This window comes from Arthrobacter sp. HY1533 (genome assembly GCF_027568515.1).
In the GTDB taxonomy this organism is placed as follows: domain Bacteria; phylum Actinomycetota; class Actinomycetes; order Actinomycetales; family Micrococcaceae; genus Specibacter.
In genome coordinates this window covers 172,486-268,622 of record NZ_JANKZF010000006.1, presented here as the reverse complement: position 1 = coordinate 268,622, position 96,137 = coordinate 172,486, and the positions used below count along the sequence as shown (strand labels likewise).

Annotated in this window: 93 protein-coding genes and 1 tRNA gene; 35 read left to right on the top strand and 59 right to left on the bottom strand. The window is 67.2% G+C overall.

Annotated elements, in window-relative coordinates:
• Positions 1-157: 157 nt before the first annotated feature.
• Genes PCK14_RS07625 through PCK14_RS07610 form a run of 4 tightly spaced genes read right to left on the bottom strand, consistent with a single transcriptional unit; the run spans position 158 to position 2,673 of the window.
• Positions 158-1,018, bottom strand: coding sequence for a spermidine synthase (locus PCK14_RS07625; protein WP_269937855.1), 861 nt, complete (start codon positions 1,016-1,018; stop codon positions 158-160).
• Between the two features lie 46 nt (positions 1,019-1,064).
• The gene (locus PCK14_RS07620) at positions 1,065-1,586 is read right to left on the bottom strand and encodes a GNAT family N-acetyltransferase (protein ID WP_269937854.1); all 522 of its coding nucleotides are present in this window, start codon (positions 1,584-1,586) and stop codon (positions 1,065-1,067) included.
• 29 nt (positions 1,587-1,615) lie between these two features.
• Entirely contained in the window at positions 1,616-2,284 is a 669-nt protein-coding gene (locus PCK14_RS07615; RefSeq protein WP_269937853.1) for an O-methyltransferase, read from the bottom strand.
• A gap of 56 nt (positions 2,285-2,340) precedes the next feature.
• The gene (locus PCK14_RS07610; RefSeq protein ID WP_269937852.1) at positions 2,341-2,673 is read right to left on the bottom strand and encodes a thiamine-binding protein; all 333 of its coding nucleotides are present in this window, start codon (positions 2,671-2,673) and stop codon (positions 2,341-2,343) included.
• A gap of 101 nt (positions 2,674-2,774) precedes the next feature.
• Here PCK14_RS07610 and PCK14_RS07605 point away from each other — a divergent pair, with 101 nt between their 5' ends.
• Positions 2,775-3,350 carry a DUF5684 domain-containing protein gene (locus PCK14_RS07605; RefSeq protein ID WP_269937851.1) on the top strand — a complete coding sequence of 192 codons (576 nt, stop codon included), beginning with the start codon at positions 2,775-2,777 and terminating at the stop codon, positions 3,348-3,350.
• Here the strand turns inward: PCK14_RS07605 and PCK14_RS07600 are convergent.
• From PCK14_RS07600 to PCK14_RS07585, 4 genes are read right to left on the bottom strand one after another with little or no spacing between them, the layout of a single operon-like run.
• Positions 3,327-3,638, bottom strand: a complete 312-nt coding sequence (locus tag PCK14_RS07600) for an AzlD domain-containing protein (protein WP_269937850.1) — start codon at positions 3,636-3,638, stop codon at positions 3,327-3,329. The genes PCK14_RS07605 and PCK14_RS07600 overlap by 24 nt on opposite strands.
• Positions 3,635-4,450, bottom strand: a complete 816-nt coding sequence (locus tag PCK14_RS07595; RefSeq protein ID WP_269937849.1) for an AzlC family ABC transporter permease — start codon at positions 4,448-4,450, stop codon at positions 3,635-3,637. Before PCK14_RS07595 ends, PCK14_RS07600 begins: the two co-directional genes overlap by 4 nt.
• A gap of 34 nt (positions 4,451-4,484) precedes the next feature.
• Entirely contained in the window at positions 4,485-6,329 is a 1,845-nt protein-coding gene (locus PCK14_RS07590; protein WP_269937848.1) for a glycoside hydrolase family 15 protein, read from the bottom strand.
• 12 nt (positions 6,330-6,341) lie between these two features.
• Entirely contained in the window at positions 6,342-7,214 is an 873-nt protein-coding gene (locus tag PCK14_RS07585) for a glycerophosphodiester phosphodiesterase (RefSeq protein ID WP_269937847.1), read from the bottom strand.
• Positions 7,215-7,236: 22 nt separating this feature from the next.
• Here PCK14_RS07585 and PCK14_RS07580 point away from each other — a divergent pair, with 22 nt between their 5' ends.
• On the top strand, positions 7,237-8,526 hold the full coding sequence (locus PCK14_RS07580; RefSeq protein ID WP_269937846.1) for a DUF445 domain-containing protein: 1,290 nt from the start codon (positions 7,237-7,239) through the stop codon (positions 8,524-8,526).
• 64 nt (positions 8,527-8,590) lie between these two features.
• Here PCK14_RS07580 and PCK14_RS07575 read toward each other — a convergent pair whose 3' ends face one another.
• From PCK14_RS07575 to PCK14_RS07560, 4 genes are all read right to left on the bottom strand, one after another.
• Entirely contained in the window at positions 8,591-9,511 is a 921-nt protein-coding gene (locus PCK14_RS07575; protein WP_269937845.1) for a hypothetical protein, read from the bottom strand.
• A 105-nt stretch (positions 9,512-9,616) separates the two neighbouring features.
• On the bottom strand, positions 9,617-10,066 hold the full coding sequence (locus PCK14_RS07570) for a DUF2871 domain-containing protein (protein ID WP_269937844.1): 450 nt from the start codon (positions 10,064-10,066) through the stop codon (positions 9,617-9,619).
• A 69-nt stretch (positions 10,067-10,135) separates the two neighbouring features.
• The gene (locus PCK14_RS07565) at positions 10,136-10,378 is read right to left on the bottom strand and encodes a hypothetical protein (RefSeq protein WP_269937843.1); all 243 of its coding nucleotides are present in this window, start codon (positions 10,376-10,378) and stop codon (positions 10,136-10,138) included.
• Between the two features lie 7 nt (positions 10,379-10,385).
• Entirely contained in the window at positions 10,386-11,027 is a 642-nt protein-coding gene (locus tag PCK14_RS07560) for an alpha/beta hydrolase (protein WP_269937842.1), read from the bottom strand.
• Between the two features lie 283 nt (positions 11,028-11,310).
• Here PCK14_RS07560 and PCK14_RS07555 point away from each other — a divergent pair, with 283 nt between their 5' ends.
• The 5 genes from PCK14_RS07555 to PCK14_RS07535 all read left to right on the top strand — a co-directional run bounded on the left by PCK14_RS07555 (position 11,311) and on the right by PCK14_RS07535 (position 18,674).
• Positions 11,311-12,099 carry a DeoR/GlpR family DNA-binding transcription regulator gene (locus tag PCK14_RS07555; RefSeq protein ID WP_269937841.1) on the top strand — a complete coding sequence of 263 codons (789 nt, stop codon included), beginning with the start codon at positions 11,311-11,313 and terminating at the stop codon, positions 12,097-12,099.
• The gene (locus PCK14_RS07550; RefSeq protein WP_269937840.1) at positions 12,096-13,058 is read left to right on the top strand and encodes a 1-phosphofructokinase family hexose kinase; all 963 of its coding nucleotides are present in this window, start codon (positions 12,096-12,098) and stop codon (positions 13,056-13,058) included. Before PCK14_RS07555 ends, PCK14_RS07550 begins: the two co-directional genes overlap by 4 nt.
• Before the next feature lies 1 nt (position 13,059).
• Complete coding sequence (locus PCK14_RS07545; protein WP_269937839.1) at positions 13,060-15,099, top strand: PTS fructose transporter subunit IIABC; 2,040 nt, start codon at positions 13,060-13,062, stop codon at positions 15,097-15,099.
• A gap of 29 nt (positions 15,100-15,128) precedes the next feature.
• Positions 15,129-16,847, top strand: a complete 1,719-nt coding sequence (locus tag PCK14_RS07540; protein WP_269937838.1) for a putative PEP-binding protein — start codon at positions 15,129-15,131, stop codon at positions 16,845-16,847.
• A 222-nt stretch (positions 16,848-17,069) separates the two neighbouring features.
• Positions 17,070-18,674, top strand: coding sequence for an MFS transporter (locus tag PCK14_RS07535; protein WP_442864678.1), 1,605 nt, complete (start codon positions 17,070-17,072; stop codon positions 18,672-18,674).
• Positions 18,675-18,772: 98 nt separating this feature from the next.
• Here the strand turns inward: PCK14_RS07535 and PCK14_RS07530 are convergent, their stop codons facing one another.
• The 4 genes from PCK14_RS07530 to PCK14_RS07515 all read right to left on the bottom strand — a co-directional run bounded on the left by PCK14_RS07530 (position 18,773) and on the right by PCK14_RS07515 (position 20,959).
• The gene (locus PCK14_RS07530) at positions 18,773-19,534 is read right to left on the bottom strand and encodes an SDR family NAD(P)-dependent oxidoreductase (RefSeq protein ID WP_269937837.1); all 762 of its coding nucleotides are present in this window, start codon (positions 19,532-19,534) and stop codon (positions 18,773-18,775) included.
• A complete protein-coding gene (locus PCK14_RS07525; RefSeq protein WP_269937836.1) occupies positions 19,535-19,870 on the bottom strand; it encodes a GNAT family N-acetyltransferase in 336 nt (111 codons plus the stop codon).
• Between the two features lie 65 nt (positions 19,871-19,935).
• On the bottom strand, positions 19,936-20,769 hold the full coding sequence (locus PCK14_RS07520; protein WP_269937835.1) for a hydroxymethylpyrimidine/phosphomethylpyrimidine kinase: 834 nt from the start codon (positions 20,767-20,769) through the stop codon (positions 19,936-19,938).
• 117 nt (positions 20,770-20,886) lie between these two features.
• Positions 20,887-20,959, bottom strand: a tRNA-Lys gene (locus PCK14_RS07515).
• Between the two features lie 222 nt (positions 20,960-21,181).
• On the opposite strand from PCK14_RS07515, the gene PCK14_RS07510 reads away from it, so the two are divergent.
• The 3 genes from PCK14_RS07510 to PCK14_RS07500 all read left to right on the top strand — a co-directional run bounded on the left by PCK14_RS07510 (position 21,182) and on the right by PCK14_RS07500 (position 23,665).
• Positions 21,182-21,829 carry a hypothetical protein gene (locus PCK14_RS07510; protein ID WP_269937834.1) on the top strand — a complete coding sequence of 216 codons (648 nt, stop codon included), beginning with the start codon at positions 21,182-21,184 and terminating at the stop codon, positions 21,827-21,829.
• Between the two features lie 202 nt (positions 21,830-22,031).
• Complete coding sequence (locus PCK14_RS07505; protein ID WP_269937833.1) at positions 22,032-22,652, top strand: DUF47 domain-containing protein; 621 nt, start codon at positions 22,032-22,034, stop codon at positions 22,650-22,652.
• 5 nt (positions 22,653-22,657) lie between these two features.
• Positions 22,658-23,665, top strand: coding sequence for an inorganic phosphate transporter (locus PCK14_RS07500; protein WP_333474350.1), 1,008 nt, complete (start codon positions 22,658-22,660; stop codon positions 23,663-23,665).
• An 85-nt stretch (positions 23,666-23,750) separates the two neighbouring features.
• On the opposite strand, the gene PCK14_RS07495 is transcribed toward PCK14_RS07500, so the two are convergent.
• The 5 genes from PCK14_RS07495 to pstS form a co-directional block, all read right to left on the bottom strand.
• Positions 23,751-24,851: a hypothetical protein gene (locus PCK14_RS07495; RefSeq protein ID WP_269937831.1), complete on the bottom strand. Its 1,101-nt coding sequence runs from the start codon at positions 24,849-24,851 to the stop codon at positions 23,751-23,753.
• 102 nt (positions 24,852-24,953) lie between these two features.
• Positions 24,954-25,733 (bottom strand): phosphate ABC transporter ATP-binding protein PstB, encoded by a 780-nt coding sequence (gene pstB / locus PCK14_RS07490; protein WP_269937830.1) that lies wholly within the window; start codon positions 25,731-25,733, stop codon positions 24,954-24,956.
• A gap of 25 nt (positions 25,734-25,758) precedes the next feature.
• A complete protein-coding gene (pstA, locus tag PCK14_RS07485) occupies positions 25,759-26,865 on the bottom strand; it encodes a phosphate ABC transporter permease PstA (RefSeq protein ID WP_269937829.1) in 1,107 nt (368 codons plus the stop codon).
• Between the two features lies 1 nt (position 26,866).
• Positions 26,867-27,814 (bottom strand): phosphate ABC transporter permease subunit PstC, encoded by a 948-nt coding sequence (gene pstC / locus PCK14_RS07480; protein ID WP_269937828.1) that lies wholly within the window; start codon positions 27,812-27,814, stop codon positions 26,867-26,869.
• Between the two features lie 31 nt (positions 27,815-27,845).
• Positions 27,846-28,964 carry a phosphate ABC transporter substrate-binding protein PstS gene (pstS, locus tag PCK14_RS07475; protein WP_269937827.1) on the bottom strand — a complete coding sequence of 373 codons (1,119 nt, stop codon included), beginning with the start codon at positions 28,962-28,964 and terminating at the stop codon, positions 27,846-27,848.
• Positions 28,965-29,326: 362 nt separating this feature from the next.
• Between pstS and PCK14_RS07470 the strand changes: the two genes are divergently transcribed.
• The 5 genes from PCK14_RS07470 to disA all read left to right on the top strand — a co-directional run bounded on the left by PCK14_RS07470 (position 29,327) and on the right by disA (position 35,423).
• The gene (locus PCK14_RS07470; protein WP_269937873.1) at positions 29,327-30,979 is read left to right on the top strand and encodes an MDR family MFS transporter; all 1,653 of its coding nucleotides are present in this window, start codon (positions 29,327-29,329) and stop codon (positions 30,977-30,979) included.
• 2 nt (positions 30,980-30,981) lie between these two features.
• Entirely contained in the window at positions 30,982-31,473 is a 492-nt protein-coding gene (locus PCK14_RS07465) for a MarR family winged helix-turn-helix transcriptional regulator (protein ID WP_269937826.1), read from the top strand.
• Positions 31,474-31,552: 79 nt separating this feature from the next.
• Positions 31,553-32,686, top strand: coding sequence for an FUSC family protein (locus PCK14_RS07460; RefSeq protein WP_269937825.1), 1,134 nt, complete (start codon positions 31,553-31,555; stop codon positions 32,684-32,686).
• 50 nt (positions 32,687-32,736) lie between these two features.
• Positions 32,737-34,155: a DNA repair protein RadA gene (radA, locus tag PCK14_RS07455; RefSeq protein WP_269937824.1), complete on the top strand. Its 1,419-nt coding sequence runs from the start codon at positions 32,737-32,739 to the stop codon at positions 34,153-34,155.
• A gap of 197 nt (positions 34,156-34,352) precedes the next feature.
• Complete coding sequence (gene disA / locus PCK14_RS07450; RefSeq protein WP_269937823.1) at positions 34,353-35,423, top strand: DNA integrity scanning diadenylate cyclase DisA; 1,071 nt, start codon at positions 34,353-34,355, stop codon at positions 35,421-35,423.
• 23 nt (positions 35,424-35,446) lie between these two features.
• Here disA and PCK14_RS07445 read toward each other — a convergent pair whose 3' ends face one another.
• Complete coding sequence (locus tag PCK14_RS07445; RefSeq protein WP_269937822.1) at positions 35,447-36,097, bottom strand: hypothetical protein; 651 nt, start codon at positions 36,095-36,097, stop codon at positions 35,447-35,449.
• A 151-nt stretch (positions 36,098-36,248) separates the two neighbouring features.
• Between PCK14_RS07445 and PCK14_RS07440 the strand changes: the two genes are divergently transcribed.
• A complete protein-coding gene (locus PCK14_RS07440) occupies positions 36,249-37,157 on the top strand; it encodes an A/G-specific adenine glycosylase (protein WP_269937821.1) in 909 nt (302 codons plus the stop codon).
• A gap of 197 nt (positions 37,158-37,354) precedes the next feature.
• On the opposite strand, the gene dhaM is transcribed toward PCK14_RS07440, so the two are convergent.
• The 5 genes from dhaM to PCK14_RS07415 all read right to left on the bottom strand — a co-directional run bounded on the left by dhaM (position 37,355) and on the right by PCK14_RS07415 (position 44,002).
• Entirely contained in the window at positions 37,355-38,029 is a 675-nt protein-coding gene (gene dhaM / locus PCK14_RS07435) for a dihydroxyacetone kinase phosphoryl donor subunit DhaM (RefSeq protein WP_269937820.1), read from the bottom strand.
• On the bottom strand, positions 38,026-38,664 hold the full coding sequence (gene dhaL, locus PCK14_RS07430; protein ID WP_269937819.1) for a dihydroxyacetone kinase subunit DhaL: 639 nt from the start codon (positions 38,662-38,664) through the stop codon (positions 38,026-38,028). Before dhaL ends, dhaM begins: the two co-directional genes overlap by 4 nt.
• Complete coding sequence (gene dhaK / locus PCK14_RS07425) at positions 38,665-39,666, bottom strand: dihydroxyacetone kinase subunit DhaK (RefSeq protein WP_269937818.1); 1,002 nt, start codon at positions 39,664-39,666, stop codon at positions 38,665-38,667.
• Between the two features lie 107 nt (positions 39,667-39,773).
• The gene (locus PCK14_RS07420) at positions 39,774-40,682 is read right to left on the bottom strand and encodes a hypothetical protein (protein WP_269937817.1); all 909 of its coding nucleotides are present in this window, start codon (positions 40,680-40,682) and stop codon (positions 39,774-39,776) included.
• Positions 40,679-44,002, bottom strand: a complete 3,324-nt coding sequence (locus tag PCK14_RS07415) for a DUF5107 domain-containing protein (RefSeq protein ID WP_269937816.1) — start codon at positions 44,000-44,002, stop codon at positions 40,679-40,681. The genes PCK14_RS07420 and PCK14_RS07415 overlap by 4 nt, the downstream gene beginning before the upstream one ends.
• A 92-nt stretch (positions 44,003-44,094) precedes the next feature.
• Here PCK14_RS07415 and PCK14_RS07410 point away from each other — a divergent pair, with 92 nt between their 5' ends.
• On the top strand, positions 44,095-44,961 hold the full coding sequence (locus tag PCK14_RS07410; RefSeq protein ID WP_269937815.1) for an AraC family transcriptional regulator: 867 nt from the start codon (positions 44,095-44,097) through the stop codon (positions 44,959-44,961).
• A 20-nt stretch (positions 44,962-44,981) separates the two neighbouring features.
• Here PCK14_RS07410 and PCK14_RS07405 read toward each other — a convergent pair whose 3' ends face one another.
• Positions 44,982-45,980 carry a LacI family DNA-binding transcriptional regulator gene (locus PCK14_RS07405; RefSeq protein WP_269937814.1) on the bottom strand — a complete coding sequence of 333 codons (999 nt, stop codon included), beginning with the start codon at positions 45,978-45,980 and terminating at the stop codon, positions 44,982-44,984.
• Positions 45,981-46,262: 282 nt separating this feature from the next.
• Between PCK14_RS07405 and manD the strand changes: the two genes are divergently transcribed.
• Positions 46,263-47,495, top strand: a complete 1,233-nt coding sequence (gene manD, locus PCK14_RS07400; RefSeq protein ID WP_269937813.1) for a D-mannonate dehydratase ManD — start codon at positions 46,263-46,265, stop codon at positions 47,493-47,495.
• 88 nt (positions 47,496-47,583) lie between these two features.
• On the opposite strand, the gene PCK14_RS07395 is transcribed toward manD, so the two are convergent.
• The 10 genes from PCK14_RS07395 to PCK14_RS07350 all read right to left on the bottom strand — a co-directional run bounded on the left by PCK14_RS07395 (position 47,584) and on the right by PCK14_RS07350 (position 56,866).
• Positions 47,584-47,751 (bottom strand): hypothetical protein, encoded by a 168-nt coding sequence (locus PCK14_RS07395; RefSeq protein ID WP_269937812.1) that lies wholly within the window; start codon positions 47,749-47,751, stop codon positions 47,584-47,586.
• Positions 47,752-47,778: 27 nt separating this feature from the next.
• Positions 47,779-48,261, bottom strand: a complete 483-nt coding sequence (locus PCK14_RS07390) for a GntR family transcriptional regulator (RefSeq protein WP_269937811.1) — start codon at positions 48,259-48,261, stop codon at positions 47,779-47,781.
• A complete protein-coding gene (locus PCK14_RS07385; RefSeq protein ID WP_269937810.1) occupies positions 48,261-49,163 on the bottom strand; it encodes an amidohydrolase family protein in 903 nt (300 codons plus the stop codon). Before PCK14_RS07385 ends, PCK14_RS07390 begins: the two co-directional genes overlap by 1 nt.
• Positions 49,164-50,135, bottom strand: a complete 972-nt coding sequence (locus PCK14_RS07380; protein WP_269937809.1) for an aldo/keto reductase — start codon at positions 50,133-50,135, stop codon at positions 49,164-49,166. It abuts the gene before it with no gap.
• A gap of 269 nt (positions 50,136-50,404) precedes the next feature.
• On the bottom strand, positions 50,405-50,911 hold the full coding sequence (locus tag PCK14_RS07375) for an amino-acid N-acetyltransferase (protein WP_269937808.1): 507 nt from the start codon (positions 50,909-50,911) through the stop codon (positions 50,405-50,407).
• A 110-nt stretch (positions 50,912-51,021) separates the two neighbouring features.
• Complete coding sequence (locus PCK14_RS07370) at positions 51,022-53,511, bottom strand: ATP-dependent Clp protease ATP-binding subunit (protein WP_269937807.1); 2,490 nt, start codon at positions 53,509-53,511, stop codon at positions 51,022-51,024.
• A 197-nt stretch (positions 53,512-53,708) separates the two neighbouring features.
• On the bottom strand, positions 53,709-54,041 hold the full coding sequence (locus tag PCK14_RS07365; protein ID WP_269937806.1) for a histone-like nucleoid-structuring protein Lsr2: 333 nt from the start codon (positions 54,039-54,041) through the stop codon (positions 53,709-53,711).
• Between the two features lie 96 nt (positions 54,042-54,137).
• The gene (locus PCK14_RS07360) at positions 54,138-54,290 is read right to left on the bottom strand and encodes a hypothetical protein (protein ID WP_269937805.1); all 153 of its coding nucleotides are present in this window, start codon (positions 54,288-54,290) and stop codon (positions 54,138-54,140) included.
• Positions 54,291-54,303: 13 nt separating this feature from the next.
• Complete coding sequence (gene lysS / locus PCK14_RS07355; protein WP_269937872.1) at positions 54,304-55,752, bottom strand: lysine--tRNA ligase; 1,449 nt, start codon at positions 55,750-55,752, stop codon at positions 54,304-54,306.
• A gap of 100 nt (positions 55,753-55,852) precedes the next feature.
• Positions 55,853-56,866: a LacI family DNA-binding transcriptional regulator gene (locus PCK14_RS07350; RefSeq protein WP_269937871.1), complete on the bottom strand. Its 1,014-nt coding sequence runs from the start codon at positions 56,864-56,866 to the stop codon at positions 55,853-55,855.
• 270 nt (positions 56,867-57,136) lie between these two features.
• On the opposite strand from PCK14_RS07350, the gene uriH reads away from it, so the two are divergent.
• The 3 genes from uriH to PCK14_RS07335 are packed head-to-tail and all read left to right on the top strand — an operon-like array spanning position 57,137 to position 60,473.
• Positions 57,137-58,129 (top strand): uridine-preferring nucleoside hydrolase UriH, encoded by a 993-nt coding sequence (gene uriH / locus PCK14_RS07345; protein WP_269937804.1) that lies wholly within the window; start codon positions 57,137-57,139, stop codon positions 58,127-58,129.
• 44 nt (positions 58,130-58,173) lie between these two features.
• Positions 58,174-59,544 (top strand): uridine transporter UriT, encoded by a 1,371-nt coding sequence (gene uriT, locus PCK14_RS07340; protein ID WP_269937870.1) that lies wholly within the window; start codon positions 58,174-58,176, stop codon positions 59,542-59,544.
• Positions 59,541-60,473, top strand: a complete 933-nt coding sequence (locus PCK14_RS07335) for a ribokinase (protein WP_269937803.1) — start codon at positions 59,541-59,543, stop codon at positions 60,471-60,473. The genes uriT and PCK14_RS07335 overlap by 4 nt, the downstream gene beginning before the upstream one ends.
• Positions 60,474-60,677: 204 nt before the next feature.
• Here PCK14_RS07335 and panC read toward each other — a convergent pair whose 3' ends face one another.
• From panC to PCK14_RS07270, 13 genes are all read right to left on the bottom strand, one after another.
• Positions 60,678-61,604, bottom strand: a complete 927-nt coding sequence (gene panC / locus PCK14_RS07330) for a pantoate--beta-alanine ligase (protein ID WP_269937869.1) — start codon at positions 61,602-61,604, stop codon at positions 60,678-60,680.
• 79 nt (positions 61,605-61,683) lie between these two features.
• A complete protein-coding gene (locus PCK14_RS07325; RefSeq protein WP_269937802.1) occupies positions 61,684-62,610 on the bottom strand; it encodes a Rossmann-like and DUF2520 domain-containing protein in 927 nt (308 codons plus the stop codon).
• On the bottom strand, positions 62,600-64,120 hold the full coding sequence (locus PCK14_RS07320) for a PH domain-containing protein (RefSeq protein WP_269937801.1): 1,521 nt from the start codon (positions 64,118-64,120) through the stop codon (positions 62,600-62,602). Before PCK14_RS07320 ends, PCK14_RS07325 begins: the two co-directional genes overlap by 11 nt.
• A complete protein-coding gene (locus PCK14_RS07315) occupies positions 64,117-64,638 on the bottom strand; it encodes a PH domain-containing protein (RefSeq protein ID WP_269937800.1) in 522 nt (173 codons plus the stop codon). Before PCK14_RS07315 ends, PCK14_RS07320 begins: the two co-directional genes overlap by 4 nt.
• A complete protein-coding gene (locus PCK14_RS07310) occupies positions 64,631-65,134 on the bottom strand; it encodes a DUF3180 domain-containing protein (protein WP_442864681.1) in 504 nt (167 codons plus the stop codon). The genes PCK14_RS07315 and PCK14_RS07310 overlap by 8 nt, the downstream gene beginning before the upstream one ends.
• A 136-nt stretch (positions 65,135-65,270) precedes the next feature.
• Complete coding sequence (gene folK / locus PCK14_RS07305) at positions 65,271-65,792, bottom strand: 2-amino-4-hydroxy-6-hydroxymethyldihydropteridine diphosphokinase (protein WP_269937798.1); 522 nt, start codon at positions 65,790-65,792, stop codon at positions 65,271-65,273.
• Entirely contained in the window at positions 65,789-66,166 is a 378-nt protein-coding gene (gene folB / locus PCK14_RS07300) for a dihydroneopterin aldolase (protein WP_269937797.1), read from the bottom strand. The genes folK and folB overlap by 4 nt, the downstream gene beginning before the upstream one ends.
• Complete coding sequence (folP, locus tag PCK14_RS07295; protein WP_269937796.1) at positions 66,163-67,113, bottom strand: dihydropteroate synthase; 951 nt, start codon at positions 67,111-67,113, stop codon at positions 66,163-66,165. Before folP ends, folB begins: the two co-directional genes overlap by 4 nt.
• 9 nt (positions 67,114-67,122) lie before the next feature.
• Complete coding sequence (gene folE / locus PCK14_RS07290) at positions 67,123-67,743, bottom strand: GTP cyclohydrolase I FolE (RefSeq protein WP_269937795.1); 621 nt, start codon at positions 67,741-67,743, stop codon at positions 67,123-67,125.
• A 24-nt stretch (positions 67,744-67,767) separates the two neighbouring features.
• Entirely contained in the window at positions 67,768-69,843 is a 2,076-nt protein-coding gene (gene ftsH / locus PCK14_RS07285; RefSeq protein ID WP_269937794.1) for an ATP-dependent zinc metalloprotease FtsH, read from the bottom strand.
• Between the two features lie 320 nt (positions 69,844-70,163).
• Positions 70,164-70,715: a hypoxanthine phosphoribosyltransferase gene (gene hpt / locus PCK14_RS07280; RefSeq protein ID WP_269937793.1), complete on the bottom strand. Its 552-nt coding sequence runs from the start codon at positions 70,713-70,715 to the stop codon at positions 70,164-70,166.
• Between the two features lie 51 nt (positions 70,716-70,766).
• Entirely contained in the window at positions 70,767-71,870 is a 1,104-nt protein-coding gene (gene tilS, locus PCK14_RS07275) for a tRNA lysidine(34) synthetase TilS (RefSeq protein ID WP_269937792.1), read from the bottom strand.
• The gene (locus PCK14_RS07270) at positions 71,871-73,046 is read right to left on the bottom strand and encodes a zinc-dependent metalloprotease (RefSeq protein WP_269937791.1); all 1,176 of its coding nucleotides are present in this window, start codon (positions 73,044-73,046) and stop codon (positions 71,871-71,873) included.
• Positions 73,047-73,267: 221 nt separating this feature from the next.
• On the opposite strand from PCK14_RS07270, the gene PCK14_RS07265 reads away from it, so the two are divergent.
• The 8 genes from PCK14_RS07265 to PCK14_RS07230 all read left to right on the top strand — a co-directional run bounded on the left by PCK14_RS07265 (position 73,268) and on the right by PCK14_RS07230 (position 82,418).
• Entirely contained in the window at positions 73,268-74,014 is a 747-nt protein-coding gene (locus PCK14_RS07265) for a response regulator transcription factor (RefSeq protein ID WP_269937790.1), read from the top strand.
• A complete protein-coding gene (locus tag PCK14_RS07260; protein WP_269937789.1) occupies positions 74,011-75,516 on the top strand; it encodes a sensor histidine kinase in 1,506 nt (501 codons plus the stop codon). Before PCK14_RS07265 ends, PCK14_RS07260 begins: the two co-directional genes overlap by 4 nt.
• A gap of 100 nt (positions 75,517-75,616) precedes the next feature.
• Entirely contained in the window at positions 75,617-76,654 is a 1,038-nt protein-coding gene (locus tag PCK14_RS07255) for a phosphodiester glycosidase family protein (protein ID WP_442864677.1), read from the top strand.
• Between the two features lie 7 nt (positions 76,655-76,661).
• Positions 76,662-77,807 (top strand): bifunctional glycosyltransferase family 2/GtrA family protein, encoded by a 1,146-nt coding sequence (locus tag PCK14_RS07250; RefSeq protein WP_269937788.1) that lies wholly within the window; start codon positions 76,662-76,664, stop codon positions 77,805-77,807.
• A gap of 16 nt (positions 77,808-77,823) precedes the next feature.
• Positions 77,824-78,459, top strand: a complete 636-nt coding sequence (locus PCK14_RS07245) for a DUF4956 domain-containing protein (protein ID WP_269937787.1) — start codon at positions 77,824-77,826, stop codon at positions 78,457-78,459.
• Positions 78,456-79,286 (top strand): polyphosphate polymerase domain-containing protein, encoded by an 831-nt coding sequence (locus PCK14_RS07240; RefSeq protein ID WP_269937786.1) that lies wholly within the window; start codon positions 78,456-78,458, stop codon positions 79,284-79,286. The genes PCK14_RS07245 and PCK14_RS07240 overlap by 4 nt, the downstream gene beginning before the upstream one ends.
• The gene (locus PCK14_RS07235; protein WP_269937785.1) at positions 79,283-80,875 is read left to right on the top strand and encodes a carbohydrate-binding domain-containing protein; all 1,593 of its coding nucleotides are present in this window, start codon (positions 79,283-79,285) and stop codon (positions 80,873-80,875) included. Before PCK14_RS07240 ends, PCK14_RS07235 begins: the two co-directional genes overlap by 4 nt.
• Positions 80,876-80,921: 46 nt before the next feature.
• Positions 80,922-82,418, top strand: a complete 1,497-nt coding sequence (locus PCK14_RS07230; RefSeq protein WP_269937784.1) for a CotH kinase family protein — start codon at positions 80,922-80,924, stop codon at positions 82,416-82,418.
• On the opposite strand, the gene dacB is transcribed toward PCK14_RS07230, so the two are convergent.
• Positions 82,415-83,851, bottom strand: a complete 1,437-nt coding sequence (gene dacB, locus PCK14_RS07225) for a D-alanyl-D-alanine carboxypeptidase/D-alanyl-D-alanine endopeptidase (RefSeq protein WP_269937783.1) — start codon at positions 83,849-83,851, stop codon at positions 82,415-82,417. The genes PCK14_RS07230 and dacB overlap by 4 nt on opposite strands.
• A 189-nt stretch (positions 83,852-84,040) precedes the next feature.
• Here dacB and PCK14_RS07220 point away from each other — a divergent pair, with 189 nt between their 5' ends.
• The gene (locus PCK14_RS07220; protein WP_269937867.1) at positions 84,041-84,529 is read left to right on the top strand and encodes an inorganic diphosphatase; all 489 of its coding nucleotides are present in this window, start codon (positions 84,041-84,043) and stop codon (positions 84,527-84,529) included.
• 97 nt (positions 84,530-84,626) lie between these two features.
• Here PCK14_RS07220 and PCK14_RS07215 read toward each other — a convergent pair whose 3' ends face one another.
• Both PCK14_RS07215 and serS read right to left on the bottom strand, forming a co-directional pair.
• A complete protein-coding gene (locus PCK14_RS07215) occupies positions 84,627-85,472 on the bottom strand; it encodes an HAD family hydrolase (RefSeq protein ID WP_269937782.1) in 846 nt (281 codons plus the stop codon).
• Between the two features lie 128 nt (positions 85,473-85,600).
• On the bottom strand, positions 85,601-86,878 hold the full coding sequence (gene serS / locus PCK14_RS07210; RefSeq protein WP_269937781.1) for a serine--tRNA ligase: 1,278 nt from the start codon (positions 86,876-86,878) through the stop codon (positions 85,601-85,603).
• 51 nt (positions 86,879-86,929) lie between these two features.
• Between serS and PCK14_RS07205 the strand changes: the two genes are divergently transcribed.
• Entirely contained in the window at positions 86,930-87,997 is a 1,068-nt protein-coding gene (locus PCK14_RS07205) for a diacylglycerol/lipid kinase family protein (RefSeq protein WP_269937780.1), read from the top strand.
• Here the strand turns inward: PCK14_RS07205 and PCK14_RS07200 are convergent, their stop codons facing one another.
• Positions 87,998-88,171, bottom strand: coding sequence for a hypothetical protein (locus PCK14_RS07200; RefSeq protein WP_269937779.1), 174 nt, complete (start codon positions 88,169-88,171; stop codon positions 87,998-88,000).
• Positions 88,172-88,405: 234 nt separating this feature from the next.
• On the opposite strand from PCK14_RS07200, the gene PCK14_RS07195 reads away from it, so the two are divergent.
• Entirely contained in the window at positions 88,406-89,284 is an 879-nt protein-coding gene (locus tag PCK14_RS07195; RefSeq protein WP_269937778.1) for a hypothetical protein, read from the top strand.
• Between the two features lie 16 nt (positions 89,285-89,300).
• Here PCK14_RS07195 and pheA read toward each other — a convergent pair whose 3' ends face one another.
• On the bottom strand, positions 89,301-90,239 hold the full coding sequence (pheA, locus tag PCK14_RS07190) for a prephenate dehydratase (RefSeq protein ID WP_269937777.1): 939 nt from the start codon (positions 90,237-90,239) through the stop codon (positions 89,301-89,303).
• A 31-nt stretch (positions 90,240-90,270) separates the two neighbouring features.
• Positions 90,271-90,597 carry a rhodanese-like domain-containing protein gene (locus PCK14_RS07185; RefSeq protein WP_269937776.1) on the bottom strand — a complete coding sequence of 109 codons (327 nt, stop codon included), beginning with the start codon at positions 90,595-90,597 and terminating at the stop codon, positions 90,271-90,273.
• Between the two features lie 183 nt (positions 90,598-90,780).
• Here PCK14_RS07185 and PCK14_RS07180 point away from each other — a divergent pair, with 183 nt between their 5' ends.
• Positions 90,781-92,232: a peptide MFS transporter gene (locus PCK14_RS07180; protein ID WP_269937866.1), complete on the top strand. Its 1,452-nt coding sequence runs from the start codon at positions 90,781-90,783 to the stop codon at positions 92,230-92,232.
• A 109-nt stretch (positions 92,233-92,341) separates the two neighbouring features.
• On the opposite strand, the gene PCK14_RS07175 is transcribed toward PCK14_RS07180, so the two are convergent.
• The gene (locus tag PCK14_RS07175) at positions 92,342-92,914 is read right to left on the bottom strand and encodes a DUF4190 domain-containing protein (protein WP_269937775.1); all 573 of its coding nucleotides are present in this window, start codon (positions 92,912-92,914) and stop codon (positions 92,342-92,344) included.
• A gap of 168 nt (positions 92,915-93,082) precedes the next feature.
• On the opposite strand from PCK14_RS07175, the gene pgm reads away from it, so the two are divergent.
• Positions 93,083-94,726, top strand: coding sequence for a phosphoglucomutase (alpha-D-glucose-1,6-bisphosphate-dependent) (gene pgm, locus PCK14_RS07170; protein WP_269937774.1), 1,644 nt, complete (start codon positions 93,083-93,085; stop codon positions 94,724-94,726).
• A gap of 85 nt (positions 94,727-94,811) precedes the next feature.
• Here the strand turns inward: pgm and PCK14_RS07165 are convergent, their stop codons facing one another.
• Positions 94,812-95,741: a cation diffusion facilitator family transporter gene (locus tag PCK14_RS07165; protein ID WP_269937773.1), complete on the bottom strand. Its 930-nt coding sequence runs from the start codon at positions 95,739-95,741 to the stop codon at positions 94,812-94,814.
• A 53-nt stretch (positions 95,742-95,794) separates the two neighbouring features.
• Between PCK14_RS07165 and PCK14_RS07160 the strand changes: the two genes are divergently transcribed.
• On the top strand, positions 95,795-96,106 hold the full coding sequence (locus PCK14_RS07160) for an ArsR/SmtB family transcription factor (RefSeq protein ID WP_269937772.1): 312 nt from the start codon (positions 95,795-95,797) through the stop codon (positions 96,104-96,106).
• Positions 96,107-96,137: the final 31 nt, after the last annotated feature.

The window sequence follows — 96,137 nt, the reverse complement described above, 5'->3', positions numbered from 1 at the left end:
GGGTTGACAGGGCCCATAGAAGGGTCAGTCTGACACTGCAGTCGAAACCAAGACTCGCCAGCACGACCGCCACACCCGGACAGCACCTAAGAAAGCGGCCCCCACCAAAAAAGATGGGAGCCGCTCACCACTGCCTCTTGACAAAACTTCCTACATATCAGTCCGGCTGGGCGTCCGTCAGGATGAGGGCGCTGCGGCCGAACTGGCGGACCTTGGCGTCGTCCCACAACTGGGCCGGCATGGCGCCGCCCAGCAGGGTCCGCGGCAGGCTGGCGCCGTCACCCAATGGCACGTCGCTGCCAGCGATGATGATGTTGCCCGAGCGGCGCCCCTTCAACATGGGCGGATCGGCAATGATGACGGTGTGCTCAAAAGCCGCCGCGATGGTCGACGCTTCCCGGCGGGCCGTGGACAGCGACGGCGCGTCCCCGCAATTGACCACATAGACGCCGCCGGGCGCCAGCACCTTGCGGGCCGCGGCAGTGAATTCGGCTGTCGTGAGGGCATGCGGGGTCTTGGAACCGGCAAACACGTCCCGGATGATCAGGTCCCGGCTGGCTTCCGTGAGTGATTCCGTGACCTCGCGGGCCTCCCCCACCCTGATCTTGAGCAGCGGTGCCCGGGGGAGGTCGAACCAGTCGCGGACGTAGCTGGCCAGCGCGCCGTCGATCTCCACCACAACGTTGCGGGAGTTCGGGTAGGCGGCCACCAGGTAGCGGGGCATGGAGCAGGCGGCGCCGCCCAGGCTCAGGGTGCGCAGCTTCTCCCCGGCGGCCCAGCGGTCCTGGACCAGGGCCATGATCCAGCGCATGTACTCAAAATCCAGGCGCAGGGGGTCGGCCAGGTCCACGTGTGAGCTTTGCACGCCGTTGAGCATGAGCAGCCAGCCATTGGGGTTGTCGCCGTCGGGGATCAGTTCCGCCGTGCCAGTGTCGGTCCGGAACGTCCCGGCCACGGGCCCCTTGGCGGGTGCTTCCGGTTCGGATGCCGCGTTCTTGGGCGGTCGCTGCCGTCCCATCAGGAGTTCCCGCAGCGGCGGCGAAGGGGCGGGAGCGGCGAAATAGTCACCTGGCAAGCGTAGTCGAGGGCTGCTGCACGGACTCACGGACCATGCGCACCTCGGGCAGGCTGTGCCACTCCGGCGGCATCACCTTGGCCGCGCCGTCCAGGGCAAAACCGTTCCTGGCGTAGAAAGCCTGGGCCCGGGGGTTGTCCTCGAGCACCCACAGATAGGCGGCCTCCCTGCCGATCACGGCGTCCAGCAGCAGTTGGCCGGCGCCGCTGCCGTGCACGCGTTCCAATGTGTAAATCCAGCGCAGCTCAAGGCCCACGGGGGCGTCGGCGTCCCGGGCGGCGCCGGAACCTGCGACGCCCACAAGGCCGAGGCCATCATATGCAAGCATGGGAATATCTCCGGCCGCCAGCGCGACGCGGAAATTATCCACCCGGCCAGGCAGGGTTGCCCTGCGCATGGCGAAAAACTCAGGCGGCAGGTGCCGCCCGTAGGCTTCCTCATGGCATTGCAGGTGCATGCGCATGACTGCCTCGGCGTCCTCGGGAATTGCTGGGCGCAGCTTGATGTCCATCCGGCCAGCGTAGCCGAGCCCGCGGGCGGCTACTTCACCACGGCGATGGCGAAGCCGTCCCAGCCCTTGGAGCCGGCCGTCTGGATGGCGGTGGCCTCAAGCTCGGGGCTGGCGCCCATGAATTCCAGGGCAGCCCGGATGGCAGCGGCATCCACGTCGGAGCCGGGGTCCAGGATGGTGCCCTCCCAGACCACGTTGTCCATGACGACCACGCTGCCCGGGCGCGTCAGCTTCAGCGCCCACTTGAGGTATTCGGTGTTGTTGCCCTTGTCCGCGTCGATGAAAACGAGGTCGTACGGGTCCCCGCCAAGAAGCGTGGGCAGGGTGTCCAGGGCGGCACCAACGCGGATGTCCACCATGGGGCCGTAGCCCGCGGCATCAATGTTCCTCCGGGCCACGGCCGCATGTTCGGGCAGAAACTCGCACGTGATGAGGTGGCCGTCGCTTGGCATTCCGCGGGCCAGCCAGATGGTGCTGAAGCCGGCCAGCGTGCCAATCTCCAGGACCCGCCGGGCGCCGCCGATCCGGGCCAACAGCATGAGCAGCTTCCCGGCCGTTGGCGCCACCTCGATCCGTGGCATTCCGGCGGCGTCAATGCTGCCCACCACCGCGTCCATGCCGGGCCCGCCCTGCACGAGCGTTTCCGACAGAAAATCCTCCACCTCAACCCAGCCGGGCCGGCTCCGATGATCAACCATGCCCCCAGCGTAGGCCCGCGGGTGTGGTGCGCAACAGGGCTTAGGCACGACGCCGGCTACTCACCCTGTGCGTTCAGCGCGCCTTCCAGCCGCTCAACTTTGCCGCTGATCTCACCCGTGTGCCCGGGGCGGATGTCTGCCTTGAGCACCAGGGAGACGCGGGATCCGTAGCGGCCCACGGCCTCGGTGGCTCGCTTGACCACGTCCATTACCTCATCCCACTCACCCTCGATCTCGGTGAACATGGAGCCGGTGTGGTTGGGCAGCCCCGATTCGCGCACGATCTTCACGGCTGCCGCAACGGCGGTGTGGACGGAGGCGGAGTCGCCGGTTCCCGCGGGTGCGTCCGTGGGGGTGCCGCTGGGGGCCACTGAAAATGCCACAATCATGAATGTCTCCTCGGGTTGCTGCCGGTTGCCCCGGCGCCTTCATCCATTATGGGCAGTTCACCCCATGGGGGAGATTTCCCGTCCGGGATATGGTTTCTTCCATGCCCCTTTCCTTCCCGGCGCTCGTGCGCCCTCTTGCCCCCGGCGACTACGACTCCTACAGCGAATCCACCATGGACCCCGCCGCCGCCCTTGGCCTCATGTTTTTGATCATGGGCATCTACGCGCTCATCATTGCCGTTGTCTGGCTGGCCAGCGGGTTCTCCTGGGCCGGGGTCTTCAGCAAGGCCGGGCACCCGAAGTGGGCGGCCTTTGTGCCGTTCTACAACTCCTGGATCATTGTGAAGATCTCGGGCCGCCCGGCGTCCAGCTTCTGGCTGCAGTTCATTCCCTACGCAGGCGTCTACTGGGCAATCGTCTCCCTGAACGACCTGGCCAAGTCCTTTGGCAAGGATGCCGCCTACACCGTGGGACTGGTGTTTGTCCCCGTGGTGTTTGCCTCGATCCTGTCCTACGGTGACGCCCGGTACCTGGGCCCGGCCTACATGTCCCCCGAACAGAAGATGTACATGCAGCAGTACGGCCAGGGCTTCCAGCAGCAGTATGCGCAGCCGCAGTACTCCCCGCAGTACGCCCAGCAGCCGGGCGACAGCTCAGGGCCAGCCCAACAGCCGTAGCCCGGCCGCCGCAGCCGCTCCGGCCATCACCACCACCAGGAACGGCGCCTTGAACCACAAGGCAATGCCCGCCGCGAGCAGGGCGCCGATCCGCGCATCCAGCACCACTGACGTGCCGCTCGCGGCGGCATTGACCACTGTCAGGGACGCCAGGAGCCCAATGGTCAGGGTCCCCGCCACGCGGCTCATCCGCGGGTTGGCCAACACCTTGGCCGGGACCAGGTAGCCCAAGAGCTTGGTCAGGTAAGACAACACAACGGCCACCAGCAGCCACCACCACAGGCTCATTTCGTCTCCCCCTTGCCCGCGGCGTGGCGGGACTTGTCCACGTCGCCGGCCGGCGCGTGCTGCGGGTGCCGCGTGCCGGCGTCGTGCTTGTACGGCTCAATGTCAGGCTCCATGCCGTCGCCAACGTGGCCCGGGGCGTGCTCCGGCGTGGCTCCGTTGCGGAACCACCCGATCAGCCCGGCCACGAGCGCGGCGACCAGGATGGGCACGCCGGGCGGGACGAACGGCACAGCCAGCAGTGTCACCACGGCACAGACCACGGCGATGGTGGCGGGCTGGAATGCCTTGATCCGCGGCCACAGCAGGCCCAGGAACGCGGCGACGGCGGCCCCGTCAAGTCCCCACTGCTTGGGGTCGCCCAGGGCGTCGCCAATGACGGCGCCCACGGCCGTCATAATATTCCACAACAGGAATATGCCGACCCCGGCAACCCAGAAGCCGCGCGCCTGCTCGCCAGGGTCGCTCTGGCCGGTGGCTGTGGCGGTGGATTCGTCGATCGTGACGTGCGCGGCGGCAAAGCGGCGCCAGCCCTTGGGCCGCAGCAGCGCGTTGAGCTGCATGCCGTAGACGCCGTTGCGGATGCCCAGCAGCGCCGAGGCGCTCATGGCGGCGACGCCCGTGCCGCCGGCGGCGATGACACCAATGAAGGCAAATTGCGATCCGCCGCTGAAGAGCAGCAGGCTCAGCACCATGGTCTGCCAGAACGTCATCCCCGACGCAACTGACAACGCGCCAAACGACACCCCGTACAGGCCGGTGGCGATGGCGATTGAGGCGCCAATCCTGGCTGCCGGCGAGTCCCTTAGTTTCATGGCTCCATGCTTTCATGCGCACGGCGCAACTGCGTCACCGCGGGACGACGATGGGCATGGTGTGGGTGTCGATGGGCTCGCTGGACAGGCTCAGGTGCTCGGTGCCGTGCAGGGCGTCGGCGGCACGGACCAGCGCCAGGTGCGAGAAGGCCTGCGGGAAGTTCCCGGCCATCCGGCCCTGTTCCATGTCGAACTCCTCACTGAGCAGCCCCAGCTCGTTGGCCAGGCCCACCAGCTTGTCCATGAGTGCCACGGCATCCTTGCGCCGGCCCGTGTGTGCGTACTGTTCAACCAGCCAGAACGAGCAGGCCAGGAACGGGTGCTCGCCGGGTTCCAGCCCGTCCAGGCCACTCTCCGTGCGGTAGCGAAGGATCAGGCCGTGGCTGTCCAGAAGTTCCCGCTCCATGGCGTCCACAGTTCCCAGCATCTCCGGGGAGGTGTACGGCACAAAGCCCACCTGCGGGATGACCAGCAGGGACGCGTCCGTGGCAGTCCCGCCGTAGGTCTGGGTGAAGGAGTTCAGCTCCTTGTTGAAGCCGTACTCCATGATTTCGGCGCGCAGTGCGTCGCGGAGTTCCTCCCAGCGTTCCGCGGGCCCGGACAGGCCGTGGTCGCGCACGGCCCGCACGCCGCAGTCGAACGCTGCCCACATCATGACGCGTGAATGGGTGAAGTGGAGCAATTCGCCGCGCATCTCCCAGATGCCGTGGTCCTTGGCGGCCAGGTGCTTTTCCACAAAGCCCAGCATGGCCTGCTGCAATGGCCAGGAGAAATGGTCCTCGTGCCCGCCGCCCAGGCGCAGCTTCTCCAATGCCACGAGCACCTCGCCCACAACGTCGGCCTGGTACTGGCCCACGGCGCCGTTTCCGATCCGCACCGGCAGGGCACCCTCGTAGCCGGGCAGGTGCCCCAGCTCCCCCTCGCTGAGGTCCCGTTCACCGGAGAGCCCATACATGATTTGCAGGTCCTCGGGATCCCCGGCCACGGCACGCAGTAGCCAGTCCCGCCACTTCAGCGCCTCGTCCGCGTAGCCGTGGGTCAGCATGGCCTCCAGGGTCAGGGCCGCATCCCGCAGCCAGCAGAACCTGTAGTCCCAGTTCCGGGCGCCGCCGAAATCCTCGGGCAGCGAGGTGGTGGGGGCCGCAACAATGCCGCCGGTGTCCCCGTGGGTCAGCGCGCGCAGCACCAGCAGGGAGCGCTCCACAATGGAGGCGTACTTGCCGTCCTGGTTGTAGCGCTCGGCCCAGCGGTCCCAGTACGCGGCGGTTTGCGTCAGCGCGCGGTCAATGTCGATGGGCGGCGGAACCGGGCGGTGCGACGGGTACCAAATGAGCTCCTGCTGCACCCGCTCCCCTGCGGCCACAGTGAATTTTCCGGTGTGCCGGTGGTCGCTGGACTCGGGCAGCTCATCACCTCGCAGCACCATGGCGTCCGGCCCGGCCACGGCCACAATGGCCTCTGAGCCGTCCTCCTCATCCACGCGCCGCACCCACGGCAGCACCTTGCCGTAGCCGGGGCGGACGGTGATCTCCTGGGTGAACTCGACGCTTCCACTCAGGCCGTCGATGCGGCGCACAATGGAGGCGCGCCGGTCCCCCACGGGCATGAAGTCTGTGATGCGGGCAGTTCCGCCAGGCGTCCTCCACAAGGTTTCCAGGACAAAGGTGCGGCCCATGTAGGCGCGGCGTTCAACGGCCGCCTCCGGGTGGGCGGGTGCCATGAGCCAGCGGCCGTGGTCTTCGGTGCCCAGCAGGGCCGTGAACACCGCCGGCGAGTCAAAACGGGGGAAGCAGAGCCAGTCGATGCTCCCGTCCCGGCCGATCAGGGCGCCGGCGTGCAGATCGGAAAGGAGTGCATAATCTTCAATTCTCGATGCCATGCTTCCATGCAATCACACGCCGTCAAGGGGTGCCCCCAGCAATTCCCGGATCTCCCGCGGCCTGTTTGTGGTCACCTCGGCAACACCCGCGGCCACGCACAGCGCCAGGTCTTCTGCCGTATCCACTGTCCACACCCGCAGGGTGCGGCCGGCCCGCACCCACCGTTCCCCGTTGCCCGGGTTCGCCCGCAGGTACTCGACGCCGGGTCCGGCAAGGCGCGCCACGCCGTCGTCAATCAGCTTCTCACCGGCGGCCATGGCGCGGCGCAGCAGGAATGCTGCGGCATGCCCGACGGCGGCACCCACGTCGAGCTCTTCGCGCACCTCCGCGACGTCCACCTCCTCCAGGAGCTGGCAGAGCACGGCCGCCGGGACATGCTCGGCCAAATACTGGACGGCCCCGGGGTGGAAGCTCATGAACGAGACGCTGGTGTTGCCGGCCACGGACGTCTCCGGGTCCCAGCCGCGCAGGCGCAGCGTGTCCAGGGCGGCGTCGACCAGCCCCGGGTCAAAGTCTGCCCCGTACTTGAACTCGATGGCCAGGCCCAGGGGGCGGCCTGCGCCGGCCAGCACGTCCAAAAGCTCGGGCAGCGTGAGCAGCTGTTCGGGGATTGTGCCGTATCCGGGCGGAATGGGCGCGCCGTGCCAGGAGGCGAAGTCCAGCCCCCGCAGCTGCGCCAGGGTCAGCTCCGCGACGGCGCCGGTGCCGTCAGAGGTGCGGTCCACGTCGTCGTCGTGGAGCAGGACCAGGTGGCCGTCCGCCGTGAGGTGGAGGTCGCACTCGACCCCGTCGGCGCCGTCGTCAATGGCCTGCAAATAGGCGGCGCGGGTGTGCTCGGCGAAGGCGGCGCTGGAGCCTCGGTGGGCGTAGATCTGAACGTTCATGGCACCACGCTACGCTTGCATCATGGCTCAAACACAACAGCTTGGCCCCGCAACGGCAAAACCGGCTTCGGCATCCGATGTGCAAAAGGCTGCGGCCCTGCGGCGGATGAAGAACATTGCGCTGGGCCTGCTGGTGTTCATGGCCGTGGTGTTCTGCGTGGCCTTTGCCCTGCAGGAGCACTACCCGTGGCTGGCCTACGTCCGCGCCGCGGCCGAGGGCGGCATGGTGGGCGCCCTGGCCGACTGGTTTGCCGTGACGGCGCTGTTCAAGCACCCCATGGGCATCAAGATCCCGCACACTGCCATCATCCCCAACCGCAAGGACGAGATCGGCTCCTCGCTGGCCGAATTCGTGGAGACCAATTTCCTGTCGGAGGACGTGGTGTCGGCCAAGCTGGCCAGCACGCAGATCGCGCAGAAGCTCGGTGGCTGGCTGTCCAAACCGGAGAGTGCCGAGCGCGTGGCAAGCGAGGGCGCAGCCGCTATCCGCGGGGCCATGGCCGTGCTCAAGGACGACGACGTCCAGGACGTCATCGAGGCCATGGTGCGCAAGCATGTGCTCGAGCCGCCGTGGGGCCCGCCCGTGGGTCGGCTCGCCGAGCGGATCTTCGCCGACGGCCACCACCATGCCCTGGTGGACCTGCTCGTTGACCGTTCCACCACGTGGATCCGCGCCAACCACAACACCATTTCAGGGCTGGTCTCCGACCGCTCCCCCAGCTGGGTGCCGCAGTTCGTGGACGGCCTGGTGGGCGACAAGATCTACACCGAAATCTACAAATTTGCCGTGGCGGTGCGCGACAACCCGGACCACGAGGTCCGCCGGAAACTCGATGAATACTTGAAGGACCTGGCCCAGGAACTCCAGCACGACCCCGCCATGATTGCCAAGGCCGAATCCATCAAGGCGCAGGTGCTGGGCGATCCCGAGGTCCGCGAACTGGCCGGGCGCACCTGGGAGACGCTGAAATCGGCCCTCAACGACGCCGTGGAGGACCCCAACTCGGAGCTGCGCGTGAAGTTTGTTGGTGCCGTGCAGGAATTCGGCCAGCGCCTGGTCTCCGACGCCGAGCTGGGGGCCAAGGCCAACAAGTGGATCTCGGATGCCGCCGCGTACCTCGTTGGCACGTACAAGCACGAGATCACCTCGCTCATCACCGACACCGTGGAGCGTTGGGACGCCGAGGAGACCAGCCAGAAGATCGAACTCCAGGTGGGCAAGGACCTGCAGTTCATCCGCATCAACGGCACAGTGGTTGGATCCCTGGCGGGACTGGCCATCTTCACCGTCGCGACGCTCGTTTTCGGCTAGGCCGGCTCGCCGAGACTGCAGCACATGACGCTCTGCCTCAGCCAAAACGTCATGAGCTGCAGTCTCAGTTGGGCTGGCGCGGGACGGGCGGTATCTGGGGCACGGGATTCGGTGTCCGGCCCCTGAGCGCCTTCGGCACCTTGGGCGGCTTCGGGGCCTTGGGCACCCGCCGCGTGGCTTCAAGCTCGGCCAACAGCAGCGGCGGAATTTCCATCGGCGCGGGGCCGAAGGCGCGCTGGGCCGAGGCAATCACGGCACGGCCCATCATGTAGTTGCCCACGCCGCCCACGGCCGCGCCGATACCGAACGGCAGGGCCCTGCCAACGATTGAGGCGCTGCCCTTGGCGGCCATCTTCTTCAGGAACATTTTCTGCATGGGTGCCACGATGCCCTTGATGGCAGTCAGCGGAACGCTCTTGCTTACGCTTTTGCCCCATGCCTGCATGGGGGTGCGCCCCGTGCCGAGGGCGTGCCCGGTCAGTCCCTGCAGCATGGCCAGGCCCTCGTCCCCCAAAATGATCGCCATGACCATGACCTGGGCACTTTCGGGGTCCTGCAGCCGCACCCCGTGCAGCTCGGCAATGGACTGGGCGTAGAGGGCCGTGGCCTCCAGGAACACGACGGTGGCGGCGGCCGAAATGCCCAGCGCGGCGATGGTTCCCACGCCGGGGATGATGGCGGTGGCACCGATGGCGGCGCCGCCGGTGCCCATGCCGGAGAGGAAGTCGCGCTCCAGCCGCTGGCTCAGTTCAAAGGCGGTGGCATTCGGGTGGCGCTTGCGCAGCCGGCGCAGGTTGGCCAACACCAGGGGGCGCTGCACCTCCACGGCCCGCAGCAGCATGTTGTGGACGGCGGGCGCGGGCCGGCCCTTCTCGTCGAACGCTGCGCCGGCCGCGATTTGCACGGCCGGGTTCACCGGTTCCGCCGATTTGGCGAAGCCGGGAGCCGCGGGCATTCCCACGTGGTTGAGGTCCTTGCGTGCCATGATTTCCCCTGCCTGTCTTGCCTCAAGGGTAGCCGCCCCGCCTGGCCTGGCGCCCGGGGTTCACTCAGGGGAAAACCGCCCGCGCCTGCCCGGCCCCGGCGGTGGTTAGCCTGCGAGCGCGGCGGAAGTTCCGGCGTCGTTCTTCGCGGAGGCGCCAAACAGGCGGGTGCGCAGGGCCAGGAACAGCAACACCATGCCGGCACTGAGGAAGATGTGGCCCAGTCCGGCAATCCCGGGAATGGCTGCGGAAACGTCCTTGGCACCGTCCACCTGCAGCATCCCGTGCACCACCATGATGGCGGCGGTCAGCACCAGGCCGGCGTTGTACGTCCAGAAGAACCAGTTGAACAGTTTTGATTCGGAAAGGGCGAACAGCTTTTCCAGGATCAGGACAATCAGCAGCACAATGAAGCCGAGCGTCAGCAGGTGCGTGTGGACGATGGAGAGCTGCGTGTACCCCTGGAAGTCGGCCGCCTTGGTGTATTCGCGGTAGAAAAGTCCCGAGAGCACGCCGATGACCATGTAGGCGAATGCCGAATAAAAGAGCTTCTTCATGGAATTCCTTTTCGTCCAGGCCCGGTTGGGCGTTTACTTCCACAGTATGGACATGCCCGGCACAGTCCATCAACCATTCGGTTGACCCGGCGCCTTGTTGCGTGGGTGGTTTCTGGCTGTGCGCTCGTTGCCGCGGCGGTAGTTGCCGGTCACCCGGGCCATCAGCTGCTGGGGGTCGCCGGTTTCCGCATCGGCCAAGAATTTGTTGGCTGCGGCACCGCGCAGGGTGGCGGCCAGGCGCCCATGGTGGGTGACGGCGACGTCCCCGTTTGGGGAGGCAGTGAACTCGAAGCCGTCCGGTGCCCTGGCCACTGCGTGCCTACCCTCGCGGCCTGAAGGATCCGGGCACGTGGCCCGTGAGGAACGATGAGATGTCGGAAAGCTCGTCGGCGCGGGTGTTGTGGCCCAGCCCGTCGTACCGGGCGTGGGACAGCTCGGTGTTGGCCTCCAGCCATTCCTCCGTGAAGGCCGTGGCGTCCGGGTTGATGACGAGGTCCGCGGGGTCGCGCGCCCACAGGAACGGGATGCGGCGCGGCAGCGGTTCCATGGCGGCCAACAATTCGTTCTTCAGGGCGAAACCGGAGAGCCCCACACCCACGGTGAACATCTCCGGGCGCAGCCGCATGAGCGTGGTTGCCATGGCCATGCCCTGCGAGTAGCCCAGCAGTGAGACGCTGCTGAATTTGTGGGCTTCCATGGCGGTGTCCAGCCAGGCCAGCAGGGCGGAGGCGGCGCCCACGACCTCGGCGAAGTCGTTGGCCAGGAAATAGTCCAGCAGGAACCAGCCGCGGTCCCCGCCAATGTCACGCGGTGCCCTCGGTGCGGCGCACGTGAACCCCGCTGGCATGGCGCCGAACATGGCGGCCATGCGGGCCTCGTCCGAGCCATAGCCATGCAGCATGAGCAGCAACGGCGTCCCTGCACGTTCGGCCTCCGGCCGCGACCACGCAACGGTTTCCATGGGGCCAGACTACCCGGCGGCCCAATCCGCACAACCGCACCTTCTGCGCTTGTTCGCTGGCACCTGCCCACGGTTATGCGCAAAAGGTGCGGTCAAGCGGGGAAGGAGCGGTTGTGGCGGCACCGGACAGACCCCACCGCAGCCACGAATCTTTGTTTATGTGGGAATCGCATTGACAAACAAAGATAATCGCAGATAAAGTCAACTGAAACAACACCCTGTGACTCTCATCACGGGGGCCGGCGCCACCAGGACGCAGGCAGCACCACCGGAAGGAATCCACATGTTTGCGGAGGAACGGCACCGCAGGACCGCCGAACTCGTCAGCGTCCAGGGCAGGGTCGGCGTCAACGAGCTGGCCGAACTGTTTGCGATCACCCAGGAAACCGTCCGCCGCGACCTGGCCACCCTCGAGGAGGCCGGCCTGCTGCGCCGCGTCCATGGCGGCGCCGTGGGCGTGGACCGCCTCACCCGTTCGGAGCTGAGCCTGAGCGAACGCCAGGCCCAGCACCTGGATGAGAAGCAGCGCATCGCCGCGGCCGCCCTGGCCCTCATCCCCGCGGCGCCCACCGCCTCGATCCTGCTGGATTCGGGCAGCACCACGGCCGCGCTGGCCGAGCGCCTTGCCGGCTGGTCCCCCGCCAATCCGGGCGATGAGCTGCTGGTCATCACCAACTCCCTGCCCACCGCGGCGTCACTGAGCACCAACTCGCACCTGCTCCTGGACATCGTGGGCGGCCGAGTCCGCGGCCTGACCAGCGCCGTGGTGGGCGCCCGCGCCACGGAACAGCTCGGCGCGCTCCGCCCCGACATCGCCTTCATTGGCGCCAACGGCATCCACGCCGACTTCGGCCTGAGCACCCCCGACCCCGTCGAGGCCGCCACCAAGACCGCCATGGTCCGGGCGGCCCGGCAGGTTGTGGTTTTGGCCGACGCGTCCAAATTTGGCATCGAAACCCTTGTCCGCTTCGCAACCCTGGAGGAGATCGACACCGTGGTCACCACTGCCGCACCCGACCCCGAACTGGCCGCCGCCCTGGCCGCCGCAGGCGTAGAGGTCGTGGTGGCATGATCCTCACCTTGACCCCCAACCCGAGCCTGGACCGCACCATCGAGCTGGCCGGCCCGCTGGAACGCGGCGAGGTGCAGCGCGCCACCGCCGCCTCCCAGCATCCCGGCGGCAAGGGCGTGAACATTGTCCGGGCCCTCTCCGCTTCCGGTGTTGGCGCCCTTGCCTTGCTCCCCGGGGACGCCGGCGACGCCGTGGTCCGCGCCCTGGTGCTCGAGGACATCCCGCACCTGGCCATGCCCATCGGCGCAGCTCTGCGCAGCAACGTGGCCATCACGGAGCCCGACGGCACCACCACCAAGGTCAACGAACCCGGCCCGGTGATCACGCCTGCCCAGCTTGCGCAACTGCTGGCGCTCACGGTGGAAAAGTCCGACGGCGCCTCCTGGCTCGTGCTGGCCGGCTCGCTTCCGCCGGGTGTTCCCGTTGACTTCTACGCCACCGCCATCGAGGCAGTCCGCGCGGCGCATGGCCCGCTGGCTCCACGGATTGCCGTGGATTCCTCCGGCGCCCCTCTGCGCGAATGCCTGCGCGCCAATCCCGACTTGCTCAAGCCCAACGGCGAAGAGCTCGCGGAACTGACAGGCATTTCCAACGGCGACGCCCTGGAATCGGACCCGGCCGCGGCAGCCTCGGCAGCCATGGCCCTGGTGCAAGGCGGTGTTGGCGCAGTGCTGGCCACGCTTGGCTCCAAGGGTGCGGTGCTGGTCGCCGCGGACGGCAGCTGGCACGGGCGCGGCCCGGCCATCAAGGCAAAGAGCACCGTGGGCGCGGGCGATTCCGCCCTGTCCGGATATCTGCTGGCAACGCTGCGCGGGGATTCCCGCACGGCCTGCCTGCAGCAGGCGGTGGCCCATGGTGCGGCCGCCGCCTCCCTCCCCGGAACCATGGTTCCCTCCCTCGCAGAAACCACCCCGGCCACCGTCACCGTGACGGTCCTGGCCCCAGCCGAAGAGAACTGACATGACAACCCTTATCAACGACGATCTGGTCATCCTCGACGCCGACCTCGGCACCGACACCACCTCTGTCATCCGCCACCTTGCCGAACTTGTTGCCAAGAACGGCCGCGCCTCTGAAGTTGAGGGCCTCTTTGCCGATGCCCTGGCCCGCGAGCAAAAGACCTCAACAGGCGTTCCCGGCGGCATCGCCATCCCGCACTGCCGCTCCGGGGCGGTGCTGGAAGCCACGCTGGCCATGGCCCGCCTGAAGCCTGCCGTTGACTTCGGCGCCAAGGACGGCCCGGCCGACATCGTGTTCTTCATCGCAGCCCCCGCAGGCGCCGACAATGAACACCTCAAGCTGCTCTCCAAGCTGGCCCGTTCCCTCATCAAGAAGGACTTCACGGCGGCCCTGCGCGCAGCGGCAACCCCGGCCGACATCGTGGCCCTGGTGGCGGACGCGCTGGCAGACAAGCCCAAGCCGGCCGCCGCCCAGGAGGCCGCTGTACCGGAGGTCGCTGCACCCTCCGCGTCCCGCCGCAAGCGCATCGTTGCCGTGACGGCGTGCCCCACGGGGATCGCACACACGTACATGGCCGCCGATTCGCTCGTCGCCGCCGCCCAGGAGGCCGGCGTTGAGCTGCAGGTCGAAACCCAGGGCTCCGGCGCCGTGACGCCTCTGGACCCGGCCGTGATTGCCGCCGCCGACGCCGTGATTTTCGCCGTCGACGTAGACGTCCGCGGCAAGGAGCGCTTTGCCGGCAAGCCGCTGGTGAGCTCTCCGGTCAAGCGCGGCATCGACGAGCCCGCGAAAATGATCCAGGAGGCCGTGGCCGCGGCCGACAACCCGAATGCGCACCGCGTTCCGCACTTCGGCGCGGAGGAAGCCGCCGAGCAGAAGGCCGCGGCCTCGGGCGAAAGCCTGGGCGCCAAGATCAAGAAGGTCCTGCTGACAGGTGTCAGCTACATGATCCCGTTTGTGGCCGGTGGTGGCCTGCTGATTGCGCTCGGCTTCCTGCTGGGCGGCTTCGAGATCGCCGGCGCGGCTGACAAGATCCTTGCCAGCAGCAGCCTGGGCAACCTGCCCACCGAGTATCCGCTGCATGCCTTGGGCCCGCTCGGGGCGTACCTGGGTGCTGTCGCGTTCAAGATCGGCGGCCTCTCCATGGCGTTCCTGGTCCCCGCACTGGCAGGCTACATTGCCTTCGGGATCGCCGACCGCCCCGGCATTGCACCCGGCTTCACCGCAGGCGCCATCGCCGTCTTCATGGGCGCCGGATTCCTCGGCGGCCTGGTGGGCGGCATCCTGGCCGGCCTGGCCGCGTACTGGATCGGCAGCTGGAAGGTCCCGCGCTGGCTGCGTGGCCTGATGCCCGTGGTCATCATCCCGCTGCTGGGCTCCATCATCGCCTCCGGCGCCATGCTCCTGTTCCTCGGCGCACCCATCGCCGCCCTCACTGTTGGACTGAACAACTGGTTGACGGGAATGTCCGGGGCCTCCGCCGTCGTGCTGGGCATCATCCTTGGCCTCATGATGTGCTTCGACCTGGGCGGCCCCGTCAACAAGGTGGCGTACGCCTTCGCCGTGGCCGGCCTGGGCGCCGGCAGCATCGCCAACCAGGCGCCGTGGGAAATCATGGCCACCGTCATGGCGGCGGGCATGGTTCCCCCGCTCGCCATGGCCCTGGCCACCGTGCTCGACAAGAAGCGCTTCTCCCTCGCCGAGCGCGAGAACGGCAAGGCCGCCTGGCTGCTGGGCGCATCGTTCATCTCCGAAGGCGCCATCCCGTTCGCCGCGGCCGACCCCCTGCGCGTCATCCCGGCCTCCATGCTGGGCGGTGCCATCACGGGCGCCATGACCATGGCCTTCCACGTGACCTCACAGGCACCCCACGGCGGATTCTTCGTCTTCTTCGCGATCGGCAACCTGGGCATGTTCGCCCTGTCCATCCTGGTGGGCACCGTGGTGGCCGCGTTCTCGGTGGTTGCGCTGAAACGCTGGGCTGTCCGCAAGCCCGTTGATACCCTTGCAGCACCGCAGCCTGCTGGCGTGGCCGCATAGGCCCGGCCATGATTGTCAAAGGAGCAACCGTGCAGAACTTTGTTGGAGTCGGCGTCTTCCGGGGCCGCGTCATTGGCCCCGTCCGCCACATGCCGCCCGCCCTGGCCGAACCGCCCGCCGGTGAAAAGTTGGAAAGTTCGACGGCGCCGGAGACTGCCGCCGCATCCCTGAAGTCCGCGGGGGCAACCGTGAAGGCGGCCCTGCAGGAGCGTGCTTCACGGGCCGATGGCGCCGGCAAGGAGGTCCTTGAGGCCACGGCCCTGATGGCCACCGACCCCATGCTGATCAAGGCAGCGGTCAAGCTCATCAACACGGGAGTGTCCGCCGAGCGGGCCATCTGGGAGGCCGGAGACTCGGTTGCCCAGATGCTGACCAACCTGGGCGGCTACATGGCCGAACGCTCCCACGACGTCCTGGATGTCCGTTCCCGGATTGTTGCCGCCCTGCGCGGCGTCCCGGCCCCTGAAATCCCGGATGCCGCCGAGCCCTTCATCCTGCTCGCCGACGACCTCGCCCCGGCCGACACCGCCACGCTGGACCCCTCCAAGGTCATAGCCCTCGTGACGGCCGGTGGCGGCCCCCAGTCGCACACCGCCATCATTGCCCGCAGCCTGGGGCTGCCCGCCGTCGTGGCCGCAGCCGGCGTGGCCGGCATTGCCGAGGGCGACCTGGTGTTCGTGGACGGCTCCGCAGGGGTTGTCAGCACCGAACCGGGTGACGCCGAGCGTGCCGCCGTGGCCCAGTGGCAGGAGAAGGCGTCCCTGCTGGACGTTTTCGACGGCGCCGGGGCACTTGCCGACGGAACACTGGTTCCGCTGTTGGCCAACGTGGGCGGGGCGAAGGACGCCCAGGAGGCAGCCGCCGCCAACGCCCAGGGCGTGGGCCTGCTGCGCACCGAATTCTGCTTCCTGGGCAACAGCACCGAGCCCAGCCACGACGACCAGGTGGCCGCCTACAAGGGCGTCTTCGACGCCTTCGCGGGCAAGAAGGTCGTGGTCCGCACCCTGGACGCCGGGGCAGACAAGCCGCTGCCCTTCCTGACGGATTCCACCGAGCCCAACCCCGCCCTGGGCGTGCGCGGTTACCGCACCGACCTGACCACCCCGGGTGTCCTGGCGCGGCAGCTGGGCGCCATTGCCGACGCGGCAGCCTCCTCGGGTGCCGACGTCTGGGTCATGGCCCCCATGATCTCCACCCCGGCCGAGGCTGCCGACTTTGCCGCCATGTGCACGGCCGCGGGACTACGCATTCCGGGCGTCATGGTGGAGGTGCCGTCCGCGGCGCTGACATCACGGCACATCCTGGATCACGTGGCATTCGCCAGCCTGGGGACCAACGACCTCACCCAGTACGCCATGGCGGCCGACCGCCAGCTGGGCCCGCTCGCGGCGCTCAACGACCCCTGGCAACCTGCAGTGCTGGCACTTGTCCAGGCCACCGTTGACGGTTCCGTCGCGCAGGCAAAGCACTCGCCCGCGCTGGGGCTGGAAACTCCCTCGCCCAAGCCGGTTGGTGTCTGTGGCGAGTCGGCCGCTGACCCGGCCCTCGCCGTCGTGCTTGCCGGACTGGGCGTCAGCACGCTGTCCATGACCCCGCGCGCGCTGCCGGCCGTGGCCGCCGTGCTGCGCACCGTCACCCTGGCGCAGGCGCAGGCACTGGCCAACCGGGCCGTGGCCGCGGCGTCCGCCGCCGAGGCGCGCGAACTCGTCCGGGCGGGCCTGCCTGCACTGGCCGAACTGGGCCTGTAACCGGCCGCTGATCGAGCCCGATTCCCGGTGATCGAGCCTGTCGAGATCCCGGCCAAAACCCCCGCCGTCGTGCCCAGTTTGGGCCCGCGATGGCGGGGTTTTTTGCCTCTTGACAAAAGGGCTGCCAGGGGCGAAAATGCGCCGTCTGCTAGAATTTAAGGTCTGCCCGTAGCGATGCAGCAGAAAGTCGCAAGCAAATGAACTCCTTAAGGGGATGAGCAAATGCCCACAGACCGAAGCATGATTCAACCGGAAACAGGTGTTAAGGACACCGCAGACCGCATGCAGGCCCGGCCCAAATTGCCCCGCCTGCCCAAACTCAAAAAACGCCGGCTGGCCGTTGACGACGTAAATGTCGTGGACCAGCCGATGCTCAGAAAAGCCCTCGGCGGAACCGTCGTGGGAAACACCATGGAGTGGTACGACGTGGGCATCTTCGGATACCTGATCGCCACCATGGGGCCGGTATTCCTGCCCGAGGCGGACCCGGCCGTACAGACCCTGTTCCTGCTGGGAACGTTCGCCGCCACCTTCCTGGCCCGCCCGCTGGGCGGCGTGGTCTTTGGCTGGCTCGGCGACAAGGTGGGGCGCCAAAAGGTCCTCGCCGCCACACTCATGATCATGGCCGCCTCCACGTTCGCCGTGGGGCTGCTGCCCGGCTATTCCCAGATCGGACTCTGGGCCGCAGTGCTGCTGGTGGTGCTCAAGCTCGTCCAGGGCTTCTCCACCGGCGGCGAGTATGCCGGCGCCACCACGTTCGTGAGCGAATACGCCCCCGACAAGCGCCGCGGCTACTTTGCCAGCATCCTGGACTTTGGCAGCTACATGGGCTTCGCCATCGGTGCGGCCCTGGTCTCCGTGCTCCAGCTGACGCTGGGCCAGGAGGCCATGGAGCAGTGGGGTTGGCGCCTGCCGTTCCTGGTGGCCGGCCCGCTGGGCGCCGTGGCCGTGTACTTCAGGATGAAGATCGAGGAGTCGCCGCAGTTCCAGGCAACCCTCGACGCAGCCGAGGAGCACGCCAAGTCCGCCACCGCCGGTGACGAGGACGCCTCGCGCGGCCCCGTCCACCTGGTCAAGGTGTTCTGGCGCCAGGTGCTGCTGGCCGTGATTCTGGTGGCCGCCGCAAACACTGTGGGCTACGCCCTGACCTCCTACATGCCCACGTACCTGACGGACTCCAAGGGTTACGACCCTGTGCACGGAACCCTGCTGACCATCCCCGTGCTGGTCATCATGGCCCTGTGCATCCCCCTCACCGGGAAGCTTTCAGACAGGATTGGCCGCCGGCCCGTGCTGTGGATCGGGGCCTTGAGCACTGTGGTGTTTGCCGTTCCGGCATTCCTGTTCATTGGGGTCGGCGAGATCTGGTCCACCATGGTGGGCCTGGCCCTGATCGCCTTCCCCGTCACGTTCTACGTGGCGAACCTGGCGTCCTCGCTGCCGGCACTGTTCCCGACCTCGAGCCGCTACGGCGGCATGGGGATCTCCTACAACTTTGCCGTGGCCATCTTTGGCGGCACGGCGCCGTTCATCATCCAGGGCCTGATCACCCTCACGGGCAACGACATGATGCCGGCGTACTACCTGATGGCGACCAGCGCCATTGGCGCGGTGGGCATCTACTTCCTGAAGGAGTCCGCCCAGAAGCCGCTGCCCGGCTCCATGCCGAGCGTGGCCACGGTTGAGGAGGCCCGGGAACTGGTGCAGACGCAGGACGAGAACCCGCTGCTGGACATGGACTACCTGCCTTTCGACGACTCCTACGAGCCGCCCACTCCGGGCACCGGCATTCCCATCACGGTGGGCAGGCCCACCGTGGACGCCTGACAGGCACGGCAGCACGATTGCCAAAAGGGTGGGGGCGCATGCAATGGCATGCGCCCCCACCCTTTTGGCACCCACACGGGGTTGCGGACGCGGGGAATTCAGCGGCCGCGGTTGCCTGCCGCGGCCGACAACCGGTCAGGAACAAGGCGGCTGGCCGCCATGAGCACCCTGTATCGCCGGGACGGGATGGAGACCGCCTTGCCGGCCGCGTTGTCGGCCAGGCCCTCGCGAACCACCTGCTCGGCGTTCAGCCACATCCAGGGCTTCACTGCGCCCATGTTGGCGCCCATGCGTTCATGGAATTCGGTGTGCACAAAGCCCGGGCACACGGCCGTGACCTTGACCCCGCCCGGGCCGTAGCGCAGATTGGCGAAGCGGCTGAAGCTGACGCCCCACGCCTTGGCCGCCCCGTAGCTTCCGCGCGGAATGAACGCGGAGACGCTGGAGACATTGATAATGCGCCCGCAGCCCCGTTTCAGCATGCCGGGAAGGGCCGCATGGCTCAGTTCCAAGGGCGTCTGGACCAGGATGCGCAGGTGTGCGGCCTCCTCCTGGACGGAATTCTTCTCAAAGGCCTTCACCAGGCTGAAACCGGCGTTGTTGACCAGCACGGAGACGGGGACGGCAGGGTCCACAAGCCGGGCGGCCACGGAGGCAACGCCGTCGTCCGTCACCAGGTCCGCAGGCAGGACCTGGACGTCAATGCCAAAGTCATTGCGCAGCCGCACCGCCTTGGCCTCGAGGCGCTGGGCGTCGCGGGCAACAAGCACCAGGTCGTGCTGCGCGCGGCCCAGCTGCTGGGCAAACTCGGCACCGAGCCCGGACGTGGCGCCCGTGACCAGTGCGAGAGGGCGAACCACCTAGGATTCCTCCGGGTAGTCCGTGTATTGCACATAAGGTTCCGGGTGCTGGCCCAGGAAGCGCCGCACATAGGGGCAATGCGGGATGATGCGCTTGCCGGCGGCCACCACGTCATCGAGCGCGTAGCGGACCAGGACCTTGGCCAGCCCCCGCCCCTCGAAACCCGGCTGGCTGACAGTGTGGATGAGGTCGATGTGCCCGGGCAGGTCCTTGAAAACGATGATGACCGCCAGTTCATCCCCCATGTGGAGTTCATAGCGGTGGCGGGCATCGTTGCGGGCCATGCGCACCGAGGCGTCGAAGGGGTCTGCTTCCAGGGCTTCATTCACACTCATAAGGTGAGCTTGGCACACGAGGCTGGCGCTGGCAACAGCTCCGGCACCAGCCTTTCTGCCCTATTTCAGGAGGCTGCGCCGCCCTGCCACAGGGCCGTGAACGGGGCGCCGGAGGTGACGCGGTTCTTGATGCCCTCGGTGACAAATGCCTTGGCCGTGCGGGCGGCCTCCAGCGGGGTGGCGCCCTTGGCCAGCTCGGCCGTGACGGCGGCGGCCAGGGAGCAGCCGGCGCCGGAAACAGCCACCTCGCCAACCTTCGGGGAGGACAGGACCTCGAGGGTTTCACCGTCAAAGAAAACGTCGACGGCGTCGCCGCCTTCCAGCCGCACCCCGCCCTTGGCGAGAACCGCCGCACCGCTGATTTCATGGATCTTGCGGGCCGCAGCCTTCAGGTCCTCGACATTGTTGATGGCCAGGCCGGAGAGTGACTCGGCCTCGAAGTGGTTGGGCGTGACAAAGGTGGCCAGCGGCAGGATCTGCGCCTTGAGCGCCTGGTCGGTGTCCAGCGCGTGGCCGGGCTCCTGGCCCTTGCAGATCAGCACCGGGTCCAGCACGATGTGCTTGAATGCGGCATTTTTCAGTGCGGTTTCCACTGTGCTGATGGTGGCCGGGCTGCCCAGCATGCCAATCTTGACCGTCTCAAGCGTGGTGGGGGCACCGGAGTTTGCGCCGTAGGCGGCCGTGGTGGCTTCCAGCTGGTCGGCAATGACCTGCTGGTCCACGGGCACGAAGCGGTGGTTCCAGTTGTCCTTGGGGTCAAAGGAGACAATGCAGGTCAGGTTCACAATGCCGAAGACGCCCAGTTCCTGGAACGTCTTGAGGTCGGCCTGGGCACCGGCACCGCCAGTCGCTTCGGAGCCGGCGATGGTCAGGGCAAGTGCGGGGGCGTTGGTTGTCATGGCTCCATTTTGCCATCCTGCACCGGAGCTGAGCATTTCACCGTTACTGCCGGGTGAAACAAAAAAGAACCGCAGTCCGGCACCATGGTTCATGGTGCCGGCCTGCGGCTATAGCGGTGGGCCCTATGGGGCTCGAACCCATGACCCACGGATTAAAAGTCCGATGCTCTACCAACTGAGCTAAAGGCCCGACCTGTTGCCAGCTTCCAAAAGGTGTCCCCACCCTTGCAAAGTTGACGCATATCAGACTACCGCACGGTACGGCACAGAATGCAATTGCGCCGCACCGAGGAGGAGCACCTCCCGTCCCGCGCCATGCCGCCCATCGCTGCCGCTGCGGGCGGTCCACGGATTTGTCGTGCCGCCCGCCAGTTCCCTCGACCCGGCACGGCAGCGGGGGTAGTGTCGTCTCATGAACGATCGACCAGCCGCCAGCGCTCCCCGCCCCCACAAGCCGGTGCCCTTTGCACCCGCCGATTTTGAGCCGTTCGCGGGCGGCACGGACCCGGCCCGCGTCTCCGAGGCAGCGCACCTTGCTGCCCGGGCCCTGGTGAACAGCGGCCGCGCCAGCAATGACCCCGAGGTCACCAAGCGCCTGGTCAAGCTTGCGGACAAGCAGGGCCTTGAGGCCATCGCCGAGATGTGGGCCGCGAGCCCCGCCCGTTCCCTGCCCGGCGCCCTGTGGCGCCTGTACGCCCTGCGAGCCGCAACCCTGCAGGACCCCGAGGGCATCAGCGTCTTCTTCCGCGCGGGCCAGCAGAAGGCCCAGGTGGCCAACGCGGTGGCCGGCGTGGCCGAGCCTCCCGGCGCCGAGGAAATCACCACCATGGCCAACGCCATCCTGTCCGGCGCGTTCGACGGCGACTTCGACGTTGCGCTTGACCGTTCCGCCGCGTTCTGCCGCGTCGTGGCCCTGGGCCAGGCAACCATGGCCGTGGAGCGGGAGGCGGCACACTCCGAGCACGCCTCCGCGCTGACCAAAAAAGCCCACCAACTGGTCCGCACGGCGGAGGACCTGGAGGGTGCCGCGAAGTCGTGGCGCAAGGGTGAATTGGACTAGCACAAGGCCCGCAAAAACGGCTCCAGTTGACAGCCGGGGCAGGACGTAGAAGACTGAAAGCGGTGTCGAACCGTGGAACCCCCGGGCTCCATTTTATAGCCGCTTCGAGCGGCCCAGTGCCGAGAGGCGCTCCCGGTTCGACACCACTTTTATGCCCTGGAACCACCCGGAACCTGCTGGAATCCGCTATCGCAAAGGCCCCATGGTGAAGCTTCGACTTTTCCCCCAGGAGACGGCAGGGCTGCAGGCACTGGCCCGCATGTCCGAGCACATCCTGGCCGGCACCCAGACGCTGGCCGAACTGCTCGGGGCGGGCCGCGGGGACTTCGCCGCACTCACCGAATCGCTGCGCCGGCACGAGGCCGCGTCAACGGCAGATTTTGCAACGCTGCTGACCAACATGCGCACCAGCTTCATCAACCCGCTGCCACGCGAGGACATGTACGCGCTGGGCCAGCTGCTCAACGAGACCTCCGAAATGCTCACGGGCGCCGGGGAGGTCATTGAGCTCTACACGCTGGACCGCATCCCCACCCGCGTCAGCGACCAGCTGGAAATCCTCTCCCGCCAGGCCGAGCTGACAGCCGCGGCCATGAAGGCCCTCAACGACCTCGACAGCCTGGAGGACTACTGGCTGGAGGTCCTGCGCCTGTCCAAGCGGGCCGACCACACCCACCGTGTCATCGTGGCCGAGCTCCTGGACGCCCACAGCCCCTCAACGTTTGCCAAGTACAGCAACCTTGCCGGCCAGTTGGCCGCAGCCAGCCGCCAGATGCGCATGGTGGCCACGCAGGTGGGCAGCATCATCGTCAAGGAGTCCTGACCTTGGTGGGGTTCCTGCTCGGCGCGGTCATCGCCGTCGCCGCGGTTTTTGCGTTCCTCAACGGCTTCCGTGACGCCTCCGCCGCCGTGGCGCTCTCGGTTCGCACGCGCGCACTGACTCCCTCGCTCGCCGTCCTGCTGGCCGGCGTGTTCAACTGCGTGGGGGCACTGGCCAGCGTGGCCCTCACGGCCGCCTTTGCCGACAGGCTGTTTACGGTCCCGCCGGGGCGCAACGGCCTGGTGCTGCTGCTGGCGGCACTTATCGCCGCCTGCCTGTGGGGCATCTACCTGTGGTGGCGCGGCTACCCGTCCTCATCCACCCATGCCCTGATCAGCGCGCTCGTGGGCGCTTCCCTGGGCTCCGCCGTCATTGGGCACCCGCCCCTGGACGGCATCAACACCACCATGCTGACACTGGTCCTGCTGCCCCTGCTGGTCTCCCCCATCGTCGCCTTCGTGCTGGCCTTCCTGGCCGTCCAGCCCACGTCCTGGGCTGTCCGGAACACGGCGCCGAGCATGGTCAACCGGCGGATGCGCCAGCTGCAGTCGGTGGCCGGTGCCGCCGTCGCCTTTGGGCACGGGCTCCAGGACGGCCAGCGCACGACGGCGGTTGTCCTGTTTGCCCTCGTGGCCGCCGGTTTCGTGGGGGCCGGCGAGATTCCCGTATGGGTGCCCTTGTTCACGGCCGGGCTGCTGGCCGCCGGCACGGTGTTCGGCGGCTGGCGGATCTCCCACACCATGGGCCACCGCCTGGTGCGGGTTGACCCCATGCGCGGTTTTGTGGCCCAGATGGTGGGCGCGGGGCTGCTGTTTGTGGGTGCGATCGGCCTGCACATGCCGCTGTCCACCACGCACACAGTCACCTCGGCCATTGTGGGTGCGGGCGCCAACCAGCGCTTCGCCTCCGTCAACGGGCGCGTGCTCACCCGCATTGCCGTAGCCTGGCTGGCCACCCCGGTTGCCTGCCTGCTGCTGGGTGCCTTGTTTTTCCTGGCCCTGTCACCCCTGACCTAGTCCAGGCTTAAATCGCCGCGCGAGCTCGCACTCCTTGCCCAATCCAGGGTCCGGATGGGGCAAGGAGTGCGAGTTGACCTACGGATCAGGCGTTGGCGGCTGCGATGATGTCCCCGTGCAGGCGCAGCAGCGGGGCCGTGCGCTCCGCCGGTCCGCGGCCAAAGCCGCACTCGGTGGCGATGCCGAACTCCGCCAGCCCTGCCGTGGCGACGGCCGGGCGGGCAGCCGCAATGCGCTTGATGGCACCCGCAACCCCGTCCTCGTGGTGCACCAGGCCCAGGAACAGCTCCGTTTCGGGGTGCAGCGCCAGGGAGGCCAGCGGCGCGAAGTAGGCGTCGTCGTCGCGCTCTATGGGCACGGGCAGGTGAAGGAAGCCGATGGGCCGGGAGATCTTGGCGGAAAGCGCGTTCGCCACGGCGGTGAGGTTGCCGGCGTCGGCGGGCTCCGTGAAGTGCTTCTCGGCCACGTCGCCGTAGCAAAGGTGGATGCCGAATTCCACGTCGTCCGGGATGGTGGCGGCAACAGCGGCGGCCATGGTGGTCGCGGCGTCGATGATTTGTTCCGTGGAGGGGTCGTTGCCTTCCACGTACCAGCAATCGGGGGTGTTGCCGCGGACGGACACCTTTTCAATGTGGCTGAACTCGACGGCCAGGTCGATTTGGATGGACAGCTCGGCCGCCGGGATGACTGCGGCAATCTCGGCAATTTCGCGTTCCATGGCGGCGGCGTAGGCCGGGTAGACGGCGGCCTGGTCGGCGGGGGCAACATAGGAGCCCAGGGGCGCCATGGGCGAGGGGATGGCCACCTGGAAGCGGGTGCCCGCAGCGATGGTGCCGGCATCACGCAGCGCCTTGAAGTCGGCATAGCTGGCCAGGGCGGCCTCGGCATAGCCCAGCGGCCCGAACTTCAGCTCGGCGGCGGGCACTGTGCCGTCCAGCACGATCTTGCGCAGGTCGAAGCCGGCGACCATGAACGGTTCGCCCGGCACGCGGCCCAGGCCGTCAACGGCCTCGAAGCGGGTTCCCTGGAACAGGATCCAGTGAAAGCGCTCCCCCACCTCGCCGTCAGGGATGCGGGCAGCGTGGGCGCCGAGGTTTTCGGCCACGATCTCCAGGGTGTCTGCGGCGGTGGGCTGGTTGATGGATCCAACAAGGTGTGCGCCGCGGACGGCGGGAAGTGAGGTCATGTTTTCAGCGTAGCCCGGCCCCAAATCACCGCGGATCTGGGCACTTCACAGCCCCGTAACACTGGACAGCGAGCGTCCCGGGCGATACCCGCCGCCCGGTGGTTATCCGAAGCGGCCGGAGACGTAGTCTTCGGTGGACTTCTGGGAGGGGTTGTTGAAGATGGTGGTGGTGTCGGCGAACTCGATGAGCTTGCCGGGCTTGCCGGTCCCGGCAATGTTGAAGAAGGCGGTCTTGTCGGAGACGCGGGCTGCCTGCTGCATGTTGTGGGTCACGATGACCACCGTGTATTCGTCCTTGAGCTCATTGATGAGGTCCTCAATGGCCAGGGTGGAGATGGGGTCAAGGGCGGAGCAGGGCTCGTCCATGAGGATGACCTCGGGTGAGACGGCGATGGCGCGGGCAATGCACAGGCGCTGCTGCTGGCCGCCGGACAGGCCGGAGCCGGGCTTCTCGAGGCGGTCCTTGACCTCGTTCCACAGGTTGGCGCCGCGCAGCGACTTCTCCACGAGCGCATCGGCGTCGGACTTGGGCATGCGGCGGCTGTTGAGCTTGACGCCGGCCAGCACGTTGTCGCGGATGCTCATGGTGGGGAACGGGTTGGGCCGCTGGAACACCATGCCGATCTGGCTGCGCACGGTCACGGGGTCAACGCCGTCGCCGTAGAGGTTGTCGCCGTCCAGCAGCACCTTGCCCTCGACGCGGGCGCCGGGGATGACCTCGTGCATGCGGTTCAGGGTGCGCAGGAACGTGGACTTGCCGCAGCCGGAGGGGCCAATGAAGGCGGTGACGGACTTGGCTTCAATGGTGATGTTCACGTCTTCCACGGCGCGGAAATCGCCGTAGTAGACGTTCAGGTCACTGACATCAATTCGTTTGGACATAGCTGGTTTTCCTTCTGGCAAAAAGTTAGCGGCCGGTTTTCGGCGCAAAGATGCGGGCCACGAGGCGGGCACCGAGGTTCAGGAGCATGACAAGGATGATCAGCAGCAGGGCTGCGGCCCAGGCACGCTGGGTTGACGGGTCTGCGTTCGACGGCGAGGTGGGCGTCATGATCTGCGTGTAGATGAACGTGGGCAGGGAGGACATCCAGCCGGCAAACACGTTCATGTTGATGCTGGTGGCGAATCCGGCCGTGACCAGCAGCGGGGCGGTCTCGCCAATGACGCGGGCGATTGCCAGGGTGACGCCGGAGGCGATGCCGGAGATCGCCGTCGGAATGACCACCTTCAGGATGGTGCGCCACTTGCGGACGCCCAGTGCGTAGGCGGCCTCGCGCAGTTCGTTCGGGACGATCTTGAGCATTTCCTCGCTGGAGCGCACCACCACGGGGATCATGAGCACCGAAAGCGCGACGGCGGCGACGAAGCCCGTCTTCGTGCCGGGGCCCAGGATCATGGCGAAGAAGGCGGCCGCGAACAGGCCTGCCACGATCGAGGGGATGCCGGTCATGACGTCCACCAGGAAGGTGATGACCTTGGAGAACTTGTTGCCGGCGCTGTATTCCACCAGGTAGATGGCTGTCAGCAGGCCCACGGGAACGGAGATCAGGGTGGCCCAGAGGGTGATCAGCACCGAGCCCACAAGTGCGTGGTAGGCGCCGCCCAACACGGGGGTCCCGTTGGTGACTGAGGCGTTGTCGACGGCGCCCGTCACACCGTTCATTGAGGTGCCCAGGAAGCCGGGGGTCAGGAGCCCGGGGATGCCGTTTGCCAGCACGGTCCAGATGACCGAGACCAGCGGCAGCAGGGCCACGAGGAACGCGCCCACCACGAGCGAGGTGGCCAGCTTGTCCACGGCCTTGCGGCGGCCCTCGACGGCGGCGGAGACCGTGACGTTGGCGGCGGCAAAGAGCACCGCGGAGAGCACTGCCCAGCCAAAGACGTTGAAGCCGATGAGGGACATGAGCGCCGCGGCCACCACCACGGCGCCGCCGGCAATTGCGTAGGGCGTGTAGCGGGGCAGGCGGCCGCGGGTGAGCGCGGAGCGCTTGCGTTCGGTCAGTACGGTGGCCATGCTAGTTGGCTCCTGAGAATTCTTTGTGGCGGTTGATGATCCAACGGGCCACCATGTTGACCGCCAGGGTGATGAGGAACAGCACCAGGCCGGCGGCGATGAGTTCGTGCATGCGCAGGCCGAAGGCTTCCGGGAAGTCCAGCGCAATTTCCGCGGCAATGGTCTGGTTGCCGGAGCGGATGAGCGAGGCGATCAGCGGCCCCGAGGAGAGGACGAGTGCCACGGCCATGGTTTCACCCAGGGCACGGCCCAGGCCCAGCATGACGGCGCTGATGATGCCGCCGCGGGCGAAGGGAAGAACTGCCATGCGGATCATTTCCCACCGGGTGGCCCCCAAGGCCAGCGCCGCTTCTTGGTGCAGCATGGGTGCCTGCAGGAAAATCTCGCGGGTGAGTGAGGCAATGATGGGCAGGACCATGACGGCCAGGACAATGCCTGCGGTCAGGATGGTCTTGCCCGTGCCGGAGGCGGGTCCTGCAAAGATCGGGATCCAGCCCAGGTGCTCGGCCAGCCAGGCGTACGGGTCCTTAAGCGAGGAGGCCAGGAAGCTGGCACCCCAGGCGCCGTAGACCACTGACGGAATGGCTGCCAGGAGGTCCACCAGGTAGCCCAGGCCCTTGGCAAGATTGCGCGGGGCATAGTGCGAGATGAACAGGGCCACGGCCACGCCGATGGGCGTGGCAATGAGCAGGGCGATCGTTGCAGCAATCAGCGTGCCAACGACGATCGGGAAGATGTAGGCAAGGAAGCCTTCACCGCCGGTGATGTCGGCAGGGGCCGCGCTGAAGGTTGGCAGGGCCTGGACCACAAGGAACAGGGCCACTGCGAACAGCACGGCAACAATCAGCGCGCCGGCGCCCAGGGCCGCACCGGAGAACACTTTGTCTCCGATGCGACCCTTGCCGGCCTGCCCTGTCCCCTTGGGGGGTGCGAGCTTGGTGGTGGACAATCCAGTACCTTCTTTTGGCGCTTGCCGGCTGTTACTTGGTGCCGGAGCTGATGGATTCGAGGGCCGTCTTGGCCTTCGCTGCCAGCTCGGCGGAGAGCGGTGCGCTCTTGGCTGCCTCTGCCGCCTGCTTCTGGCCCTCGTCGCTCAGTGCGAAGGCACCGAATGCCTTCACCAGGTCGGCCGTTGCGGCGTCCGGGTAGCTGGCGCAGAAGACGCCGTAGGACACCAGCACTGCGGGGTAGGCCCCGGCAACTGTGGTGGTGCGGTCCAGCTTGAGCGAGAGGTCGTTGGCGGCGCGGCCTTCAACAACCGTTGCCAGGTCAACGGCCTTGGCGGCAGCCTCGGCGGTGACGGGGACGTAGCTGTCGCCAACCTTCAGCTCAACCTTGCCCATGGCGTCGGTGACTGCGGAGTCATCGGCGTAGGTGATGGCGCCGGCGGTCTCGGTGACGGTCTTGACCACACCGGAGGTGCCCTTGGCGTTTTCGCCCGGCAGGCTGGTGGGCCAGTCGCCCGAGGCCTTGTCGGACCAGACGGTCTTGGCGGCTGCGGCCAGGTAGTCAGTGAAGTTCTGCGTGGTGCCGGAGTTGTCCGAGCGGTGCACGGGCGTGATGGCCAGATCCGGCAGCTTTGCGTCCGGGTTGGCGGCCTTGATGGCGGGGTCGTTCCAGTTCTTGATCTCGCCGCGGAAGATCTTGGCGATGGTGTCGGCGTCGAGCTTGAGGTCCTTGACCCCTTCAACGTTGAATGCGACAGCGATCGGGGAGATGTACCAGGGGATGTTGATGGCGCCGGCGGGGCCGCACTTTTCCTTGGCGGAGGCGAGTTCCTCATCCTGCATGTAGGCATCGGAGCCGGCGAACTGAACGGCGCCTGCGATCAGGGCCTTGCGCCCTGCGCCCGAGCCTTCGGGTGAGTACTGGATCTTGGCGCCGGAGTTGGCGGACTCGAAGCCGGCCTTCCAGGCGTCCATGGCTGCGGAGATGGAGCTGGCGCCCGTTCCGGTGAGCGTGCCGGTGACGGCTGGGCCTGCTGCGCTGGTGTTTGCGCCGGCCGGCGGGGTCACCACGCTGTCGGTGCCGCATGCCGTAAGTGCCAGTGAGCCAACAGCCAGTACGGCTGCCACGCGGCCAATGTGAAGTGCCTTCACGCTTTTACCTCTTCGATGGGTTGCATTCCGATTCATTACCCTTTGACATTAGGGTCCACAGGTAAAGCACCGGCCCCCGCCGGGTGAACGGAAGGTTAACGCTGCGGGGATTCTTGTGCCCCACGTACGACGCCGGTCACATCCGCCCCGCTGCGGGCGCACCTGCCGCCGTGGCCGGGAGGGCGGGGCCCGCGAGCCACAAGCCGGAAACTTGACGCAGCTCACAGCAAAAAACTGTTGTCCCAGGGCAACCAATTCCATATAGTTGACATACATCAACTTTCTTCCGGCCACTTATTGGAGCCCTCTTGTCCCAGACAACCAGCACAGCAAAGGCAGCCCCCGGGCTGTCAGACTCGGGCATGACCCACCGCCAGGTGATCCAGTCCCTCACAGGCCTGCTCATGGGCATGTTCGTCTCCATCCTGGCCGGCACAGTCGTCTCGACGTCCCTGCCGGTGATCCTGTCCGATCTCAATGGCGACCAGACTGCCTACACCTGGGTGGTCACGGCAACCCTGCTGGCCACCACCATCTCCACCCCCATCTGGGGCAAGCTCGCGGACCTGTCCAACCGCAAGCTGCTGCTGCAGCTCTCACTGGTGATCTTCGTGGTGGCTTCCGCCATTGCCGGTTTCTCGCAGGACACCTCGATGCTCATCACCATGCGCGTCTTCCAGGGCCTGGGCGCCGGCGGCCTGACCGCCCTGAGCCAGATCGTCATGGCGGACATCATCTCCCCGCGTGAACGCGGCAAGTACATGGGATTGTTCGGCGCCGTCATGGCACTGGGCACCGTGGGCGGCCCGCTCATCGGCGGCTTCATCACCGACGCCATCAACTGGCGCTGGAACTTCTTCGTGGCACTGCCCTTCGCCGTGGTTGCAATCCTCCTGATTCAAAAGACGCTGCACCTCCCGGCCCAGAAGAAGCGCAAGGTCAGCATTGACTACGCCGGAATTGTGCTTCTGTCAGCCGGCGTCTCCCTGCTGCTGATCTGGGTCTCCCTGGCCGGCAAGGACTTCGAATGGGCCAGCCCCACCTCGGCGTGGATGGTGGGCGGGGCCATTGCCGCCCTGGTCGCCTTCGTCATTGCGGAGTTCAAGGCCGCCGAGCCCATCATCCCGCTGACCATGTTCAAGAACACCACCTTCACCCTCTCCGTGGTGGCCTCGATTTCCGTTGGTGTGTCCATGTTCGGCACCTCAGTGTTCCTGGCCCAGTACATGCAGCTGGCCCGCGGCGCCAACGCCACACAGTCGGGCCTCATGACCATCCCCATGATGGCCGGCCTGCTCATCATTTCCACCATTGGCGGGGCCATGATCTCCAAGTTCGGCAAGTGGAAGGCCATCATGGTCACCGGATCCCTGCTGCAGCTGGCGGGCCTGTACCTGCTCGGGACCATCCACTACGACACCAACTTCATCCTGGTCTCCCTGTTCATGTTCATCCTCGGCGCGGGCCTGGGCATGGTCATGCAGAACCTGGTGCTGATTGTGCAAAACGCTGTCACCCCGGCCGAGATCGGCGTGGCCAGCTCCGGCATCGCCTTCTTCCGCTCACTGGGCGGCACCATCGGCGTCTCCGTGCTGGGCGCCCTCATGGCCACGAAGGTTGTGGACACCATGGCCGGCCGCACCGGTGAGCTGCAGGCCGCCATCGGCGCCCTGGGCGAAAAGGGCAAGGAGGTCGGGGCCGCACTGGCCAGCGGCAACATCCCCTCCGTCCACACCCTGCCCGATTCAATCCGGGTCATCATTGAATCCGTCTACGGCGACTCCGTGGCCTACATCTTCATGATTGCCGCGCCGCTGAGCATCCTGACCATCCTTGCGGTGGCCTTCCTGCCCAACCTGCCGCTGAGCAACCAGACGCGCGACCAGCGCGAGAAGAGCGACGCCGCGGACGCCAAGGGCCACCCCGCCATGGAGGAGGCCGAGCTGGTCCTCGCCGAGGTCAGCGAGGCAAGCATTGCCGCCACCCCCAACACCGGCGCGATCGAGCGGGTCTGAGCATGGCCGACGTCGTCAATCCCTGCAATGGGGCTCCGGGCCCGGAACTCCCGCAGGACCCGGAGCTGGCGGGCGCCATCGAGGACACGCAAAACCAGCTGTCCAACATGATGGTCTCGGCACGGAAGAACCTGAAATACCGGGCCGCGGCAATCCATCCGGGCCTGCAGCCAATGGGCTTCAAGGTGCTGATGCTGCTGTTCCGCTCCGGGCCAATGCAGCAGTCTGAGCTGGCCCGCGGGCTGGAGGCGGACAAGGCCACGCTCAGCCGGATCGTCAAGCAGCTCGAGGAGCTCGGCCTGGTTTCCCGCACGGCCGACCCCGGCGACGGGCGGGCCACGCTGGTGGACATGACCGCGCCCACGCGGGAGCGCTACAGGGAAACCCAGCTCGGCGCCCGGCAGCTGCTCGTGGACAAGCTCTCACAGTGGGAGCCCGCCGAGGTCCGCCGGCTGGCCGATCTCCTGGCCAAGCTGAACGAAACCACCGGCTGAGCCGCCGGAACACCGGACACCAACAGGGGCTCCCCGCGATGCACGTCGCGGGGAGCCCCTCACGCATAGACTTGGCAGCATGCCGGACTCAGCCACCGGCCTGCCGTCCCGACAGGCCGCCACCGCACGATTCCTGAAGCGGCGTGCCCGCCTGGGCCTGCGGCGCAGCATGAATTCAATCCTCCCGGCATTCATGATGGCCATCTGTGCCGTGGGTGCCTACTACTTTTCGCAACTCGTCCTGGGCCACCAGGGCCCCCTGTTTGCCGCCACGAGCGCCATCATTGCCCTGGGCTTCTCCCGTGACCCGCGCCTGCGCCGGGTCCTGGAGGTGGGCCTGGGCTGCACCATCGGCATTGCGGTGGGCGACCTGCTGCTGCACTGGCTGGGATCGGGCATCTGGCAGGCAGCCCTGGTGCTGTTCCTGTCCATCCTGCTGGCCCGTTTCCTGGACAGCGGGGCCATTTTCACCACCCAGCTGGGGCTCCAGTCCCTGCTGGTCGTGCTGCTGCCCATCCCCGCCGGCGGGCCGTTCACCCGCAGCATCGACGCCGTGGTGGGCGGCTGCTTCGCCCTGGCCGTGACGTTCCTGGTGCCCAGGGATCCGCGCCGCGAACCCAGGGATGACCTCAAGGAGGTCCTGGGCGAACTCTCCCTGGTGCTGCGGGAGTGCGCCTCGGCACTGTCCTACAACGACGCCACCACCGCCTGGCACGCCCTGGTCCGCGCCCGGAGCCAGCAGGCCCGCATCGACTCCATGCGCCAAGGGCTGCGGGGGTCCATGGAGATCGCCAGGCTGGCACCCATGTACCGGCGGCACCTGCAGGAGGTGGACGGCATGGCCAGGCTCATGGAGCGGGTGGACTACGCCATGCGCTCCAGCCGAGTCCTGGCCCGCCGGCTGGCGAGCGCCATCAACAACGCCGCGCTGTCCGACGCCGGATCCATGCACCTGGCCGAGGTCATCGGCGAGACGGCCGCCGCCGTGGACGAACTGGGTGCGGCCCTGTCCCATGCCTCATCCGACGCGGCGATGTCCCACGCACGGGACTCGCTGGCCGACGTCGCAATCCGGCTGCACCCGAGCAAACTGGAGATCACACGCATGGAGGGAGAGACCCTGGTGCTGCTCTTCCGCACCCTCATGGTGGACCTGCTCGAGGCGGCCAAGATGGAGCCCTCCGAGGCCAGGGACCTGCTGCCCAAGCTGTAGGCCCGCACGGACGGGCCCCGCGTGTCACACCCCGGCGCTAGGGTTGAACCATGGCAGCAAAGAGCACAAAGACAAACGCCGGGCAGAACTTCCGCTGCACCGAATGCGGCTGGACGGCCGTGAAGTGGGTAGGCCGCTGCGGGGAATGCCAGGCCTGGGGCACCCTTGAGGAGATCGGCTCCGTGGTGGTCCGGACCACTGCCGCAACCACCGTGGTGCGCCCGGCCCAGCTCATCGCGGACGTGGACGCCTCCAAGGCCGCACACAACCTCACCGGCGTGCCCGAGCTGGACCGCGTCCTGGGCGGCGGCATGGTCCCGGGCGCCGTGATCCTGCTGGCGGGGGAACCCGGCGTCGGAAAATCCACGCTCCTGCTGGACGTGGCCGCAAAGTTTGCCCGCAACGTACACGGCCGGGAGCCGCAAAAGGTCCTCTACCTCACGGGCGAGGAATCCGCCGCCCAGGTCAAGCTGCGGGCCGAGCGCATCGGCGCGGTTGCCGACACCCTGTACCTCGGTGCCGAAACTGACCTCGGCACGGCGCTGGGGCAGGTTGAGGCCGTGCAGCCGGCCCTGCTGATCGTGGACTCCGTGCAGACCTTCAGCAGCACCATGGTGGACGGTGCCGCCGGCGGCGTATCCCAAGTCCGCGAGGTGGCGGCGTCCCTCATTGCCGCGGCAAAGCGGCTGAACATGACAACGCTGCTGGTGGGCCACGTGACCAAGGACGGCTCCATCGCCGGGCCGCGCCTGCTCGAGCACCTGGTGGATGTGGTCTGCCAGTTCGACGGCGAGCGCCACTCGCGCCTGCGCCTGCTGCGGGCCGTGAAGAACAGGTACGGGCAGACGGACGAGGTGGGCTGCTTTGATTTGACCGACGACGGCATCGAGGGGCTGGCCGACCCCAGTGGGCTGTTCACCTCCCGCACGGCCCAGCCCGTTTCCGGCACCTGCATCAGCGTGACCATGGAGGGCCGGCGCCCCCTGCTGGCCGAGGTGCAGGCGCTGCTGACCCCGGCCCTCGGCTCCTCGCCGCGGCGCACGGTCTCCGGCCTGGACTCCACGCGCGTGGGCATGCTGCTGGCTGTGTTGCAGCAGCGGGCCGGACTGCGCCTGGACGCCGACGACAGCTACGTGGCAACCGTGGGCGGTGCCCGCCTGAGCGAGCCGGCCATGGACCTGGCCGTGGCGCTGTCCATTGTCTCGGCCAAGACCGCAATACCCGTGCATGGCAAGTTGGTGGCGTTCGGCGAGGTGGGGCTGGCCGGGGAGGTGCGGCCCGTGCCGGGCATCAACCAGCGGATCATGGAGGCCAGCCGGCTGGGCTACACCCACGCCATCGTCCCGCGGAGCCCCACGGGCTTCGGCACCGTCCCGCCGGACTTCAAGGTCAGGGAAATTGACCACATTGCGGAGGCCACGGAGATCATCCTGCACGGCATGCCGGAACCGAGCCTCAAGCTGGGCTAAGTGCCCTCGGGGCGCCCGTTGCGGCGTGCCCCGGCGGCCCCGGCACGTCTCCGGGACCGCCGGGATCGGGCAAAGGACACAGATCGGTCAAGATGCGCGTCGCCGATGGCCCTGCCGCCCGGCAACCCGGGCCCGTTCCCACTATCATGGCATTGTGACTTGCGCGGATTCCCGTGCTTGAAAAGAAGGAACTGCCCATGATTCGCAGCCCCGAAGAGGCCCTGAAAGCCACTCTTGCCCGCGTTGCGCCGGGAACGCCGCTGCGTGACGGGCTCGAACGCATCCTTCGCGGCCGCACGGGCGCACTGATTGTGCTCGGTTCGGACAGGACCATTGAAAGCCTGTGCTCCGGCGGCTTTGAAATTGGCATCGACTTCGCCCCCACAAGCCTGCGCGAACTTGCCAAGATGGACGGCGCCATTGTCTGCGACAAGGACGCCACGAAAATCATTCGCGCCGCAGTCCAGCTGGTTCCGGATCCCAGCATTGAAACGCAGGAATCGGGCACCCGCCACCGCACGGCCGAGCGCGTCGCCATCCAGACCGGCGTCCCCGTGGTTTCCGTCAGCCAGTCCATGCAGATCATTGCCCTGTACGTGGGCGGGCTGCGCTACGTGCTGGAGGGTTCCGAGAAGGTGCTGGCCCGCGCCAACCAGGCCCTGGCCACGCTTGAACGCTACCGCGCCCGGCTGGACCAGGTGACCAGCTCACTGTCCGCCCTGGAGATCGAGGCCATGGTCACGGTGCGCGACGTTGCCGTCACCTTGCAGCGCCACGAGATGGTGCGCCGCATTTCCGAGGAGATCGCCGCCTACGTCCTGGAGCTCGGTGTTGACGGCCGGCTGCTGTCGCTGCAGCTGGAAGAGCTTTCCACCACGCGCGGCTCAGGTGCCGACATGGTGATCCGCGACTACACCGATCCCGAAACCACCGACGTCGACGCGGCCGTGACTGCACTGCAGGAAATCGACCAGGCCAGCCTGATTGACCTGAGCCTCATTGCCAACATTGTTGGCTTGGCCAGCGGCAACGACTCCCTGGAAGCCATCATCCAGCCGCGCGGCTACCGCCTGGTGTCCGGCCTGAAGGCCGTTCCAGGTGCCGTGGCCGGGCGCCTGGTGGACCACTTTGGCGGGCTGCAGAACCTGATGGCGGCCACGATTGACGAGCTCATGATGGTGGATGGCATTGGCGAACTGCGTGCCCGCAACGTCCGCGAGGGCCTGTCCCGCATTGCCGAGGCCAGCCTCCTGGACCGCTTCCTCTAGGCGGAAACGCCTGCGCCTGCCGCCTACTGCAGCGTGAACGTGACCTTGTCACTGGACCACTTGCCCAGGGTCGCCACGAAGCCGTAGGTTGCCCCGCCCCTGCCCGGCACGGAAACCATTTTTTCGCAGCCGGGGGCGTTGCGGTTGACCTTCCACACCAGGTTTGCGGTCTCCGAGGCGCCCGGCGCCAGGTTCTTGACTAGGTCGCCAGGGTCCACCTGGCAGTTCTTGGAGTTGAAGATGATGTCTTCGCCGCTGGTGACCTGGTACTGCATCTGGCTCGTGCCCACGTTGATGTCGCAGGGCGCCTTGCCGGAGTTGGTCACGCGCAGGGTCAGGACCGGCAGCTCCTCCGGCCCGTAGGCGGGCTTGTCCACGGCGGCTGTGACCTTGATGCCCGCCTCGTCGCACACGGCCGACGGCGGCGTCCCGGCTTTCGCAGCAGCCTTGGGTTTCGCCGTGGCTCCATCGGCAGCCGGGTTGGTGCCGGCGTCATCCGCGGAACCCCCGCCCAGCAGGCCGGCCACGAGGAAGCCACCGGCCACGATCGCCACGAGCACAAGCAGGGCCAGAATGGCCGCCACGAGGCGGCGCCGGCGGTAAACCTTGGCGGAAACCCTGGGCGCGGGTGCGGCGGAGGTGCGGCCGCGTCCCGGATTCCCTGTGTTTCCCATGTCTAAAGGGTATCGAAGGCCCGGGGCGCCCCGCACCAACCACGCCGCCGTGCTTCCTGTGAGAAAGGCCCCCTGCGGCCCGGTGGCCTAGAGTGGAATGCTGCGGGGCGTGTGAGGCGTCCCGGGAATCGCTCGACTTCAAGGAGTTTGCTTGCACCGGGAAATCCAGGACTGGTTCCTGCGTGAGGCCAGGGACCTGCCATGGCGCGGCGGCGCATCCCCCTGGGGGATCCTGGTCAGTGAGATCATGCTCCAGCAAACGCCGGTGGTGCGCGTGCAGCCGGTCTGGGAGGAATGGCTGGGGCGCTGGCCCACACCCGCGGACTTTGCCGCCGCCCCGGCCGCCGAGGTGCTGCGGGCCTGGGGCCGGCTGGGCTACCCCCGCCGGGCGCTGCGCCTGCATGCGGCTGCCGCACAAATCGTGGAACAGCACGGCGGGAAGGTGCCAGACACCTTTGAGGAACTTCTCGAGCTGCCCGGAGTAGGCACGTACACAGCGGCCGCCGTGGCTGCCTTCGCCTTTGGCCGACGCACCACAGTTGTGGACACGAACATCCGCCGCGTGCACGCCCGCCTCGTGGTGGGCCAGGCACTGCCCGCGCCGGCGCTGACGGCCGCCGAGATGGCACTGGCTGCGGAGCTGCTCCCGGAGGACGACGGCGAATCGGTGCTGTGGAATGCCGCCGTCATGGAACTTGGCGCGGTGGTCTGCACGGCGCGCAGCCCCAAGTGCGGCCTGTGCCCCGTGCTCGAGCAGTGCGCCTGGATTGCCGCGGGCCAGCCCGAACCCACCTACATCCCCAAGGGCCAGCCCTGGGCAGGCACCGACCGGCAGGTCCGCGGAGCCGTCATGGCTGTGCTGCGCGCGGCCGGCTCCCCCGTGCACGCCGACCTGTTCTGGGATGGAGACGCTGCCCGCGCCCACACCGAACTGGCCGCGGAACTGGGCAAGCTGCACGACCTCAACACGCACGCGCCCCAGCTGGAGCGCGCCCTGGCAGGCCTGGTGGCGGACGGCCTGGCCCAGCATTCAGAAGCCGGCTACCAGCTGCCAGCCTGACCGAGTCCGGCATCCGGTGATCGACAGGCTCGACCACCGGGCGCGGACGGATCCGGCGAGACGGACGCCAAGCGAAGCGGGATGAGGGGCTGGCGGCGTGGTGGGCGTCGCCGCGGACACACCGACGAAGTCGTGTGTGGCGCGGTGCGGGCACCAGCCCCTCATCCCGCGAAGCGTGCGCATCCTGCGGCGTGCGGTTAGATCTCGCCGAAGCCGGCCTCCACCTCGCTGCGCACCAGCGCGACGGCACGCCGGGCGTCAGGGCCGGTGGCGGTGACGTTTAGTTCCGTGCCCTGCCCCGCGCCCAAAGTCATGAGCATCATGACCGACTGCGCGTCCACGCCGTTGATCTCAATGTCCACATCCATCGCGCCCAGCTCACCGGCCAGCACCGCGGCCGGCCTGGCGTGCAGGCCCATGGGGTTGATGAGCGTCAGCACGGCAGTCACTGCGGTGGCTTGGGTCTCGACAGGCTCGACCACCGGAGGAGCGGCCGCCGGCTGCAGCGCGGTCTCGGCCGCCTTGCACACCACGTCCAGGGAAGCACCCGACTGGGCAGCCACGGCCGCGGCAATGGCACCTTCCACGAGTGGCGCATCGGCCAGGCGCACGTTCTCGGGGCTGCCCAGGAACTCCAGGGCGGATTCGGCCGTCATGACGGCCGAGCCGAGATCCGTCAGGACCACGGCCCCGTCGCCCGTGTCTGCCGCACCGAGCGCCTCCATGACCTTCTCCAGGGAGGTGCCGATGCCGCCGTCGTCCATGCCCCCGGCCGGGAGCAGCACCACGTTGGGCGCCATCTGGGCGGCCAGCTCAACCACGCCGGCGGCCAGCTGGGCGCTGTGGGACACAATGACCAGCCCCACGCTCATGCGCCGGCCGCCTGGGCCGCGGCGCGCAGGATGAGCGCCGAGGATTGCGCCCCCGGGTCGCGGTGCCCAATGGCCCGCTCCCCCAGGTAGCTGGCCCGGCCCTTGCGGGCAATGAGCGGCTCTGTGGCTGCGGCACCGGCCTCGGCTGCCGTGGCGGCGGCCGCCAGCACGGCGGCCGGTTCCGCCCCGGATTCGGCTGCGGCTGTTGCGGCGTCGACGGCCGGGGTCCAGGCGTCGATCATGGTTTTGTCGCCGGTCTCGGCCTTGCCGCGGGCCACCACGCCGTCGCGGGCGGCCGCCAGTGCTGCCACGAGGGTTGCCGCATCAAGCTCCGCGGCCTCGCCCACGGCCGTGGCCGCACGCAGATAGGCTGTGCCGTACAGCGGGCCGGCGGCGCCGCCCACCTTTGACATCAGGGTCATGGCGGCCAGCTTGAACGCGGCCCCGGGGGTGGCGGGCGGCTCGGCGTCGAGCTTTTCGAGGATTGCCGTGAAGCCGCGGTCCAGGTTTTCGCCGTGGTCGCCGTCGCCGATGGCCCGGTCCAGCTCAATGAGGGCCATGCGGTTTTCCGCCACGACGGTGGCGGAGAGGCGCAGCCAGGCGATGGCCCATGCGGTGTCGAGTGTGTTGGGCATTTACATCCCCCATCGCAGCGCAGGGGTGTTGACGGGTGCGTCCCACAAACTTGTCATTTCATCATCCAGGCGCAGCACCGAAATGGAGCAGCCCTGCATTTCCAGCGCCGTGATGTAGTTGCCCACCAGGGAGCGCTCCACGACGAGTCCGGCGTCTGCAAGCAGCTTGGCCGCGTGGCGGAACACAATGTACAGCTCGCTGGCCGGGGTGCCGCCCATGCCGTTGACGAACAGGAGCACCTTGTCCCCGGCGGCGGGCTTGAGGTCTGCCAGGATCGGTTCGAGCAGCCGTTCGGTGATGCCGTCGGCGTTTTCCAAGGGGATGCGGTGGCGGCCCGGCTCGCCGTGGATGCCGATGCCAATCTCAATCTCGTCCTCGGCCAGTTCGAAGCTGGGGACGCCCGCGTGCGGGACGGTGCAGGCGGACAGGGCCACGCCCATGCTGCGCACGTTGTCGTTGACGCGCTGGCCGATGGCGGCCACTGCGTCGAGGTTGTCCCCGCGTTCGGCGGCGGCCCCGGCGATCTTTTCCACCAGGACCGTGCCGGCCACGCCGCGGCGCCCGGCCGTGTACAGCGAGTCCTCCACGGCGACGTCGTCGTTCACCAGCACGGTGCGCACGGACACGCCCTCTGCCTCGGCCATTTCGGCCGCGGTCTCAAAGTTCAGCACGTCGCCGGTGTAGTTCTTCACAATGTGCACGACGCCGGCACCCGAGTTCGCGGCGATGGTCGCCGGAATGATGGCGTCGGGGGTGGGAGAGGTGAACATGGCCCCCGGAACGGCCGCATCCAGCATGCCGAATCCCACATAGCCGGCGTGCAGGGGCTCGTGCCCGCTGCCGCCGCCGGAAACAAGGCCCACCTTGCCCTCGCGCTGGGCCCCGCTTCGGGTCACGAAGAGCGGGTCGGGGTGGACCGTCACATGGCCGGCATGCGCCAGGCCAAAACCTTCCACGGATTCATTGACTACTGTCTTGGGATCATTGATGAGCTTTTTCATGACGAAACCCTCCGATTCACACAGCTTGGGTGGCGGCCGGCATCATTGCGGCCACGCCTTGAACACTACCCGCGGGAACTGGTGGTTGGTAGGGAAGCACGCCGGAGCTAGGCGCACTGGCGGGGTGCGCCGAATTGGGGCGCGGAAACGACCGTCTCAGACAGGTGAAGCTCCCACTCGAGGGGCTGCCCCTGCGAAACCGCCAGCACCCGTTGCTGCCGCTCGGCGGCGGAGAGTCGCTCACCCCATCCCGTGGAAGGTTCGACGGCGAGCACGGGTTCGGCGGCAAACTCGCCGTTGTCCCAGAACAGTCCCAGGTACGGCAGTTGCGTGGAGTCCCAGTCGAGGCGCAGCGAACGGCCCGTGGGCAAGCTGAGGACGGCCGCGTCGGCACGGATGTCCGGGTCCACGAAGGCCTTCAACGAGGTGCCGGCCGGCATGGTGGCGTGGCGCGGACGGGCGGCGAAGTCGAGAGCCTGCTCCTCCCCCGGATACATTTCGGTGAGCTCGGGGGCAATGCGGACACCGCCCGACTCCAGGGCAACATCCACCCCCGGTCCGGCGGCAAATTGCGGGTGGGCGCACCAGAGGAACGGAAGTGGGTCGCGGGATGTGGTGGTGGCCCGGTAGTGGAATCGCAGACCCCGTTCCGTCGCGTTGATGGTCCGGTCAAGGGTGACGGGCATACTGGGCAAGTCCACCGAAACGGCGAGTTCGCCCGGGCCAGCATGGTCCACACGCCACGGCATGTTCCAGACGTCGCCGTGGTCAGGCAGTGCCGGCAGCCGGGTGCCGCTGGGGGCTTCCGCGTCGGGGTCCGCCTGCACCGTGGGTGCCACCTCATCCCAGCCGCCCATGCCCGGGCGGACAAACGGCAGGCCCGTGCCGGCGGCGGGTGTGCGTTCACTCGCCGCCAGCCACTCCCAGCCGTCCGCCCCCTGCAGGCTCACAATGCGGGCACCCCGGTCCGGCTGCACTTCGCAGCGCAGTCCAGGGCCACCCACAAATACACTCACGCAGTGACACCACTGAGCATGGCCAGCTGTTCGCGCAATTCGGCGACCGTGCGGTCCCGCCCGTCCTGCGGATCTTCCGTGAACAGGAGCATGGTGGGCAGTGAGGTGGCGAAGAAGTCAATCCCTGCCGGGGTCGCGGCGAGCTCCGCAACGTATTCGGCAATACCCGAGACGAGCTGCCCGACTTCTTCCTCCCGGCCCAGCTTGCGCAGGGCCTTGGCTGAGTAGCAGCTCTGGTTGCTGTAGCTCTGCACGTTCATGGCCTGGAAGTCGCTGCGGATCGAGGCCGCCTGCTCCCATGCGCTGGCAGCCTCCGCGTCCCGGCCGAGGGCTGCGAGCGCATTTCCCCGCAATAGCTGGATCCGGGCCGAGTTGGCCAGCGGATGCCGTGCCTCGCCCAGTGAGCCGGGGCTGGCGAGCGCCGAGTCCACCCAGGCGAGGGCAGCAGCGGCGTCCTCGGCGTCCAGCGCATCCTCGGCAAGGGCAATGTTGGCGGCGTCCCAAGCCCCGAGGGACTGGCCCTCGCCGCCTTCCCAGGGCTGGAACTGCCGGGACAGGAGCCAGCCGCGGGCTTCCGCGGCCCGGCCGGATCCGGTCAGCAGGTTGGCGTAGACGACGCTGAGGTCGTCGCGTTCCCCGGCAAGTTCCAGGTGCGCTTCGAGCCGTTCGAGGCGGGATTGCTCCGTGGCGCCGAGGCGGGCGGCAAGCTGGTCGTATTCGTACAACAACTTGGCGTCCGCCGGCGCCAGTTCGCGGGCCCTGCCGTAGGCTGCGAGCGCCGCTTCGCCGTCGCCCTGGACGTTGTGTGCCGCGATGGCGAGGTTGCGCAGCACGATCACGAGCGAGGCGCGGTCCTGGCCACCTTCCCCGGAGGCAGCGGAAAGGGAGGACTCGGCCGACTTCCAGAAGGCCACTGCCTCCGCGTAGCGGCGCTTGTCGTAGTGCCAGTTGCCCAGCAGCATCGCTGCCAGGGGGTCGCCGGCGTCGTGCTTGAGCGCGTTTTCCAGCGCGGCAACGTCTGCCGTGCGGGAGGGCTGGCACAGGGTGCGGTCCACGGTCCGGGCCAATGCGCGGGCCAGGGCCGCGTCCTCGGAGCGGCCCTCGGCTTCCAGCACGGCTGCCCGGTGGTACTGCACCAGCGGGGCCACCTGGATCTGGCCGAGTGCATTGTTTTCGGCAGCCGTGGCGGCCAGCTCCAGGACGCGCAGGGCATCGCCGGCGAACCCGGCACTGGAGTATTCAATGGCGACATCGAGCAGGGTGGGGGCATCAGCGGTCAGGGGCAGGCCGGCGAGGTCGCGGGCCCACTGGTCCAGCGGGTCCAGCGCCAGGGTTGCGGCAATGCGGGAGTTGGCCTCGGCGGGCTTGTCCTGGGCGCGCAGCACCGTGGCCAGGAGGTCGGCGGCCTGGAGGTGGGCGCCGTCGAGCACCAGAACCTCACGCAAATCGGCGGCGGCAGCGGCGTACTGGCCGGCCCGGGCCTTCAGGCGGGCCAGGGCCAGGCGGGCGGGCACACGCCAGGCAGAGTTCCAGCTGGCCTTGGCCAGGTGGCGCCCGGCCTCGATGTCACGCCCCGTGCGGGTCAGCACAATGCCGAGCCGGTAGTGCGCCTCGCCGTCGGCCGGGTTGGAAGCGTGGGCCACCATGCGGGCAATCGCGGTGCGCAGCAGCTGTTCGGCCGTGGTGTGGTCGCCGGCCCAGGTGGCACGTTCGGCCAGGGCAATGTTGCAGCGCACCTCGCCGGGGTCGCGGCGCAGGGCCTCACGCCAGTAGGGTTCCGGCAGCCGAATGGCATGGCGGTACTGGCGCAGGTACTGGCCAATGAAGAACAGCTCGTCCACGGATTCCACGTCTTCGGGAGCGGGCGGCTCGGTGGCGGCGTCGGCTACCTCGCCCCCGGTGTTCGTTCCCTCGCGCATTTGCCAGCGGATCAGCTCGGTGGCGCCCTGGCGGACGGTCAACACGAGCTCGGTCAGCTTGGGTGCCGTTTCCAGCGTGAGCGTGTGCAGCAGCTGGGTGCCCGGTGCCAGGTCCACGGCCTGGGCATGGAGCGGCTGGCCGCCGGCCGTGTGCAGTTCCACGAGGCAGCCGGGCAGCTTCTCCGCTGCGGAAATGCCGAAGGTGGCGTCATGTCCGTCCACATCCAGGCGCACGGCAAGCTGGGTGGTGGCCTGGTGGGCCGGGCCGATCTGGTGGATGGGGTACCAGAACTGGCTGAAGGTCTTGGTCTCGCCGGGTGCGAGGAAGGAGAAGTCGGGTTGGTTGTCGGTGAAGACGCCGGCCATGAGCTCAATGTAGGGGCCGTCGCCATCGGTCAGCGCCGCGTCCCAGGCATGCCCGAACGGGGCATCGCCCCACGTCCAGAGCTTCTTGCCCGGTGCGTAGTGCCTGTCGGCCCAATGCACGAACCCGGCGCCGCGTCCGTGGTCGTAGCCGCCAAAGAAGTCGTCCTCGGTCTTGGTGACCATGTATGAGGTGGGCACGGGGATGTTCCGGTACCAGTCCAGCCCGTCACCGTCGGGCACCTCCGCCGTGCGCTGGGCGCTGTAGTCCACGCCGTAGTACGTCTCGCCGGCGGCCGGGGCCGGGTAGCTGGCCGTTGCCCGCTTGGCGTGGTCGGCCACTTGGTCCACGTCGGTGGGGAAGAATGCCTGGTAGTTTTCATCCACGGCCGCGGCAACGTTGGCCCACCACAGGAACGTCTGGGTCTCCTCCGTGCGGTTGTACAGGCGCACGCGCGCCTCAATCGCGGCGCTGTCCGGGCGAAGCCGGATGCCGTGCATGCCCTTCATGCGGGTGAAAGGGTCGTGGTCGGAGCACCAGACGGTCACGGCGCCGTCGTCCTCGTGCTCAATCTCGAAGTCGGTGGGAAGGAACGTGGCCGGGCGGTGGTGCTGGGGCCAGTTGAATTCGACGCCGCCGGAGATCCACGGCCCCGTCAGGCCCACAAGGGCCGGCTTGATCACGTTGTTGCGGTAGAAGAAGTCGTAGCCGGCCACCTTGTCGTAGCCAATGTGGATGCGCCCGCCAAGTTCTGGCAGGACCACCACGCGCAGCCATTCATTCTCGAGGTGGACGGCCGTCCAGGCGTGGGGTGCCTTGTCCTGGCTGACGCGCTCGTGGAACGGCATGGGAAACACCCGGCCCGTGGAGCCCTGGTAGACGCGCTGCTCGAAAAAGGCGGGCAGGCTGTCCGGCGCCAGCGGCATGTACGTGTCGATGACAAGCGGCTCGGCCCAGCACGCCACGGCCTCGGCGCTCTGGGCGGCAGGCACGGGGGGAAGGACGATTCGCGACGGGCTGGATGTTTCAGTGGTCATAAAACTAGGCTAAATGTTCGAAAGGCTGACTGGAATGGTGGTTCCAACGGGAAAACTGGACAAAACAATTATCCGCAGGTGATTCTGGTGGCATGCGCATAGCAGAAGGATTCCCGGGGCAGCGGCTGCGCGTCCTCCCCCGCCCCATGGCGCAGCAGGCGTTGCAACGGCCCGGCACACGGGCGCTGCTCGTGACCGATTGCGGCTATTTCCCGCAGGCCCGCGCGCACGGCCGGGTGCGCACGGAGCCGATCGCGCAGGCCGTGGTGCTGCTGTGCACCGAGGGCCGCGGCTGGTGCACGGTGGACGGCGTGGACCAAGCAGTCCGGGCGGGGCAGGCGGTGGTCATTCCACCGGGCGTGCCGCACGCCTACGGCAGCGACCCGGACGATCCATGGACGCTGTGGTGGATGCACTTGGACGGACAGGAGCTGCCTGCCTTGCTCGAGGTGGGCAGCGCCGTGGGGCCCGACACGGTGCGCACGCCGGCCAAGCTCTTCCGTGCGGTGGCCTTGCTCGAAGAGGTGGTTGAACTCATGGAGCGTGAACTGAGCCCGGCAACCCTGTTTGCTGCATCCGCGGCCGCGTGGCATTTCCTGGCCACGCTGGCGGATGCGGCGCCGCCGCAGGGATCACACAGTGACGTGGTTGGGCGCGCCAAGGACCGGCTGCAGCGCAACCTGGCCGATGGCACCAGCGTGGCGGCGCTGGCCGCCGAGGCGCGGCTGAGTCCATCCCACTTTGCCACGCTGTTCCGCAAGCAGGTGGGCCTGCCGGTCCTGCAATTCCAGACCCAGCTGCGCATGGCGCGGGCCCGGGAGTTGCTGGACACCACGGACCTTGCCGTCTCCGCGATTGCGGCCCAGGTGGGCTACCCCGACGCCTTCTACTTCTCCCGGCAGTTCCGCTCAATCCATGGCACCACACCGCTGCGTTACCGCTCGCAAAGCAAGGGTTGAGCGGGAGGCGGCCCAACCATTCACACCGCGGCGGTGCGCTCCGGGGCGGGCCCCGTGGACGGGCGGATGATTAGTTCGGCACCCAGATCCGGCGCGGCACCGGCCTCGCGGCCCAGCACGGCATCCAGGAGCAGGTCCACGCTGGCGCGGCCCATGTGCACGCGCGGACAGTCCACAGTGGTCAGCCCCGGCCACGCCATGGCCGCGGCGGGGATGTTGTCGAAGCCGGTCACGCTCATGTCGGCGGGCACATTGGCGCCGCGCTGCCGCAGCCGCTCGAGCAGGCCCACGGCCATGAGGTCATTGAAGGCGATCGTTGCCGTTGCCCGGCTGGCCAGGGCGAGGTCGCCGGCCTGCATCCCACCCGAGTACGACGGCGGGAAGTTGCCCAGGTCCACGAGCTCAAGTTCCGCGTTGGCGGCCAGGATGTGGGCGAGGGCATCCGCGCGCACCTTGTTGGTCCAGGATGTGGCCGGCCCGCCGGCGTAGGCGATGCTGCGGTGCCCCAGGGCAACAAGGTGGCCCACGAGCTGGCGCATCCCGCCTGCGTTGTCCCCGGAGATTGAGGGCAGCCCGTCCACGTTCCTGTTGACCAGGACCACCCGGATGTCCCGTGAAAGGCTGCGGATGGTGGCGTCGGTGCCGCGCACCGAGCACAGGATGATGCCGTCAACCTGCTGGGCGAGGGTGCGCGCAATCTCCGCCTCAAGCCCGGCGTCTTCGTCGGAGTCGGCGATCAGGACGTTGTAGCCCTGGGCCCGTGCACGCTCCTGGACTCCCTTGGCGACCGAGCCGAAGTAGGGGTTCTCCAAGTCCGGAACCACCAGGCCAATGCTGCCTGTTTGACCCGAGCTGAGACCGCGGGCGGCAGTGTTGGGGCGGTAGCCAAGTTCGCGGGCAGCCTTGACCACGTGCAGTCGGGTCTCCTCGGCCACCTGTTCGGGCTTGGACAGGGCCCGCGAGACAGTTGCAATCGACACGCCCGCCGCCTTGGCCACATCCCTGATCGTCACAGCCATGGCCACACCGCTCTCCATTCATCCGGCGCCACATGAGCGCGCACATTCATTCTGCAAACGTTTACAGTCTAGCGTCAAGGATCATCGCGCAAAGGCAGGAAATTATTGCACCACACTCCCGAAGAGGAGCCGATTTGTGCTTATATTGTGAGGAAGATCGCGCGCGATGAAACAATCCCGTCAACTCACCACGCATGTAACAGTATCGCATTTTGTTACATCCAGGACCGGGGGAAGCCATCCACGCCTGCTGCAGTCCATTCAATGAGGAAAGAGAAGCCCGTGAGCATTATTGAAAGCGTCGAGGTGCTCGTCACGAGCCCGGGACGCAACTTTGTCACCCTGAAGATCACCACCTCCGACGGCGTGACCGGTCTGGGCGATGCCACGCTGAACGGCCGTGAGCTGTCGGTGGCCGCCTACTTGAAGGAGCACGTTGTCCCGCTGCTCATTGGGCGCGACTCACGGAACATCGAGGACACCTGGCAGTACCTGTACCGCGGAGCGTACTGGCGCCGCGGCCCCGTGACCATGGCGGCCATAGCCGCCGTCGACATGTGCCTGTGGGACATCAAGGGCAAGGTCACAGGCCAGCCCCTGTACCAACTGCTCGGCGGCGCCTCGCGCAAGGGTGCACTGGCCTACGGCCATGCGTCCGGATCCGACCTGCCCTCGCTCTTCACCTCGATCCAGAACCACCTGGACCAGGGCTTCAAGGCCATCCGCATCCAGACCAGCGTCCCGGGCCTGGGCCAGGTGTATGGTGTGGCCAGCGACCAGCGCCCCGGCGAACGCTACGACTACGAGCCGGCCAAGCGCACGGCGGTTCCCACTGAGGAGGCGTGGGACAGCGAGGCGTACCTGAACCACATACCGGAGGTCTTCGCCGCAGTCCGTGAGAAGTTTGGCCCGTCGCTGCCGCTCCTGCACGACGCCCACCACCGCCTGACCCCGAACCAGGCCGCCATCTTGGGCAAGTCGCTGGAGCCCTACAAGCTGTTCTGGCTGGAGGACTGCACGCCCGGCGAAAACCAGGAGGCGCTGCGACGGGTCCGTTCCCAGACCACCACTCCACTGGCCATTGGCGAGGTCTTCAACACCGTCTATGACTACCAGACGCTCATCACCGAGCAGCTCATCGACTACGTGCGCAGCGCCGTGACCCACACGGGCGGTGTCACCGCACTGAAGAAGATCATTGACTTCGCGGCGGTCTACCAGATCAAGTCAGGCTTCCACGGACCCACCGACATCTCCCCCGTGGGCATGGCAGCACAGCTCCACCTGGGCATCGCGATCCACAACTTCGGCATCCAGGAGTACATGAAACACTCCGCGGACACGCTTGAGGTGTTCCAGACCAGCTACACCTTCGAGAACGGCCTGCTGCACCCGGGTGACAACCCGGGCCTGGGCGTGGAGTACAACGAGGAGCTCGCTGCCGGCTTCGAGTACACGCCCGCTTACCTGCCGGTGAACCGGCTCCAGTTGGACGGGACCATGCACGACTGGTGATTCGCAACAGCGCAAAGGGGCCGGCCCGCATGGGCCGGCCCCTTTGCGCTGGGCGGTGTTTGGCACCGCCAGGCTGCGGGCGCCGCAGCTAGTCTAGGCGCGGCTTGCAGCCTTCCGGGTCCAGGGCGTGTCCGGCCGCGTGGGCCCGGAACGTACGTTCCGCGGCGGCGGGGTCGCCGTCCAGGGCTTCCAGCAGCACCTTGTGGGAATCTGCCGCGGCGTGCCAGTCGCCTTCGAAGTTCGGGTCGGAAAGCACGTGCAGCGAACGCAGGCTCGGTTCGATTTACTCCCACATGCGCGGCAGGTACACGTTCCCGCTCAGCTCAACCACGGTGCGGTGGAACAGCAGGTCCAGGTCACGGAAGCCGGCAATGTCACCCGCGGCGGCGGCGTCGTGCATCTTCCCGATGACGCCGTCGAGCGTCCTGCGGGCCTGGGCACCCACCTTGCCGCAGGCCAGGGAGGCGGCAAGGCCCTCCAGCGCGACGCGCACGGTCCGGGCCTGTTCCGCCTCGTCCTGGCTGAAGGCCGTGACAAAACTGCCGCGGTGCGGGACGTGCGTGACCACGCCTTCATGGATGAGGCGCTTGAGTGCTTCCCGGACGGGTGCCTGGCTGATGTTCAGCTCGCGGGCCAACTGGGATTCCACCAGCTGGGATCCGGGCTCGAAGGTGCCGTCGCGGATGGAGGCCTTGATCAGTGCGTAGACCTGGTCGGACAGCAGTCCCCGGTCAAGGCTCATGGAGCCGTATTTTGTCTCGCCCATCAATTCAACCTCTTCATTGCTGCTGGTGGTGTGGGCATGGCAGCCGGTTCCGCGTCCGGAATTCCGTAGCAGGCCCGGGCAGTCCCGCCCCGAATGCTTGCCAGCTCCGTCTCCGTGCAGGAGGACAGTTCGGCCTCCACCCGGGCAAGCACCCCGGCGTAGTCAAGGCCCGTCCGGATGGACATGGGCCAGTCGCTGCCAAGCATGAGCCTGTCCGCACTAAAGGACGCCAAGGCGGCGCGCACAATCCGTGCGGGGGCATCCGCACGCTGTGTGTCCCCCTCAACCGAAAGTATGCCGGACAGCTTGGCGTGGACATTGCCGTGCCGGGCCGTGCGTTCAAGTTGCGCCTCCCAGCCGGCCTCGATGGGGTCCTGCCCGATCCCCACGTGGCACAGGACCACGGAAAGCTCGGGGAAGCGCCCGGCCAGGCGTGCCACGGCGGGCAGCTGGGACGGGCGGAGCAACAGTTCAAGCACCAGGCCGTTCGCGGCCAGGCCGGTGCACAAGGCGTCGATGCCAGGCATTGCGTCAAGGTCGTCGCCGGCGCCGCTGGCCGGGATGCGGATGCCGGCAACCGGCCCGCCCTGTGCCAGGGACTGTTGCACCGCCTCGTGGACTGCGCCGGCCCACGCACCGGGAACGTCACTGGGGGCGTACTGGAGCACCACGGCCCGGATGGCCGGGAAGGCTGCCGCCTGCCCGAGCAGCCAGTTCGCCTCCACCAGGGATTCGCCGGCCTGCACGCAAATGACCCCGTCGGCCAGGGGCGAGGCAATGTCGGCGTAGCTGTACCGCTGCGCCAGCTCGGGCACCTCGGTGAGCCACGGCAGCGCGAAAACCTCCGTGTCCCACAGGTGCACGTGCGCATCGACAATGCCCACGGCGTCATCCCACGCCATTCACTGCCCGTCCCACGTCTGGCCCTGCGGCGAGAGGCCGCCGGCCGGCAGGAGGCCCGCCGCTTCCAGGTCCAGCCACAGCTGCGCCGGGATGTGCTTGTGCCAGGCGTCCACATTCCTGCCCAGCTGTTCGACGTCGGTCACGCCCACCAGCACGGAGGTGCTTGCGGGGTGGGCCGCTCCAAATGCCTGGGCCACATCTGCCAGGGCCAGGCCGTGGCGCGCGGCGACGGTCTGCATGGCGCGCGCCTTCTCCAGCAGGTCCGCCGCGGCGGGGCGGTAGGCGAACGTTGCCGCATCGGAGGGGTCGGCCAGGATCCCGGAGTTGAACACACCGCCCACCACCACGCCCACCCCTCGTTCCAGGCATGCGGGGAACAGCTCCGCCGCTGCACTGGCATCCAGCAGCGAATAGCGCCCCGCGATGAGGATGACGTCCAGGTCAAAGTTGCGCACAAACTCCAGAGGCAGCTGCCACTGGTTCATGCCCACACCCACGGCACCAATGACGCCTTCGTCCCGCAGCTCCAGCAGGGTGGGGATGGCCGTGGCGCTGGCCTCGCCGGCGTGGTCGTCGGGGTCGTGGACGTAGACAATGTCCACATGGTCGCGCTGCAGGCGCCCGAGGGAGGACTCAAGGCTGCGCAGCACGCCGTCGCGTGAGAAGTCGTAGTGCCATGCGCCGGTGGCGGGGTCCACAATGCGACCCACCTTGGTGGAAATGGTGATGTCCGGGTTTCCGCCGATTTCCGACAGGGCAGCGCCCAGGGCAAGTTCAGCCTGACCGATCTCGTAGAAGGGCGCGGTGTCGAAGTAGCTCACCCCCATCTCGATTGCGGCCGCAACCACGCGCGTGGCCTCGGCCTGGTCGTCGCGGTTGTTCAGCTTGGCCGTGCCCAGGCCCAGCCGGCTGAGCGGGGTGCGGGATGCCCCCACCCGGGCTCGCTCGATGGTGCGTCTAGTCGGTGACATTGGAAGGCCCATCTGCGAACCACTGCCGGCACCCGGCCTGGCCCGGCGCGTTGGGCGGCTGGCAGCCGCGAGGGGCCCCGGCGTGGGGGAAGCTCTTCATCGATTCAGTCCTTCTGGTGAGGTGTGGTGAACCGACTTTATGAAAATCGATAATCGATCGCAAATGCTGCCCGCCATGCAGCCAATTGTTCGTTCATGTGACGCGCAGCAGCTGGAAATGACCGGTATGGGACCCCGGGCAGCAGCATCCCGTTGCCGCCCCATCCGGCCTACAGGTGGCGGATCATGCGGGTGTTGCCCAGGGTGTTGGGCTTGACCCGGGCCAGGTCCAGGAACTCCGCCACGCCTTCATCGGCGGAACGCAGCAGTTCCGAGTAGACCACCGGGTCAACGGCCCCCTGGTCGGCCATGACCTCAAAGCCGTGGCCCAGGAAGAAGTCCACCTCAAAGGTCAGGCAGAAGACCCGGCTGACACCCAGTGCGCGGGCCCGGTCCAGGAGCTGTTCAACCAGGGTGTGGCCAATGCCCTTGCCGCGCCACGCATCCGCCGTGGCCAGGGTCCGGATCTCGGCCAGGTCCTCCCACATGACGTGCAGGGCACCACAGCCCACCACTTCGCCGTCGATCTCGGCGATGAGGAACTCCTGGATGCCTTCGAAGTAGGTGACCGACTCCTTGGAAATCAGGATGCGCCGCTCCGCCAGTGGCGCCACCAGTTCCTTGATGGCGTAGACGTCTTGGGTGCGGGCGGGGCGGATTGCAAGGGCTGAAGTCACCAGATCAGTCTAAGACTCCGGGCAGCACAAAAAAGATTCCAAACCGGCCGGCACACGCAAAGGGCGCACAACCTCTTGGTTGTGCGCCCTTTGTGAACCGCGAATGCGGACTATGCAGATGCCGTGATGGCGTCCGGAATGGTCGGCTTGGCCGTGCCCACAAACGTGAACTTGGCGTCGTCGCCCTCTCCTTCGACGTCCACCGAGATGATGTCCCCGGTGTTCAGCTCGCCGAACAGGATCTTCTCGGACAGGTGGTCCTCGATCTCGCGCTGGATGGTGCGTCGCAGCGGGCGGGCACCCATGGCGGGGTCGTAGCCGCGGGTGGCCAGCAGGATCTTGGCAGCGGGCGTGAGCTCAATGCCCATGCCCTTGTCTGCCAGGCGGGACTCGAGGCGTGCAACCATGAGGTCCACGATCTCGATGATCTCGTCCTGGGTCAGCTGCGGGAAGACCACAACATCGTCAACACGGTTGAGGAACTCGGGGCGGAAGTGCTGCTTGAGTTCCTCGGTGACCCGGGCGCGCATGCGGTTGTAGCCGGTCTGCTTGTCCGATACCGACTGGAAGCCGGTGGCGATCGACTTGGAGATGTCACGCGTTCCCAAGTTGGTGGTCATGATGATGATGGTGTTCTTGAAGTCCACCACGCGGCCCTGGCTGTCGGTCAGGCGGCCGTCTTCGAGGATCTGCAGCAGCGAGTTGAAGAGGTCGGCGTGCGCCTTTTCAACCTCGTCGAACAGGACCACGGAGAACGGGCGGCGGCGGACCTTTTCGGTCAGCTGCCCGCCTTCCTCGTAGCCGACATATCCGGGAGGGGCGCCGAACAGGCGGGACACGGTGTGCTTCTCCGAGTATTCGGACATGTCCAGCGTGATGAGCGCGTCCTCGTCGCCGAACAGGAACTCCGCCAGCGCCTTGGCCAGCTCGGTCTTGCCGACGCCGGTGGGGCCGGCGAAGATGAACGAGCCGCCGGGGCGCTTGGGATCCTTGAGCCCGGAACGGGTCCGTCGGATGGCCTGGGAGATCGACTTGATGGCGTCGTTCTGGCCAACCACACGCTTGTGCAGCTCATCTTCCATCTTCAGCAGGCGCGTGGACTCGGCCTCAGTCAGCTTGAAGACGGGGATGCCGGTGGAGTTGGCGAGGACCTCGGCGATGAGTTCTTCATCAACCTCGGAAATCTCATCGAGTCCGCCGGACTTCCACAGGCGTTCCTTTTCGGCACGTGCGCTGATGAGCTTCTGCTCATCGTCGCGCAGCGAGGCGGCACCCTCGAAGTCCTGGGCGTCAATGGCGTCTTCCTTGCGCTTCTTGACCGCGGCGATTTCGCCGTCCATGGCCTTGAGCTCCGGCGGAGCCGTCATGCGGCGGATGCGCAGCCGGGCGCCGGCCTCGTCGATCAGGTCGATCGCCTTGTCCGGCAGGAAGCGGTCGGAGATGTACCGGTCGGCTAGCGTGGCGGCGGCGCTCAGGGCGCCGTCGGTGATGGAGACGCGGTGGTGTGCCTCGTAGCGGTCGCGCAGGCCCTTGAGGATCTCAATGGTGTGCGGAACCGAGGGCTCCTGGACCTGGATGGGCTGGAAACGGCGTTCCAGGGCGGCATCCTTTTCGATGTGCTTGCGGTACTCATCGAGCGTGGTGGCGCCGATGGTCTGCAGCTCGCCGCGGGCCAGCATGGGCTTGAGGATCGAGGCAGCATCAATCGCGCCTTCGGCGGCACCGGCACCCACAAGGGTGTGGATCTCGTCGATGAACAGGATGATGTCGCCGCGGGTGCGGATTTCCTTGAGGACCTTCTTCAGGCGTTCCTCAAAGTCGCCGCGGTAGCGCGAACCTGCAACCAGTGAGCCAAGGTCCAGCGTGTAAAGCTGCTTGTCCTTGATGGTTTCCGGCACGTCGCCGCGCACGATCGCCTGGGCCAGGCCCTCGACGACGGCGGTCTTGCCCACGCCGGGCTCACCGATCAGGACAGGGTTGTTCTTGGTGCGGCGGGAGAGGACCTGCATGACGCGTTCCATCTCGTGCTCGCGCCCGATGACCGGGTCAAGCTTGTTTTCGCGCGCGGCCTGGGTCAGGTTGCGGCCAAACTGGTCCAGGACCACCGAGCCTGCCGGCTGGCCTTCGGGCTGCTGGCCGCCGCTGGCGACGGGTTCCTTGCCCTGGTAGCCGGAGAGCAGCTGGATGACCTGCTGGCGGACACGGCCTAGGTCGGCACCGAGCTTCACCAGCACCTGTGCTGCAACGCCTTCGCCTTCACGGATCAGCCCGAGCAGGATGTGCTCGGTGCCAATGTAGTTGTGGCCAAGCTGCAGCGCCTCGCGCAGCGAAAGTTCCAGGACTTTCTTGGCGCGCGGGGTGAAGGGAATGTGCCCGCTGGGCGCCTGCTGCCCCTGTCCAATGATTTCCTGGACTTGTTCACGGACCCCGTCAAGGGAAATGTTCAAGGACTCCAGGGCCTTGGCGGCAACACCTTCACCCTCGTGGATGAGGCCGAGCAGAATGTGCTCAGTGCCAATGTAGTTGTGGTTGAGCATGCGGGCCTCTTCTTGGGCCAGCACAACAACACGTCGGGCTCGATCGGTAAATCGCTCAAACATTTTCGCCACACTCCTTTTACTGCGTACTTTGATGCTACGCAGTGCCGGCCACTTGTGGTGGCTTGTTCGCCACAGGGGAAATAGCAACTTTCAAAGAGGTCCCATTGGGGCACCCCGTTAAAGCACGACGGCGGGACCACCTTTTGTGGTGGTCCCGCCGGTGTGCGGGGCGTTTGGGCGCCCCAACCAGGTATTGCCTAGCCCTGCGCCGCGTTGTATGCGTCGCGAATTTCGGCCTGGATGCGGCCGCGCTCGTGCACCGTGTAGCCGTTGTCGCGGGCCCATGCCCGGATCTGGGCCACGTCGCTGGCACTCTTGGGCGCGGCTGCGGGGCCACGTCCACGGACGGCACGGCCGCCTACGCGGCGCCCGGCGCCAATGTACGTTGCCAGCGCGTCGCGCAGGGCCTGTGCATTGTCGGCGGAAAGGTCAATCTCATAATTGATTCCATCGAGGCCGAACGTGACATTCTCATCGGCCGGGCTCTGGTCAATGTCGTCAACAAGCGTGACGTGGATTTTCTGTGCCATGGGTCGTAATCGCCTCACATAGATTTGATGAATACTTCATGACAATTATGTGGCCAAAATTGAACCGCGTCAAAGAAAGATTGACTAAATCTTCATTTACTGGCCGGCGTCGCCGTTCGAATCCGCATCGCGTTCTGCCTTTGCCAGCGCATCACGTTCCGACCTGTCGGCATTGAATATAGCCTTCATGGCGAAGTAGAAAAGCGCCCCAACACCCAAAGAAGGCAGGATAACTGCAACATATTCCATAACCGTTCCGCTCCTACTCTGGCTTCATCAAGGGGAAGAGAATGGCTTCGCGAATGCCCGTCCCGGTAAAGAGCATGACCAGCCGGTCAATGCCCAGGCCAAGCCCGCCCATGGGCGGTGCACCGTATTCCAGGGCGCGCAGGAAGTCCTCATCGAGCTGCATGGCCTCGGGGTCGCCAGCCGCTGCGGCCAGGGACTGCTGGGTCAGGCGGTCGCGCTGGATGACCGGGTCAATGAGTTCCGAGAATGCGGTGCCTGTTTCGCGTCCGTCAATAATAAGGTCCCACGCCTCAATAAGGTCCGGCTTGTCGCGGTGCTGTCGGGCCAGCGGCTGGGCCGACGGCGGATAGTCGCAAACAAATGTGGGCTGGATAAGGGTGGGTTCCACAATTTCACCAAACAGCTCGGTGACCAGCTTTTCGGCATCCCAGGCGGGATCAATTCCCACCTCATGCTTTGCGGCAATGCTGCGCAATTCATCCGCAGTAGTGGCGGGCGTGATTTCAACGCCAACGGCGTCGGAAAGGCCCTTGTAGACGGGCAGCCAGGGCCATTCCCCGTCGAGATTGATCTGGCCGCGTTCGGTTTCAATTACCCGGGACCCGGTGGCGTCGGCCGCGGCAAGAATAATGCGCTGCATGGTTTTGGCCATGGTGAATTGGTCGCCGTAGGCCTCATAGGCTTCCAGCATGGTGAATTCGGGGCTGTGGGTGGAATCAACGCCCTCGTTGCGGAAAATGCGACCCACTTCAAAGACCTTGTCCATGCCGCCAACAACTGCCCGCTTGAGGTACAGCTCGATGGCGATGCGCAGGGTCATCGGCTGGTCAAAGGCGTTCAGGTGGGTGCGGAACGGGCGGGCCGAGGCGCCACCGTGGATGAGCTGGAGGATGGGTGTTTCCAGCTCGATGTACTCTTCGCCGTGCAGGGTGTCGCGGATGGCCTTGATGATGGCCGAGCGGGTGCGGACCTGCTCGCGGGCGGCGTCGCGCACGATCAGGTCGACGTAGCGCTGGCGGACGCGCATTTCCTCGGACAGTTCGGCATGCAGCACCGGCAGGGGGCGGAGCGCCTTGGATGCCATGGCCCATTCGGCGGCCATGATGGAGAGCTCGCCGGTGCGGGAGCTGATGACCTCGCCCTTGATGAACACGTGGTCGCCCAGGTCAACGAGTGACTTCCAATCTGCGAGCGCCTCCTCGCCGACGTTGGCCAGCGACAGCATGACCTGCAGGCGGGTGCCGGCACCGGACTGAAGGGTGGCAAAGCACAGCTTGCCCTTGTTGCGCACGTAGACCACGCGGCCGCTGACGCCAACAATCTCGCCCGTGGCGGTGTCGGCTTCCAGCTCGGGGTACTTGGCCCGGATTTCCTCCAGGGTGTGGGTCCGCGCCACCCCCACGGGGTACGCCTGATCGCCGCGTTCAAGCAGTTTTGCGCGCTTGTCCATCCGGACAAGCATCTGCTCGGAAACGTCGCTGGGCTCGGGGGTCAGGGTATTTTCTGCGCTCACGGTTCACTAGTTTAGTTGCTGAATCTGGGTGAACCCTCCGTGCCCCGTTTCAGCCCGCTGGGAGCCCCTGCCCGGCACCGGCCAGGACCGGGTCCACGGTGGATCCGCGGACCACCAGAGCGGCGTCCAGAGTCAGGTGCGGGGCGGCAGCCTGCTCCCCTGCCATGAGCCCGCGCAGCAGCTCCCCTGCCAGCTTGCCCATTTCCAGCGCGGGCAGCTGCACGGTGGTAAGGCCGGGGTTTGACGTCTCGGAGTAGGGCAGGTCGTCAAAGCCCGTGACGGCAAGTGCTGCCGGGACGGCAACCCCGGCCACGCGGGCTTCCTGGAGCACCCCGTAGGCGTGCGTGTCGGTGGCACACACGACGGCGGTCACCCCCTGGTGCGACCAGCCCGGCCACGCTTCGGTGAAGGCAAGCGCGGCGGCGCCGACGTCAATCGTGGCCTCGCCCTGCGCCGCGACGTCGATGCCGAGCCGGGCCGCTTCCCGGAAGAAGGCCTCTCGGCGGACACGGAAAGTTTCGGTGCCGGTGGTGCTGTCCAGATAGGCCACAGTGCGGTGTCCCTGCTGCGCCAGGTGTGCCGCGAGCATGCGGGCACCGTGGGCCACGTCGAAGTTCACCGAGGGGGCCGCGCTTTCAATGCCGGCGGCGTCCAGGAGCACCATGGGGTCGCTGACCTGCAGTTCGGCCAGGAAGCGGGCGCTGGGCGCGTCCACAAGGAGTCCGGCCGGGCGCAGGGCCAGGAGCCTGCGCACATCTGCGGATTCGGGCGTGTGGCCGGCCTCGGTGACGGAGAGGAGAAGCTGGAATTCGGGGCCGATTCCCTCCCTGACGCCGGCAATGACCTTCGCATAGAACGGGTTGGAGACGTCGGGGGCCACGAGGATCACAATGTTGCTGCGCCCCTTGGCAAGTGAGCTGCCCAGGCCGTTGACCACATAGCCCAGTTCGGTGACGGCTGCATCAACCTTGTCAATGTTGGCCTGCGAGACCCGGCCCGCTGTCTTGCCGCTGGTCACGAGCGACACCGTCGCGGCGGAGACGCCGGCGCGGGCGGCAACCATGGCCGCCGTGACGCGGCGGCCAGCACCTGCGGGCAGCTGCCCGCCCGGGGACAGCTCGCTGCTGTGCCCGGCGGTGCTTGGCGTGGGAGTTGTCGGCGGAGGCATGGATAGATCGTATCGGTGCCGTGGCCCGTGCGCCGCAGGCGCGGCACGTCAAGCGCTTGACGTGACCGACGTCAAGCGCTTAACGTGGATGGAGCGACCGTGCCGGGCAAGTCCCGCGCATGCCCCCGGCCAACCGGAGCCGCACCCCAACGACGTGGAGAAAAAGTGAACTCGGAAATACCTGCCACCCCTCAAACAGCAACGGCCACCGAGCCCCGCAAGATCATCCTTGACTGCGACCCCGGGCACGATGACGCCGTGGCCATGCTGCTGGCGCACGGCAACCCCAATATTGAGCTGCTGGCCGTGACCACAGTGGTGGGCAACCAGACCCTGGCCAAGGTCACCAGGAATGCGCTGAGCGTTGGCACCATCGCCGGCATCACCGGCGTCCCCTTCGCCGCCGGCTGCGACCGTCCCCTGGTGCGCAGCATTGAAACCGCGCCGGACATCCACGGCGAGTCCGGCATGGACGGCCCCGCCCAGCCCGAGTCCGCGATCGAGCTGGACCCGCGCCACGCCGTCGACCTCATCATTGACCTTGTCATGTCCCACGAGCCCGGCACCATCACCCTGGTTCCCACGGCCGGGCTGACCAACATCGCCATGGCTGCCCGCAAGGAACCGCGCATTGTGGAGCGGGTCAAGGAAGTCGTCCTCATGGGCGGCGGCTACCACGTGGGCAACTGGAGCCCCGTGGCCGAATTCAACATCAAGATCGACCCCGAGGCCGCCCACATCGTGTTCAACGCGGGCTGGGAAGTTGTCATGGTGGGCCTTGACCTGACGCACCAGGCGCTGGCCACCCCCGAGGTGTGCGCGGCCATCGACGCCGTGGGCACCAAGCCGGCCAAGTTCGTCATGGAGCTCATGGAGTTCTTCACCAAGACGTACAAGGACGCCCAGGGCTTTGACTACCCGCCCGTCCACGACCCCTGCGCCGTGGCCTACGTCATCGACCCCACCGTCATGACCACCCAGAAGGTCCCCGTCGACATCGAGTTGACCGGCACCCTGACGCTGGGCATGACAGTGGCCGATTTCCGCGCCCCTGCCCCCGCCGACTGCAAGACCTCCGTGGCAGTCAAGCTGGACCACGCGAAGTTCTGGAACATGGTCACCGACGCCCTGGTCAACATTGGCGAGGTTGACGCGTGAGCCTCTCCGTAAAAACCAGCAAGGCCGGCAACATCACGGCCCTGATGGTCGCACTGCTGACGGCCTGTGTGGCCTTCCAGCTCAACGCCTCCATGCTCAGCCCCGCCCTGGTCACCATGGGCGAGGAACTCAACGCCAGCCAGGCCGCCATTGGCCTGTCCCAGACCTGGTTCTTCACTGCCGCCGCCGTCTTCTCACTGTTCCTGCCGCGCCTGAGCGACATCATCGGGCGCAAGAAGGTCCTGGTGGGCATGATGATCCTGATGGGCGTGGGCTCCATCATCTCCGCCATGGCACCGGACATCACCTGGCTCTTCGTGGGCCGCATCATCCAAGGCGTCAGCGGCCCCACAGTCCCGCTGTGCCTGATCATGCTGCGCTCCGCCGTCAAGGACCCCAAGAAGTACGGGGCCCTCATGGGCCTGATCACGGCCGTCAACGGCGGCATCGCCGGCATTGACTCCTTTGTGGGCGGCTACTTTGCGGAGCACTTTGGCTTCCGCAGCATTTTCTGGCTCATGGTCGTCATCGCCGCTGTTGCCGTGGTCTTGATCGCACTCCTGGCCGGGGAGTCAAAGCCCGGCGAGGGCACCAAGATGGACTGGCTCGGCGTGTTCTTCATCGTCGTTGCCGTGGGTGCCCTGCTGACCGCGCTGAACGAGGCCAGCAAGCTCATTGGTGGCATGGCCACCGTCCCGCTCGTGACCTCCCTGGCACTGGCCCTGGTCTCCGTTGTCTCCTTCATGGCCTTCTGGAAGGTGGAGAAGGTGTCCCCGCACCCCATGGTTGAGACAGTGCACCTGCGCCAGCGCTCCACCTGGGCCCCGCTGCTGACCACCATGCTGACCATGACAGGCATCTTCGCGGTCATCAACGGCATTGTCCCGGCATTCGTGCAGGCTGTGGACCCCGGCTTTGGCATCGGCGCAACGCAGATGAGCCTGATCATCCTGACACCGTATGCCCTGCTGGGCTGGCTCTTCGGTCCCATCACGGGCCGCCTGGCCCCGGTCATCGGCTACACCACCATGCTGCGCGTGGGCCTGCTGGGCAGCATTGTTGCCCTGGCCATTGTTGGTTTCCTGGGCCTGCACAGCCTGCCGTGGATGATCACCGGAACCGTGTTGCTGGGCATCATGTACGCCGGTACGGTGAACATCATGCTCAATGGCCTTGGCGTGGTCCTCTCCCCCGAGGGAAACCCCGGATTCCTGCCCGGCATGAACGCCGGCGCCTTCAACCTCGGCGCCGGGCTCAGCTTCCTGGTCCTGCCGGCCGTCCTGGTTGCCACCGCCCCGCTGGGCGGCCACGGCTCCTACCTGACGGTGGTCATTGTTGCCCTCGCCATCACGGCGGCAGCCTTTGCCGCCTCCTTGCTGGTTCCCAAGCCCGTCGACGCAGAGGTTTCCCAATGACAGCAGCCCGCATAGTGGTGGCCGGTTCGCTCAACGCGGACCTCACCATTTACTCCGAACGCCTTCCCAACCCGGGCGAGACGCTGCACGGCAACGGCTTTGCCGTGAACCCGGGCGGCAAGAGCGCCAACCAGGCCGTTGCGGCGGCCAAGCTGGGCGGCACCGTCACCCTGCTGGGCGCCGTGGGCCAGGATCCCAACGGCGACATGCTCGTGGCCTCCACGGCCGGGGCAGGCGTGGATGTCAGCCATGTGCGCCGCACGGCCCAGCCCACGGGCGTTGCTGTCATCTCGGTTGATGCGGGCGGGGAAAACACCATCATCATCAACGCCGGCGCCAACGGCACCCTCTCCCCGGCCGACATGGCCCCGGCCCTGTTCGGGGACGCGGCCGTGGTGTGCCTGTGCCTGGAGGTCTCCCTGGAGACCGTGCAGGCTGCTGCCCAGGCCGGGCACGACGCCGGGGCAACAGTGCTGCTGAACCTCTCGCCCTACGCTCCCGTGGCCGATGCGCTCGCGCAGCTGACGGACGTGCTGCTGGTCAACGCCCACGAGGCCTCCCAGTTCCTGGGCGGCTTTGCCATGCCGGCCCCCGACGCACCTGTCGCGGACTGGCACGGCGCCATCGACAAGTTCGCCGCGCGCGGGCTGCACCAGGTCCTGGTGACACTAGGCTCACAGGGTTCCGTAGTGCTGGATTCCACCAACACCGCCGAGCCCGTGGTGCGCATTGCCCCGACAGTGGTTGACGCCGTTGACACCACAGGTGCCGGCGACGCCTTCACGGGCGCAGTTGCCGCACGCCTGGCCGACGGCAGCACGCTGGCCGATGCCGCCCGCTACGCCTCGGTTGCTGCGGCGCTGGCCGCAACAAAGAAGGGCACGCAGACCGCATACCCCACGGTGGCCGAGGTGGCTGCAAGGCTGTAGTCCCAGGCTCACGCAGAACGCCGGCTCCGCTGCCCTTCAAGGGCGGCAGAGCCGGCGTTTCCGTAGGCCGCGTAAAGGAGACCGAAAGGCCGCCCGCGGCCGTCGGGCGGATAGTCCCCACCCGCTCCCACTGCTCGCATGCTCGCAGCGGGCCCCTCGCGCCCGGGGGCCCAGCCGAGGAGATGCCGGTCTGCCGCCTGGCGGCTAACCGAGGAGCACGTTGTCGATGAGCCGGACGGGCCCCACCTTGGCCGCGATGATCGCCAGCGCCTGGCCCGTGAAGGGTGTGTCCTGGCAGAGCTCGGCCCGCACCGCGAGGGTGTCGGGGTCCACCACCTCCAGGTAGTCCAGTTCAACGCCCGGGGCGCTGCGCACCAGCTCCTCGGCGGAGCGAATGTCCAGCGGCTCGTGGGCGTCGGCACGGCCCTTGAGCAGCTCCAGGGCGCGTGAAAGCACCAGCGCCGATTCCCGCTCTTCGGCCGACAGGAAGCGGTTGCGGCTCGAGGAGGCGAGCCCGTCGGCGTCGCGGATGATGGGCACGGCCACAATGTCCACGGGGAAGTTCAGGTCCGCCACCATGCGCCGCACCAGGGCCAGCTGCTGGGCGTCCTTCTGGCCAAAGTAGGCCCGGTAGGCCGGGCGCCCGGAGCCATCCGGCGCGGCCAGGCCCGTGTTGGGCATGCCCACGTGGAGCAGCTTGGAAACCACTGTCAGGGCGCCGTCAAAGTGCCCGGGCCGGGAGGCCCCCTCGTGTATCTCGCCCATGGTTCCGCCCGTGACGCGGACCATGGGCTCGCCGCCGGGGTACATCTCCTCCACGGACGGGGCAAACATGATGTCCACGCCGGCCTCGCCCAGCAGGGCCAGGTCCGCCTCGGTGGTGCGAGGGTAGCGGGCCAGGTCGCCGGGGTCGCCGAACTGCAGTGGGTTGATGAACACGGTGGCCACCACCACGGAGTTCTCTTCAACTGCGGCACGGGCCAATGCTGCGTGGCCGTGGTGCAGGGCCCCCATGGTGGGGACCAGGCCCAGCGTGCCCGATTCTGCGGCACCGGCCCCGGCCCGTTCCTCCAGCAGCGCCGCGGTTGCGGCCTTCAGTTCGGCAATGGTTGTCACCAAGGCAATGCTCATGGTCTTCACTTTCTTCATTTCAGGACAGTCGACAACTCAAAAACTGCACGGCCCCCGCGTTCCGGGGCCGGGACGCGCCCTAGGCGCCGGTGGCCGCGCCGGAGGGCCCGGCGTCGTCCGCGGTGAGGGCGGCCTGCACGCCAAGGTAGGCCTCGGCGGAGAGGAGCCGGCGCTTGGCTGCGCGGGCGGCCGTTGCCGTGGCCATGGCGAGATAGGCGTCGAGGATGTCGGCCGCGCCGGTGTCCAGGGAGTGCTCGCGCAGGGCCGCCGCATGGGCGGCCACGGTTCCGGCGTCGCCGCGGGCCACGGGGCCGGTCAGCGCCGATTCACCGGAGGCCAGGGCGTTTTCCAGGGCCGCCCGCAGCAGCGGGCCCATGACCTGGTTGGGCGATTCCACGCCGATGTCGCCCAGCACCTGTGCCGCCTGTGCCACGAGCGTGACCATGTGGTTCGCGGAGTGGGCCAGGGCCGCGTGGTAGAGCACGCGGTCGGCCTCGGCGATGACCACGGGTTCGGCCCCCATTTCCACCACGAGCGCCTGTGCGATAGGCAACATGGCGGGATCGGCCGTGACGCCGAAGGTGCAATCCGGCAGCCGGTTCAAGTCAAGGCTCATGCCCGTGAACGTCATGGCGGGGTGCAGGGCCAGTGGGATGCCGCCAGCGGCCTTCACGGGGGCCAGGACACCCGTGCCGAAGCGGCCGGAGGTGTGTGCAACCAGCTGCCCGGCCTGCCAGGCCCCCATGGTGCCGAGCCCGGCCACGAGCTCGGGCAGCACGTCGTCGGGCACGGCCAGGAGCACCAGCTCGGCGCGTTCCACAATCTCGGCCACCTCAAGGACGGGGACCCCGGGCAGGAGCAGCTCGGCCCGCTCCTTAGATGCCTCGGACACGGCGGAAACACCGACGACGGCGTGCCCGGCTCCGCGCAGCGCTGCCCCCAGGACGGCGCCCACCTTGCCGGCGCCAATGATTCCGATGCCCAGCCGTCCCGGCTTAATCGCCACGGTTTGTCTCCTCATTGCTGTTGTTTGCTTCTGTTGGCGGCGGCGTGGCGGGCACCTCCGGCGCCAGCCATTTTTCCGCCCTGTGGATGCGCCGCGCCATGGCCGCCCGCAGGGCCTGGGCATCAAAGAGTGCCAGGGCGTTGGCCACCGACATGTGTTTCACGAGCGGCCGCACGGGCCCCACCGTCGAGTGCAGCTCAAAGCTGGCCAGTCCCAGGGCGGCCGCAAGCGGACCCTGGCGCAGACCCAGCGACTGCGTGCGCTCGTGCGGCACAACGTCCAGCTGCCGGTAAACGAAGCCGCGGCGGCACAGCAGCGCCGTTCCGGTGGCGTGGAAGGCGTTGCGCCGCCAGGCCAGGGGGTCGACCCAGCGGGCCTGGCGCGGCGAGTTCACAAAGCCCCCGTCCGTGCCCTTGCCGCGCAGCCCGGCCGTGAACACCTCGAAGGGCCGGTCCGTGCCGGGGTCCGGGAACACCAGGCCCAGCACTGTCATGACCTCATCAAGGGTGCCTGCGGGCAGGAGCACCGAGCGTGTGCCGTTCTGCGAGGAGTCCGCACCGTAGCCGGCCACGTTGACGTGCACCTTGTACCAGCCGGCCATCCGCCAGATGGGGCCCTGGGTGACGCCGACGGCCTGGACCCGGCCCGGCGGGATGGTCTGCGCGCGGGTTTCGAGCATGCCGTAGTGCAGGCGGACGCCGTCCGGGGACACGGCAACCCGGAAGTTGTAGTCCGTGGTGACGGCTTTCCAGTAGGCGGCAATGAAGGCAAGCGCAATGGGGATGGCCGCCACGAGGATGGAGGGCTCCTTGCTGAGGGAGACCACAACGGCCCCCGCAATGCCCACGATCAACAGGGAAACCGTGGTGCCGCTGAAGAACGCCGCACCGACAATGCGGCCAGGATTCAGCGTCAGGACATGGTTCTCCGGGGCCTCGTGGACCTGCCCCGGGGCCTGCGGGTCCATCGGAACGCCCGCCGCACGGGCAAGGATTGCCGCCCGCAGCCGCTTGGCCTCGTCCAGCTTCAGGAAGGACAGCTTCATGGCCGACTTCCCGCCGTCGGCCACCTCAAACTTCAGCTCCGCGAGCCCAAAGGCGCGCGCCACGAGCGGCTGCACAACGTCGATGGCCTGCACCCGGTCAATGCGCGCCTGGCGCTGCTGGCGGAAGACCACGCCGGAGTTGATGTGCACATGCTCATCCGTGACCTGGTAGCGGGTGAAGCGCCACGACAGGAAGAAGGAGATGCCGAAAATGACGACGGCGGCACCCACCACGGCGCCAATGATCCCCACGGGCGTCCCGCCAGTCACGGATCCCCCGTCCTCCCAGCCGCCGGCCAGCAGGGAGTCGAAGGAGTTGCGGCCAAAGATGAAAATGACCGCTGCCACGGCAACCCAGCCGCGGACCAAGGGCGAGACCGGGTGGACCCGGTGCCAGGTCTCTTCGGAGTCGGTGGTGAAGACGGGATCGGCGGAGAGGGGGCCGCCGGTGAGGGGGCCGCTCACAGCCCGGCCAATTTGGCCTCACCGCGGGCCGAAAGCGCCTCGCGCAGGCGTCCGGCCTCGGCGGCGGGCAGGCCGTTGATGACGGCGTTGGTGCCGGGGGATGCGGTGTGCAGGTGGATGGTGCTCAGGCCCAGCATGCGCTCCAGCGGACCCATGGTGACGTCCACGTACTGCATGCGGCCGTAGGGAACCACCATGACGCGGCGGAACAGGATGCCGCCCCTGACCAGCAGGTCCTCGTTGCGTTCGGCGTAGCCGATGGCCCGCACCTGGCGCGGGATCAGCACCATCTCCCACGCTGCGATGACAAGCACCACTGCGGGGGCCGCCCAGGCCAGCCAGGCCGGGTATCCGCCCCACACGCCCGTGAGCTTGAGGGCCAGCGGCACCATGGTGATGGCCAGAAAAATGAGAGCGCCGATGCCGGCGGAAATGAAGCGTGCGGTGATGAGCCGTTCGGAGACGCGCAGGAACTGCACACCCTCGGGGTCAATGGCGCTGCTGTGCTGCCTAGGCAAATTCTTCCTCTCCGTGTCCTTCGCGCTTGGTGCGTGGGGGCGCAGGCGGTTCGCCGTCCTCGGGCGGGAGCTTGCAAAAACGTTCGACGGCGACGCCCACGGCCACCATGACCACGCCGCCGGCCATGAGGGCTGCCATCTGCCAGATCACGCCCAGCTCGGTGCGCAGGCCCAGCGTTGGCAGCTGGTCCAGCAGGATCCCGGTGTGCCAGCCCAGCAGCACGGCCCCCGCGTAGGCGCAGGCCTGGGCCAGCACCACTGTGCGGGCGGCCATAAGCGGGTCAAGGACCTTGTCCCGCTTGCCGTCGCGCCAGCGGCGCACCTTCAGGCCCAGGATCAGGCACACAACAACTATGAGGCCCATCGTGGCGAGGGAACTGAGCGGCAGCACGGGCAGGGCCAGGCTGGCGCGGGAGGTCAGCTCGGTGGCCACCCATCCCAGGACGGCCAGGACAATGGCCACGGCCACCAGCCATGCAGGCCTGATGGTCCGCATCGTGCTTCTCATGTTCGCCTCATCGATTCGGTAGTGGACTTGCATCTTTAACCGTACTGGTTTTTCGCCGGCTTGGGACTTGCCGGGGTCCGGAGCCTGCCGTGCCCTTGCCGTTGCGCAGTGCGCGCGTTTCGGGCTAGGCGTCCTGCCCGGCTGTCCCGGGTGCGTGGGAGATGCCTGCCATGTCGGGCGCGGCGGCGGCCAGCTCGGCCACCGACTTGCCGTCCAGCGTGGCCGCAGGGTCCATGAGGGACCACGGGAACAGCACAAACGCTCGTTCGGCGGCGCGCGGGTGCGGCAGGGTCAGCACGGGGTCGGCGCTGGCCAGGTCCCCGTAAGTGATGATGTCCACGTCCAGGGTCCGGGCTCCCCAGCGCACCTCACGGGTGCGGTGGTGCGCGAGTTCCACGGCCTGGCAGTGTTCCAGCAGCTCCAGCGGCTCCAGCACGGTGTCCACGGCGATGACCATGTTCAGGAAGTCAGGCTGCCCCGGCGGGCCGCCCACCGGCTTGGTGGTGACCACTGGTGAGACGTTCTGGAGCCGGACCTCGGGGCGGTCCACGAGCTCGGCGACGGCCTCCATGAGGGTGCCTTCTCGTTCGCCGAGGTTGCTTCCCAGGGCCAGGATGGCCCGGGTCAGCGGGCGCACGGCGTTCATGCCCCGTCCCGTGTGCGGCGGACCGTGATACTGACGTCGCCAAACGGAACCTGGATGGGCGCCTTGGGCTTGTGGACAGTGACCTCGACGGCGTGCAGCACCGGGAAGTCGGCCAGCAGGCGCTCGGCCGTGCGGACGGTGAGGGTCTCAATCAGGTCAAAGGGCTCACCTGTCACCATGGCCACGATGGTTTCCGCGACGGCACCGTAGTCGGCGGTCTTGGACAGGTCGTCGGTGGCGGCGGCATCGGCGACGTCCATGAACAGCACGGCGTCGGTGATGAACGGCTGGCCGTCGCGCTTTTCATGGTCAAAAACGCCGTGGTAGCCAATGGCGGCGACGCCGGTGAGCCGGATCGTGTCGAGGTGCTTCACTTCTCACCCGCGGCAGCCAGGCGGGCCTCGCGGCTTGCCTTGCCGGCCCTCATCCGGGCGGCGACCTTGGCAGCGTCAAGGCTCGCGCCGACGTCGTGCACACGCACGCCCCACACGCCCTGCGCACCGGCCAGCGCCGTGGTGGCGGAGGTGGCGTCGTCGCGCTCCTTGGGGGCGGCGGCCTTGCCCGCGGTGGTCAGCAGCGAGCCGAGGAAGCGCTTGCGGGAGGTGCCCACCAGGATCTTGTTGCCCATTTCGGCAACGCGGTCCAGGTTGGCCAGCAGCTCCCAGTTCTGCTCGGCGTTCTTGGAGAAGCCGATGCCCGGGTCCACGATGAGCAGCTCGGGCTTGACCCCTGCGGCGTAGAAGCGTTCGCGGATCGCGGACATTTCCGCCACCACGTCCTCCACCACGTCGTTGTACTGCGTGAGTGAATCCATGTGGAGGGAGTCGCCGCGGCTGTGCATGAGCACGTAGGGCACCTGGCGTTCGGCGATCAGGGCGATCATGTCGGGGTGGACGTTGGCGCCGGAAACGTCGTTGATGAGCCCGGCACCGGCGTCGATGGCCAGGGCGGCCGTGGAGGCGTGGCGGGTGTCCACGCTCACCAGGGCACCGGCCTTGGCCAGGGTGGAGATTACGGGCAGGATGCGGGCCTGCTCCTCGGCCTCGTCCACGGGGGCCGCGCCGGGGCGGGTTGATTCGCCGCCGACGTCAATGATGTCGGCGCCGCCGTAGAACATGCGCAGGCCATGGGCAATGGCCGTTTCCATGGAGTTGTACTCGCCGCCGTCGCTGAAGGAGTCCGGGGTGCAGTTCAAGATCCCCATCACCACTGTGCGGTCCTGGGGCAGCGACGCAAAGGTTGCCACTGAGCGGCGGGCCCGCAGCACGGGCAGGGGGGATGTGGCCGGGCCCGTTCCGGGGGCGGCTGCGAGTGAATCCATGGTGTGTTGTTACCTTCCGAGAATCAGGCTCATGGCCTCGGCCCGGGTTGCGGGCTCGTGGAGCGAACCGCGCACCGCACTGGTGACGGTCTTGGCCCCTGGCTTGCGCACGCCACGCATGGACATGCACATGTGTTCGCATTCGATCACGACGATGGCACCCACGGGGTTGAGGTGCTCGATCAGCGCGTCGGCGATCTGGGTGGTCAGGCGTTCCTGAACCTGCGGGCGCTTGGCGTAAATGTCCACCAGGCGCGCCAGCTTGCTCAACCCGGTCACCCGGCCGTCGGCGGCCGGGATGTAGCCCACGTGCGCACTGCCGTGGAACGGCACCAGGTGGTGCTCGCAGGTGGAGTAGAACGGGATGTCCTTGACCAGCACCATTTCCTGGTGGGCAATGTCAAAGGTGGTGCCCAGGATTTCCGCCGGGTCCTGGTGGATGCCGGAGAACATTTCCGCGTACGCCTTGGCCACGCGCTTGGGCGTGTCCAGCAGGCCGCTGCGTTCCGGGTCCTCGCCGATGGACAGCAGGATTTCGCGGACCGCGGCCTCGATGCGGGGCAGGTCCACCTTGTGTCCGCCGGGGGTGCCGGCGGGCACAATGCCGTGGTCGTCGTCGTGCTCAGTCACGAAAGGGGATCCTTTTCTCTTGGATTACGGCTGGCCGGGCAGTGCCGGTCCGTCGCCCTTGCCCAGTTCAATGCCGGGCCGCTGGCCCGGGGCGTCGATGGCACCGTCCAGGTGGGCGCTGGCCAGCTGGTCCTGCGGGGACACGGCGTCCGGGCTTGGCAGGCCGGCGGCCTGCGCCTCCTGGCGCTCCTTCTCGGTCACCACGGGGGGCAGGTCCGAGACGGGGCGGGTGTCCTTGGACAGCCACACCTTGCGCTCGGCCGGCTTGCGCAGGTCCTTGAAGATTTCCGCAATCTCGGCCTGGTTGAGGGTCTCGCGCTCCAGCAGCTCCAGGGCCAGGCGGTCCAGGACGTCGCGGTTGGCGATGAGTGCCTCGTAGGCGTCGTCGTGGGCCTGGTCGATCAGCTTGCGGATTTCCTCATCCACCACAGCGGCGACGGATTCGGAGTAGTCGCGGTCGTGGCCTGCGCTGCCGCCCAGGAAGGGCTCGCCGCCTGCCGCGCCGAGCTTGACTGCGCCGATGCGCTCGCTCATGCCGTACTGGGTGACCATGGCGCGGGCCGTGGACGTGGCCTTCTCAATGTCGTTGGAGGCGCCCGTGGAGGGGTCGTGGAACACGATCTCCTCGGCGACGCGCCCGCCCATGGCGTACGCCATCTGGTCCAGGAGCTCGTTGCGGGTGATCGAGTACTTGTCGTCCTCGGGAACCACCATGGTGTAACCCAGGGCGCGGCCGCGGGGCAGGATGGTGATCTTGGTGACCGGGGCCGTGTTGTGCATGGCCGCGGCAACCAAGGCGTGGCCACCTTCGTGGTACGCGGTGATCTTGCGTTCCAGCTCCTTCATGACGCGGGTGCGCTTCTGCGGGCCGGCCATGACGCGGTCAATGGATTCATCAAGGGCGCGGTCGTCAATGAGCTGGGCGTTGGAGCGCGCAGTCAGCAGGGCGGCCTCGTTGAGCACGTTGGCAAGGTCGGCACCCGTGTAGCCGGGGGTCTTCTTGGCCACGGCGTTCAGGTCAACGCCGGGTGCCATGGGCTTGCCCTTGGCGTGCACCTTCAGGATCTGCTCGCGGCCGTGGCGGTCCGGGGCCTCGACGGGGATCTGGCGGTCGAAGCGGCCCGGGCGCAGCAGGGCGGGGTCCAGAACGTCGGGGCGGTTGGTGGCGGCGATCAGGATGACGTTCGTCTTGACGTCGAAGCCGTCCATTTCCACGAGCAGCTGGTTGAGTGTCTGCTCGCGTTCGTCGTTGCCGCCGCCAATGCCGGCGCCGCGGTGGCGGCCAACGGCGTCGATCTCGTCGACGAAGATGATGGCCGGTGCGTTGGACTTGGCCTGCTCAAACAGGTCGCGGACACGGGAGGCACCCACACCGACGAACATTTCAACAAAGTCGGAGCCGGAGATGGAGTAGAACGGCACGCCGGCCTCGCCCGCAACGGCGCGTGCCAGCAGGGTCTTGCCGGTTCCGGGAGGGCCGTAGAGCAGCACACCCTTGGGGATCTTGGCGCCCACGGCCGTGAACTTGTCCGGGCTCTGCAGGAAGTCCTTGATTTCGTGGAGTTCCTCCACGGCCTCGTCCGCGCCGGCCACGTCGCTGAAGGTGACCTGCGGGTGGTCCTTGGTGAGCAGCTTGGCCTTGGACTTGCCGAACTGCATGACCTTGGAACCGCCGCCCTGCATGCGCGAGAACAGGAACCAGAAGATCAGGCCAATGAGGATGAACGGGATCAGCAGGGACAGCATGCTGGACCAGAAGTTGTTGGACGCCGGCTGGTCGTCGAATTTCTCCAGGTTGGCGCTGTCAATGGCTGCCACCATGGTGGTTGCGCGGTAGCCGCCGTAGTAGAACTGGACGTTCTTGCCGGCCTTGCGGCCTTCGGCAGTCGTGTAGTCGTCCTTCAGGACCAGATCCACGCGGCCCTCGGAGCCAAAGACCTTGGCCGAGACGACCTTGTCGTTCTTGAGCAGGTCCAGTGCCTCAGAAGTGCCGATGCGGCTGGTGCCCGTGCCGGTCAATGTGAAAAGGCCGGCCCCGATGAGGACAACCACCACAATGATCCAGACAAACGGACCCTTGAAGAGTTTCTTGACTTTCATGTGTTCGAGGCCAGGCCTCGTCCCTCCTGCTCAACCAATTCTTACCGTGCAGGGTGCTTGAGACACATCCCCACAGAATAGCTTTACACCGTTCGCACTGCTACACGTGCGGGAACCGCCAATAGTTCCCTGAGGGCATAAATTCCGGCCGCCGAAAAAGTGACAAAACCAGCACCCGGCAAGGACCGCCGGCGCTGGCTCGACATTTTTCCGGCTGCTATCCGACCCCGTCGGCCGCGGGCGGCCTTAGGGGTCTCCTTTACGCAGCCTACAAAAAATGCCGACTCCAGCGCCTGTGCGCTGAAGTCGGCAAATTTGGGTTACTCGTAAACGTGCGGTGCGAGCGTGCCGATGAAGTCCAGGTTGCGGTACTTCTCGGCGAAGTCCAGGCCGTAGCCAACAACGAATTCGTTGGGGATCTCGTAGCCGACGTACTTGACGTCGATTTCCACCTTGGCGGCGTCGGGCTTGCGCAGCAGCGTGCAGATTTCCACGGAAGCCGGGCCACGGGACATCAGGTTGGCGCGCAGCCACGACAGGGTCAGGCCCGAGTCGATGATGTCCTCAACGATGAGGACGTGCTTGCCCATGAGGTCCGTTTCCAGGTCCTTGAGGATCCGGACAACGCCCGAGGACTGGGTGCCGGAGCCGTAGGAGGAGACAGCCATCCAGTCCATCGTGACGTGGCTGTGCAGCGCCCGGGACAGGTCGGCCATGACCATGACCGCGCCCTTCAGGACGCCGACCAGCAGGACGTCGCGGCCCTCGTAGTCTGCATCAATCTGCGCGGCCAGCTCGGCCACGCGTGTTTGGATTTGTTCCTTGCTGTAAAGAACATGCTTAAGATCGGCTTGGACGTCTTGTGAATCCACCCATGGCTCCTGGTTGTGAAGGTTTGCTACTGGCTTGGTGCTGCGGTGCGCCTACGTGGTGCGCTTAAGAACAAGCTTCCCATAGGCGCGGCCCTCGTGGGGAACACTTTCCTTGCGTGAAATGCGCCAGGCACTGACTTTGCCGGCCAGCTGCACCGGCCCCGCCGAGCCCTGGCGCGCCAGCAGGCTTTCCGCCGCGGCCAGCCGCTCAAGGCTCGGCTGGACGCCGCCAAGCTCGACGGCGGCCAGCGCCAACACCCTCATCCGCAGGGCCGGAGCCAGTGCCCTGAGCGCATCCTCGGGCAGGGAAATGGCGTCCGTGCCGCCGTTTTCGCCCCCGCGCTGGGCCAATTTTTCGTATTCGGCGGCTGCCAGCTCGTCCAGGAAGTCCGCGTCGTGGCCGAGGATCGCGGCCGAGCGGGCCAGTGATTCGGCCACGCCCGGGCCCAGCTCGGCGGCCAGGTGCGGGATGACGCTGCTGCGCACCCGCACCCGCAGGTAGGCGGGATCCTGGTTGGCGGGATCGTGCCACGGGTCAAGGTCCAGGGCATCGCATATGGCCAATGTCTCATCGCGCCGCAGCCCCAAAAACGGGCGCAGGTACATGCCGCGGCGTTCCCGCATGCCGGCCAGGGACCGGGTCCCGGAGCCGCGGGCCAGCCCCAGCAGGACCGATTCGGCCTGGTCGTCCATTGTGTGGCCAAGGAGCACATGGTCGGCACCGAGCTCCAGCGCCGTCGCCTCAAGTGCGGCAAAGCGGGCGGCGCGGGCGGCGGCTTCCGGGCCCACGCCGTCGTGCTCAAGGTCAACGGTGCGCACCACCACGGGGTCCAGGCCCAGGCCAGCAAGCACGGCAGCGGTGTTGCGGGCCACCGCGGCGCTGCCTTCCTGCATCTGGTGGTCCACCACCACGGCGCCCACGCGAACCTCGCCGCGCTGGGCAAAGAAGGCACAGACGGCGGCAAGGGCCAGGGAGTCGGGGCCGCCACTGCAGCCAACCAGCAGCAGGGGCGGCTTGTCCACGGGCCGGTTTTTGCCAGTGGTTTTCAGTCCCAGGAGTGCACCCACCATGGCACGGGCCTTGCCAACGGTGGGGTCCAGGCGGCCGCGGGGGCGGCTGGGGCGGGCTGCGGCGGGGAAGGAAATGGTTTCCATTTACAGTCCCATCCTTTCAATCCAGAGACGGGCGTTGTGGATTTCGGGTTCTGTGGGCAGGTTCTCCGCCTGCGTCCAGACGTTGTTGAAGCCGTCCATGCCCACCACGGCCACGGTGTCGCGGACAAACTTGGCGCCGTCGCTGTACTGGCGCATCTTGGCGTCCAGGCCCATGATGCTGCGGATGAACTTCTCAATGATGCCGCGGTCCTTGCCCCTGCTGTTGAAGCGCTGGCGGATGGTGCGCACCGTGGGGACAATGCTTTGGTCCACGCCGTCCATGACCACGTTGGCGTGCCCTTCAAGCAGGCTCATGACGGCCGTCAGGTGGGACAGGGCGGCTTTTTGCTCGGGGTTCTGGAGCAGGTCCAGGAGGCTGCCGCGGCTGCCTTCCGGTTCCTCCCCGCCGCGCCGGCTGCCCAGCGCCTTGGCGCTTTCCAGCAGGCGTTCGCCGAGCTTCTCCGAGTCGCCCACCAGGAGCGAGCCGAGCTTGCCAATTTCACCGAGCATGTGGTGGCGCAGCCAGGGCGCGGCGGCAAACTGCACGCGGTGGGTTTGCTCGTGCAGGCACACCCACAGGCGGAAGTCCGCGGGGTCCACCTTGAGTTCGCGTTCCACAGTGATGATGTTGGGGGCCACGAGCAGCAGGCGCCCGCCGGAGGCCTGGCTTGCCGCGCTGGCTGTGGGGGCCAGGGCGGAGAAGGGGTCGTACTGGCCCAGGACCTTGCTGGAGAGGAATGCCAGGGCGCCGCCCAGCTGGGCACCCGTGACGGTGGCGCTGAATGCTGCGGCCGGGCTGCCGGGTGTCGGGGCCGGCTTGCCCCCGGCCTTTGCCGTTTCTGCGGCCTTGTCGGCGAGCGCCCGCAGCACGGGGTCCATCATGACGGCGAAGCTTTGCGTGTTGGCCTTGGCCCAGGATGCCCTGTCCACCACCAGGACCTCGGAGTCGCGCAGGTCCCGCGCGGCCTCCAGCCTGCTGATTTCGTGGACGTGCGGCACTGATTTCTCGGCCATGGCGCGAAGGTTGTCCACCGCGGCGGAGATTTCCGAGCTCGGCAGGTCGGGGCCGGCGGGAGCCAGGTTTGCCGCCGTCCGGGCGGCCAGGTCCCAGTTGACCATGCCGGGGGACGCGGGCGGTGCGGCTGCTGCTTTGCTCTGCTTGCTCATGTCCACCATCAGATCACAGTTGGCTGGACGCGTGCGCTGCGGCCTGCCCCGGCAAGGGGCCGCGTTTCACAGCTTCAACACAGGAAGGATCTTGGCCGGGCATGGGAAACCCGGCCAGACTTTGATTAGACCCTGCAAAAAACACTGCCTTCACAGGGCGGCGCGCCGCTAGGGTGGAACCACCAGCCGCCGGCCGCCCCAGGGCCGGCCATCACGAGAGAAACGCACCCATGAGCGAGCCACAGCGGAATTCCTTCACCGACCTTCCGCAGCTGTCCCACCCGGACGGCAGCCCCATCCGCGCGCTGGTGGTTGACGACGAGGCGAGCCTGGCGGAACTGATCAGCATGGGCCTGCGCATGGCCGGCTGGGATGTTACCACGGCCCCCGACGGCGCCGAGGCTGTGCGCACGGCCCGCACCTTCCGCCCCGATGTGCTGGTCCTGGATGTCATGATGCCCGGCATGGACGGGATCGAGGCCCTGGGCAAGATCCGCGAGTTCGCCCCCAACATCCCGGCACTGTTTTTGACCGCGCGCGACGGCGTCCACGACCGGATTGCGGGCCTGGCGGCCGGGGGCGATGACTACGTGACAAAGCCCTTCAGCATGGAGGAACTCATGCTGCGCCTGCACCGGCTGGTGCAGCGCTCGGGCATCGCCTCATCCGACAACGCCGAGATTGTGGTGGGCGACCTTGTGCTGAACTTTGACACCCGCGAGGTCACCCGCGGCGGCACGGACATTGACCTGACGGCCACGCAGTGGGAGCTGCTGCGCTACCTCATGGAGAATGCGCGCAGGGTTGTCAGCAAGCCCCAGATCCTTGACCAGGTGTGGCACTACGACTTTGGCGGGCAGGCCAATATTGTGGAGCTGTACATCTCCTACCTGCGCAAGAAGATCGACGCCGGGCGCGCACCCATGATCCACACCGTCCGCGGCGTGGGGTACGTGCTGAAGCCGGCCGCTTCATGACCGGTCCCGCCGGATCCGCCACATCCGGCACGGACGCCCGGCCAGCAGCGCGCCGCAGCCACAGGCTGCGCACCAAGCTGATCGTTGCCATGCTGGCGCTGCTGGCGGCCATCTGCGCGAGTGTGGGGGTTGTCAGCCACCTCGCCATGAACACCTACCTCACGGCACAAATCGACTCCGGACTGCATGAGGCTGCCGCGCGTTCCTTCGGCCCCAAGGGACCTCCGCCGGGCAGCAGCACCACCGACCCGCTGCCTTCCGGCCAGCCCAACCCCCTGGACACCCGGGGCCAGCGCCCCGGCACCCTCCTGGCCCTGTTCGTGAAGGGCGTGGACACGTCCTCGGCTGTGGTGCAGAACGACGGCTCCACGGTCCCCCTGACAACGGCGGACCTGCTGCTCGTGGAGAAGCTGGACCCCAACGGCCCGCCCACCGAGCTGGCCCTGTCCAGCGGCCACTACCGGGTCTCCGCCTCCACGGCCATGACAGGCACCGGCGGGCTGCTGGTGACGGGGCTTTCCACCACCGAGCGCGACTCCATCCTGCGCTCCCTTGACCTGGTCACCACGGTTGTTTCGCTGGCCGGGCTGGGCATCATCGGCCTGGTGGGGACAGTCATTGTCCGCCGCTCGCTGCGGCCCCTGGATGAACTGTCCGCCGTGGCAACCACCGTGGCAACGCTGCCGCTGGAGTCCGGCGAGGCTGCCATTCATGTGCGGATTCCGCCCATGGCCGCCCAGCCCGGCACAGAGGTGGGCGAGGTGGGCGTGGCGTTCAACAACATGCTTGACCACCTGACCCGTGCCTTTGCCGCCCGGCATGCGGGCGAGGTGAAGGTGCGCCAGTTTGTGGCCGATGCCAGCCACGAGCTGCGCACGCCCCTGACCTCGATCCGCGGCTACACCGAACTGGTCCTGCTCAGTGAAAAGCTCACGCCCGCGGGCACGTCAGCCCTGCGCCGGGTGGACAGCGAATCCCGGCGCATGTCAGCGCTGGTTGAGGACCTGCTGCTGCTGGCCCGGCTCGACGAGGGCCAGCGCGGCGAACTGGCAGACGTTGACCTGACCGACCTGCTCATGGAAACCACGCAGGACAGCAAGGTGGCCGCCCGGGACCACCACTGGTCGCTGCAGCTGCCGGAGGAACCCGTTTCGGTGCACGCCGTGGAGTCGGAACTGCGCCAGGTCCTCATCAACCTGCTCTCCAACGCGGCCAAGCACACGCCCGCAGGCACCAGCATCCGGGTGGGCCTCGCGGTGGCCGGCGCAAGTGCCGAGTTGTCCATCGAGGACGACGGCGACGGAATCCCCCAGGAGTTCCTGGAGCACATCTTCACCCGCTTCAGCAGGGCCGACCCTGCCCGCGCCAGCAGCAGCGGAGGCAACAGCTCCGGGCTGGGGCTGGCCATAGTCCAGGCCCTGGCCGAGGCCAACGGCGGTTCCGTCGCGGTGGAAAGCACACCCGGCCGGACCCGCTTCACGCTCCGCCTGCCCACCATGTAGGGGCAGCCTGCCGGGCGCCGGGCGGGGCGCCGGCAAGGCTCACAGGATCAGCACAAGATCGCGAAGCATGTGGCACAGGGTGGCCCCATAAAAAAGAAGCATGACTACTTCTCCCCCACCCACAGAGCCGGCCACCACCCACCAACAGGCCACGGACGCCGGTCCCGGCAACCCGCCACAACCACCCGGCACCAAGGGCCGGCCCAGCCGCCGGGTCGTCTTGGGCGGCGCGCTTGCCATGCTGGCCTCCGCCGGCGGGGCCACGGCCTGGGCCCTGGACCGCTTCGTGGTGCAGCACGTGGAAATCGACGACGTCACCTCCTACGAATCCAGCCAGGCAAGCTCCACGGCGGGCGCCAACGGGGCAGACTCAGCTTCCGCCGCCGTCGTGGACGGGGACAGCTACAGCTCCCCTGAGGCATCCATTTCCATTGGGCAGGTGAGCAGCGGCAGCGGCGACGCCAGCCTGAAGTACTTCACGGCCGATCTCAAGCTGAGCGACGCGACCGCCCTGAAATCGGCGTTCGCGGACAACAAGTTCGGCGAAAACATCACCGAGAACACCTCGGCCATCGCCGCGGACAAGGACGCCATCTTTGCCGTCAACGGCGACTACTACGGATTCCGCGACACGGGAATCGTGATCCGCAACGGCGTTGCGTACCGCGACAAGGGTGCCCGCGAGGGCCTGGCCTTCCACCGCGACGGCACCGTAGAGGTCTATGACGAGACCGCCACCAACGCCAAGGCGCTCCTGGCCGCCGGCGTCTGGAACACCCTCTCCTTCGGGCCATCGCTCATCGAGGGCGGCGCCGTCAAGGAGGGCATTGACGATGTGGAGGTGGACACCAACTTCGGCAACCACTCCATCCAGGGCCTCCAACCACGGACCGCCGTGGGCGTGCTGGGCCCCAACCACCTGGTGTTCGTGGTGGTTGACGGGCGGTCCACCGGCTACAGCACGGGCGTCACCATGACCGAACTGGCCCAGATCATGCTGGGCCTTGGCGCCACGACGGCCTACAACATCGACGGCGGCGGCTCCTCAACCATGTACTTCAACGGGGCCCTGGTGAACAACCCGCTGGGCAAAAACCAGGAACGCGGCACCTCCGACATTCTCTACATTGGACGGTAGGCACACCATGATCATCTTGATCCCGGCCTTTGAACCGGATGAAAAACTCCCCGCTCTCATCCAGGAACTGCGGCACGCCGCCGCGGAGCACCCGGTCATCGTGGTCAACGACGGCAGCGGCCCCGCCTACGAGCCTGTTTTTGCAGCGGTGAAATCCCTCGGCGCCACAGTGATCGGCTACCAAAACAACCACGGCAAGGGGCAGGCCCTCAAGACCGGCTTCAGCTACATCGCAGCCAACCACCCCGGGCAGCCTGTGGTCTGCGCCGACAGCGACGGCCAGCACACCGTCACGGACATCCTCCGTGTAGCGGCGGCCGTGGGCCCGGACAACGCCATGGTGCTGGGCGAGAGGCACTTCAGCGGCCAGGTGCCGCTGCGCAGCAGCTTCGGCAACAGCGCCACGCGGTTCTTCTTTGCCCTCGCCACCGGCACCTGGCTGCGCGACACCCAAACCGGCCTGCGCGGCTACCCTGCCGCACTGCTGCCCTGGCTGCAGGGCGTGCGCGGCGACCGCTACGAATACGAGCTCAATGTGCTGCTTGAGGCGCGCAGCCGTGGCTACCGCTTTGACAGCGTCCCCATCGCCACGATCTACCTGGCGAACAACCAATCCTCACACTTCCGCCCGCTCCGGGACTCCCTGCGCATCTATGCACCGCTGCTGAAATTTTCACTGTCGTCGTTTCTTGGCTTCCTGGTGGACACGGTTGCGTTCGTGGTCCTGTCAGCGGCCACCGGATCGCTCTGGATGGCTGTCCTGGGTGCGCGCGCCATCAGTGCGGGGGTCAACTTTGCCGTCAACCGCACCCTGGTCTTCCCGGAGGGTCGCAGCGTTTCGCTGCGGCGGTCCGCCGGCCGCTACGTGGCCCTGGCTGCCGTGCTGCTGGCCGCCAACTACGGGCTCCTGCTCAGCTTCACCCAGGCCGGGCTGCCCTCCCTGCCCGCCAAGGTGCTGACCGAACTTGTCTTGTTCCTGTTCAGTTTCGCGGTGCAAAAGCGCTTCCTGTTCCGGAACCGGAGCGCCGCGGGCGCCCGAAATCCGGCGCCGGCCAAAAAACGAGCCGCATTCACAAGCCCAGCTGCCCGCCGGCACAGATTCAGCACAGCCTCGGGCGAAAGTCTGGTTGTAGGAACCCCACCCGAACATTGAACTTGGAGATCAAAGAATGAACACCTGGATATTTGTGGCCGCCGACCTGCTGGCCATCACGGCATTGACCTTCGGCATGTACCTGCGCCGCCACCGGCGCCGCGACCTGGTGGTCTCCTACCTCGGCATCAACGTGGGCGTCCTGGCAGTGGCCACTGCGCTCTCAAGTTCGGCAGCCGGCGTCGGACTTGGCCTGGGGCTCTTTGGGGTCCTGTCCATCATCCGCCTGCGCTCCACCGAGCTGTCCCAGCACGAGGTGGCCTACTACTTCTCCGCATTGGCGCTGGGCCTGATCGCCGGCCTGGGCGTGGAGCCGCTGTGGCTCTCGCTCTCCCTCATGGCCCTGATCCTGGTGGTCATGTTCCTGGCCGACAGCCCCCGTGTGCTCCCCGCGTACCGCCAGCAAAGCGTCGTCCTGGACCAGGCCATTGCCGACCCCGCAGCCCTGAACGCGCGGCTGGAAGAGGTCCTGGGCGGCACCGTCCACACCGTGATTGTCCAGTGCCTGGACCTGGTCAACGACAAGACAACAGTGGACGTGCGGTTTGAGGTTGGGACCGGAACCCGGCCGGCCGGCGAACCCCGCGGGCCGCTCCTTGAACAGCTGCCCCTGCCTGCCACCAAGGCCCTGGACCAGGCCGGTGCGGCATGAACCCGGCCGTCCCGGCAGGCATCCTTGCGGAGGTGCCCGTGGAAACACAGATTGCCCCACTCCTGGGCGCCCTTGACGGCATCGGGCTGGAGGAACTCAACGCCACGGCGGCCCTGCAAACCCGGATCGACAGGAAGTACCTGGTCCCGGCCACAACATTTGCCCGGCTGTTCGGCAGCTTCGACGCAGACATGCGCGTCCTTGACACCGGCGGCCTGCGGGTCTTCCGCTACGACTCCGTCTACTTTGACACCCCGGCACTGGACAGCTACTTCCTGGCCGCACACGGGCGGCGCCGCCGCTACAAGATCCGCACCCGCAGCTACCTGGACAGCGGCGCAAGCTTCCTGGAGGTCAAGACGGAGGGTTCGCGCAGCGCCACCGTGAAGGAACGCATCCCCTACAGCCCCGCGGACCGCTCCACCATCACCGCCGCCGGCGCCGCCTACATTGCCGAGACGCTCGGCAGCACCGGCCAGCAACCGCCGTCGAAGCTGGCCCCCGTCCTGGAAACCCTCTACGGACGCATCACGCTTTTCCTGCCGGCATCCAACTCCCGGGCCACGATCGACCTCAACGTCGCCTGGTCGCTGCCCGGCCAGGCACCCCTGGTCATGGCGAACCAGGTGGTGGTGGAGACCAAGTCAGGCTCCGCCCCCGGCCAGCTGGACCGCCACCTCTGGCACCACGGAATCCGCCCCTCCCGCATTTCCAAATTCGCCACCGGCATGGCCACCCTCATGCCGGAACTGCCCGCAAACCGCTGGCACCGCACACTGCGCCACAACATGCCGCAGCCCACCAACCCAGCAAGGACCACACCATGAAATTCTTCTCCAAGGCCCAGCGCACCACCTCCGTCGCGGCCCTCGCCCTGGCCCTCGCGCTGGCAGGCTGCTCCGCACAGGCACCAGGCACGACGCCGGCCACCACCTCCAGCGCCACATCGTCAACACCCGCCGTGACGACCTCGGGAACGTCCGCGGAACTGGCCAGCAGCATTGCGGAGGCAACCCACTTCGACGCTGACGACCTCACGTGGGACGCCGCCAAGGAAACCACCATCACCCTGTCCAACGGGGCCAGCGCCGCGGCTGGCGAAAACGCCGGCAGCGTGGCGGTGGACGGCAATGTGGTGACCATCAAGGCCGGTGGCACATACCGGGTCAGCGGATCGCTGGCCGACGGGACAATCGTGGTCGCGGCCGGCGAGGAGGACGTAGTTCGGATCGTGCTGGACAACGCCTCCGTCACCAGCTCAACCGGACCAGCCGTTGACATCAAGAGCGCCAACGAGGCACTTCTGTACCTGGCCGACGGCACCAGCAACACACTCAGTGACGCTGCCAGCTACACAGACACGGGCACGGATGCGCCCAGCGCCGCCGTCTATTCCCTCGCAGACCTCACAGTTGCCGGGCCCGGCGCCCTCACCGTCAACGGAAATTACCAGGACGGCATCACCTCCAAGGACGGGCTGGTGCTGGCCTCCGGCAATGTCAGCGTCAAGGCGGTGGATGACGGCATCAAGGGCAAGGACTACACAGTGCTCCTGGACGGCATCTACTCGGTGACGGCAGGCGGGGACGGCATCAAGTCCACGAATGAAACAGATGCCGACAGGGGCTGGCTGCTCGTGGCAGGGGGAACCCTGGACGTTTCCGCCGGCGACGACGGCATCAAGGCAGCCACCACACTGACCATCAGCGACGGCACCGCCACTGTGTCAAAGTCCGAGGAAGGCATCGAGGCTCCACACATCGCCATCTCCGGCGGCACTGTCACCGTGAACTCCAACGACGACGGCCTGAACGCCGCCGGCGGGGCATCCACCGGCACCAGTGATGCGGCCGGCGGGGCACCTGCCGGCGGCATGGGCGGCGGAATGGACACCGTGGGCGACTTCTCCCTGGACATTTCCGGCGGGAGCGTCACTGTCAACGCCGAAGGCGACGGCCTGGACTCCAATGGCAACGCCTCCATCAGCGGCGGCACCGTGGTGGTCAACGGCCCCACGAACGACGGAAACGGGGCATTGGACGTCAACGGTGAACTGGCCGTCACGGGCGGCACCGTCGCCGCGGCCGGCAGTGCCGGCATGGCTGTCACGCCCGGCACCTCCTCCACCCAGTCCGGGCTCCAGATCACCTTCGACTCCGCCGTCCCGGCAGGCACGGCCATTCAGCTCGCCGACTCCTCCGGGGCAGTCGTGGCCACGTTCGTCACCTCGAAGCAGACGGCCTCGCTGGTCCTCTCCAACCCCGACATCAAGGCCGGCGCGCAATACACCGTCTACACAGGCGGCACGGCCAGCGTGAAGGCAGGGCTGGGCACCGGCTCAACGGCCGGGGCCACGCAGCTCATGGCGGTCACCGCGGGCGAATACACCGCAGCCCGAGGCCCCGGACGGCGCTAGCCGCTCCCGGCCACCACCATTTCCCCCAACCAAGCAAGGATCCACCATGGCAACAACCACCCTCCTGGAAAAGATACGCAGCAAGGCTGCCGCCGCCGCCGCGGCGGCCGCAATCCTGGCACTGGCCCTCTCGGGCTGTTCCGGCGCCGCGACATCCGGCGCCGCCACGGCCAAGGCCGGAACTGCCATCACCGGCAGCACTGCCTTGTTCGACGCCGGCGCCTCCCACTCCGTGAGCCTGAGCTGGGATGAGGCCGACTACGATGCCATGATCGCCGCCTATGAGAGCGATTCCGACAAGGCCTGGATCAGTGCCGACATCACGATCGACGGAACACTCATCAAGAATGTGGGCGTGCGGCTCAAGGGCAATTCCACGCTGCGCAGCCTGGGCGGCACACAGGGCGGCGGCATGGGCGGCGACCGTCCGGCCGGGCAGCCACCGGCAGGAACGGATGGCACCCGGCCAACTGACCTGCCCACCGACATGGCCGGCGGCGGTCCGGGCGGAGGCGGCATGGCCCCGGGAGGTGGCGGCGGCATGGACACCTCATCGGGCATCTCCGCCGACGATCCGGCCTCGCTGCCCTTGCTGATCCGCTTCGACAAATACGTCAAGGGCACCAGCTATGAGGGCCTGACCGAGCTGGCAGTGCGGCCGGGTTCCCCTGTCATCAATGAGGCACTGGCCTTGTCCATCACGGCAGCCACGGGGCAGGCCTCCCAGCGCTACGCCTACACCACCTACTCGGTGAACGGTTCGGCCACCCAGACCCGGCTGCTGCTGGAAAACCCCGATGAGGCCTACGCCGAGAACCTGGCCGACGCCGGAGGCACCACAGGCAACACCGTGGTGTTCAAGGCCGACGCCGACTCCAGTTTCAGCTACCAGGGCGAGGACCTTGCCACCTATGCGGACCAGTTCAAGCAGCTGAACAAGACGGATTCGCAGGATGCGACGCCCATTGTGAAGTTCCTGAAGTGGCTGCAGGACGCCGATGCAGCCACCTTCGACGCCGAGCTGGCCGACTGGGTGGATGTGGAATCCTTCGCCAAGTACGCGGCAACACAGAACCTGCTGGCCAACTCCGATGACATGTCCGGCCCCGGACAGAACTACTACCTCAGCTACGACCTCTCGACGAAGAAGATCTCAGTCATTTCCTGGGACCTGAACCTGGCCCTGAGCGGCAACGCCACAGCGGATCCGGATGCGGCCCTGTCCATGGGCGGCGGCCGGGGCGGCGCGGGCGGAAATGGTGCAGGGGCGGGCGGCACGGCGCAAAACACAGCATCCACCGGCACGTTCAAGAGCCGCTTCCTGGCCTCGGCCACATTCAAGAAGCTCTATGACAGCGCCTACCAGGATCTGTACGCCCAGGTGTTTGCCAAGGGAACTGCCAAGTCCCTACTGGCGGACATCACGGCGTCCATCCCGGCCAGCGATGCCCTGTCGGCGCAGGACATTGCGGCGAAGTCGGCCACGGTGGCGACCTTCCTGGACCAGCGCGGAACTGCGCTGGAGAAGGCCCTGGCCGGCTAGCTTTTCGCCAGGACTGCCGCTGCGGCGTCGGCCACGGGCCGGGCTGCGGCGGCACCGTCGCTGAAGCCATTGCCCAGGATGGAGAAGACCAGGAGCCGGCCGTGGGCGTTGACCACATAGCCGGACAGACCGGTGACACTGTTCAGCGATCCGGTCTTGGCCCGGACCAGTCCCGCTCCCCCGAGCTCGGGCCCGGAAGCAAAGCGCCGCTCCAACGATCCGCTCAGGCCCGCGATGGGGAGCCCGGGGAGAGCCTGGCCAAGGTCCGATCCGGGGTCGGCCAGCATGAGCGTGAGGACCTTGACCAGTTGGGCCGGGCTGATGAGGTTCCCCACCGCCAGTCCGCAGGCGTCCGTCATGGTGATGCCCTCCATGGGAACCCCAAGCGATTCCACAACCTCACGCACGGCGGCCACGGCGCCGGCGTTGCTGGCTTCCTTGCCCAGCTTCAGCGCCGTCATGCGGCCCATGACCTCGGCCACGTAGTTGTCTGATTCGTCCAGCATGTACTGCACCTGGCCGGCCACGGTGGCAGACTCCACGGAACCAAGCACCGACCCCGGCTGCACCGGACCGGCGCCCGCCGCACTGGATGCCGCTGGGGCCTTGCCCCGGGTGATGGCGCCGTTGGTGGCAACGCCGGCATCCTCGAGGGCGTGCGCGAAGGCCTCGGCGACGGCCACCGCGGAATCCTGCGGGCGCGGGCCGCTGAGGACCTCGGGGGCAAGCCGCCCGGCGTTCAGCGCCATGGGGAAGATGGGCGCAATTTCACCCGCATCAACGTCCCCGTCGGCCCAGTCCGGGTTCAGCGCGGGGCCTGTGAACAGGGTGTCGTCGATGCTCAGGGTCACCGGGCCCTTGACGCCGGCAGCGGCAAGCGCCGCGGCGGTCTGCCGGGCCAGGTCCTCGACCCCGGCATGGCCCATGACCTTGGCGGGGTCGCCACCGCCGTCGGAAAGCATGGCGTCGCCACCGGCCACAAGGACAACTTGGTTGGGTGCGGAACCGGCCACGGCGCGCGTGCTGAAGCGGGTTTCCGGGCCCAGGGTTGCCAGCGCCGCCGCGGCGGTGAGCAGTTTCAGGTTGGAGGCGGGTGTGGCCGCGGCCTCACCCTTCTGCGAAAACAACGTCTTTCCCGTCAGGGCGTCGGCAACATACACGCCAAAGGTGCCCGCGCCGTCGAACGCCAGTGCTTCCTTCATGCCGGCGGCAATCGTGGCCGCATCCGGCAGGGGGGCGTCGTCCGACAGGGGCGCGATCCCCGAGATGGTCCCGATCGACGTCGGCATTTCCTGGGCGGCGGGAAGGACAGCCACGGCTGCAGGGTCCTGCGGGAGAAAGGCGGGTGCCAGGTGCAGCCCGGCCGGCACAGTTACGGCGGCCAGTGCGCAGATGAGCAAGCCGCTCGTCACGGCTTTTGACGTGCGTCCCATGAAGCAGGCGGTTCCTTCGAAAGCTGGCGGAACGGCGGGCTGGGAGCCGGTCCGGAAAAGGGCAGTCTTCCGCCCGTAAATGCCGGGCGGGTTTTTAGCGCAAGGAAAGCGCCTATATCCTCATACTAGACGGAATTTACGCGTGAGGCCGCGCCAGGCCGCGCACACCCCATCATGAGGAGCATTACGATGAAGCACGACGTCACCATCGAGATCCCCCGCGGATCACGCGTCAAGTACGAAGTTGACCACGAGACCGGCCGTGTCCGCCTGGACCGTGTGCTGTTCACCTCAATGCAGTACCCCACGCACTACGGCTTCTTCGACAACACCCTGGGCGAGGACGGCGATCCCCTGGACGCACTCGTCATGCTGCAGGACTTTGACCTGCACCCCGGCGTTGTTGTCGATGCCCGCCCCATCGCCGTGTTCAACATGACCGACGACGGCGGCGGCGACGCCAAGGTCCTGTGTGTTGTTGACGACAAGCGCTTCGACCACATCCAGGAACTGTCCGACGTGGACGATTTCCTGGTCAAGGAGATCGAGCACTTCTTCACCCGTTACAAGGACCTGGAGCCCGGCAAGTGGGTCAAGGCCGAGGGCTGGGCCGACCGCGCAGCTGCCGAGGCCGAGCTGGAAGCCTCCATCAAGCGCTACGAGGCCACCAAGCACTAAGGCTCTTCCTTCAACTGGCCCGCAGCAGTGGTCGATAAAGTCACGATTTCCGTGATTTTTTCAGCCACTGCTGCGGGCCAGTTGTTTAAGGAACGGGTCAGACCAGGCTGCGCAGGACGACGGCGGCACCGTCGTCGTAGACCGAGGCGGCCACCTCGTCAGCGGCTGCCTTGACCTCGTCCTCTGCCTGGCCCATGGCCACGCCGCGCCCGGCCCAGCGCAGCATCTCAATGTCGTTGGAGCCGTCGCCCACCGCAACGGTCAGGCGCGGGTCCACGCCGAGCGACTCGCGCAGCACCTCAAGCGCCGACGCCTTGGTGACCCCGGCTGCGGCAATGTCCAGCCAGGCGCTCCAGCCAATTGCGTAGGTGACCCCGTGCAGACCGGCGGCGGAGATTGCATCCGCGAATTCCTCGGTGCTGGCCTCGGCGCTGTTGACCACCACGCGCACGGCCTGGGCCGCCAGGAGGTGGTGGAAGTCGACGCCGCGGGCCTCGATGCCGAAGCTGGCGTCCTGGAAGCGGGAGGTGGCCAGGAAGTTGCCTTCGGCGTCCTCCACGGCGAAGCGGGCGCCGGGCACACGGTCGCGCAGGGCCGTCAGGGCGGGGGCCGGGTCAAATGTCACGCGGTCGATGACCTCGTAGCCGTTGGCCAGTTCGGGGTCCAGCCGGATGGTCACGCCGCCATTGGAGCACACGCCGTAGCCGCGGCGCAGGCCGATGGCCTCCACGATGGGAAGCAGCGCGCCGAGTGAGCGTCCCGTGGCGATGATGACGTGGTGGCCGGCGTCGACCACGGCCCGCGCGGCCTCGCGCACGCCATCGCTCATGGCGCCGTCGTGGTCCACCAGGGTTCCGTCAACATCAAGGGCCACGAGGTAGTTTGTCTGTTCATTGATCCGGTCATCGATGCCGGAAATTGCACTGTTTACTGTCATTGTCATGCATCCAGTCAAACAGATTGGCCCGAAAATGCCACCTGCATTGGCTGTTAAAGCAGTGAACGCCGGGTTAATGTCCACAGGGAACTGCACAGTGTGGACATTAATCCGGCGTTCATCCGGGCCGGGAACTACAGGACCGGGAACACTTCCATGCCGCCCAGGTACTTGCGCAGGGCGACGGGGACGTTGACGGAACCGTCGGCGTTCTGGTGGTGTTCCAGGATGGCCACGATCCAGCGCGTGGTGGCCAGTGTGCCGTTCAGGGTGGCCACGGCGCGTGTGCCGCCCTTGCCGCCGTCGTCCGCCACGAGGCGTTCGCGGATGTTCAGGCGGCGGGCCTGGTAGGTGGTGCAGTTGGAGGTTGAGGTCAGCTCGCGGTAGTTCTCCTGCGTGGGAACCCATGCCTCGCAGTCGAACTTGCGGGAGGCGGAGCCGCCGAGGTCGCCGGCCGCGGTGTCGATGACACGGTAGGGCAACTCCACCTTGGCCAGCATTTCCTCTTCCCACGCGAGCAGGCGCTGGTGCTCCTCGGCAGCCTTCTCAACGGTGGTGTAGACAAACATCTCAACCTTGTTGAACTGGTGCACGCGGATGATGCCGCGGGTGTCCTTGCCGTGCGAACCGGCCTCGCGGCGGTAGCAGGAGGACCAGCCGGCGTAGCGGACGGGCGCATCAACGTTGATGATTTCGTTGCCGTGGTAGCCGGCCAGGGCCACCTCGGAGGTGCCCACCAGGTAGAGGTCGTCCTCGGCCAGGCGGTAAATTTCGGCGTCGTGCTCCACGTCAAAGCCGGTGCCGGCCATGGTTTCGGGCAGCACCAGGGTGGGGGTGATCATGGGCGTGAAGCCGGCCTCGATGGCCTGGTCCATGGCCATCTGCAGCAGCGCCATTTCCAGGCGGGCGCCGACTCCCTTGAGGAAGTAGAAGCGTGAGCCGGACACCTTGGCGCCGCGCTCCATGTCGATCGCGCCAATGAGCTCACCAATTTCCAGGTGGTCCTTGGGCTTGAAATCGGGGAATTCGCGGGGCGTGCCGACGGTCTTGACCACAACGTAGTCGTCCTCGCCGCCTTCCGGGACGCCCTCGGAGATGAGGTTGGGCATGCTGCGCACCAGGGTGTCCTGCTCGGCACTGGCGGCGTCGGCCGCGGCGGAGGCCGTTTTCACGGCTGCCGAGAGTTCCTTCACCTCTGCCAGCAGGGCCTGCTTCTCCTCGCCCTTGGCTTGGGCCACCTTTTTGCCGAAGGCATTTTGCTCGGCGCGCAGGGCCTCAAAGGAGGTGATCGCGGACTTGCGGGCGGAGTCGGCGGCGATGATGGAGTCCACCACAGACGGTTCGGCACCGCGGGCACGCTGGCTGGCACGGTAGATTTCGGGATTTTCGCAGAGGTCTCGTACATCGATCACGTGCTAAGCCTATCCAATCAAAACAAGTTGACGGGATAAGGTTGAGCAATCATGCCAACTGAAATCCTCGCCGTCGTCATTGTGGCCGCCATTGTGCTCACCGTTGCCATCAGCTGGCTGGGCGTGCGCAAGCTGGCCCAGCAGCACACACGCAGTGCCGCGGCGGATTCCCCGCACAAAATTCACCTGGCAAAACAGCAGGTTGCATTCATTTACAACCCCACCAAGAACGGCTCCGCCGACGCCAAGACGCTGATCAGCCGTTCCGTTTCCAAGGCCGAATGGCCCGCCCCGATTTTCCTGGAAACCACGGCCGAGGACCCCGGCTACTCCATGGCCAAGGCAGCGCTGGATGCCAAGGCCGACGTCGTTCTCGTGGGCGGCGGCGACGGCACCGTGCGCGCCGTGGCCCAGACCCTGCGCCACACCGAGGTGCCCATGGCGATCATCCCGCTGGGCACCGGCAACCTGCTGGCCCGCAACCTGGACATCGACGTCACGGATGTTGCCGGCAGCGTCCAGGTGGCCTTGTTCGGCCACCAGCGCCACATCGACGCCGGGCTCATGGAGATTGAGGACGGCATCACCGGCTCCGTGGCCAAGCATTCATTCATGGTGATTGCAGGCCTGGGCATGGACGCCGACGTCATGGGCGACACCAACTCCAAGTTGAAGGAGCATGTGGGCTGGCTGGCCTACAGCGAGGCCGGGCTGCGCCACATGGCCGGGCCGCGCAAAAAGGTCAGCATTGCCCTGGACGACGAGCCTGCCCAGCAGCGCAAGGTCCGCTCAGTGCTTTTTGCCAACTGCGGCCTGCTGCCCGGCGGCATCGACTTTGTCCCCGACGCCCTCATTGACGACGGCGTGCTGGACGTGGTGGTCATCAGCCCGCGCAGCGCCCTGGGCTGGCTGGCCATGGCCGGCAAGGTGGTGCTCCGGCACAAGAACAACGTGCCGGTGATTGACTTTTACCGGTCCCGGAACCTGGTGATCCGCACGGTGCTGCCCGTGGAAACCCAGATCGACGGCGACCCCACGGGCCCGGCGACCTGTGTGAAGGTCAGCGTTGAACCCAAGGCAGTCCTGGTCCGGGTTCCCGGACCCAACAACCCGGCCTAGCTAGTCCGTTTCAGGGCGCTGCGACTGCTCCTTGATGAGGCGTTGCTCCTCGTCAAAGCGCAACTCATTGGCGTCGTCGCCCTCGTCGCCCACCGAGGTGTCCCGGCCAACATTGCTGCCGGGATTGACGATGGTGCCGTCCTGGCTGCTTCCCTTGACTTCATGCGGATCCATGATGGCTCGCCTCTTCCCTGGTGGGGCCGGTTCTTGCGTCGTCCCCACGGACTCCCGCAGGGATACGCCAAGCATAGGCTCGGCTCCGCCGCGGGGAAAGGGATCAACACACGGCTTATTTTCGGGCCAACATTGGGATCTTCGTCACGAAGCGTGTGTCCCACTTGTGGGAGGGCGGCCGGGCACCCTTAATGGAAGTAACCCCACCAGCTGCTTTAAACCATCGAGGCCCCGTTGAGCAACCCGTCCCCGGATATGCCGGACCACCAGTCCCCCAATCCGCTGAGCTTCAAGGTGCCCGCGGGCCTGTTGCTGATCCTGCTGGGAACCTTGGGTTTCATGGCCGCATTCGGCCAGATGCTCTCCTACATGTTTTACATCAACAACTGGCTCAGCGTGGTGCTGTCACTGCTCCAGCTGCTGGTCACGGCCGCCGTGGTGGGCGCCGGCGCCATGATGCTGATGCGCAGGGCAGTGGCCGAACGGCTGAGCCTCGCGGCCGGGCTCGTGGGCACAGTGGCCCTGCTGGTGCTTGATCTGGCCGGCTCCCTGGTCATGAACGGAACCGCCTCCGGGGCGCTGCTGCCGAGCCTGACGGCCATTCCCATCGTTCTCCTGCTGGCTGTGGGCATGTTCCGCAGCCGGCACCTGCCACGCCTGCGTGCACGGCGGGACGAGGAACCGGCAGAGGCTGCCGCGGCGGTTGCGCCGGCGCCCGCCAAGATCGCTGCTGCGCCCGCAGCTGTGGCCAGCCAGCCGAAAAAGGCAACAGCGGCCAAGGCACCCGCCACGGCCACCAAGGCCAAGCAGCCCGCACCGGCAGCCAAGGCCGGCCCCGTCACCTCTGCCAACCCCATCAACAAGGCCAAGGCTGCAGGCAACTCAGGCAAGAACACCAAGGCCAAGGCTGCCCCTCAGGCAAAGGCTGCGGCCCCAAAGCGGCCCACCCAGGCCAAGCAGCCGGGTGCGGCTGGCGCAGGAAGGCAGCCGGGCCCGGCCCGGCCGGTGTCCAAGCAGCCCGCCAAGCCCACCGCAGGGGCCCAGTCCAAGGCGGCGTCCGCCCCGGCCAAGGCCAAAGCCAAGCCGGCAGCCAAGTCCACCTCGGGAAAATAAGCTCCCGCCGGGAACCTTAAAGCAGCGACTGAACCCAGGCGGCGGCGTCGTCGAATGCGCCGTCGGAGTTGTAGGAACGGATCTGCGGCTGCTGCTTGTCGGCCCGCGGGTAGGAACCCAGGAACCGGATCTCGGGGCTCACCCGGTGCAGGCCGCGCAGGGCATCGGCCACCCGGGCATCCTTGATGTGGCCGTCCACGTCCACGCTGAAGATGTAGTGACCCAGGAACTGCCCCGTGGGCCGGGACTCAATGCGGCTCAGGTTGACGCCGCGGCTCGCGAACTGCTCCAGGATTGCCATCAGGGCGCCGGGATGGTCATCGGGCAGCGGGATGGCCAGGGTGGTTTTGTCCGCTCCCGTGGGTTCGGGCAGGGAACCCGGGCGGCCCACCAGGACGAACCGGGTGACGGCACCAATGTTGTCCTCGATGCCCGCCGCCAGGATGTTCAGGCCAGTCTGCTGTGCCACGAGAGGCGCGCACACGGCAGCCTGGAACGCGTCGGTGCCGGCAACGAGGGCGTGTGCGGCGGCCGCCGTCGAATTTGCCGGGGCATGCGTGGCGTTGGGGAGGTTTTCTCCAAACCAGTCCCGGGTCTGGGCCCAGGCGTGCGGGTGGGTGCCCACGGCCGTGATGTCCGCCAGGGAAACCCCGGCCGGGGCCACCAGCACAAAGCTGACCGGGACCACCACTTCGTGCAGGATCCGCAGCTCAATGCCGTTCGAGATGGCATCAAGGGTTGCCGGGACACCGCCCTCAATGGAGTTCTCAATGGGCAGCATGGCGGCGAACGCCTCGCCGCGGCGCACCTTGGCCAGGGCGGCGGCCGCCGTGGTTGACGGAACCCGCTCCATGGCCTCGGCGCCTGGAACCTGCAGCAGGGCAGATTCGGTAAACGTCCCCTCCGGCCCAAGAAAGGTCAGCGGCAGGGCGGAATCAAGGGGCGCGGAGGTCATGTTTACCGTTTCGTTTGCGGGGCGGGTGGGACTAGAGAACGCGCGGGGTTTCCCCGCTGGAGGACACCATGGGCTTGTCGGCCTCAAACCAGGCCCCCATGCCGCCCACAACGTTGAAGGCGCTGTAGCCGTTTTCGTTGAGCCACGTGGTGGCCCGGAAGGAGCGCCCGCCCGTGCGGCAGATGACGTTCACGTCCGTGTCGGGATCCAGTTCCTCAAGGCGCGCCGGCAGCTGCTCCAGGGGAATGTGCAGGGCGCCGTCAACGTGCCCGGCCTCCCATTCGTAGTCTTCACGGACATCCAGGATCACCGCGTCGCCGCCGAGTTCGCCAACAGTGACGTTCATGATGTCTGACATGTTTTTTCTCCTAGTGCATAAAAAGCAATACGGACTAAGCCTAGTCCCCACGACCTCCCCAAACAGGCGGCTTGCTCCCCGGTGCACATCAACCCGCGGCGGCCCAATCCAAACAAGATTGTGACGATCTGTGTCCAAAGTGCAAAAATTGTTGCTGTGAGTTCACAAAACAGCCCCGCCAATATGGCCAAGGCACCCCAAGACAGTCGCGACACCTCCTTCTTCGGACAGCCAAAGATGCTGCTGAACCTGTTCAGCGTCGAGCTGTGGGAGAGGTTCTCCTTCTACGGCATGCAAGGCATCCTTGCGTACTACATGTACTACTCCGTCACGGATGGCGGGCTCGGCATTGACAAGGTCACTGCCCTTGGCATTGTCGGCGCCTACGGTGGAGGCGTTTACCTCTCCACCATTTTGGGCGCTTGGGTGGCTGACCGGCTCCTGGGCTCAGAGCGTGTGTTGTTCTACAGCGCGATCTTGATCATGGCCGGGCATATTTCCCTCGCCGTCCTGCCCGGAACCCTTGGCCTGGCCGCAGGTTTGATCATGGTTGGCATTGGCTCCGGTGGCTTGAAGGCCAACGCCACATCGCTGGTTGGCACCTTGTACGCCAAGGACGACGACCGCCGCGACGCCGGCTTCTCCATCTTCTACATGGGCATCAACATTGGCGGGCTCATCGGCCCCCTCGTCACGGGCTGGCTGCAGGTCACCTGGGGCTTCCATGTCGGCTTTGCCGCCGCCGCAGTGGGCATGGGCCTTGGCCTGATCCAGTACGGCCTGACCCGCAAGAACCTGCCGGAATCGGCACACCACGTCGCCAATCCCCTGCCCAAGGCCCAGTACCTGAAGTTCGGGATCATTGCCGCTGTTGCGGTCGCGTTGATTGTTGTGGCAGTTGCCCTGAAGTTGATCACCGCCGGGAACTTGAAGTGGATCATCGTTGCCGTTGTCATCATCGCAACGATCGCCTACTTTGCCGTGATCCTGGCAAACAAGACGTTGACTCCCGTTGAGCGCAGCCGGGTGTTCTCGTTCATGCCGTTGTTCCTTGCCAGCGCAGTGTTCTGGTCCCTGTTCCAGCAGCAGTTCACCGTTGTGGCCCTCTACGCCGATACACGCTTGAACCGCTCGGTGTTCGGCTGGGAAATGCCGCCGAGCTGGGTAACCTCCATCAACCCGGTCTTCATCATCGTCCTCGCCGGCGTGTTCGCCGCGCTCTGGACCAAGTGGGGTGCGCGCCAGCCCGGCACGCCCGTGAAGTTCTCCGTGTCTCTGGTGGTCATGGGCCTGGCGTACCTGGCGTTCATCCCCTTTGCCGCCACGGCATCGGTGCCCCTGCTGGCCATCGTGGTCATCCTGCTGATGTTCACAGTTGCCGAGCTCATGCTCTCCCCCGTGGGCCTGTCACTGGCCACGAAGCTGGCCCCGGCCGCATTCAAGACGCAGATGGTGGCGCTGTTCTTCCTGTCCGTCTCGCTTGGAACGGCCATGTCCGGCGTGCTCGCCCAGTGGTACGACGCCGACAATGAAACCCCCTACTTCCTGGTTGTCGGATTGGTTTCCATTGCCTTCGGTGTCCTGCTGTTCCTGGCACAGAAGCCCATCAAGAAGCTCATGGCCGGGGTCATGTAGCCCTTGGCTTGAATGCACGACGGCTGCGTCCGGTTAACGCGAAACGGCGCGCCACTCCATGAGTGGCGCGCCGTTTGCGCTTAACCGTGCGCGGGTTCAGGGCGGTTGCTCAGTACCCGCTGTAGGAATCGCCGCTGAAGGCCACGAGGCTGAAGATCACGAACGCATACAGTCCGCCGTAAATGAGCAGCGCCAAGTAGTTGGTGATGAGCCCGGTGATGGCGAAGCCGCGGCCCTGGGGGCTCTCGCGGCTCATGCCCAGGTGGCCCAGGATGACCCCAACAATCTGCGGGACCATCAGGAAGCCGAAGCCCACCACCAGGGAGGCCAGGCCCACGATCATGCTGGCCAGGCTCAGCCCGCGCGGGCCGCTGCTGTACGCGGGGTAGCCGGTGCCGCCCTGGTAGTAGGTGGGTGCCGGGTACTGCGGTTGTTGGCCCTGGAACTGCTGCGGCTGCTGGCCGTAGGGAGACGGCGGGACGTACTGCTCCTGGCCGTACGGCTGCGCGGTCGGCTGGCCATAGGGCGGGGCAGGCTGCTGGAACTGCGCGTTTGCAGAGGCGTAGGGGTCCGGCGGAACCGGCGCCTGGTAGGGCGGAACCGGCGGGGGAAAGTAGCCGGCCGGGGGCTGCTTGTACGGCTCCTCCGGGATCGGCTGGGTCTGCTCAGGCTGGTTCGACACGTGTGGCTCCTGCGGGATTGGGTGCCCCGGCAGCGGGGAAATGGTTGCAGTGGAAACTGCCTTCCATCGTAGTCCAGCGGTTGCCCGCCGCGGCGTTGCTGGCCGGCAACACGGTTCACAGTATGGTCACGGGGTGCCAAGGCAGCGCTGCTCTGTCATGCTGGAGCCATGTCGAGCCGTGCGGGCACTGTTGCCCTTCCCCAGGACCTTGTTGACCTTTCCGCCTTGTTGGATGCCTACTACGACCTGACCCCGGACCTCAGCGATCCGGCGCAGAGGGTTGCCTTTGGAACCTCGGGCCACCGTGGCAGTTCATTGAAGACGTCCTTCAATGAGGGCCACATCGCCGCCATCACGCAGGCCATCGTGGAGTACCGCGCCGGGCAGGGCATCACCGGCCCGCTCTTCATGGGCAAGGACACCCACGCGCTGAGCGACCCCGCACAGAACACGGCCCTCGAGGTGCTGGCCGGCAACGGCGTGGACGTGCTCATCGACGCCCGCCACGGCTACACCCCCACACCCGCGGTCTCGCACGCCATTCTCAGCTACAACAAGGGACGCACCGAGGCGCTTGGCGACGGCATCGTGGTGACGCCCTCCCACAACCCGCCCGGCGACGGCGGCTTCAAGTACAACCCGCCGCACGGCGGCCCGGCCGATTCCGACGCCACGGGCTGGATCGCCAACCGCGCCAACGACCTTCTCGCAGACGGCCTGCGCGGTGTGCGCCGCGTGCCGTTGCAGGACGCCATGGCGGCCTCCACCACGGGCAAGTTCGACTTCCTCTCCGGCTACGTGGACGACCTCCCCTCGGTCCTGGACCTGGATGCCATCCGGGCCGCCGGCGTGCGCATCGGTGCCGACCCCATGGGCGGCGCATCCGTGGACTACTGGGGCGAGATCGGCGAGCGCCACAACCTGGACTTGACAGTGGTCAACCCCACGGTGGACCCGCAGTGGGCGTTCATGACCCTGGACTGGGACGAGAAGATCCGCATGGACTGCTCCTCCCCCTTCGCCATGGCATCACTGATCAACAAGCTCAGCACCGGCGCGCCCTATGACATTGCCACGGGCAACGACGCCGACGCCGACAGGCACGGCATCGTCACCCCGGATGCCGGGCTCATGAACCCGAACCACTACCTTGCCGTGGCCATCCAGTACCTGTACACGCACCGTTCGCAGTGGCCCGCCACGGCCGGGGTGGGCAAGACCCTGGTCTCCTCCTCCATCATTGACCGGGTTGCCGCCGACCTGGGCCGCCAACTCGTTGAGGTCCCCGTGGGCTTCAAGTGGTTTGTGCCCGGCCTGCTTTCCGGCGAGGGCGTGTTCGGCGGCGAGGAATCTGCCGGCGCCTCATTCGTGAAGAAGGACGGCTCCGTCTGGACCACCGACAAGGACGGCATCCTGCTGGCCCTGCTGGCTTCGGAAATCACCGCCGTGACGGGCAAGACGCCCTCGCAGCACTACTCGGCGCTGACCGACCGCTTCGGGGGGCCGTCGTACGCCCGCATCGATGCGGCTGCCACCCGGGAGCAGAAGGCCGCCCTGGGCAAGCTGTCCGCGGCCGACGTCTCCGCCACCACCCTGGCCGGCGAGACCATCACGGCGAAGCTGACCGAGGCCCCCGGCAATGGTGCGGCCATTGGCGGCCTGAAGGTCACGACCGAAAACGCCTGGTTCGCCGCCCGCCCCTCCGGCACCGAGGACGTCTACAAGATCTACGCCGAGTCCTTCAAGGGCGCCGAGCACCTGGCCCAGGTCCAGGCCGAGGCCAAGGCCCTCGTGGACGGCGTCATCTCCTAGCGCCGCAGCGCAGGCCGGGCAGGGTCCCGGGTCTCGACAGGCTCGACCACCGGTGGTCGAGCCTGTCGAGACCTGGCCCTGCCGCCTAGTGGTGGGCGCCGAGTTCGTGCTCGGCGTGGCTTTCCGGTTCCAGCTGGAATGTTGAGTGCTCGATGCTGACGGCGAAGTGCCCGGCAACGCAGCTTTGCAGGGCGTCGAGCATTTGGGGCGCGTGGCCGTCGTGGAAGCAGTCGTCCCCCACCACCACGTGCGCCGAGAGGATGGGCAGCCCGGAGGCAATCTGGCTGGCGTGCAGGTCGTGGACGCTGCGCACGTGTTCCAGGCCCAGGATGTGCTTGCGCACCTCGTCCAGGTCAAGGCCCGAGGGCGTGGACTCGAGCAGCACGCTGATGGTTTCCAGCAGCAGCTTCACGGTGCGCGGCAGGATCAGGGCGCCAATGAGCATGGCCACGATCGCGTCGGCCTGCATCCAGCCGGTCACCGAGATGATCACGGCGGCCACGATGACGGCCACCGAGCCCAGGGCGTCGTTGACCACCTCGAGGAACGCGGCGCGCATGTTGAAGTTCTTGTTGCGCCCGCCCAGCAGGACAAACATGGAAATGATGTTGCCCAGCAGGCCCAGGACACCGAACACGATCAACTCGCCGGAGGCTATTTCGGCCGGGTGAAACAGGCGCTGGACACCCTCCACCAGGACCACAAGCCCGACGGCGAGAAGCACCGCGGCCTGCGCCGTGGCCGCGAGCACCTCGGCCCGGGCGAATCCCCAGGTGCGCCGGCTGCTGGCCGGGCGGACCATGAGCCGGGCCGCGAGCAGCGCCATGGCGAGGCCGCCGGCGTCGGTCAGCACGTGCGCCGAGTCGAACAGCAGCGCCAGGGAGCCGGTGAGGAGTGACCCGATGACCTGCAGGACAAAGACCGCCAGGGTGATGCCCAGGGCAACGGCTATGCGGCCCTGGTGGCTTTCGCCCGGGGCGCCTGCGTGGGAGTGGGAGTGATCGTGGCCTGACATGCCTCAATAGTACAGCGATGGCTGAATACAGCAAACAATGTATGATATTGAGAATGAAGCCCATTAGCAATGCAGCGGTCCTGGCCCGTTTTGGCTATGCCCTCTCCGACCCCACGCGGGCCGAAATCCTCATGGGCCTGGCCCGGGAGCCCCAGTACCCCGCGGAGCTTGCCACCACACTGGGCGTCTCGCGCCAGAGCATCTCCAACCACCTCTCCTGCCTGCGCGAGTGCGGCCTCGCCGTGGCCATCCCGGAGGGCCGCCGCTCACGGTACGAACTGGCCCATCCGGACCTGGCGCACGCGCTCAACGACCTGCTCGGCGTGGTGCTGCTGGCCAATGAGGGCCACGTTCCGCACCCCTGAGGCCCCTGCGCCAAGCAAACATGCCCCGCTG

Bases quoted from the DNA above. Each gene is read 5' to 3' on its own strand.
- PCK14_RS07625 (WP_269937855.1), bottom strand. From the start codon at position 1,018: ATGGGACGGCAGCGACCGCCCAAGAACGCGGCATCCGAACCGGAAGCA.
- PCK14_RS07620 (WP_269937854.1), bottom strand. From the start codon at position 1,586: ATGGACATCAAGCTGCGCCCAGCAATTCCCGAGGACGCCGAGGCAGTC.
- PCK14_RS07615 (WP_269937853.1), bottom strand. From the start codon at position 2,284: ATGGTTGATCATCGGAGCCGGCCCGGCTGGGTTGAGGTGGAGGATTTT.
- PCK14_RS07610 (WP_269937852.1), bottom strand. From the start codon at position 2,673: ATGATTGTGGCATTTTCAGTGGCCCCCAGCGGCACCCCCACGGACGCA.
- PCK14_RS07605 (WP_269937851.1), top strand. From the start codon at position 2,775: ATGCCCCTTTCCTTCCCGGCGCTCGTGCGCCCTCTTGCCCCCGGCGAC.
- PCK14_RS07600 (WP_269937850.1), bottom strand. From the start codon at position 3,638: ATGAGCCTGTGGTGGTGGCTGCTGGTGGCCGTTGTGTTGTCTTACCTG.
- PCK14_RS07595 (WP_269937849.1), bottom strand. From the start codon at position 4,450: ATGAAACTAAGGGACTCGCCGGCAGCCAGGATTGGCGCCTCAATCGCC.
- PCK14_RS07590 (WP_269937848.1), bottom strand. From the start codon at position 6,329: ATGGCATCGAGAATTGAAGATTATGCACTCCTTTCCGATCTGCACGCC.
- PCK14_RS07585 (WP_269937847.1), bottom strand. From the start codon at position 7,214: ATGAACGTTCAGATCTACGCCCACCGAGGCTCCAGCGCCGCCTTCGCC.
- PCK14_RS07580 (WP_269937846.1), top strand. From the start codon at position 7,237: ATGGCTCAAACACAACAGCTTGGCCCCGCAACGGCAAAACCGGCTTCG.
- PCK14_RS07575 (WP_269937845.1), bottom strand. From the start codon at position 9,511: ATGGCACGCAAGGACCTCAACCACGTGGGAATGCCCGCGGCTCCCGGC.
- PCK14_RS07570 (WP_269937844.1), bottom strand. From the start codon at position 10,066: ATGAAGAAGCTCTTTTATTCGGCATTCGCCTACATGGTCATCGGCGTG.
- PCK14_RS07560 (WP_269937842.1), bottom strand. From the start codon at position 11,027: ATGGAAACCGTTGCGTGGTCGCGGCCGGAGGCCGAACGTGCAGGGACG.
- PCK14_RS07555 (WP_269937841.1), top strand. From the start codon at position 11,311: ATGTTTGCGGAGGAACGGCACCGCAGGACCGCCGAACTCGTCAGCGTC.
- PCK14_RS07550 (WP_269937840.1), top strand. From the start codon at position 12,096: ATGATCCTCACCTTGACCCCCAACCCGAGCCTGGACCGCACCATCGAG.
- PCK14_RS07545 (WP_269937839.1), top strand. From the start codon at position 13,060: ATGACAACCCTTATCAACGACGATCTGGTCATCCTCGACGCCGACCTC.
- PCK14_RS07535 (WP_442864678.1), top strand. From the start codon at position 17,070: ATGCCCACAGACCGAAGCATGATTCAACCGGAAACAGGTGTTAAGGAC.
- PCK14_RS07525 (WP_269937836.1), bottom strand. From the start codon at position 19,870: ATGAGTGTGAATGAAGCCCTGGAAGCAGACCCCTTCGACGCCTCGGTG.
- PCK14_RS07520 (WP_269937835.1), bottom strand. From the start codon at position 20,769: ATGACAACCAACGCCCCCGCACTTGCCCTGACCATCGCCGGCTCCGAA.
- PCK14_RS07510 (WP_269937834.1), top strand. From the start codon at position 21,182: ATGAACGATCGACCAGCCGCCAGCGCTCCCCGCCCCCACAAGCCGGTG.
- PCK14_RS07505 (WP_269937833.1), top strand. From the start codon at position 22,032: ATGGTGAAGCTTCGACTTTTCCCCCAGGAGACGGCAGGGCTGCAGGCA.
- PCK14_RS07495 (WP_269937831.1), bottom strand. From the start codon at position 24,851: ATGACCTCACTTCCCGCCGTCCGCGGCGCACACCTTGTTGGATCCATC.
- pstB (WP_269937830.1), bottom strand. From the start codon at position 25,733: ATGTCCAAACGAATTGATGTCAGTGACCTGAACGTCTACTACGGCGAT.
- pstA (WP_269937829.1), bottom strand. From the start codon at position 26,865: ATGGCCACCGTACTGACCGAACGCAAGCGCTCCGCGCTCACCCGCGGC.
- PCK14_RS07470 (WP_269937873.1), top strand. From the start codon at position 29,327: ATGACCCACCGCCAGGTGATCCAGTCCCTCACAGGCCTGCTCATGGGC.
- PCK14_RS07465 (WP_269937826.1), top strand. From the start codon at position 30,982: ATGGCCGACGTCGTCAATCCCTGCAATGGGGCTCCGGGCCCGGAACTC.
- PCK14_RS07460 (WP_269937825.1), top strand. From the start codon at position 31,553: ATGCCGGACTCAGCCACCGGCCTGCCGTCCCGACAGGCCGCCACCGCA.
- radA (WP_269937824.1), top strand. From the start codon at position 32,737: ATGGCAGCAAAGAGCACAAAGACAAACGCCGGGCAGAACTTCCGCTGC.
- disA (WP_269937823.1), top strand. From the start codon at position 34,353: ATGATTCGCAGCCCCGAAGAGGCCCTGAAAGCCACTCTTGCCCGCGTT.
- PCK14_RS07445 (WP_269937822.1), bottom strand. From the start codon at position 36,097: ATGGGAAACACAGGGAATCCGGGACGCGGCCGCACCTCCGCCGCACCC.
- dhaM (WP_269937820.1), bottom strand. From the start codon at position 38,029: ATGAGCGTGGGGCTGGTCATTGTGTCCCACAGCGCCCAGCTGGCCGCC.
- dhaL (WP_269937819.1), bottom strand. From the start codon at position 38,664: ATGCCCAACACACTCGACACCGCATGGGCCATCGCCTGGCTGCGCCTC.
- dhaK (WP_269937818.1), bottom strand. From the start codon at position 39,666: ATGAAAAAGCTCATCAATGATCCCAAGACAGTAGTCAATGAATCCGTG.
- PCK14_RS07415 (WP_269937816.1), bottom strand. From the start codon at position 44,002: ATGACCACTGAAACATCCAGCCCGTCGCGAATCGTCCTTCCCCCCGTG.
- PCK14_RS07410 (WP_269937815.1), top strand. From the start codon at position 44,095: ATGCGCATAGCAGAAGGATTCCCGGGGCAGCGGCTGCGCGTCCTCCCC.
- PCK14_RS07405 (WP_269937814.1), bottom strand. From the start codon at position 45,980: ATGGCTGTGACGATCAGGGATGTGGCCAAGGCGGCGGGCGTGTCGATT.
- PCK14_RS07390 (WP_269937811.1), bottom strand. From the start codon at position 48,261: ATGGGCGAGACAAAATACGGCTCCATGAGCCTTGACCGGGGACTGCTG.
- PCK14_RS07385 (WP_269937810.1), bottom strand. From the start codon at position 49,163: ATGGCGTGGGATGACGCCGTGGGCATTGTCGATGCGCACGTGCACCTG.
- PCK14_RS07380 (WP_269937809.1), bottom strand. From the start codon at position 50,135: ATGTCACCGACTAGACGCACCATCGAGCGAGCCCGGGTGGGGGCATCC.
- PCK14_RS07370 (WP_269937807.1), bottom strand. From the start codon at position 53,511: ATGTTTGAGCGATTTACCGATCGAGCCCGACGTGTTGTTGTGCTGGCC.
- PCK14_RS07365 (WP_269937806.1), bottom strand. From the start codon at position 54,041: ATGGCACAGAAAATCCACGTCACGCTTGTTGACGACATTGACCAGAGC.
- PCK14_RS07360 (WP_269937805.1), bottom strand. From the start codon at position 54,290: ATGGAATATGTTGCAGTTATCCTGCCTTCTTTGGGTGTTGGGGCGCTT.
- lysS (WP_269937872.1), bottom strand. From the start codon at position 55,752: ATGCTTGTCCGGATGGACAAGCGCGCAAAACTGCTTGAACGCGGCGAT.
- PCK14_RS07350 (WP_269937871.1), bottom strand. From the start codon at position 56,866: ATGGTTGCCGCCCGCGCCGGCGTCTCCGCCGCGACGGTGTCGCTCGTG.
- uriT (WP_269937870.1), top strand. From the start codon at position 58,174: ATGGTCGCACTGCTGACGGCCTGTGTGGCCTTCCAGCTCAACGCCTCC.
- PCK14_RS07335 (WP_269937803.1), top strand. From the start codon at position 59,541: ATGACAGCAGCCCGCATAGTGGTGGCCGGTTCGCTCAACGCGGACCTC.
- panC (WP_269937869.1), bottom strand. From the start codon at position 61,604: ATGAGCATTGCCTTGGTGACAACCATTGCCGAACTGAAGGCCGCAACC.
- PCK14_RS07310 (WP_442864681.1), bottom strand. From the start codon at position 65,134: ATGCGGACCATCAGGCCTGCATGGCTGGTGGCCGTGGCCATTGTCCTG.
- folK (WP_269937798.1), bottom strand. From the start codon at position 65,792: ATGAACGCCGTGCGCCCGCTGACCCGGGCCATCCTGGCCCTGGGAAGC.
- folP (WP_269937796.1), bottom strand. From the start codon at position 67,113: ATGGATTCACTCGCAGCCGCCCCCGGAACGGGCCCGGCCACATCCCCC.
- ftsH (WP_269937794.1), bottom strand. From the start codon at position 69,843: ATGAAAGTCAAGAAACTCTTCAAGGGTCCGTTTGTCTGGATCATTGTG.
- tilS (WP_269937792.1), bottom strand. From the start codon at position 71,870: ATGGAAACCATTTCCTTCCCCGCCGCAGCCCGCCCCAGCCGCCCCCGC.
- PCK14_RS07270 (WP_269937791.1), bottom strand. From the start codon at position 73,046: ATGGTGGACATGAGCAAGCAGAGCAAAGCAGCAGCCGCACCGCCCGCG.
- PCK14_RS07265 (WP_269937790.1), top strand. From the start codon at position 73,268: ATGAGCGAGCCACAGCGGAATTCCTTCACCGACCTTCCGCAGCTGTCC.
- PCK14_RS07260 (WP_269937789.1), top strand. From the start codon at position 74,011: ATGACCGGTCCCGCCGGATCCGCCACATCCGGCACGGACGCCCGGCCA.
- PCK14_RS07255 (WP_442864677.1), top strand. From the start codon at position 75,617: ATGACTACTTCTCCCCCACCCACAGAGCCGGCCACCACCCACCAACAG.
- PCK14_RS07250 (WP_269937788.1), top strand. From the start codon at position 76,662: ATGATCATCTTGATCCCGGCCTTTGAACCGGATGAAAAACTCCCCGCT.
- PCK14_RS07245 (WP_269937787.1), top strand. From the start codon at position 77,824: ATGAACACCTGGATATTTGTGGCCGCCGACCTGCTGGCCATCACGGCA.
- PCK14_RS07240 (WP_269937786.1), top strand. From the start codon at position 78,456: ATGAACCCGGCCGTCCCGGCAGGCATCCTTGCGGAGGTGCCCGTGGAA.
- PCK14_RS07235 (WP_269937785.1), top strand. From the start codon at position 79,283: ATGAAATTCTTCTCCAAGGCCCAGCGCACCACCTCCGTCGCGGCCCTC.
- PCK14_RS07230 (WP_269937784.1), top strand. From the start codon at position 80,922: ATGGCAACAACCACCCTCCTGGAAAAGATACGCAGCAAGGCTGCCGCC.
- dacB (WP_269937783.1), bottom strand. From the start codon at position 83,851: ATGGGACGCACGTCAAAAGCCGTGACGAGCGGCTTGCTCATCTGCGCA.
- PCK14_RS07220 (WP_269937867.1), top strand. From the start codon at position 84,041: ATGAAGCACGACGTCACCATCGAGATCCCCCGCGGATCACGCGTCAAG.
- PCK14_RS07215 (WP_269937782.1), bottom strand. From the start codon at position 85,472: ATGACAATGACAGTAAACAGTGCAATTTCCGGCATCGATGACCGGATC.
- PCK14_RS07205 (WP_269937780.1), top strand. From the start codon at position 86,930: ATGCCAACTGAAATCCTCGCCGTCGTCATTGTGGCCGCCATTGTGCTC.
- PCK14_RS07200 (WP_269937779.1), bottom strand. From the start codon at position 88,171: ATGGATCCGCATGAAGTCAAGGGAAGCAGCCAGGACGGCACCATCGTC.
- pheA (WP_269937777.1), bottom strand. From the start codon at position 90,239: ATGACCTCCGCGCCCCTTGATTCCGCCCTGCCGCTGACCTTTCTTGGG.
- PCK14_RS07185 (WP_269937776.1), bottom strand. From the start codon at position 90,597: ATGTCAGACATCATGAACGTCACTGTTGGCGAACTCGGCGGCGACGCG.
- PCK14_RS07180 (WP_269937866.1), top strand. From the start codon at position 90,781: ATGGCCAAGGCACCCCAAGACAGTCGCGACACCTCCTTCTTCGGACAG.
- pgm (WP_269937774.1), top strand. From the start codon at position 93,083: ATGTCGAGCCGTGCGGGCACTGTTGCCCTTCCCCAGGACCTTGTTGAC.
- PCK14_RS07165 (WP_269937773.1), bottom strand. From the start codon at position 95,741: ATGTCAGGCCACGATCACTCCCACTCCCACGCAGGCGCCCCGGGCGAA.
- PCK14_RS07160 (WP_269937772.1), top strand. From the start codon at position 95,795: ATGAAGCCCATTAGCAATGCAGCGGTCCTGGCCCGTTTTGGCTATGCC.